The organism is Sneathiella sp., from assembly GCF_041689005.1.
Classification (GTDB): domain Bacteria; phylum Pseudomonadota; class Alphaproteobacteria; order Sneathiellales; family Sneathiellaceae; genus Sneathiella.
On the sequence record NZ_JBDNHC010000070.1, the window covers coordinates 1 to 115,343 of the forward strand.

A 115,343-nucleotide genomic window follows, 5' to 3' on the forward strand; every position below is an offset into this window, starting at 1 on the left:
ACCGGTTTTGAAGGCATCCTCACAAATAATGGATCAGACATGACAGCACAGAAGCGACGCCGCATTCTCGCGATTTCCTCCGCGGGAGGACATTGGGTACAATTACAGCGGATGCGATCGGCCTGGGATGGCTGCGAGGCGGTCTATGTCACAACGAAAGACGGATACCAGGATGACCTGATCCGGGATGCCCGCGACCGCGGTCAGCCGGAGCCGCGATTTTATCAGGTGATTGACGCCAACCGCCGGGAGAAGGTTCGTCTGGTCCGGCAGCTTCTGGGCATTCTGTTCGTCTTGATCCGGGAACGTCCCGATGTGATTATATCGACAGGCGCCGCGGCGGGTTATTTCGCCCTGAAATTAGGTAAGATTTTTGGGGCACGGACGATCTGGGTCGATAGTATTGCCAATGCCGAGTAAATGTCACTTTCCGGCTTAAAAATTGGCTCCTCCGCTGATTTATGGCTGACGCAATGGAAGCACCTGACCGAGACGACGGAAGTCAAATCACGTCATCCCGAGTATAAGGGTTCAGTCATATGATTTTTTTGACGGTGGGGACGCAGCTGACTTTTGACCGAATGGTGAAGGCCGTTGATACCTGGTGCAAGAAAGTACCGGATGTGGGTATATTCGGCCAAATCTCCGATCCGGGTCCAAAGGGATATCGGCCGGCCCATTTCGAATGGCAGGATTTTATCGGGCCGGAGGAATTCAACAAGCGTTTCAATGCGGCCAACCTGATCGTCGCTCACGCCGGCATGGGATCTATTATTTCCGCGCTGACGGCGTCAAAGCCGATCATCATCATGCCGCGCAGCGCGGCGCTGGGGGAACATCGGAACGAGCATCAGCGGGCGACCGCCGAGAAATTCGGCAGAAAGGAAGGAGTTTATGTGGCCTGGGACGAGACCGAGCTGGCTGCGCTCCTTACGCGATTGAGCAAAAACCCGCCGGTAACCGCGGGTGCGGCGGCAAGTGCGTTTGCCGAGCCGAAGCTGATTGAGACCCTCCGTGACTTTATTCATATGGAAACGAAAACTTGATGAGCAACGTGCACAACATGAACCTGGTGGCCGGGCAGGAAGTCTCCACAGAGCAACCCTTCGATGGGGTGATCTGTTTCGGCGGGGTTGACTGGTGGTACCATAACCGCGGGCATTATGATCTGCAGATGATGCGGGAGTTCAGTGCCCGTGTCCCGGTGCTCTATATCAATTCCATCGGTATGCGGCCGCCAAAAATGGGCGAGGGCGCGATGTTTCTCAAACGCGTGGCACGTAAACTTAAAAGCCTGCGTCAAGGTCTTGTCCGGGTGCGCCCCAATTTTGCGGTTTACAGCCCGGCTACCCTCCCGGGGGGTGGCAGCGGCGTGCTTGGGTCGTGGATTGCAAAGACGGCACTCTCAATCCAGATCCGAATTGCCGCCAGGCGCTGCGGTATTCGTAATCCGCTGGTCTGGGTGGCTTGTCCGCCGGGGGCGACGGTGCTGGATCAACTGAATGCGGCGCGCATCATTTATCAGAGGACCGATCGGTTTGAAGACTTCAAGGGGGTTGATCCTGAGAAAATAAAGAGTTTCGACCGGATATTAAAGCAACGGTCGGACATCGTGCTGTTTTGCTCCCGCGAACTCTATAACGCGGAGAAGGCCGATAACCGGCAGTCTCTGTTTGTCGATCATGGCGTTGATTTTGACGTCTTTGAGCGTGCCGGGAAAGACGCGGATGATCATGGCCGCGAGCCAGAGGACATCAGCAAGATTGGGCGCCCGCGTGTCGGTTTCATCGGCGGTATCGACATACATACTTTTGATCCGGATTTATTCGTGAAAACGGCGCGTGCCCTCCCGGAGGTTCAGTTCATCATGATCGGGGCCTGTTCGCTGAAGGAGGGATGGTGTCCGCTCGACAATGTTCATTTGCTGGGTCAGCGACTTTATGAACAGATTGCCTCCTACATGGCGGCCTGTGATGTCCTTATCATGCCGTGGAACCAAAGCGACTGGATAAAGGCGTGTAACCCGGTCAAGATGAAGGAATATCTGGCAATCGGGCGGCCGGTGGTCAGCACCTATTTCCCGGAGGTCGACTATTTCAGGGACCATATTTCGGTCGCGACCGGGGCCGAAGAATTTACCGCGGCAATCCGAAAATCCTTGGCAAACCCGGCTAACGTTCAGCGTCAGCGGGAGCGGGTTCGAGATCATACATGGGCCGCCAAGGCGGATGAAGTCTGGAATAGACTGGCGGCGACGGGCGAGTTGGAAATTTCTGAAGAAAATCCACAAAAATTATCTGCAAATTAAAGATATCTTGATAAATTCAGCCTATGGGTTGAGGGATACCGACATTGACGGCATCGGAGAAATTTTGTGGTGATGCAAATCAGTGTTATTAGAAAGTATCTGCCTTGGTTCGATTTGTTATATATATAACATCGACCTTGAGCGGACTTAAAGATGTTCTGAAAAACCGGAACAAAAAGACGGGATTTATAATAATGAAGATCAGAAGCGTGAACATTAAATCAGTTTTCATATGGCTTTTAGCAGGGCTGATGATGTTGACTGTTGCCGCCTGCGACAGCCCCGAAGAAAAGGCGACGCAGCACTACAATGACGGGATGGCCTTCATCAAAGAGGGAAATTTTGTCAAGGCCGGTATTGAATTTCGCAACGCGCTTCAGCTTAAGGAAAATTACGCCGATGGCTGGTATGGCCTCGCGCTGGTGGAAGAGAATGCGAAGAACTGGCGCAAATATGCTGGCGATGTTCTGAAAGCCATTGAACTTAATCCCGAGCATGTCCCGGCCCAGGTTCGCTATGGAAAAATAATGCTGTTGTCGGGTCGTCTGGAAGATGCATTGAAAACCAGTGATCTGGTATCGAAACTGGCCCCGGAAGATTCTGAAGTCCTCGCCCTCAAGGCGGCAGTCCTCTATAAACTGGGGGATAAGGAAAACGCGGTCAAGGCAGCCATAAGCTCGCTGGCGGTTGATCCGTCAAATATAGATGCCATCGCCGTTCTCGCCGCCGAAAGACTTGAAAACAAGGACCCGGACGGTGCCGTTGCCATTCTGGACGAGGGCCTGTCCCACAGCAAGGACAGCATCCCTCTGCAAATCACGAAAATTAGGGCGCTGTCGTCGATCAATAAGACGGACGAAATTATAAAGGTCTTTCAGGAGCTTATTGCCGCCTATCCGGAAAATACAGAATTTAAAAAGAGCCTGATGAGGTTTTACCTGAAAAATGATCAGAAGGTCGAGGCGGAAGAGGTTGTCCGCAATATTGCCAAGGAAAACCCTGACGACGTGGACGCAAAACTTGATGTTGTCCGCTTCGTGAAGACGGTCAAGGGCGATGAGGAAGCTGTGGCGGAACTCGAACATCTGATAAATGAATATCCCGACGTTTACAGATACCGTTTCGCGCTCGCCAGTCTGGCGCAGATTATGAACGACGGTGAAAAGGCGCAAACAATCCTGCAGTCGATTGTAACCGATGCGAAAGCACCGGAAGATGCGCTTGAGGCCAGAAATAAGCTGGCGCAAATTGAGATGAGCAAGGGAAATACAGCGGAGGCCGAAACTCTGGTAAAGGAAGTGCTGGCGATTGACCAGCAGAATACCAACGCGCTTGTCCTGTACGGGGCGTTGCTCGTCGATGAAGGCAAGATAGAGGAGGCGATTTCAAATCTTCGCTCCTCCTTAAAACAGCGGCCGGAATCCGTTCGCTCCTCATTACTACTGGCGAAGGCCCATGAAATAAACGGCAGCCTGGAACTGGCCGAGGACCGTTTCGCCGCCGCCTATCGCTATAGCAAGGAAACCCCCGACATCGGCCTTCTCTATGCCCAGTTTTTCCTGCGCCATTCTGAAGCGAAGCGCGCCGAGGACCTTCTAGAGAAAATAGTTCAAACCCATCCCCGGGACAAGCAGGCTCTCAAGACGTTGGCTCAGGTCAAATTGATGCAGCAGGATTGGGCCGCTGCCGAGGAACTCGCTGAAAAAATTCGGAATATTGATGACTCGGATGTCACCGCCTTTCAGATTACCGGTGCGGCCCTTGCCGGAATGCAGAATCCGGATGACAGTGAAAATGCATTTGAGAAAGCCTATGAGGAAACACCAAAAGCCGGGCAGTCAATGGTCACGCTGGTGCAGGCCTACATGCGCAACGGCAAGGTTGACAAAGCTGAATCCTTTCTTAAATCAGTCTTGGCCAGCAGTGAAGACAATTATCAGGCAAAACTTCTTCTCGCCCAGATCGAGTTTGGAAAGAGACAGAACAAGGAAGCAGTTCAATTAATACAGGAAGCCATCGCGCAGGATTCCAGTCAGGAGGCTGGATATGTAATGCTGGTGAAATATTACATGGCGACAAACCAGGCGAAGGAAGCGGAGAAAATTCTTATCGCGGGCCTGGAGGAACAGCCGGACAGCTTTGTGTTAAATCTGACTCAGGCTGGAATTTATGAGCTTAACGGAAACCTGACCGAGGCTATTGCAACCTACGAAAAGATGCTGAAAACCCGTCCGAATTCCGAAATCGTTGTCAATAATCTGGCCAGCCTAATCGCTGATGAGGCCGTAGACAAGGAAGGTCTGCGCCGTGCCTATACATTGGCAAAGCGGTTCCGGAGCACAAAAGTGCCTTATTTCAAGGATACTTTAGGCTGGATACATTATCGCCTGGGTGAATATGAACTGGCAATTCCGCTATTGAAGGAAGCGGCCGAGCAACTGCCGGCCTTGCCTATTCTCCAATATCATCTCGGAATGGCGTATAAGGCGGATAACAACAAAGCTGAAGCCATGACGGCATTGGAAGCGGCGTTAAAACTTGCGAATAATAAAAATTTCCCACAGGCGGAGGAAGCGAAAAAGGCTCTGGATGAACTTCGCGCCAGCCCGAATTAATTTTATGTAGTTCTTCGTGAAGATCGATTGTTGTCAATTCATCCGGGATCACCGGTGAAAGTACAAATGAATGTATAGAGAGTTTTACGGGCTGTCCCATAAGCCTTTTTCCATATTGCCGGATCCCCATTATCTGTATTGGGGGCATAGCCATTCACTCGCCTATTCGATGCTTGAATATGGAGTAATGAATCGCGCTGGTTTTACGGTGGTGACTGGTGAAATCGGCTGTGGAAAGACAACATTGATCCGCCATTTGCTCGATCGCCTAGATGAGGAATATACCGTCGGCCTGGTGTCCAATATCCAGGACGGGGATCTACTACAGTGGGTGCTTATGGCATTTGGCCAGCCATATGAAGGCAAGTCCCATGTCGGGCTGCATGATGAGTTGCAGCAATTCCTGATCCGGGAGTATTCCGCCGGACGGCGGACCATCCTGATTGTCGACGAGGCGCAGAATTTAGGTCCCAAGCTACTGGAGCAACTGCGGCTCCTCTCCAATATCAATGCCGATAATGATCAGCTCCTGCAGCTTATTCTTGTTGGCCAGCCACAGCTGAAGGGCCTGCTGCAGGCCCCTGAGCTTGTACAGTTTGCCCAGCGCGTCGCGTCAGATTTTCACCTGTCACCGCTTACCGCGGATGATATTGCCGAATATATACGCCATCGCCTTTCCATTGCCGGGCGCGAGTTGCCGCTGTTCACCCAGGATGCCTGCGAACAGTTGTACAAGGCGAGCCGGGGCATCCCGCGTATTATCAATATCTTGTGCGACACCTGTCTTGTCTACGGCTTCGCCCGCATGGCCCCTGAAATTGATGGCGAGATCGTCGCGGAGGTTATCGCCGACAAGCGTAAGCATGGAATCTTCGATGTCGGCTCCGATAGCCTGACAACGCCAGCGGATCAACCCAAACGCCGCGCGGCTGATAAACAGGTCGTGGACGCGGAGGAGGAGAAAAAACCCGCCCTGGTCATTCACGACAAGGAACTGGCCAAGCTGATCTTCAGGAAACTCCACCCGCTGGACCGGAACTAATTGCCATCCCCCCGCGCGGCTCCCCTATGGAAAAATTCTAGCGGTAGCCGGTACCTTCGACAAATTGCGACTAGAAGGTCTTTCGAAGCGAAACCGATACAGTGTTTTCCCGGAGGTCATCGGTGTCCGTTTCGCTATTCCGCTCAAAATAGCTGTAGGAAAGGGACCCGCTTACGGTGGCGGTGAATTGGTAGTTCAGGCCGGTCTGGCCATAATATGTGCTGTCTTTCTGGCCTGCGACTTGCGAATCAAGCACTTCCGAATAGCCACCACCGAGGGTGAATTCGAGCTGCCGTGAAAGTTGCCGGGCATATCGGGCATCGATAGCAGCCACCGTATCATTCGTTCCGTCGTCCAGAAATTCCCGCTCAACATAGCTGCCCGAGCCGGAATAGGTGTTGCGTCCCTTGACGCCGGATACACCCATTGTAAAGGTTTTCGCCTTGGTAATAGAATCGACATAGCCGCCAGAAACGACATTCGGATTGACGAGTTCCCCGTTCCGGTCGAGAACGTCCGTATTGGCGAGGGACTGGCCGGCACCCTGGATATCCACATTATAGCGGGCGAAAAAGAGAGCCTCGGTTGAAATCAGGTAGGTCAGATCCGCATCGACAACTCCGCCGCCATAACGGTGACCAACCTGGATGCTGAAATCGGTTCTGGGCCCCGGGGTCAACCGGACACCACCACCGTAAAAGGCGCCGCTGATTTCTTCGTTATCGATGTTCTCGCCGTCAAATTCATCCCAACCCACCGTTCCGAGGGCTGCAACCTTGTTATTGATCGGCATCTGGCCGGTTCCCTTGATCGAGGCGCGCCGTAAATCGTTACCGCTATCGACCTGGTTGTCGAGTAGAAGTCCCTCGACCGCCCATTTCGTCCGGCTGAAATCGCTGCCGCTTTGCATGGTGAGATCAATCTGATTGGTTTCGCTATTGTTCGGGTTTGTCGTCGTCGAGCCGACGCCCGCATCAAAGAAGTCAACCCGGGAATAAGTATAGCGGGCAATCCCCGTGGCGGCGCCCCCAAAATTCTGCATGTAATAGGGACTGATTCTGGTGTTAAGAATCCGGGTTCTGTCTCCCGAAACGGTTCTGTCGACGATGGTGGTGTTGCCCGAACGCGTTAAGGTTTGCTCGGTGAACGCAATCTGGCTGTCGACGAATAAATGCTCGGGAACAAGTTCCGCATTGGCCCCGGCAAGCAGGTTATGGCGAAACCCGTTCAGGTCGGAATACTTGCTGTATATGTCGTAGGAACCGTCATATTCAGACCGCAGCTGTAAATGGTTTCCGTCCTTGTTTAACGCGAATCCGGCATTCAGGCTGGTGATGAAATCGCCCTTCCTGTCGGACGCGGTGGAGAAGGCATTATCGGTATATTGTTCAGAAATACCGACATAGGGGGCGAAGACCCAATCTTCTGCCATCGCGCTGGAGGACCATATCACCGCATTTCCGGCAAGAACGCAGCCAAAAACGATGATTTTCTGGCATTTTCTTCCAAATTCAGGATCGTTGGCATTTGTCACAATGCGACCACCTTTTGTTTGATTCTGTCCAAGTTACAAGCATACTTGTTACGAATACTAGAACCAGCTTTCTGGGATGATAAGGATGTCACCCGGCAGGAGAGGAACATTGGCAGATACATCGCCATCCATCAGCAGATCATTCAGGCGAACAACATAGGACTTATTTTCCCCGCCTTCATTGCGGACAATAACCGTCCGGTTTCCAGCAGCAAACTCCGTCATGCCGCCAACCGCGATCATGGCATCAAGAACGGTCATTTCGCTCCGGTAGGGAATGGCTTTCGGCTCCGCTGCCTGGCCTACAATGCGTATCTGCTGATTATAGGGGCCGTTGAATGTCTTGACCGTCACGGTTACAAGCGGATCCTTCACATATTTGGCGAGAACTTTCTCAAGATCCCGCGCCAGTTCCTGTGATGTTTTCGACGCTGCAACCATGTCATCGACCAGGGGTGTGGAGATCCGGCCATCGGGGCGAACCGGGACCGTGACGGATAAATTGGGATTTTGCCAGACAAAGACGTCAAGCTCATCCTGTGGGCCGATGATATATTGCGGGGCTTCAGACAAGGATGCTGGTGCCACAGTCGATGCCTGATTCTGGGCGGTACATGCGGAAACCAGAAGTGCCAGAGAAATCAACAGCCCCCGGATGGCCACGGATGCCACTGTTTGAAGATTAAACACTTGATAATGCCTCCCTCATCAAAAATTTCTGATCGAGTGCCAGAAACAGATTGTTTTCAAAATAGATGCAAAGCTGTCATTTTTTAACACAGATTCCGGATATTTCGAAAATATTGTCATAATTTTTGTCAGTATTCCTCCAACAATGGCCATAATGCAACAATATACGGCATTGAAATATGAGGTGATGACCACGACATGTTTCTTCTGGGCCTAACTCCATGTGATTCGTTAACCCTTTTTCAGCGCTTTGCGTGTAGAGTTAAAACCATACTGAGATTGGCAAACGCCAGATCAGTAATTATACTCTTACGTGACTTTGGATACAGAAAATCGAGGAAAGATTGAGTATAAAGAAAAACCCGCTTCTTAAGGAAACGTTGGATAAATGTACGCGGGTGTTCGTCATCATTGCCGTTTTTGGTCTTGCCATAAATATGCTGATGCTAACGTCCCCGATCTTCATGATGCAGGTCTTTGATCGCGTTATTACCAGCCGCAACACCGATACCCTGGTGTTGTTAATGATGATCGCTGGATTAGCTTTGTTGACGATGGCTCTGCTGGAAGGCGTCCGCACGTTCATTCTGGTCCGGGTAAGCAGCTGGTTGGATAGACAGATCGGCGGCGCGGCCTTGACCGCAAGCATTTTGTCGACCCTCTCAACCGGTCGCGAGGCAAGCGTTCAGTCGCTGCGGGATCTGTCGACGTTCCGCTCGTTCCTGACCGGACCTAGTGTCTTTCCGATTCTCGATGCGCCGTTCGCCCCCCTTTTTCTGGGCGTGATGTTTCTGCTGCATCCCCTGCTGGGCTGGATTGCGCTGATTGGCGCCCTGGTGCTGATCAGCTTGGCCATTGTCAATGAAAAGGCGACCCGCAAGCTGCTCAACCAGGCAGGCGGGCGGTCGATGGTCGCCATGAAAGAGGCGGAAACGGCGTCGCGCAATGCAGATGTTATTGAAGCCATGGGCATGATGCCGCAATTGATCAACCGCTGGAACAAGCATCACACCGAGGCGCTGACGTTGCAGGCAGGCGCCAGTGACCGCGGCGGTATCATCGTTTCGGCGTCCAAATTCGTGCGTGTCATGTTGCAGATCGGGATTACCGGCGCCGGCGCCTGGCTTGTTATCAAGGCGGAAATGTCGCCCGGATCGATGATCGCCGGTTCCATCATCATGGGCCGCGCGTTGGCCCCGGTGGAGCAGGCCATCGGATCATGGAAGGGGTTTCTGTCGGCCCGTGCCGCCTATGGACGGTTGAAGACGCAACTGGATGACAGCGCGCCCAGCACCGAACTTATGCCGCTGCCGCGTCCCAAGGGGATCGTGTCCGTGGAAGGGCTGAGCTATACCCACGTCAATACCAAGGAACCAATACTGAGAAATATAAACTTCCGGCTTAATTGCGGGGAGATTCTGGGTGTCATCGGTCCGACGGCCGCCGGCAAAACAACGCTCGTTCGCGTTCTTGTCGGGAACCTGAAGCCGCGCTTCGGCCATGCCCGGCTGGACGAGATGGATGTGGCCGAATGGAGTGCAGAAGACCGTGGCCAGTATATCGGCTATCTGCCACAGGATATCGAGCTGTTTTCCGGAACCATCCGTGAAAATATTGCCCGGATGGGCGACGGCGATCCGGCGGTCGTCATTTCCGCGGCAAAAAAAGCGGGTATTCATGAAATGATCCTGCGGATGGAAAAGGGCTACGAAACCGACATCGGTGAAGGTGGGGCCGCCCTGTCCGGCGGCCAGCGTCAGCGTATTGCGCTGGCGCGGGCGCTCTATGGAGATCCCAGTCTTCTCGTTCTGGACGAGCCAAACGCCAACCTCGACAGTCAGGGCGAATCCGCCCTGATGAGCGCGATGGAAAATTTGCGGGCGGAAGGCATGACAATCATTGTTATTGCCCATCGTCCCAATGTCCTCAAGCATGTTGATAAGATTCTTGTCCTCAAGGACGGTATGCTGCAGGATTTTGGACCGCGCGACGACGTCCTGATGAAGTTACAGGGCCGCCAACGGGCGCTCCCCCCTCCGGGGCAGCAAACGTTCCAGGTTCGCAAAAGCTCCCCCCCAACGGACGGGCAAGAAGACATTGACGCAAAAACCATTGTAACACCTGTGGTCAAGCCGACAAACACGCGCCCGACCGCGCAGCCCATCAATGGGCAGGCGCAGAGCATAAAATTTTCACACCCGCGTACCGCCGCCGACCGCAAGCCTCTTGCGAACCGGCTGGTAAAAAAGACCAATGGCGTGCATGTGAATGGCGAGGCAACCGTGCGCAAAAAGGCGGCGGTGCTGACCATGGGCCCAAGCGTCAAGATAAAGGCAAAAATACAGTCATTGACCAGCCATCCGCTGAATGATGAAGAAATTTCCCGAATATACTCGCTGTTCGTCAAGGGAGATCAACAGGGTGCGTTAAAATATATTGAGGAAATCAAGAGATGATGAATGTGCGTGGCCCTGTGATCACAGGGATGGTGGTCATATTCCTGTTCTTTGGCGCCTTTATCGGCTGGGCGGCGTTCGCCCCGCTCGGCAGTGCGGCCATTGCGCAAGGGACGGTGAGCGTTGAAGGCAATCGCAAATCCATTCAGCATCTTGAAGGCGGAATCGTCTCTGAAATCAAGGTAAGGGACGGTGATTTCGTCAAGCAGGGGCAGATCCTGATTATCCTTGATGAAATCCAGTCGAAGGCCTCAATGGAAATTATCAAGGGCCGCAAGACTGTGGCTCTTGCACAACAGGCGAGGCTGGTTGCTGAACGGGACGGTCTTGATAAAATAGAGTTTTCCGACTGGCTGCTAAAGCGAAAAGACGAGCCGAATGTCCGCGACGCCATGAAGGGCCAACAGAATATATTTGAGGCGCGCAAGACATCCAAGCAGGGCCAGATCACTATTCTTGAACAGAAGGCGGCTCAACTGGAGGAAGAAATCAAGGGTCTTCAAGGCCAGATTACCGCATCGGACCGTCAGATCAACCTGATTGGCGATGAGATTGATGATGTCGAGGGTCTGGTCAAGAAAAACCTCGCCAAACGGCCGCGGCTCAGGGCCCTTCAGCGCAGTCTTGCAGAATTGAAGGGCAATCGCAGCCAGAGCTTATCGAAGATTGCCCAGACGCGTCAGGCGATTGGCGAGGTTCTCCTGCAGATCAACGAGAAATCAACGAGCCAGGTTGATCAGGTCGTAGCTGATCTCAGGGACGTTCAGGCGAAATTATTTGATCTGGACGAGCAGAACAGGGCCTCCGAGGATGTTCTGGACCGGACGGAAATCCGCGCACCGACCACGGGCTACGTCGTTAATTTACAGGTGCATACATCGGGCGGTGTTATTGCTCCCGGTGCGACGGTCCTCGAAATCGTTCCAGACGATGTCCAGCTAATCGTCGAGGCCAAGGTGAACACCAAGGATATTGACTCGGTTCATGTTGGCCTTCCGGCGCGAATTCGCTTTCCGGCCTTCAGCCAGCGCTTCTCTCTGCCTGCCGAAGGCACTGTTGTCAGTGTCTCAGCCGACACGCTGGAAGACAAGCGCAGCGGCAGCTTCTATTATCTGGCGCGGATTAAAATTGATGACCTTGAAGATCCGAAGATGAAAATCACCCAGCTGCGTCCGGGAATGCAGGCCGACGTCATGATCTCAACTGGGGAACGCACGGCTCTCGATTATTTCGTCAATCCGATCATTCTCAGTTTCAATCGTGCGTTGCGGGAAGATTAGGTCGAGCTAGATTCGGGATTTAAGCTTTTTCCGGATACGTTTGAGGATTGAGACCAGCCTGTCCGGCAAAATCGCCGGGATTTCCGATCTCATATATTTGAGTTTGGAGAGCCCAACGGCCCTGTTAAAGGGAAAGTTGAGAAGTTCGGGCCAGAGATAACCGATGAAGTCGCGGGAAAACTGCTGTGAGGCTCTGTATTCTTCCGGTAATGAGAGCATCAGCCGGTATATTTCATGGCAGTTAAACGGACTGAGCGAGGGAAAGGATACGTTATGCCCGAACACGCTCGGCCCCGCCCAGCAGCCGAGCCTTTGTTCGATATAGGCTAAATCCCAGAACAGGCTGCCGCCTTGCACGGGAAGGCCCTGGGTCCATTGATTAGCAGCCGCTATGGTTTCCTCGGTTTCCGGAATTCCAAGACGCAAGAGAAGGGTTTCAACGGATATCACCGGGCTTGTCTCGATACCATCGCCCCAGTAGTACGCGCGGCCAACCTCGCCGCAGGTGCCAGTAAGGGCGTGATATTGACGGTCGTACCGCTCGGCGGTTGCTGCTAAACCGGTCACATGGTCATAAACGCAGTAGCCGGTCCGGGTCAGCCAGGCATCGATTTCCGCGGGGGGCGTTTCAATGAACTCAATAAACTCATGTCGCAATCCCAGCTTGGCGGAAATCATCGCCGCCATGTCGCTATCAAGAGACTTGTCATTGTTCGGCGCTTGTACGGTCTCAAACGTACAGTCGGCCAGGTAGGGTTTGGTCGCCGCGACCACCATTCTTGAATCAAATCCGGCGGTAAGATGGGCAATTCCCCGTCCCGCCGCTATGATTGCTGCGACGTTCTTCTGGGTTTTTTTGGCAATCTCAATGGCAATTTTCTCAGCATCGGCGGCGGCTGGTGCCATGGCGTCAATATCTTGCGGGCGCGGCCAGAACCGTTCAGTCTGCCAACTCTCCAGGCAGAGGCTGTGATTTGGCAGCAATCGGGTGACACCAACGAAGGGCGTCAAACCGAACGGATACCATCCATGACGCGGCGGGATGTTGAAGGCCTTTGACACTGGTGAATTGATTTCGAGGTTTTGCCAGGGGAGCAAGGCCGTTGGGGTCGATGCCGCGGTATTTGACTGCGGGCAATAGACAAGGGGAAGCAGGCCGCCGGCATCGGTTCGGGCATAAGTCGCGCCATCATTCCGGTACAGCAGGATATACCGACCGCAGAGACGGTCATAAAAGGCCGCCTGCTTGTCGGGCTCCAGATAAAGGTCGGTACCATCTGCGAGAAGCGCCCCGTCGTTAATAGCCCAGCCGATTAGATAGCCGCTTGGGACGCCGTCCACGGCGCACAGGGCAACTATTGGTACTTCGGCGGACGCTGCCACCGTCCAGTCATTCAGACGCCGTGTTTTCCAGTCGCTGTAGGCCTCTGGGATTTGCCGGGAAATGACGAACTGTTTTGGCAGTCGCGAGGAGTCTTCGAATTTGGGTGCCATCTTCAGAAGTCCTTGTCGTCGTTGATTTTTTACGAAAGTAATCCTCAGGAGGAGAGGCGGCAAGTATTATTACATTTGGATCAGGGGTAAAGAAAAGCCAGTGTCTATAAAAAGAAAATGCGCCTAAGATTCACATCTTAGGCGCACAAACTCAAACATAAAAAACCACTTTTCTATATTACGAGAAGTCGAGAGCATCCTGGCCATGAGCGGCGATACCGATTACATCCAGGGATGAACCGTTATGTTGATCCATGGCATCAATGGCGACGGTTCTTTCGTAGACAGTTTGACTTGCATCAATGTCCATCGCGTGATCAATAATGCTGAAGTCAGCGATTTCACCCTTGAAGTCATCTGCCGAAGAAAATAACGTGCCGCCGACAGTCATATCCCAACACTGAGCATCCTTAATGCCGCCTGTGACGCCATCAAGTTGTTCCAGGACATTTCCATCAAAATAGACGGAAAACGTATCCGAACTGTCATCGAGCACAAGCTGCACATCGTGCCAGTCTGTATCCTTTATGACATCGCGGAATTGAAATACGTTCATTTTCTCACCTTCTTCGGCGAAATAAATAACGAGGTCGTCATTAACTACTTGTACTCCGTAGTTACTGTGATTCCATAGAAGCCTCTGTCGGCCGTCATCTAGTCCATCTAGGGCGAAGGTTATACTTGCGGTAAAGTCATCAGAGCCGAAATATTCATCTCCACGCCCAAGATTGATAAGGTCATCCCCGACGTTATTCGCAGATTGGTGTAACGCTTCATTCTCTTCGGCTTCGGTTAATTGCCCCAAGGGTTCATCAACAACGGGAGTGTCGACAACCGGTGTTTCATCTACCGGTTCATCAACAACAGGAGCATCAACAACCGGTGTTTCATCTACCGGCTCATCAACAACAGGAGTATCAACAACAGGAGTATCAATAACCGGTGTTTCATCTACCGGTTCATCAACAACGGGAACGTCAACTACAGGGGTTCCACCACCTGAATTGCTGGAATCGTGATTACCCGAAATGTCATAGGTAAGAGTAGATCCTACACCAAGTTGTTCGAGAACGCCGTCCGGAACTGCAAGAAGATCTGAAAGTGTTGGATTGTCTTGCAGGGCGTTGACGAACAGGTCCCCAATATAGTTGTCCCCATTCGGATCCGTATACTGCACAAGTATGTTGCCATGTTCGACTATATTGGAGTTATGCTCGCTGCCAGCTGCCTCCGCAATTGGCATGGACAGAATATTGTCTGCAATGGCAGCGTCTTTCACACCATATGCCAAAACAACAGTTGGCCCATCTTTTGAATCACCGCTGATCTGGATCAAAGAGTTGTTTGTAATTTCCAGCCCTTGCGCACCTTCAATTCGGATACCTTGATGATTTCCGGTGGAAAACACATTATTATCGATAACGACATCTTCAAACTGGAGGCCATTCATGTCGCCATTGTTATCAAGATAGATACCGAGCATGCTTTGGCCAGTGCCTTCGGCAAAGTGATTATCTGAAATGTGAATATTATCGCTGGCTTCGGTCTGTGTGGCTGTTATCCAAAAATGGATATAGTCCCCATGATCTCCGGCTCCGCCGTAAGCCCATGGCTGTGAGCTATGAAAATAGTTTCCTTCAATATTCACGTCTCTAACGTCACCGCCCGTCACAGGTGAGGTTCTCAGATCATAAATTTCGTTATCGATTATGTTAAGGCCATCGATATTGGCTGGGATAATGCCTTTATGAAATACTGAAATATCATTGTTTTCAATTGTGATATCATCGGAGTTTATCGCAGTAATTGCGCGCCCGACAGGATAACCTTCAATTATACCGCTTGGGCCACCGTCTCCAGATGTTGCAATACGTCCCTCAAGCGTTGAATTTTGTAATGTAACATTAGAAGAGTTACCAACGTAAAAGGCACTTGAAGAAGAGACCGTGCCGCTATCCGGTACGAAATCAAGGTTTACGCTGTCGACTGTAAGATTAGAAACGTTACTGAGACGGATAGTTCTGAAATCCGCCATGTCGTCCAGATCAGCAGATTTGATTGTTACTTCGGAGTTGAAATGACCGCCTGAAAAAGAAAAGTCATTGTAGTTTCCACTTTCGAGGAGAATGGTTTCCCCCCCGCTTGCGCCTTTGAGAGCTGCAGTTAATTCTGCACTATTTGATACTAAAATTGTATTGATTGCCATAATTTGTGCTTTCTCTAACCAGATCGGAACCGGCTTCGTAGATATTATTCTCTATTCGCTAACGCTTATTATGAACCGCTAACATGTTTGTTATTGTAAAAAGTACATGCACTTAACAGCATATTCCTTAACATAAAATTAAAAACCAACGGTTTTACTCTTCCGAACGCGATAAATTGACTATTTATATTTGCCCGCCAAACAACTTTAAAATTGCGGAAAATTTTATGTAATCAAAATACCCGTTATATTCGGATGGTTGGCTATTATTATCCTGAATAAGGCCAGAATATGTCATTATGTAATAATTTTTGTTTGTAATTCAAAGTATAATTCATAAAAAAATTAATTTATATTACTAAAAACATTTTAATTACTATAATTACGCAATAAAAATCATATTTTTTTCTGAATTAAGAAAGAGCTGGTCACAGGAGAGTAGAATGAGAAGAAAATTTTATTAAGCATGGAACTTATTTTTACTAGCCGCGTTTGCGTATAGTCGGTTCGCGTCAATCCAATTCAGATTTTAGCGGACAGAAGATGTTTTACGGACCAAGTAACAAGGCTCCGAATTCTTGATTGGGATGGGTCGTGTTTTCCGCGAAATTTGGATTAAAATTCAGGATATTTCTTTTTTTCTTGTCCGCAGTCGATAATTCTGGTCGCGCAGGTCAGAAAAATGCCGGAAAATTTTGTATTAAACATATCGGCGGAACCATTTCTCTTGTCAGCTGTTAACGCTGTGCGGATGAGAAATCGGATTCCCGCCTGAATTAAATTATCATACCTATCCCCCATATGAGGGATGCATGAAATATTGAGACTGCATAATATCGTCATCATTGAGAACTATATACATGTCGAGTTGAGCGGTTCGTTGAATTTGAAGGGTGAAGCGGAAATAGTGATGATTACAAAGACGATCGCCACATTACTTATATTAGGCATGATGACCGCTGGTATTGTCCTGGCGGCCCCGCTTTCTATTGAGGGCGGCAAAGATGCAGTTCACAAACAAAACATGTCGACAACGGTGGCGTTATTTAGCGATAAGCCCGCAAAAAAAATTGCGGGAGCTGTTGGAGAAGAAAGTTTTGGCAGCGGCGTCCCGTTATCGCCGGCATTGATTTTGTTCGGTGCGGCGCTCGGGGCAATCGGCTGGCTTGGGCATAGCCGTAAGAAGGGCCAGCCAACAGAGGATCAATAGACGTGAACACAGAGTATTTTTAAGCAGTGAGCATATTATTGGAGTCAGACGGACTTACCGGGTGACTTTCAAATCAGATATTTTAGCACTATACAAAGTGGCGGTCATTGACCGCCATTTTTTTGACTTTTTTCTGATCCAATCGTTCAAGGGCTATGATAACAAATCAATTTGGATAATCTTTGCCGTAATACGACAGCCGGACTATAGTGCCACATCAATATGAAGGTTTGAATTGAATGCCATTTATGCGGCTTAACAGGCTTATTTCAAAACGCTCCCCAATTGACGAGGTTGAACCGGTATCGCTCGACACCGCCGCGATGCCGCCTGACCATCGTGCCTATGTTATTGGTGATATCCACGGGCGGAATGACCTGCTGCGTTTGCTGCTGGATCGGATTTCGGCAGATATGGCAAAAAAGAAGAAAGTCAAAACAGACCTCGTTTTCCTCGGGGATTATGTTGATCGGGGTCAGGATAGCCGGGGCGTGATCGAAACGATATTGAAGCTTGATTTGCCGGGCGTGAATATCGTGACCCTGAAGGGCAATCACGAAGAGTCGATGCTGTGTTTTCTGAGCGAGCCGGTAAAAGGCAAGCGCTGGCTTCATTATGGCGGCGATTCGACCCTGAGAAGTTATGACGTCGAGATAACGCCAGGGACCGCAACGGAGGTGAATATCAAGACCGCGGCAAAAAAATTCAAAAAATTGATCCCGGATACGCATCGCCAGTTTCTCAAAGATCTGGATGACAGATATATTGCGGGCGATTATTTTTTTGTTCACGCCGGAATTGACCCGGGCGAATCCCTCGACAATCAAGCGGCTCACGATCTTTTATGGATCCGCGATGAGTTTCTCTTGCATGACGGGTTATATGAAAAAGTGATCGTTCATGGCCATAGCATCATCCCCGAGCCGGAATTCAAGCAAAACCGGATAGCGATTGATACCGGGGCCTTCTATTCCAATACCCTGACCTGTCTGGTACTGGAGGGAAAGGACAAGGAAATTTTATGAGCGAACGCAGCAGGGTTTTGCGCCTCCCGTGCCTGCTTTTCGTTCTTTTCGCTCTCTATGGCCCTATGAATTCGTTTGCGGCCCCTCAAGAGTCCTCTCCCGGCCCTCTGCTGACCCGCCCGGATTATTTTCCAATCGCGGTCTGGCTGCAGGACCCCGAAAACGCCTCAGACTACCGGAAAATTGGTATCAACCTCTATGTCGGCCTCTGGAAGGGCCCGACCTCGGAGCAGCTTGCCCGCTTGAAGGCGGCAGGGATGCCGGCCTTTAGCAACATGAACGATGTGGGCCTGACCGATGCCAATAAGGATGTCATTGTCGGCTGGATGATGAAGGACGAACCTGACAACGCCCAGAGACAGGTGGGGCAATCCGGCCTCGCGCCGCCAATCCCGCCGATGGAGATGGTTCGCCGCTATCGCAATATCAGGCAGCGGGACCCGTCCCGCCCTATTCTGTTGAATCTCGGTCAGGGTGTAGCCTGGGACGAGTGGTACGGGCGCGGCCCGCGCACCAATCACCCTGAAGATTATGAAGAATATGTGACGGCGGCGGATATCGTCAGCTTCGACATATACCCGGTCACGCATCGGGACCCGGCGATTCGCGGTCGGCTCGACCTGGTCGCTAAGGGCACGGACCGGCTGGTAACATGGACTAAGGGCGCAAAACCCATCTGGACGGTCATCGGAGCCAGCCGGGGCAGCAATCCCGACGCCCTGCCCACGGGCGAAGAGGTCCGGAACATGGTCTGGCTCAGTATCATTCATGGTGCACGGGGCATCTTATATTTTGTTCATCAGTTCGAGCCGACATTTGTCGAGGCGGCGCTCCTGCAGCATCCGGACCTTCGGCAGGCTGTTGCCAGGACAAATGCCCGCATAACCTCCCTTGCGCGGGTGTTGAACAGTGCGACCCTGAAAGACGTAGTAACGGTCACGCCGGCGCCTTTCGACGGAGGCAACCGTTTGGGGAGCGCGATTTCGATGATGGTCAAAAGCGATAGCTGTGCAGTTTATATATTTGCGGGATCAAAAAGCCGGTTGCCGGGTGCCGCTCATTTCAAGCTGGCACAATCAATGGAAAACCAGATGATTGACGTGCTCGATGAAGACCGAACCATTCAACTCGACGCAGGCGGGTTCAAAGACAGCTTCGGACCGTATGATACCCATATCTACAGGATCGCCCGGAATAAGGGCGCCTGTAATTAGTCCCTAGCCAGAAGACTATATATGCGGTTACTTCGGTTTCGTGGGCCTTGTTTTTAGGCGACGAATGTATTGATGTCCTGAGGGAGGCCCGTGCCCATGAAACTAAAAGAATGATATTTCACCCTCCTCATTTTTCACGGCTGCCGCCGCGGCCACTGACAAGACCGCATAACCAAACGTTTGTTATTTTCAGCAGTATTTCAGAAAAATAATTCTCGCAAATTGAGAAGGCCGCGGCGGCCTGCTCCTTGGGGCACCCGCGTCGCTCTCCGGGTCGACTGTTTCTCGTTCCGTCAAATTTTATTAATAAACTAGCAATTTTCTCCCTGTATAAGAAAACGGAAAGCTGCAAATAACACTTTGAAAAAAATAAGATTTTTATTGGAGATAAATATTTGCAATTTTTACTCTAAAGGATAATTTGAAAACTGAGTTAAAATACTTCGCTAAAAGGCGACGCTTCTGAAGGAACGGGGATCCAGTCGATGCCACTAAAAGCACAAGACTTGAAAACTGAGAGAATCAATAAAGTTCTCTCTATAGTTGAAGATAGATTGGGCAAAAAGACGGCTGAGGACGCCATAATATTTGTCCGACAATTTTACGAAAGACTGGCGCCGGAAGACGTTTTGAACATCTCGCCGGAATATCTCTATGGATCGGCGCTGTCGGTTTACAAGTTTGCTGCAACGCGGACACCGGGGTCGGCAAAACTACGCGCCTTTACCCCGGATCTGGAGGAGCACGGGTGGAAAACGACCCATTCCGTCATTGAAATCGTCAATGATGATATGCCGTTTCTGGTCGACAGTATTACCGCCACCATAAACCGCAAGGGGCTGGCCGTACATCAGATCATTCACCCGGTGATAAATGTCGAACGCGATGCCGGGGGCGCACGCCTGCACACCTTCGCGAAACAACCCACAGATAAGCAGAAATCCACGCGCGAAAGCGTCATGCATTTCGAGATTGACGAGATTTCCGATCCAAAAGTGCTGGCGGAGCTTGAAACTGCCATTAGCGAGACGCTGGAGGATGTCCGGCTTGCCGTTCAGGACTGGCGCCCGATCCTTGATCGCGTTGATGCGATCAGCCAAACTCTGAAAGACAATCCTCCTCCCCTCGATAAGGCCGAGATTGATGAGGCGCAGGCGTTGTTGCACTGGATGTCAGAAAATCATTTTACCTTCCTCGGATACCGGGAATTTGAGTATGTCGCTGGCGGCAAGGGTAAGGCCGACAGCTGGAGCCTTGTGCCCGGGTCAGGCCTCGGCATTTTGCGCAACCCGAAACGCCGGATCATGTCGGGTAGCAACGAAATCTCGGCGGAGGTTAAGGACTTTCTGCGGCGGCGCGAGCTGATCATTGTCACCAAAGCCAATGTCCGCTCCACGGTGCATCGCCCGGTCCATCTCGACTATGTCGGGGTCAAGAAATTCAATGACAAGGGGGAGGTGGTCGGTGAATACCGTTTCACGGGCCTGTTTACCTCCGCCGCTTATAACCGGATTCCCCGCGATATCCCGTATTTGCGCCGCAAGGTCGCCCAAACGCTGGAAATGGCGGGACTGGCAAAAAACAGTCACGATGAAAAAGCACTCGCCCATATTCTGGAGACCTACCCACGCGATGAGCTGTTCCAGATTTCTGTCCCCGAGCTTTATGAGACCTCGGCCAAGATACTCACCCTTCAGGAACGGCCACGGATAAGTGTATTACTCCGTCGTGACCGATTTGAACGGTTCGTGTCCGCGCTGGTTTACGTGCAGCGTGAGAAATTTAACACGGACATTCGCGAGAAATTCGGGGATATTCTTGCCGAAATGCATAATGGAACAGTGTCCTCTCATTATGCCCTTGTCGGGGATGAGGCGCTCGCGCGCATTCACTTCATAATTGCCCTTAAAAGCAAACAAAAGCCCATCGTCGACGAAACGGATGCAGAGCGGCGCCTGATTGCCGCGTCCCGCGAATGGTCGGATGAACTTTATGATGCCCTGCTTGAAAAATGGGGCGAGGAAAAGGGCCTGCATTTCAAGGCAAAATATGGCAACGCCTTCCCGGCCGGATATAAGGAACGCTTCAACGCGGAGCTGGCACTTTATGACATCGAAAAGATTGAAAGCGTTCAGAAAACCCCGCATTTGGGCCTCAATCTCTATCGCTGGGTCGAGGATCCGGAGAACAAGGTGCGGTTCAAGGTCTATAGTCCGCGCGATCCGCTGACCTTATCGGACTGTCTGCCGATGATGGAGAACATGGGCCTGAAGGTGCTCTCCGAAAACCCGTATCTGATCTCCTCCTCCCATCTGCAGGAGCCGGTCTGGATACATGATTTTGAGCTTATTGAACCTTCCGGCCTCGCCCTTGACCTGCATTCCCTAAAAGCGAAATTCGAGGAAACCTTTCGCCGGGTCTGGAACGGCAGCATGGAAAATGACGGGTTTAACCGGTTGGTACTCCGGGCCGGGCTTAGCTGGTCCAGCGTTGTTGTTCTGCGCGCCTATTCAAAATATCTGCGTCAGGCGGGGGTCACCTTCAGCCAGTCCTATATGATCAATACGCTATCCGGTAACCCGGAAATATCGCGCCGTCTGGTCGATTTGTTCAAGGCCCGCTGTGATCCCGGTTTCAGCGGCGGACGCGATGAAAATATTGCCAGCATCCTTGATGGCATATGGCAGGCGCTTGATCAGGTGGCAAGCCTCGACGAGGATCGTATCCTGCGCCGGTTCGTCAACCTGATTGTCAATACATTACGCACGAACGTCTTCCAGAAACCAACTCTCTCCTCAGAGACACCGTATTTTTCCTTCAAGCTCGACAGCCTGAAAATCGATGACCTGCCGTTGCCGCGCCCCCATGTCGAAATTTTCGTCTATAGCCCGAGGGTTGAGGGCGTGCATCTTCGCGGTGGCAAGGTCGCACGCGGTGGCTTGCGCTGGTCAGATCGCCGGGAAGATTTCCGCACCGAGGTTCTGGGCTTGATGAAAGCCCAGATGGTGAAAAACACCGTCATTGTCCCGGTTGGCTCAAAAGGCGGCTTTTTCCCGAAAAGACTTCCGGCCGGTGGCACCCGCGAGGAGATTCAGGCGGAAGGGATTGCCTGCTATAAAATCTTCATCTCTGGCCTGCTGGATATTACGGATAATTACGTCGGCGCGACTGTTGTGCCGCCGGAAGATGTCGTCCGCCATGATGACGATGATCCCTATCTGGTGGTCGCGGCGGACAAGGGAACGGCAACCTTCTCGGATATTGCCAATGATGTGGCAATTTCCTATGGATTCTGGCTGGGCGATGCCTTCGCCTCCGGCGGCGCGGCGGGATATGACCATAAAAAGATGGCAATTACCGCGCGCGGGGCATGGGAATCCGTCAAACGGCATTTCCGGGAAATGGGGCATGATACCCAGGTGACGGAATTTACCGTGGCGGGCATCGGCGATATGTCTGGCGACGTTTTCGGAAACGGCATGCTGCTGTCTCGCCAGATCCGGTTGGTAGCGGCCTTCGATCATCGTAATATTTTTGTCGATCCCGCCCCCGACGCGGCGAAAAGCTTTAAAGAACGCGAGCGGATGTTCAATCTTCCGCGGTCGTCCTGGGAAGATTATAACCCAAAACTGATTTCCACGGGCGGCGGCGTATTTGACCGCAAGGCGAAATCCATCCCCTTGAGCCCGCAAATCAAGAAACTGCTGGACCTCAAGGCGGACCAGGTGACACCGAATGAACTGATCGTCGCCATTTTGAAATCGAAGGTTGATCTTCTCTGGTTCGGTGGCATCGGCACCTATGTCAAGTCGACCGCCGAGAGCAACGGAGAGGCGGGCGACCGGGCGAATGACGCGATCCGCATCAACGGAAACGAGATACGGGCAAAAGTCGTCGGCGAAGGCGGAAATCTGGGTGTTACGCAGTTAGGGCGGATTGAATATGCCCTTGCTGGTGGCCGTCTTAATACGGACGCCATTGATAACTCTGCGGGTGTCGACTGTTCCGACCATGAAGTTAACATCAAGGTATTGCTGCGGGCAGTACTGGATGACGGCGAGATGACGGGCAAACAACGGGACCGCCTGCTCGTTGAAATGACAGAGAATGTTGCTGATCATGTTCTGGTTGATAACTATCTACAAACTCAGGCCCTGTCGACGGCAGAGCGCCAGAGCGTGGACAGTTTTCGGGAAAATGTTCTCTTTATCCGGTCGCTTGAAAAGAGTGGACGACTTAACCGGGTGGTCGAATCGCTGCCCAGTGACGATGATTTAGCCCGGCGCCTTGCCGCCGGGGTGGGCCTTACGCGCCCGGAATTATCGGTGCTGATGGCCTATGCCAAAATGACTCTCTATACGGATATCCTGGAAACCGATTTGCCGGACGATCCCTATTACAATCACTGGCTTTCCCACTATTTCCCGCCACAACTGCGGGAGAAATTCGCCGCCTATATTGCCAGCCATCGTCTCCGCCGGGAAATTATCACGACGATTATCGTCAATCAGCTGGTGAATCGCGTCGGCCCGACATTCGCCCTGCAAATGCAGGAAGAGCAGGGCTGTCCGGTCGAGGACGTGGCACGGGCCTTCGCCCTCGTCTGCGACGTGTTCGAACTTGAAAGCCTGTGGACCTCGATTGAAAAACTCGACAACAAGGTGAGCACTGACGTTCAGGGCCGTATGATCGATGTCTCACAGAAACTGGCAAGACGGGCGACCCTCTGGTGTTTGCGGCATATTTCTCCCGATACGGATATTGCTGCGGAAGTCAAACTGCTCTCGACGGATATGCGCAAACTCGAAACCGGGCTGGAAGGCCTGTTGAGCGTCGAAGCCCGTAAAACCTTCATTCGCCGGATGAGCCAGCTTGTAACCGATGGCGTGCCCGAGGTCCTTGCCCGCCGGGTTGCGGCACTCGGCCCGCTGCGTTCCTCCCTCGATGTGGTCCAGGCAGGCACAGGCAATTCCCGCCCGATCACCGAGGTTGGCGAGGTTTATTTTGCTGTCGGGGCTGAGTTGCAACTGGATTGGCTTCGGGCTGCTGCGGAGAGTATCCAGCCGGAAAGCAACTGGGACCGGCTTGCGATCACCGCGCTGGTGGACGACCTGTATAGCCAGCAACGCGCCATTACGAGTTCCGTCTTTGCCAATGCGAACGGGCATGCTGGCCGCGATGCCTATGATCACTGGGCCACCAACAACCGCAAGACGATCAAGCGGACGTCGGGACTCATCCGCGAGTTCAAGTCAACGGGCCCGCTGGATATCTCGAAACTCGCTTTTGCCACCCGGCAGTTCGGTTCCATGATCAACTGAGTGACGAGGGCATATCGACAGAGTGAGCTGCTTATAAGGGGGGAAAAAACGGGTGAGCGGGACGGATATAGCGAGTGGCCGGGAACCGGTGGTTGAGGCGAGCAGACTTGGGAAATTTTCCTGGGCACTGTTCGACTGGGCTAACCAGCCGTATTTCACCGTTGTCACCACCTTTATTTTCGCGCCCTATTTCACGTCTTTCGTTGCCGCAACCCCGGCAGAAGGGCAGGCGTATTGGGGCTATACACAGGCGATTGCCGGTGTCCTGATCGCCATCCTGAGCCCGGTTTTTGGCTCTATCGCTGATGCGGGCGGTGCCCGCAAGCCCTGGATCCTGTTTTTCGCCATTCTCTGTTCGGTCGGAGCGTTCGCGCTGTGGTGGGCAGTTCCCGGGCAGCAAAGCGGTATTTTCTGGATTTTGGCCGCAATTATTCTCGGGACCATCGGGGTTGAATTCAGCCTCGTCTTTAATAACGCTATGTTGCCGACACTGACACCGCATTCAAAAATGGGCCGGCTTAGCGGGTTTGGCTGGGGCCTTGGCTATATCGGCGGCCTGATCGCCCTGTTTATTGTGCTGTTTGGGTTTTCGATGCCCGCAGACCCGTTGTTCGGGTTGAGCAAGATGATGCATGAGCCCGACCGGATAACCGGGCCGATGTCAGCGATCTGGTTTCTGGTGTTTATCATTCCGATGCTGCTGTTTACCCCTGATACAAAATCGACGGGCGTCTCGAAGCGGGTCGCGGTGCGCCGCGGATTGCGGGAACTGCTGGTAACGTTACGGTCCTTGAAAAACTACCGCAATATCGTCTTTTTCCTGTTTGCGCGGATGTTCTACAACGACGGCATTCTGGCGCTGATCGGTTTCTCCGGGATTTATGCGGCCGGTTTGTTTGGCTGGGAGACGACGGAACTTGGCATTTTCGGCATCCTCATCAATGTCTTTGCCATCGCCGGATGTTTCATCGGTGGATCGCTTGATGACCGGCTCGGCTCCAAGCCGACGATCGTCATTTCGGTGCTGGGCCTCGCCTTTGCCTCCGTTGGCATTCTCTCGATCACTGACGGGGAGGTTCTGTTCGGCATTCCCGTGGCCATGCCGGTCGAGGGCGGGGGCCTGTTCGCCAGCCCGGCAGAGATTGTGTTTATGGTTTTTGCCTTTGTCATGGGGCTGTTCTTCGGGCCTGCGCAGGCGGCCAGCCGGACCCTGATCGCCCGCATGGCGCCCGCGGAAAAAGTCGGTGAGTTCTTTGGCTTGTTTGCGCTTTCCGGCAAAGCGACGGCCTTCATGGCACCGTTGCTGATCGGGATTGTCACGTCGGCGACCGGGCAGCAGCGCCCGGCAATGATTGTCATCTTTATCCTGTTGCTGATCGGCGCGGCGCTGATGAGCTTCGTGCGGGAACCCCGCCACACCTGACGTCAGGCCACCACTGGCCTCAAGAATGTGTAACGGCGGTTCCTGAGACGGTGACCATCAGCATACTGTCGCCAATCACTTCCACATCAATGCCGACGCCGATAATGGCATGTGCGCTCAAATCCTCGGCCTCTTCGCGCATATCCTCTAGTGCAAGAGCGCGGGCATTGCGTATTTCCTTCTGGTAGGCATCGGAGCGGCCACCCAGCTTGTCGGTGACGCGGGCAAAGAAATCGCGGATAAAGTTTGTTCCCATTACCGCCTGCCCGCCGACAACGCCGAGATATCCTGTTATGGTTTTGCCATCAATTGATCCGGTGGTTGTGATGATCATCGCCGCCCCTCCTGTTCCCTGTAAATTCGCACTCGTGGTTAATGGCGGAAATGTCGCATGCCGGTTAGGACCATGGCAAGTCCGGCGTCGTCGGCCGCGGCAATAACCTCGTCATCGCGCATGGAGCCGCCGGGCTGGATGACGGCTGTTGCCCCGGCTTCGGCCGCAGCAAGCAGTCCGTCGGCAAAGGGAAAAAACGCATCCGAGGCAACGACTGAACCCTTGGCCCAAGGCGTTGTCTCCCCCGCGGTGGTTGCTGCGTCGAGCGATTTGCTGGCCGCTATCTTGGCGGAATCAATGCGACTCATCTGTCCCGCGCCGACACCGACCGTGGCCCCATTCCGGACATAGACAATGGCATTGGATTTCACATGTTTGGCGATGGTGAAGGCGAACTTCAGGTCTTTCAGTTCCTGCGCATTGGGCGCGCGTTTGGTCACCACCCTGAGATCCGGGGTTGCGGTAAGCTGGTTATCCCGGTCCTGTATGAGATAACCGCCCGCGAGGGACTTGACCAGCCGCCCGCCAATTGCCGGATCGGGAAGGCCGCCGGTCAGGAGCAGCCGCAGGTTCTTCTTGGCCGCGATAATGGCGCGCGCGTCCTCATCGGCATCCGGGGCAATGATAACTTCCGTAAAAATCCGGACGATTTCTTCAGCTGTTGCCGCGTCCAGTGTCTGGTTCAGGGCAACGATCCCGCCGAAGGCCGACGTAGTATCGCAGGCAAAGGCGGCCTTGTAGGCCTCCACTAGCGAACTGCCGAGCGCGACGCCGCAGGGGTTGGCATGCTTGATGATGGCGCAGGCCGGACCGATGGTCGCAGGCGCGAATTCCGCGACGAGTTCGAGCGCCGCATCGGTATCGTTGAAATTATTGTAGGATAGCTCCTTGCCCTGAATCTGGGTGGCTGAGGCAACGCCGATCCGCGTCTCGTCATTGGCATAGAAGGCCGCCGACTGGTGCGGGTTCTCGCCGTAACGCAAGGTTTGCTGACGGGTTCCGGCCAGAACCAGCCGGTCCGGGAAAGTCTCCCCAAGTTGCGCTGCATACCAGTTGGAGATGGCAGCATCATAGGCGCCGGTGCGAGCGTAAGCCCGGGCGGCCAGCTTCTTGCGCAGCTCCAGACTGGTCTTGCCGCCGGTCTCTTTGAGTTCGTCAATAACCGCAGAATAATCCTTCGCGTCGACGACGACCGTCACAAAACCGTAGTTCTTGGCCGCGAACCGGATAATGGCGGGCCCGCCGATATCGATATTTTCGATACAGGTGTGAAAATCGGCACCCTTGGCGACGGTTTCCTCAAACGGGTAAAGATTGACGATGACGAGATCAATCGCGCCGATATCATGATCCGTCATGGCCTTGACATGATCCTCATTGTCGCGAAGGGCAAGGATGCCGCCATGGATTTTTGGATGCAGGGTTTTGACCCGCCCGTCCATCATTTCCGGAAATTTGGTATGATCGGCAACCTCGGTGACGGCAATTCCGGCCTCAGTCAGCATTTTCGCACTGCCGCCCGTCGACAGGATCTCGATGTTCAGATCGGCGAGGGCCTTGCCAAGGTCGACCAGACCGGTTTTATCGGAAACGGAAACGAGGGCACGGGTAACAGCTTGCAAATCGGAACGGGACATCGACGATGGTCATCCTTTGAAGAAGATTTCGGGAGGTAGGCGCGCTATAGCACGGGGAACGGTATCAAGGAATAGTTTACCGAAAAAAAACTTGGACAAACCCCTATCCCGGCGTTACCAACAACCTACCACTACAGATGGGGCGAACATCCTATGGCGAGAACAATACCGGCGGCGCTTGACGGTTCTGACAAGATGAGCAGCAGGACGAAAATTTCCGTTGTCGGTCTTGGCTATGTCGGGTTGCCCCTCGCCGTCGCTCTGGCGCGCAGTTTCGACGTCATTGGATTTGACGTGAACGAAGCGCGGGTGAGTGAGTTGCGGCATGGCCTCGACAGGACGTTTGAGGTCGACGCGCCGAGCCTACGCGCCAGCAGCATGCGCTTTACCATGGATGTCGCCGATACACGCGACGCAGATATTCACATCATAACGGTGCCGACCCCGGTGGATCAGGAGAACAAGCCAGACCTTGAACCCCTCAAGGCCGCCTGTGTCGCCGTCGGCGGCGTATTGAAGAAGGGCGCGATCGTCGTTGTTGAAAGCACAGTCTATCCCGGCGTCACCGAAGATGTCTGCGGGCCGATACTGGCGGAAACTTCGGGCTTGATATCGGGGGAGGAGTTCTATCTCGGCTATTCGCCCGAGCGCATCAACCCCGGCGATAAGGTCCATACGGTTGACCGGATCATCAAGGTTGTCTCTGGCCAGACCGAGGAGGTAACAGATATCCTTGTTGATATGTATGGCGCAGCGACGAGCGGCGGCACCTTCAGGGCCCGCAATATCAAAACCGCCGAGGCAGCGAAAGTCATCGAAAATGCCCAGCGCGATATCAATATCGCCTTCGTTAATGAAGCGACGATGATCTTTCAGAAGCTTGGGATTTCGGCTTATGACGTTCTGGAAACTGCGGGCACGAAATGGAATTTCCTCAATTTTACGCCTGGGCTGGTCGGGGGGCATTGCATTGGTATCGACCCCTTTTATCTCGCCCATCGGGCGAACGAGGTCGGGCATTTCGCCGACCTGATCTTGACCGGCCGGCGGATCAATGAATCCATGGGAAAGTTCATTGCTGACCGGATTCACGCCAACCTGATTGGTACCAGCAAGATCCTCATTCTTGGCCTGACGTTCAAGGAAAATGTCCCGGATTTGCGCAATACTAAAGTCAAGGACATCATTACTGTCCTCCGCGACCTCGGCCATCAGGTGGACGTTCATGATCCGCTTGCCGACAAGGGCGATGCGCAACAGTTTCTGGATATCGACCTGATCGAAAGCCTGTCGGATCTTCGCGGCTATGATGCTATTATTGGCGCCGTCGCCCATTCCGTATACCGGGACCTTTCACCGGCAGCAATTGAGGCGATGATGGTGGAGGAAGGGTTGGTGGCGGATATCAAGGGCATCTGGCGCGATACCGTCTTTTCACCGCAGATCCGGCGTTGGCAGCTGTAGCGGCAATATCGTCCCAGTTTAATCCGAGAGCCGGGTCAGCGCCCATTTGATCAGCAGCGGTTCCTGCCCCGAGACCTCACCGGAAATGACGATCTGCTGGTTATGACGCCGCTCGCCGGGATCACCGCAATAGACGCTTTCCTCCAGCGACAGTCCGGGCGCGCCGGTCAGGAATTTCCAGCCCATCCCGCTTGGTGAGCGAATCAGGATATTCTTCCCACTCCCGCTTTTCGAGACACTGAGATCCGGATGCAGATGGAAACGCAGATAAAACTGTGGATGGTTTACGGTCGGCATACGCTCCGGAATGATCTGGTCCTCGCCGCGAAGGGCAAGACCGCTGGCGTCAAGATACAGGCGGCGGCGATGGCGTATGCCGATGGTGTTTAAATAACCCTCGCTTTCAAGGTCCAGCCAGATATTTCCGTCTTCCTCATTGCGGACGACTGTTTGTGCGTCGTCGGCGGCGCCGGTCTTATTTGCGAAGTTGGCATTAAGGCTGCCAAAACTCAGGGTCGAATGCGCCGCCGTCGCGCCAAGGGCGCGGCCCCAGCTTGACTGGAAGTCCCGCGCGCCGCCGCAATTGACGATGAGCCGGTCCCGCCCGTAACTAAACTCGAAACTGAGCAGGCCGGAATGACGCAAATCGGTCTTGTCTCGTCCGCCTTCGCCGCTTTCCAAAATGAGAAGAGCCCGGCCCGCTTTGAGCCGCTCAAACCCACCCTGCGGGAAGCGGTGCGGCGGCCGCCCCGTGGCGTCGGACAGCGACAGCAGGCCATCGCAATAGCCTTCCTCAAGCTGGGCTCCCCCGTTGAAAATCGCGAGACGGCCATCGCCATGCTGGAAAAACCGGACGGCGGGCGCCAGGCGGTCGATTGCATTGTTGAGGGGCACCGGCACCATTTCGTTCGCGGTCATCAGGGTGTTTCTCAAGCCGAGAAGCTCACCCAGCAATGTCAGGTGCCGTTCCGGGTTGCGCGAAATATGGCATCCGTCCGCCAGAACGACGCGGTTAAGTTCACGGTCAATTTCAGCGAGAAACTTGCCATTGTTTTTCTGCATATCCGGGAAGGCAAGGGCGCCGTACAACAGAGCCTGCCATGTGGGGAACTTATCCTGCCCGCGGCCCAGTTTTCTTTTGCTGATCCGGTTCAGGTGAACATATTGGCGGCGCAGGGAACGCAGGAATTTGTAATTAAACCCGGCCTCCTCCTTCTCGAAAAGAAAACCGCTGTTGCAGAACCAGGCGATAAGGCGGCGGGCGAGCACCTCCTCATCCCAGACATAGGGCAAATAGCTGTCAAATCCGGCTATCCAGGACAGAACCAGGGCCCGGGCATGGCGGCGGGCGGCGTCGCTGCCGTTAGCAGAAAAATCCCGCAGCCAGCCAAATTCGTGCAGCTCGCGGTGCCAGGCGAGGGGCATTTCTCGTTCAGGGTGCCATGGCTCCTGATTTCCCTGCACAAGCATATGACCGGCGAACGCGAACTGCCCCTGGAAGATGTTATCCGCCCGCTCGCCGTTGCCCGGAAAGATATCGACGGGCACAAGTGAAAGCCGTTTCGGAACCCGGCTTTTCAGGCTTGCCTGATAGGCGCGGCTCGAAAAAATAACATCGGAAATCGATCGCCGCGTTGGCAAGCCCTGAAAGGCAGCCTCTATCGCTGCGTTCTTCATATCCGGCCTGACAGGGCTTTTATGTTGGCCGCGTAATGCGACGGGCCACCCTTGAAGACAGCGCTGCCCGCGACCAGCAGGTCGGCGCCGGCCTCAATAACCAGTGGCGCGGTTTCGGCATTGATCCCGCCATCCACCTCAAGGTCGATATCCCGGTTGGAGGCCTCGATCATGGCGCGTAGCGTCCGGATTTTATCAAGCTGGGAGGAAATGAACTTCTGGCCACCGAATCCGGGATTGACACTCATCACCAAAATCAGGTCGACCTCGTCCATGACATGTTCAAGGGTAGAGGCAGGTGTCGCCGGGTTTAACGATACGCCGGCCCTGATACCATGTGACTTGATGAGTTGCAGGCTGCGATGAAGATGCGGTCCAGCCTCCTGATGCAGCGTGATGATATCGGCACCGGCATCGACGAATTCGGCAATAAACGGATCAACGGGAGAAATCATCAAATGGCAGTCGAAGGGCTTGTCGGTGCAGCCGCGAACGGATTTAGTGATCGCCGGTCCGAAACTGATGTTGGGAACGAAATGGCCATCCATGATATCGATGTGAATATAATCGGCACCGGCCGCGGCCACCGCTGTGACTTCTGCCCCCAGCTTTGCGAAATCAGCCGCGAGGATGGACGGGGCAATTCTGACCGGTTTGCGCATCTTTTTCCCTTAATCTCGTGTGGGCTCTCAGTGAACCCTGAGGCCAGCTCGGGCCTTATATTCATTTAGCATGTTCCTATGGGAAGGCTCAAGCTCAGCCACTAGTTATTTTTACTAACCGCGCGGCGTAGAAACCGTCCATTCCGCCGAGATGAAAGGGAAGGCAGCGAAGGTCGCCGTCTGAGGTGATGAGTTCGGTGGCCCCGCCGATCTCATTCGGCTCTATCCCGCGCCTTTCGAGACTCTGATCCCGGGCCAGAAGTGCGGCGATCTGCTGCTCCCCTTCCGCGCCCTGAAGCGAACAGACGCTGTAGACCAGAATGCCGCCGGGCTTAAGCTGGCGCGAGGCCGCATCCAGAAGCCGGGCTTGCAGGGCCCCTAGTTTTTCAACGTCGGCGGCAGATTTAAGATAGGCGACATCTGGATGGCGGCGGAGGGTTCCGGTACTGGAGCAGGGGGCATCGAGCAATATGCCGTCCGGTGTTTCCGGAGGCGTATAGATTTCGGCGTCGGCAACAACCAAAGTTGCCGATAACTTGAGCCGCTGCAAATTCTCTTCCAGTCGCTTGATCCGGGATTTCGACCGGTCAAGTGCAGTAACATGCGCACCCGCTGTGACGAGCTGAGCGGTTTTTCCGCCGGGTGCCGCACAGAGATCGAGGATGAGCTTCCCTTCGATATCCCCGAAAAGCATTGCGGGCAAGGCGGCCGAGCTGTCTTGCACCCACCATTCTCCCGCCTCGAACCCGGGGAGGTCGGCAGGGGAGCCGCCGGATTTGCGGCGAAGAGAGCCGGTCGGCAGGATTTCCGCCTCAAGCCGCTCCGCCCAGTTTTCCGGCGAGCCTTTGACAGAAATATCAAGCGCGGCTTCGTCAAGATGGGCGAGGGCGATCTTGCGCGCGGTCTCGGCGCCATACTGGTCTTCCCATGCTGTCCACAGCCAGTCGGGCGTATTGCGGCGGGGGATATCAATAGTTTGCAACATATCTTCCCCTTCCCGATCAATCCGCCGGAGCAGGGCATTCACCAGTCCCTTATGTTTGCTGCCGTCCGGCACCAGCTTGACCGTGTCATGAACGGCGGCGTGGGACGGGATTTTGAGATACAAAATTTGCGTGATTCCTATCCGGACGATGTGCCGAACATCGACAGCCTTTTCCGGTAGCGGCCGGTCGAGCATCATCTCGATCAAGGTATCGATAATGCCAAGATGGCGGATCGTCGTCGAGACGATAGCGCGGGCCAGCGCCCGGTCACGCGGTGTTAGTCCCTTAAGGGTCGGGTCAAGGACCTCTTCGAGAAGCTGGTGCTTCTGCAGGACCCGTTTCAGCAATTGAACCGCAGCAGCGCGCGGATTGGCAGATTGAGCGTTCATGTTCGGCTTCTTACGGGAAATTCAGCTTGCGGTCTATAGGGGGTTCGGAAATACTGGCCGTAAATCGCTGCAGCAGTTCATAGAAGGAGAATGGATGATGGAAATAAAGAAAACCGACGACAGCAAGACACCTGTACCGGCAAAAAAGGCGGCCGCAACGCAAAAACAGGCAGACGGGGAAATTGGCGGTCCATCGGGACTGGAACCAACCCGTTATGGCGATTGGGAACGTAAAGGCATCGTCAGCGATTTCTGACGGTTTTCAGGCAGGCTTTCCGCGCTCGGACAACCAGATGCCGAACAGGACGAGGCCAAGGGCGACGCCATGATAGAATTTGAATGGCTCATCGAGGAACGTAACGGCCATGATCGCGGCGAATATCGGCACCAGGTTGACGAAAACTCCGGCGCGGCCCGGGCCAAGGATCCCGACCCCCTTGATAAAGGCAATCTGGGCAATGAAGGAAGGGAATAATACAACGATGGCAATGACGATCCAGCCGGTTGTCGTCGGCGCCTGAAACTGACCGAGGCTGATTTCAATAAGAACAAAGGGTACGGAGGTCAGAAAGGCCGCTATTGCCATCAGCGCAAAGAAGGCGAGCGCCGACACTTTGGGCCGGTCGCGCAGCGTCACCGTATATCCCGCATACAAGGCGCAGGCCCCCAGCATCATCACGTCACCGCGGTTAAACTCGAAGTTTGCAAGCTGTTCCAGGGACCCCCCTGCGCCGACAATGATCACGCCGCTGACGGTAAAGGCCACCCCAACCATCTGAAGCGGTGTAACCCGGGTCTTGAGAGCTAAAAACGCGCCGAGCAGGACAAAAACGGGGATCGAGCCCTGCAAAATGCCGATATTGACCGCCGTCGTCGAGTGGGCCGCCAGATAGAAGAGCATGTTAAATCCGGTAAAGCCGAGCGCCCCCATGCAAAAAAAATAGAGCAAATGCTTTCGTAGTATCATCCAGTCTTCCCGGACATATTTGAAGGCAAAAAGCGATAACAGCAGAACAACGCCAAACCAGCGCAAGCTAACCAGTGCAATCGGCGAAACCTCACCGACCGCAAACCTGCCGAGAACGGCATTCATTGCCCAGCATATGGTGGTCAGCACGAGGAGCAGGTAAGCCTTCAGATTTTCGGTTTTCGGACCAATGGTTTCAGAATTATCCATAGCGGCTTTCGCGGTCGGCATACAAAGACAGCGACCTTAAGGGATCGAACCAAATTCACCAACAGATTTTAACAAGGATTTTTCGGGGCAGGTATGACATTTCCGACAACCAGCTTCCCGGTGCTCCGGATGAGCGGATCTAGAGAATCTTTGAGCCTGACAGGTCCTGTTTTTCCTCCTCCTTCTTCGCGGCAAAACGGATTGACGGCTTAACCGATGTTCCCCCGAACTTCACAGTTGGCTGGGACATACCGGCAGTTGAGCCCTGCAATCCGGAAAAGCTGAATCCACCGCCGGCACTAGCCTCCGGCTCTTCCCCGGGTATCTTTCTGAGCAGGTCAGAATGTTTTGGAAAACCGTAACCTGTCGCTAAAGGTATTGGTTACCTCACGCACCGCCCATTTTACAGATCAGCTTCCACGAGGCGGTATCGACGGGAACGACGGAAAGGCGGCTCTGGCGGACAAGGGCGAGGGTGTCAAGCCGCGGCTCGGCCTTTATCGCGGCGAGCGATACTGGCTCCGGCATCGGTTTAACGGCTCTCACATCAACCATTCCGAAGCGACCCTTGGCATCACTGGGGTCGGGATAATATTCCTTGATGACCTCGACGATGCCGACGATACTTTTCTCGGAGACCGAATGATAGAAAAAGCATTGATCACCGATTTTCATCTCTTTCATATTGTTTGAGGCTTGATAATTGCGGACGCCGTCCCAGAAGGTTCCAGTCTCTCCGGCGTCTATCTGATCCTGCCATGACCAACTCCCCGGTTCCGTCTTGATAAGCCAGTAATTCATCAGTCCTCCCCGACCTGCTGTCAGGCCTTGTTACGCTTTCCCGGATAAATGCCCATCTGCTTGGCAATGATTTCCAGCATGATCTCGTTGGCCCCACCCCCGATGCCCGTCAGGCGCAGATCCCGATAGGCGCGGGATATCCAGTTTTCGGACATATAGCCCTGACCGCCCCAATATTGCAGGCAGGCACTCGGGATCTTGTTGGCAAGCGTGCCCATCATGAACTTGGTCATTGAGGCAAGCTTGGTGACATCCTCGCCGGCGACATATTTCTCGGTCGTCGAATAAAGCAGGGCCCGCGCCGCCTCCAGTTCACTCTGCATCTCGGCAAGGCGGTGATAGACGACCTGGTTGTCGAGGATTGTGCCGCCGAAAACCTTGCGCTGCCCGGTATATTCGATGGTGTCCTCAATCGCCATTTCCATGCCGCGAAGGGCACGCGCGGCCACAAACAGCCGTTCCTCCTGAAACTGGCGCATCTGATAGGTGAAGCCCTTGTTTTCCTCGCCGATCCGGTTGCGCACCGGCACGCGGACATCATCGAAGAAAAGCTGCGCCGTATCCGAACAGCGCAGGCCCAGCTTGTCGAGCTTGCGGGCAACGGAAACACCCTTGGTTTTAAGCGGAACGATGATCAGGGATTTATTGCGGTGCGGCCCGCCCTCTTCGGACGTGTTGGCCAGCAGGCAAATCCAGTCACCCTGGACGCCGTTGGTGATCCACATTTTCGATCCATTGATCACATAATCGTCGCCATCGCGGCGGGCATATGTCCGGGTGTTGGCAACATCGGACCCCGCCGCCTCTTCGCTGACGCCGATACAGCCAACCATTACCCCGGCGATGGTTGGGACCAGAAATTCCTGTTTCAACTCCTCGCTGCCGTAATTGGTCAGGGCAGGGGTGCACATGGTGGTCTGCACCCCGATGGAGGTTGAAACGCCATTGGCCCGGATGCCCCCTAAAGATTCGGCGAACACCATTTCATAGGAGAAATCGAGATCAAGCCCGCCATATTGCACCGGCTTGCCGATCCCCAGAAGCCCGGCGTCGGCAAGCAGTTTCATGACATCATGGGCGGGAAAAATATCCGCCTCTTCCCAGGCATCGACATGGGGATTGATATGCTGGTCAATTATCTGGCCAATGGTTTGCTTGAGCGCCCTGTGTTCCTCGGTAAATAGCATCATGTCACCTTGTTGTTATTATTATTTTTATAACAATCAATAAACCATAGTTACCGGTACAAGGCAATCAGTCGGCGGTGGTGAAAATGTTCGCATCAGCGACTCAGAGGCCATCCCCGATTGCATGTCTCCAGGGTTTGACAACAACACTTTCAAACAGGCCCGCCTGTCCGTAAGGATCGTTTGCAATCCAGGCTTCTGCCGCCTCAAGGTCCTCATCCTCGAAGATCAACAGGCTGCCGTTCGGCGTTTTCCCGTCTGAATCCGTCGTCGGCCCTGCTATTTTGATCGCATTCCCCTTGGCTTTCAGGAAAGCAAGGTGATCGGGACGATTATTCAGACGCACCTGCAAATGATCCAGCTTGTCCGTGCAAAAGGCGATAAACAACATAAGTATTCTCCGTTCTCTCTTTAAAAGCCCGCGAGTTTTTCATCCCGAAACGGGCGGGCGAGTAATTCCTCGATAGCATTAGAGACGGCGACGCCGCCATTCAATATTTCATTTACGGCGTGGCAGATCGGCATCTCGATATTGAGTTTCTCTGCCATCATGCAAATGGCAGAGGCCGTATAGACCCCCTCTGTCACAGTATGGCGTTGTTGTAGGATCTCGCCAAGGATATCCCCCTGACCGAGGGCGGCCCCAAGGGAATAATTGCGCGATGCGGGCGAACTGCAGGTCAGGACGAGATCACCAAGCCCGGACAGGCCCATCAGGGTCTCGGCGCGGGCGCCGCGCTTTTCGCCAAAGCGTAAAATCTCAGCCATGCCCCGGGTAATCAGGGCGGCGCGGGCATTGTCACCAAGACGCCCCCCGGCGACGACGCCGCAGGCAATCGCAAGCACGTTTTTGACGGCGCCACCAATTTGCGCGCCGATTACATCGTCGGTGAGATAGGGACGAAAGGCAGGCAGTCCGATGGCATCTACCAGTTTCCGGCCGGTCTCGATATCGCTGCAGGCGAGCGTTGCCGCGGCAGGTAGCCCCATGGCAATCTCGCGGGCAAAATTTGGCCCGGACAAAATAGCGAGCGGGTTTTCTGGAATGACATCGGCCATGACCTCGCTCATCATCAGGCCGCTTTCCTGCTCCAGTCCCTTGGCGCAGATAACCAGCACGGTCTCCGGCGCAAGGTCGGGTTTGAGCCGCGCCAGGATATCGCGAATATGCTGTGCGGGAACGACCATTAACAGGATTTCTGCCTGGGCGGCCTTGGCGAGGTCCACGGTCGCCTTTATCCCGGGCGTCAGCGCAATACCGGGGAGGTATTTACTGTTTGATTTTTCGGAATTAAGCGCCGCCGCATGGATCGCGTGACGGGTCCAGAGACAAACGTCATTGCCGGCTTTTCTGGCGGTGATCGCCAGTGCCGTGCCCCATGCCCCCGCACCGATTACATTCAGCGTTGTCATTCCGCCAACAATTCCCGTTATTCCTGCCCTAAGGGTTTTAATCTGATTACCATGACCTGTCTCTGACCGGAAGTATAGAATTTGCAACGGGATTTTGCATCAACAAGATTATATGATAAAATCCGCAAACGGCTTTTCCGGTCTGAAAACAATAAGAATAATCGAGGACAGTCAAAGAAATGGCACGAACAGATTTTGATGCAATTGTCGTCGGCGCCGGATTTGCGGGTCTCTATATGCTGTATCAGCTGCGTGACCGCGGATTTCGGGTGAAGGTGTATGAAGCCGGCAGCGATATCGGCGGAACCTGGTTCTGGAATCGCTATCCCGGCGCCCGCTGCGACGTGGAAAGCCTAGAATATTCCTACCAGTTTTCGGAAGAGCTGCAACAGGACTGGGACTGGTCGGAACGTTATGCGACACAGCCGGAGATACTGAAATATGTGAACCATGTCGCAGATCGGTTTGACCTGCGCCGCGACATCCAGTTTAACACCCATATAGCGGCCGTTGTTTTTGACGAAGCGAGTCGGTCTTGGGCAGTGCGGACGGCAGCGGGTGAGAATGTCACCGCCCGCTATTGCATAATGGCAACGGGCTGCCTGTCCTCCACCAATCTGCCGGATATCAAGGGCCGAGATCGCTTCAAGGGCGGCACATATCACACGGGTAACTGGCCGAAGATCGAACCTGATTTTACAGGCAAGAGGGTAGGGGTTATCGGCACCGGGTCGTCAGCTATTCAGGCGATTCCCGTGATTGCTGAGCAGGCCGCCCATTTATATGTCTTTCAGCGCACGCCGAGCTATGCGGTTCCGGCATATAACGGGCCATATGATCTGGATTATGTGAAGAAGAGAAAAGAAAATTATGCGGATTTCCGCAACGCCGCGAAGCAGACCCGCTCCGGCATCCTGCGTCCGGTCAACGAGCGCAACGCCGCTGAATCTAGTAAAGCTGAGCGCGAGGAAACCTTCGAGTCCCGCTGGCAAGAGGGGGGCCTGACATTTCTGGGGGCCTTTAATGATCTTCTGGTGGATAAGGGGGCCAATGACACAGCCGCCGAGTTTGTCCGCCGCAAAATCCGCGAGACGGTCAAGAATCCGGACGTGGCCGAGTTGCTGTCGCCTAAAACGGTGGTTGGCTGCAAGCGCATGTGTGTCGATACGAATTACTACCGCACCTATAACCGGCCCAATGTAACCCTGTTCGATGTGAGTTCCTTGCCGATTGACGAGATTACCAAAAAGGGTATCCGGCGCGGGGGGACGCAGATCGAGCTAGATGAAATAATTTTCGCGACTGGGTTCGATGCGATGACGGGGGCCCTGATGAAGATTGACATTCGCGGTCGGGCGGGGCGGCGGCTCCGTGATAAATGGGCGGAAGGTCCGAAAACCTATCTTGGGCTGGCGATTTCCGGCTTTCCCAACTTTTTTATCATCAACGGGCCAGGCAGCCCGTCGGTTCTCGCCAATATGATGCCTGCAATCGAGCATCACGTGGAGTGGATTGCAAACTGCATAGACGATGTGCGGCAAAAAGAGGGGGAGTGCATCGAGGCGGAGAGCGCCGCCGAAGAAGACTGGGTTGCCCATACCAACGCGGTGGCCGCACGGACTTTGTTTCCAAGCTGCAACTCTTGGTATCTTGGTGCCAATATCCCCGGCAAGCCAAGGGTGTTCATGCCGTATCTCGGCTTTTCAAACTATCTTGAGAAATGCCAGCAGGTTGTGGACGCGGGATATGAGGGCTTTTCCGTTTCCGGACCATAGGAATAGCCACCCGAACGACTAAACCTCGATTATCTCAACGCCGTTGTCGGTACCGATAATAATGAGATCGGCGAAACCGATGAACAGGCCATGCTCGACGACACCGGGCAGTGTGCTTAAGCTCAGTGCCAGTCTTTCTGGATCCTCAATTTTCCCGAAATCGCAGTCGAAGATGTAATTGCCCTCATCGCTGACAAAGGGGGTGCCGTCCGGTTTTTGCCGGAGGACGGGGGTCGAGCCGAGGGCGGCCAGCCTTGATTTCAATGCCGGGGCGGCAAATCGGATGACCTCAACGGGGAGCTTGAAGGCGCCCAGCACCGGAACCTTCTTTTTTGCTTCGGCGACGACGATCATTCTGTCCGACAGCGACGCCACAATCTTTTCGCGAAGATGGGCACCCCCGCCGCCCTTGATCAGGCGACCTTGCGGGTCGACTTCATCCGTCCCGTCGATTGTCAGGTCAATTTTATCCACTGCCTCCAGTCCGACGATAGGAATGCCGAGGTCGCGGGCCTGTGCGGCGGTTGCCTCCGAGGTCGGGATGCCGGTGATGCTAAGACCGGCCTTGACCTTTGCGCCCACAAGATCAACCATTTTGGCGGCACAGGAACCTGTCCCAAGCCCAACAACCATTCCCTCCCGGATATAGGTGACGGCCTTCTCAGCGGCGGCCTGTTTCTGTTCGTCTTCGGTCATGGTGCTACTTTCATTCTGTGATCAGGCTTTATAACCCGCAAACGGGGCCGGCGCCGCGGTGGGATCGAGGGGCCAGCGGGCCCGCGCCGCAAGATCAAGCGGATCGGTGAGGCCAAGCCTCAACCGCTCAATCCCGGCCCAGGCGATCATGGCGCCATTGTCGGTGCAGAGGTGTCGCGGCGGCACGATGAGCCGGACCCCACGCAGGGCGACGAGATTTTCAAGCTGTCCCTTTAGATACTGGTTGGCGGCGACCCCTCCGGCGACCACCAGACTGGTTCCGGCAGGATATTCGTCAACGAATAGGTCAAGGGCGTGGCTGACCCGGTCCATCAGACTCTCAACGGCAGCTTTCTGGAAGCTTGCCGCAAGATCGGCAATATCCTCGGCGGTTGCTGAGGCCCCTAACTTCTCCCGCGTCCGGCGAACGGCCGTTTTAAGACCGGAGAAAGAAAAATTGCATCCCTCCCGCCCTTTAAGCGGTCGCGGTAGATCGAAACGGTCCGGGTTGCCCTTTTCGGCGGCTTTTTCAACGGCCGGACCACCCGGAAACCCGAGATCCAGCATTTTCGCGGTTTTATCGAATGCTTCGCCGACCGCATCGTCAATGGTGGTGCCAAGACGCCGGTAGGCGCCCACCCCCTCAACGACGAGAAGCTGTGAATGGCCCCCCGACACTAGCAGCAGAAGATAGGGAAATGCTACCTTGTCAGTCAGCCGGGCAGTCAAGGCATGCCCTTCCAGATGGTTGACGCCGATCAGAGGGATCTCCGTCACAGCGGCGATGGCTTTCGCAGTCATCAGACCGACCAGCACACCGCCGATAAGGCCGGGACCCGCCGTCGCCGCCACTGCCGAAAGATCGTCATAGCGGACATCCGCCCGTTTCATTGCCTGATCGACCAGCCGGTCCATGTGCGTCACATGCGCCCGCGCGGCAATTTCCGGCACCACCCCCCCGAAGGGCGCATGCGCCTCTGTCTGCGACAGGACAACGTTCGAGAGGATTTCTCCCGCGCCTGTTACCACCGCCGCGGCGGTCTCGTCGCAACTGCTTTCCAGCCCAAGGACCATTATTTGTTTTATTGGCATTTGTTTTCTATTACGGTGCAAACTGCATAAGCCTCTAACACTTGACGGAATATCCCGCAACATGACGTTTGTTAAAATCTACAAGATCGGTAGTCGGGGAAGTCCTCTGGCACTGGCCCAGGCCGAAGAAACACGCCAACGGTTACTCGATGCACATAAGGGGACGCTTACGCCTGCCCATCTGGAAATCGTGGCGATTAAAACCACCGGCGACAGTATTCAGGATCGCGCCTTGAGTGAAATTGGCGGTAAGGGCCTTTTCGTCAAGGAACTCGAGGAGGCGTTAATCTCGGGAAAAATTGATTTCGCCGTTCATTCGATGAAGGACATGGAAACCGAACTGCCACCCGGGCTGGTCATCGACTGTCTCCTCCCGCGGGAGGATGCGCGGGACGTCTTTATCTCCGCAAGCGGCGCTCGCCTTTCGGAGCTTCCCGCCGGGTCCCTCGTTGGAACGGCGAGCCTGCGGCGTCAGGCCCAGATTCTCAATCGGCGTCCGGACCTCAAAGTTGATATTTTCCGGGGCAGTGTCGAGACGCGGCTCAGAAAACTGTCTGAGGGCAAGGCCGCCGCCACCCTACTTGCTCTTGCCGGCCTGCGGCGGCTTGGCAATGAAGCCGTTGCCACCGAAATCCTGTCCGTCGAAGACATGCTGCCGGCGGTTGCGCAAGGCGCTATCGGGATTGAGCGGCGCGAAGATGATGACCAGGTGGCGCACCTGCTCGCCCCGATCAATGATTCGCCCACGTTTGCGAGGATCACTTGCGAACGGGCGATGCTGGCGGTACTTGACGGCTCCTGCCGGACACCAATTGCCGGATATGCGGAAATTTCAGGAGAGAACGAGCTGTATTTCCGTGCAAGCGTGTTGAAGACGGACGGGACAATCCGCCTCGACGCCGAGGGACGCGGCACAATTGAGGACGCTGAAAAACTTGGTATTGAAATCGGCCGCCAGTTAAAAGACCGGGCGCATGACAACAACCTCACATTTGATATATAGTCGGGACCTATGAAGATACTGATTACCAGACCCGAACCCGATGCCGCGCGACTCGCGGTGATTTTACAGAAAATGGGGCATGAGGGCGTCTCGGCGCCAATGATGACCATTAAAAATCGACCGGGGACGAAGATCGATGTTGACGGAGTGCAGGCGTTACTTGTGACAAGTGCGAATGGCGCACGGGCACTGGGCCGGGCAACTGCTTTTCGCAATGTAAAGGTCTTTGCCGTCGGGGCGGCAACGGCGGAAGCGGTTCGCGCCGAAGGCTTCTCTGACATTTCAAGCGCGGCGGGCGATACCGCCTCGCTCACCGAAGAGGTGATCGGCGACTGCAAGCCTGAAAATGGAAAGCTCGTTCATGTCGCCGGGACGGAGGTTGCAGGAGACCTGGCGGGGGATCTTAAGGCCGCGGGGTTCGACTGTGACCGTGTTGTTCTTTATGATGCGACGCCTGCCCGCGCCATTAGGGGCGACGTTGAGACTCAGATCAAAAACGGCTCAATTGCGGCGGCGCTATTTTATTCTCCCCGGACAGCGGCTATATTCAATGATATTGTGACGAAATCGGGTTTGGCGCCGAAACTGACATTGATCACGGCTCTGTGCCTGAGCAAGGCGGTCGCGGAGAAGTTAGAGACGCTGCCTTGGGCAGGATTGCAAATTGCGCCCGAACCCAATCAGGAAAATCTGCTTGCCCTGGTGACAGGCGTCAAGCAAGCTAATGCGAGCATCGATAACCGCGACAAGCTAAGGGAGCAGGAAGTGGCCGACAAGAACTCTGGTAAGACTGACAATCAGGGAAAGGGAGCGGTGCCGACGACCGATCCGGAGGGCAAAAAGAACCTGAACCACGATAGCACACAAACGGTGAGGAAAGGTTTCAGCGCCACAGAGGGCAACGCCCCCGCGAAAAAGTCCCACGCGGGCTTGATCCTTGTCTTGTTTGTTCTGGTGTTCTGCCTCGGTCTTGGGCTCTGGCCCCTACTATATCCGGCGGTTGCTCAATATTTGCCGCAAGAAACACGCGATATCATTTCTGGCCGGTTTGGTGTCGTCGAGAGTACCACGACTGCGGCAACGACCGACATCCAGGCCGTTCGCGACGACCTCCAGTCTGAATATGCAAAACTTGACGAGCGTGTCAGCAAGCTGGAGACAGCGCGCCCTGTGGCGACAGGATCAGAAACGGCAACCACTGCACCTGCTGAGAGTTCCGGTGATATGGACGCTCGCGTATCGGCGCTTGCCACCCAGATTGAGGACCAGCAGAAAAAGCTGGCGGACGCGCTCGCGGCGCTTGATCAGCAGCAAGCGGCAAGTTCGGGGCCGAGCCCGGAAGTCCAGTCCGACCTTCTCGATCTCAAGAACTCGCTTCTCGATATGAAGACGGATATTGCCCGCCTTCAAGGCTCGCTCACCCGTGAGCAGGAGACGGTGAAAGAACAGGCGACACAACTTTCCTCGCTGCAAGGCACCCTCAAATCTGCGGCTGATAACAAGGCGGCGGACCGCGCCGAAAACAAACGCTCGATGATGTTGCTGGCGATCGGGCAGTTGCAGCGGGAAACCCGCGGGAATGAGCCGTTTGAAAATAGCCTCAAACAGGTGCAGTCTGTGGCGCCCGAAGGCATCGCGGCCGACCTTGAGCCCCTGCAGGAGATTGCCGCCAAGGGCGCGCCGACGATGACATCGCTGCGGCAGGACTTTGCCGCCATTGCCTCCGATATCAGCCAGTCAGCCAAGCTGCCCTCCGAGGAAACCTGGTATGGCAAGACGCTGCACCGGATCGCCTCGATTGTGAAATTCCGTCGGGTCGATGTCACTGACGGCAGCGATGTTGATGCCATCATTGCCAGGGCCGAACAGGACCTCGCGGTGAACGATCTCGAAAAAGCGGTGACGGAGGTGCAAAAGCTTACCGGTCCCGCCGCTGACACAGCGGCGCCGTGGCTGAGCAAGGCGCAGACCCGTCTCACCGTTGAGCAGGCTATTTCCGGGCTGCTTGAAAAGGCGACCACAAGCGCTCTCGCAACACCAACGCAAAACTAGAAGGACGGATATGATGCGGGCTGTTTTCGTCTTTATTTTCATTGCGCTGTTGGCATTTGGCGCGGTCTGGCTTTCGGACTACCCCGGCGACGTGCGTTTGACCTGGGGCGGATATCAGGTGGAAACCTCGATTATTGTCGTGGCGGCGCTGGCGCTGGTTTTCGCTGTGATCGTCGCCTTGATCTATCGCTTCTGGGTCTGGCTGAAGCATGGCCCTGGCCGCATCGGTGAAGTTTTCTCCGCCCGACGCCGGGAAAAAGGACTGGAAGCGCTGTCCAGCGGCATGGTTGCCATCGCGGCCGGTGACGCGGGCGAAGCCCGGCGGCAGGCGGTTGAAGCGGAAAAAAACCTGTCTGGTGAGCCGATGACGCTGCTTCTGGCGGCGCAGGCGGCGGAGCTGAATGAGGATGACCGGGCGGCGCGCGTCTATTATGACCGGATGCTCGCGCGCGCGGATACCGAATTTCTGGGTCTTCGCGGCCTGATAAGCCGGGCCCATAAAGAGGGGGACCTTATCAAGGCCCGCAAATATGCGGAGCGGGCGGAGGAACTCCGCCCGGGGACCGCCTGGGTGCTGAAAGAGCTATACGAACTGGCACTGAAACTGCGTGACTGGGAGGCAGCGGACCGGATCCTCGCGCGAATGTCGAAAGGCAAAGCCGCCAAGGGAGAGGCCGTCAAGCGGGCAAAGGCCGTCATTTCGTACGAACGTGCCCTGGAATGCCGGGAGGCGGGCAAGCGGGAGGAAGCTCTTGCTTTCGCAACAACGGCACATGAACTGGACCCGACCTTTGTACCGGCAGCGGCATTGGACGTGGCATTGACCGCGAGCCTCAGTTCGGCGCGCAAACTGCAGAAACTTATTGACGAAAGCTGGAAGCGGGCCCCGCACCGGGATCTTGCCGAAGCGATCCGCAAGACGGTGCCCGGGGAACAGCCGCCGGACTGGTTCCGCCGCGCGTCCCAAACCGTCGCCCCGAATAACCCCGATCATGTCGAAACCCATATGATGCTGGCGAAGGCCGCCTTTGAATCCCGCGACTGGGGACCGGCGCGCGAACATCTGATGAAGGCGGGGGGCGACAATCCGTCCACGAGCATTCTCCGCATGCTGGCGGCACTTGAGGAAAAGGCCAACGCCGATGCCATCGCGGCGCGGGAATGGATCATTAAAAGTGCGACGGCGCCCCAGGATCCTTTGTGGATTTGCAATGCCTGCGGGCGACAGGAAGAAACCTGGAATGTCCATTGTCCGGCCTGCGACAGTTTCGATTCCTTCACCTGGCGTACCGCTGATCGCGGCGCCCATTCCACCGATGAGGTCGAGGCGGAAATCGTCCAGGAAATTGCGGCGGGGTCATAACAGCGGCAGCAAATCGGCCCTGCACGAAATGCTTGCTCTTGCCCTCGCTTCAGATTATATGTTGCCCCAATTCCACATGCGCCGCTGTAGCTCAGTTGGTAGAGCACCGCATTCGTAATGCGTAGGTCGGGTGTTCGAGTCACCCCAGCGGCACCATTCCTCATTTCAAATATCATTCATTTAGAGTCCGCAACCGGGGCGGAAGCGGGCGCTCGCCGCCTCTGCCGGAGCCTAGATACCGCGCTTGATAAAGCGAATCAGGTTTTCATGCGCTCATAGGTCGGGGCGGTTTCGTCGATATGGTGGAAGGGTTGTTTATCGATCAGGAAGATGGACATATCCGGCTTGTCGAAAACGGACGGATCGTCGAGTGTGCCGACTTTCAAAACAACGGCGCCGGGCCGTGACTTGCTGAGGATATGAGTGCCGCAGTTGGCGCAAAATTCCCGCGTTCTCGGATTTTCAAGGTCGCTCCGCCGGAATATTGCGGGCGCGCCCTCAACATATTTGAAGCCAGCCTCCGGCATGACGAGAAAGGCCAGCGGGTGGCCGCCCGTCATATACTGGCATTCCCGGCAGTGGCAGTTTCCCTTGGCAAGAACCTCGCCCTCCGCTTCGTATTTAAGCTCTCCGCAATAACAATGTCCGGTCAGTTTCATCGTTGTCTCCTTTTTGTTGGCTGTTGTCCGCCGGTGTACCGTCAGGATTTTATCCTTCAATTCTCGATGAAGCCAGCGGCCGTTATCATGATTTTCTTGATTCATCTTTCTCTTTCCGTGCATGTAAATAGCGTCTTGACAAGATCCGAATTTAGGTCATATTTTTGGCTAAGTATCCAGCAGGTTACTTATATGTTCAGGGAGATAAAAAAATGAAACTCGTATTGTCGATGCTTGCCGCCCTGGCGCTATTTGCGATGCCAGCCAAGGCAGAAGAGTATTCTTGGAAACCGGATAAACCGATCACAATCATTGTTCCTTGGTCCGCCGGCGGGTCAACGGACAGTGTTACCCGCGTTTTGGCAGGGGAGCTTGAAGAGGCGCTTGGCCAGACCGTTGTTATTGTTAATCAGTCCGGCGCGGCAGGGTCCGTGGGCACGACCAATGCCTGGCAGGCAAAGCATGACGGCCTGACCTGGGCTGCTGGCGCTGCGATCGACCTTGGTGCCTATCAGGTGCTTGGCATGCTTGATGTGCCGGCGACTGACTGGCGCCTGTATTTGCATATTGCCAATGTGGCGGTTGTCGGCGCCAACCCGGATGCAGGTTATAACGATTTTGGCGACCTGCTTGCTGCGATGAAGGAAAGCCCGGATCAGGTTACCGTGGCAACGGCCGGCGTGACATCGGGCGGCCATAATGCGATGGAATCGATTTCCCAGGCCACCGGCGCCAAATATCGGCATGTCAGCTATGATGGCGGCAAACCAGCAGTTCTCGCCGCCGTTTCCGGTGAAACGAAGATCACGACGCAGCTTGCCTCCGAGCAGGCGGAAATGATTCGGGCCGGTCGCTTGAAACCGCTTGCGGTGTTGGCGGATACACCGCTCGTCATCGAAGGTTACGGGGAAATCCCGTCCATCAAGAAATGGATTCCGGATATCAAAACAGCGAATAACTATTTCGGTATCTGGGCGCCGTCGGATGTCCCCCCGAAAGTGATCGAGACGATGGATGCCGTTTGGAAAAATGTTATCGCCAATTCCAAGGCCCTGAGTGATTACGCTGCCGAGCGCGGTGCGATCCTTGACGCCTCCTATGGCGATGAAGCCCAGGCGGCGATCCTGCCAGCCTTAACGCAGAATGTCTGGCTGCTCTATGATGGTGGCAAGACCAAGACCGATCCGGCGAAATACGGCTTTAAGCGCCCGTAATTGTATCGCCTTCGTAAACCCGCGGAACCCTTGACGCCATTGGCGTCAAGGGTGACTTTATCCGTCACCTGCCTGCGAAATTGAACAGCCAGGTTAGGGACCAGGAAAGCTAACTCATGGACGGCTTAATTTCGTTTCTCGGCGCGGTGGGTTCGATGGTCACAAGCTGGGCCTTAATCGATGTTGTCTGGGCAACGTTGCTCGGGATAATTGTCGGTATGTTGCCGGGGCTGACTGCCACGCTCGGGGTTGCCTTGCTGACAACCCTGACGTTTAAGATGGGCGCTGATCGGGCCATCCTGATTCTCATTTGCACGTATGTTGGCGCAATTTATGGCGGCAGCCGAAGTGCTATCCTGTTAAATATTCCGGGAACCCCGGCGAACGCGGCAACGGCGCTGGACGGGTTTCCGCTGGCCCGTGCTGGCAAGGCCGGTTCCGCCATGGCGGTTGCCACGACGGGGTCGGTGTTTGGCGGGATGGTTGGCATGATCGCGCTCGCCGTTATTGCGCCGCTGCTTGCTGAATTTGCGCTTCGTTTTGGCGCGTATGAGTTTTTCTGGCTGGCAGTTTTTGGAGTTTTGGTTTCCGGCCAACTTACCTCCCTCGATGATCCGGTAAAAGGCTGGATCGCCGGGTTTTTAGGGCTATTCATTGCCACAATTGGTCAGGAGGGGATATATGCGGTGCCGCGCTTCTCTTATGGGTCAACCGACCTTTCCGGCGGAATTGGATTGTTGCCTGCCATGGTTGGCGCCTTCGGTTTTGCGGAAATCCTGACCGTCATGAGACAGGAAGCCTATGAGGCGGTGCGTTCGAAAGCCGACAGCGTCTGGTCGGGCATTCGCGAATCCTATAAATATAAAGTTACCGCCCTCCGTTCCGGGCTGATCGGGACGTTAATGGGACTGATCCCCGGCGTTGGAGAGGATATGGGGGCCTGGGCCTCCTACGCGGCGGCGCGTCAGGCGTCCAAGAACAAGGAAGAATTCGGGAAAGGCTCGATTGAAGGCCTGCTCGCGGCGGAAACGGGGAATAATGCCGCCGTTCCCGGCGCCCTCATTCCGGTCCTGACGCTGGCGGTTCCGGGATCGGCTCCGGCGGCCGTCCTGCTGGCGGCGATGATCATCCACGGGATTCGCCCCGGACCGCTGATCATGATTGAATCGCCCGATTTCGTCTTTTCCGTAGTTGCAATGGTCTTTCTTGCCACCATCGCCATGGGCGTCCTCGGGCTGCTGCTGACGCGGCCGTTGGTCATGGTCCTGAAGGTGACACGCGAACGTTTGATGCCGATCATCTTTGTCCTCTGTACTGTCGGGGCTTTCGCCATTGCCAGCCGGACATTTGATGTCTGGGTCATGCTGTTTTTTGGCTTCTTTGGCTTCATCCTGCGCGAGTTGAAATACCCAATGGCGCCGTTGATCCTCGGCATTGTCCTAGGCGATATTCTGGATAAAAGCCTGAGACGCGGCCTTGTACTGTCGGACGGCGATTTAAGCGCTTTCCTTGTCCGCCCGATTAGTATGGTTCTCTGGGTGACGGCGCTTCTGTTCATCGTGATGACGATGCCCTCCATCCGGACGCAGCTTGGCAAATTGGTCGGCCGTAAATCGAAAGGGGACAGCTTATGAGTCAGCCCTCCATGGACAAGGCCGATTTCGTTTCCTCCATCGTTCTCACGCTCTTTGGGGCCGGCGTTGTTGTCGAGAGCTGGCGGCTGCCGCGGCTCGAAGACCTCAATGTCAATCCCTATACAGTGCCGGGGATTGTTCCCGGCTTTATCGGTATTTTCCTCACCTTGTCTGGTCTTTTCATTTTTATTCGCTCCCTTAAGCGGGGTGGATGGAAATTGCGGGTGACAGCCGATGGCTCGCGCCGATGGATCACCTCGGCCATGGTGAAGCGAACAGTCGTGACGATCCTGATTACCATGGTCTATGCGGTCGTCCTGTTCCCGAACGTGCCATTTGTTATCGCGACACCGATTTTCATTTTCGCTTTTGTTGTCGCCACAGAAACCATGAAATACGGCAAGCTGCCGGGGATGGTAAAATTGCTGACGGCCTTGGTTCTCGCCGTGGTCGCCGGAATTGTCATCAACTATGTGTTCCAGGAACTATTCTATGTTCGTCTGCCGGGAGGCTGAATACCAATGTTATTAAGTCTATGCAATGAAGTCCTTCGGGAATTTCCGTTTCCGGATCAATGCAGGATAGCGGCCGCCCTCGGGTATCAGGGACTGGAGGTTGCGCCCTTCACTTTGGGCGACGATCCTCTTGCCCTCAGCGATACGGTGATACGGGATTGCCGCCGCACGGCCGAGGATCATGGCCTCGCCATTACCGGCCTTCACTGGCTGCTGATCGCCCCCGCCGGATTATCCATCACAACTGATGATCAGGCGCTGCGACGCAAAACCCTGTCCCTGCTGGAGCGGCTGATCGAGATTTGTGCGGCGCTCGGGGGGTCGGTCCTCGTTCATGGATCGCCCGCCCAGCGGATGCTGGACCATGCGGCATCGCCGGAAGCCGCCCGGGAGAATGCTGCCGGGGTTTTTGAGAAAGCGGCGGGTTGGGCGGCGGCGGCGAATGTCACCTATTGCGTGGAACCGCTTAGCCGGAACCAGACCGACTATATCAACACGGTTGAAGAGGCCGCGGGCATTGTTGATGCGATCAATTCCCCTGCCTTCAGGACCATGATCGATACAGCCTCGGCGGGTCTCGCGGAGGAGGAAACTGTGGCGGCCCTCATCCGCAAATGGGTGCCCACGGGGCGGATCGCCCATATTCAGGTCAATGATACCAACCAGCGGGCACCGGGACAGGGCGAGAACGAGTTCACCCCCGTCTTTCAGGCGCTGAAGGACGTTGGTTATGACGGCATTGTCGCCGCCGAACCCTTCGTCTATGAGCCGGACGGACCCACGACCGCAGCGGTTGCGGCCGGATATATTCGCGGCATAATGGAGAATTTGAGATGAGCGGTCCGAAACTTCGTGTCGTCGACAGCCGCGCTGTTGTCCGCAATGCCTTCACCCGGCTTCCGTTCCGCTTTGGCGTCGTCACCATGGAGGCGGCACCGGTCGGTATCCTGCAGATCGAGGTCGAGTTTGAGAAGGGTGACCGAGCGCAAGGCGTCGCCAGTGATTTTCTCGCCTATAAATGGTTTGACAAATCGCCGGAGAAAACACCCGCCGACAATGTTGCTGACTTGCTGCAGGCAGTTCGCGATGCCCGCGCCGTTTATGCCGAAACCGGGATGGGGACGCCCTATGGGCTCTGGTTTTCGACCCGTCAGGAGATCGAGGCAAAATCCCTTGCCCGTGGTTTCAACAGGCTCGGCGCGTCTTTCGCGAGTTCCATGATGGAACGCGCGATAATTGACGCCGTCGGGCGCCATTCAGGCCAGACATTCGATCAAATGGTGCGCAGCAACAGCCTCGCCATCGATCCCGCCGCCCTGTTGAAAGAGGTTACCTACACAGATGTTCTGGGCGCATTACCGGACCGCCCGCTTGACCAAATTGCGCTGCGTCATACGGTCGGGCTTGTCGATCCGATATCGGCGGCAGATAAGGAAGCGGACGCGCCGAAGGACGGTTTCCCAGTCACGCTGGAGGAATATCTCGCCGTTGACAAACTTCGCTACCTGAAGGTCAAGGTCGGCGGTCAAATCGAGGAGGATATCGACCGCTTAAGCCGGATCGCCAAGGTTGTCGGCGCGGCTGACCAGCCCGTCACGATGACCTTTGATGGCAACGAGCAATACAAAAGCCTTGATGACTTCGCCGCGCTGGTAACGCGCATCAAGTCGACCCCGGGGCTGGATCGTCTCTGGCAGTCGGTCCAGTTTATCGAACAGCCGTTGCATCGCGATGTCGCCATGGCGTCACCGCTGGCGCCGGAGACCATGAAGATCATCGGCAAGCCACTTCTGATTGACGAGGCGGATGGCTGGGCGGAGGCCTTTTTTGACGCCATCGAACTTGGCTATGAGGGGGTCAGTCATAAGAACTGCAAGGGCGTGTATCGCTCCCTGATCAACACGGGGCTGGCGGCGGTCCGCAACCGTTTGGGCGGTGAAAAGCATTATTTCCTGTCGGCAGAAGACCTGACCAATCTCGCAGTCGTGCCGCTGCAGGCGGACCTCGCCGTAGTCGCCACCCTTGGCATTCCGCATGTCGAGCGGAACGGGCATCATTATTTCTGCGGCCTCGATCACCTGCCGGAGGCCGAGCGTGAGGCTGCCCTCGCGCGCCACCCCGGATTATATGAGCGTCATGGAAAGACTGCGGCCCTTCGGATTGAAAACGGATCGCTCGATGTCCGATCGCTTCAGGTGCCCGGCCTCGGCGTTGCTGACCATCCGGATCTTGATATCGGCGTACCGGAAGAAGACTGGACATTCAGTATGCTGGAGACAAAGCCATGATTGCGGGTTTCGCAAAATTTGGCAGACCGGCGCATTTTGATGTGAACGGAAATTGCTGATCAGCCATGGATATTGCACAGCCCCGCACCCGCAACCCCGAACGCACCCGCAAGCAAATCCTTGATGCGGCAATCGCCGAATTCACCAACAAAGGAATTGAGGGCGCGCGTACGGAGGAGATCGCCCGCGCGGCAGGGGTCAGCAAGCGGATGCTGTATCACTATTTCAACAGCAAGGACGGCTTGTTTCAGGCGGTTCTGGAAAAAATCTATCTCGATATCCGAAGTGCCGAAGAAAATCTGGAACTGGTCAACCGCGATCCGATGAAGGCCATGGCCGAGCTTTGCACCTTTAGTTTCGACTGGTTCGCGGAGCATCCGGAATTCATTGCTATCCTGAATGAGGAAAACCTGCATGGGGCGACCCATGCGAAGGCGTCAACGTCGGTCCTGACGCTGAATATGCCGCTGGTCAATATTATTTCGAAAGTATTGAAGCGGGGCGAGGAGGCGGGCTATTTCCGGCCCGATGTCGATCCGATGGAGCTTTATATCTCGATCGCGGGCGTCTCTTATCTCTATTTTTCGAACCTCCATACCCTGTCGGAAATTTTTGGCCGCGACCTCTCGTCCTCCGAAGAGCTGGATAAACGGCGCAACCATGTTGTCGATGTTATTCTCGGATATCTGAACCACCCTGTTACGCAACCGGCTATATCGCTCGATATGCCGGGGGCCCAGAGACAAAATGATTGAAAAAATACGTTTTGCAGGAGCGAAATCAACTTGGCTAGATTGAAAGGAAGAATTTGATGGAACGTAAAGTTGGGATCATCATGCATGGGGTGACGGGCAGAATGGGGATGAACCAGCATCTGATCCGGTCCATTCTCGCCATTCGTGCTGAAAATGGCATGCTTCTGCCCGATGGCAGTCGGGTCATGCTGGATCCGATACTTGTCGGACGCAACGCCGCGAAGGTGGAATATCTGGCAAAGGAACATGGTGTTGAACGCTGGACAACCGACCTTGACGCCGCGCTGGCCAATCCCGATGACATTATATTCTTTGACGCGGGCTCAACCCAGATGCGGGCGGAACTGCTGAAAAAGGCGATTGCCGCGGGCAAGCATGTTTACTGTGAAAAGCCGATCGCTGAAAATCTCGAAATTGCTCTTGATCTTGCCCGGACCGCCGAGGCCGCGGGCGTAAAAAACGGGGCGGTTCAGGACAAGCTCTGGCTGCCGGGCCTGCAAAAGCTGAAACAGGCTATCGATAACGGTTTGCTCGGCCGTATTCTCGATGTGCGTATCGATTTTGGCTATTGGGTGTTTGAAGGTGACTGGACTCCGGCGCAGCGCCCCTCCTGGAACTACCGCAAAGAAGATGGCGGCGGGGTTATCCTCGATATGATGTGTCACTGGCGTTATGTCATCGACAACCTGTTTGGGGATGTCAGCTCGGTCGTTTGCCGGGGCGCCATCCATATCCCTGAACGCTGGGATGAAAACGGGGACCGCTACGACGCCACCGCCGATGACGCGGCCTATGCAATCGTCGAGTTGAAAAATGGCGCCATTGTCCAGATTGCTAGCAGCTGGTGCACGCGGGTTCGCCGCGACGATCTGGTGACCTTCCATGTCAACGGAACCCATGGCTCCGCTGTTGCCGGCCTGACTGATTGCCGTATCCAGCCGCGCGAAGCTACACCGAAGCCGGTCTGGAACCCCGATGAGAAGCAGAAAATGAATTTCTTTGATGACTGGCAGTTGATTCCGGAACGCGAGCCTTTTGATAATGCCTTCAAGGCGCAATGGGAGCTGTTCCTCAAGCATGTCATTCTTGATACGCCCTTCCGCTGGACGTTGCGGGAGGCGTGCAAGGGCGTTCAGTTTGCCGAGCTTGCCCTTAAAAGCTGGGAGGAAAAGCGGTTTATGGACATTCCGGAAATGGAGAAATAATCCGATGGTGAGCCTGACCCTGCCAACGCCCGACGGCACAACGGAGCACTATACCCTCAAAGGGACGCCGGTGTTGGCACCCTCAGCGGGCGGCGAGCGTAACCGTATCGCCTATGCCGCCGCGCATGTGGTGGCCGATCCTTTTGCCGATAACGATCCCTGGCTGAAACCGGCCATTGACTGGGACAGAACCATTGCCTATCGCCGTCATCTCTGGGATCTCGGCTTCGGGGTGGCGGAGGCCATGGATACCGCGCAGCGGGGCGGCGGGTTGCATTGGGCGGAAAGCTTGGAGCTGATCCGGCATGCGCTTGAGGCGGCGGGACCTGAGGACAAAATCGCTTGCGGCTGCGGCACCGACCATCTCGATCCGGCCGGCGCCAAGACTCTTGACGATGTTATTGCCGCTTATGAACACCAGATCGCGGCGATTGAGAAGCTCGGGGGCAAGCTCGTCCTGATGGCGAGTCGGGCACTGACCAAAGTCGCCAAGGGACCGGAGGATTACGCGAAAGTCTATGATCGGCTGCTCTTCCAGGTGCGCGAACCGGTGCTTATTCACTGGCTTGGCGATATGTTCGATCCGGCGCTTAAAGGCTATTGGGGATCGGAGGATCTCGATGCGGCGATGCAGACCTGTCTCAGCATCCTCGGGGATCATGCCGACAAGGTGGAGGGGATAAAAATTTCGCTCCTCGATGACAGCAAGGAAATCAAGATGCGCCGTGTCCTGCCGAAAGGCGTGACAATGTATACCGGCGATGATTTCAACTATCCGGCCCTGATCAAGGGGGATGAGAAGGGCTTCAGTCACGCTCTTCTCGGCATCTTCGATGTGATTGCTCCTGTTGCGGCGGCGGCGCTCGATCATCTCGCGGCCGGTGATACGGCGGAATATGACCGCCTGTTCGCCCCGACCGTTCCACTCTCGCGTCATATCTTCAAGGCGCCGACCAATTTCTACAAGACCGGGGTTGTCTTCATGGCCTTTCTCAACGGCCATCAGGATCATTTCACCATGATTGGCGGGCAGGAAAGTGCCCGCTCGACACAGCATCTGGCGGAACTGTTCCGCCTTGCGGATCAGGCCGGCCTCTTTGCCGATCCGGCGGCGGCGGCGGCGCGGTGCGCGGCGGTGATGGCAGTCCGGGGGATTGCGCAGTGACCAGTCCGCACCCGATTGCCGATCATTCCCGCCTGTCGATTAATACTGCGACCACCCGCGCCCAATGGACGCTTAAAGAGGCAATTGATGGGTACGCGAAGGCCGGAGTCAAGGGTATCTCCCCCTGGCGCGACCAGATTGCCGCGATGGGGCTTGCCAACGCGGCCAAGGCCATTCGCGCGGCGGACCTCACGGTCACCGGTGTCTGCCGGGGCGGCATGTTTCCATGGGCCGATGCGGCGGGCCGCGCGGCCATGCTCGATGATAACCGCCGCGCAATTGAGGAGGCGGCGACATTGAATGCGCAGTGCCTTGTTCTCGTGGTGGGGGGATTGCCGGCGGGCTCAAAAGATCTTGCCGGTGCCCATGCGATGGTCGAGGAGGCGATTGCGACCTTGCTACCGGAGGCGCGTGCTGCTGGCGTCTCCATGGCGATAGAGCCACTGCATCCCATGTATGCTGCCGACCGGGCCTGCGTGAATACCCTCGGCCATGCCCTCGATATCTGCGAGCGGATGGGCGAGGGTATAGGTGTGGCCGTCGATGTTTATCATGTCTGGTGGGACACGGAGCTTAAACAGCAGATTGACCGGGCGGGCAAGGACAAGCTGCTCGCCTTCCATGTCTGTGACTGGCTGGTACCAACGCGCGATATGCTGATGGATCGCGGCATGATGGGGGATGGCGTCATCGATATACCGCTCATTCGCGGTTGGGTCGAGGCGGCGGGATATGACGGCTTTCACGAGGTTGAGATTTTCTCCGAGCTTGACTGGTGGAAACGCGAGGCCGGGGAAGTTATCGAAACTTGTAAGGAACGGTGCCTGACAGTTGTCTGATTGACTTAAACTGTCATTGCGATCAAAAATGTCAAATCCTGCGCCATACAGGCGCTCTTGCGCGGAAGGAAATTGACAATGTGGAAGGGTGTACTGCCAGCCGTAAGCACCAAATTCAAGGACGACCTGAGCCTGGATCACGCGGAAATGGAACGCTGCTACGCGTTGCAAATGGAGGCGGGGTGTCATGGCCTTGTTGCGTGCGGCACCCTTGGCGAGGGGAATATGCTCTCCCATGACGAGCGGCTGGAGGTTCTCACGCTGTGCAAGAACGCGACCGGGAACAAACCGGCGCTGCTAACCATTTCTGAACCCGGAGAGCGTGAGGCCTGCGCCCTCGCCAAACGCGCGCGGGCGGCGGGGGCCGACGGCCTGATGATTGTCCCGTCACCGATCTATCACACCAATCCGGCTGAAACAGCTGCGACCTTGCGGGCAATCGCGTCGGCGGGGGATTTGCCGGTTATGATTTATTCCAACCGCGTCGGCTACCGCGTGGACGTGACGCCGGAGATCATGGAAGAACTTGCCGACGATGCGCATTTTGTCGCCATTAAGGAAAGCTCCGACGATATCCGCCGGACCACGGAAATCTTCAATCGACTTGGGGACAGATACGATGTGCTGACAGGTGTCGATAATCTCGCGTTCGAGGCCCTGACGGCCGGGGCGGTCGGCTGGGTTGCCGGGCTGGTGCTGGCTTTCCCGAGGGAGACTGTGGCGATTTATGAGCTGATCCAGCAGAAGCGCTATGACGAGGCGCTGACAATCTATCGCTGGTTCCGCCCGTTGCTGGATCTTGATGTGTCCACATTCCTTGTGCAGCAAATCAAGCTTGCCGAGGTGCTGGCGATTAAGTCCAACGACCGGGTTCGAAGGCCGCGTCTGCCGCTCACCGGGGCACACCGCGCTAATGTTGAAGCGCTGGTGACAGCGGCAATCGCCGTCCGTCCTACCTTGCCGTCATTCTAGGCCTCATGACCCTATGACTATCCCGGCCGGAAACTCAGATCAGATTGCTGATGTAATCGTCATTGGCGCTGGAATAATCGGGATTACGGCGGCGATTGAGCTACAGGCGCGCGGCGCCCGGGTGACCGTTCTCGACCGCAAGGGAGTGGCCGCCGAGGCATCGCAGGGGAATGCAGGCGCGTTTGCCTTCTCGGATGCAACGCCGCTCGCCTCCCCCGGTATCCTGAAAAAAGCACCTAAATGGTTGCTCGATCCGCTGGGGCCGCTGTCGATCCCGCTCCCTTACGCGCTTCAGATTGCCCCCTGGATGTTTCGTTTCTGGCGCGCAAGCCGTCCTGATCGGGTGCAGGCGGGCATCAAGGCACTGGTCGCGTTGATGCATCTCTCAAAAGAGCGGTTAATCCCCTTTACCGAGCGAACCGGTACCCGCGATATGCTGCACCAGCACGGCAATCTGCAGCTATTCGAAAACCGCCGGAACTTCGAGGCGACCTTTGCCTCCTGGCGGGCGCGGGCGGATTACGGAGTTACCTTCACCCATCTTCATAGCGGAGAGGAAATAGCCGACTATCAGGCAGGGCTTGATAAACGCTTCATCGCCGCGACCTTTACCGCCGACTGGTACGGCATCGCTGATCCAAGGGAGTTTACAGAACGGTTGGCCGCCTATTTCGAGACCAACGGCGGCACATTGCGCATTGCCGAGGCGCGCGCCATCGAGACGACTTCAGACGGCGCCTCTGTCGTGCTGGAAGATGGAGCGCGAATTAACGCCGCGCGGGTTGTTGTGGCGGCCGGAGCATGGTCACATTTTCTGGCGCGGACTTTGGGGGATCATATCCCACTGGAGACGGAGCGGGGATATAACACGACCCTGCCGGTGGGCGCCTTCGACCTCAAGCGCCAGCTTTCCTTCGAAGAGCATGGTTTTGTCGTGTCACCCCTGTCGAGCGGGATTCGCGTTGGCGGGTCGGTCGAGCTTGGCGGCCTCAAGGCAGCGCCCAATTATCGCCGTGCCGAGATTTTGCTCACCAAGGCGAAGGTATTCTTGCCGGAATTGAAAACTGGCGGTGGCAGGCAATGGATGGGATTCCGTCCTTCGCTACCGGATTCCCTGCCCGTGATCGACCGTTCGTCCCGCTCTGACCGGGATCTATGCCTTTGGCCATGGCCATCTTGGCCTGACCCAGTCGATTGGCACGGCGGCGCTTGTTTCCAGTCTCGTTTACGGCGAAGATACCTCCGTTGATCTCAGCCCGTATAGCCCCGGAAGGTTTTAGGAGCGGTCCATGACCCAGCATACATTCCTTTGCATCGACGGCCATACCTGCGGCAATCCGGTACGCGTTGTCGCTGGCGGTGGGCCACAGCTGGACGGGAAAACGATGCTGGAACGGCGCGCGCACTTCCTGGCCGAATTCGACTGGATCCGTACTGGTCTGATGTTTGAACCGCGCGGTCATGACCAGATGTCGGGGGCGATCCTCTATCCGCCGACGCGAGACGATTGCGATATCGGCCTGCTGTTCATCGAAACCTCGGGCTGCTTGCCGATGTGCGGCCATGGCACCATAGGGACGGTCACGATTGCCATTGAACATGGGCTGGTAACACCCAAAACCCCCGGCATCCTCAATCTTGACACCCCGGCCGGGCGGGTGCGCGTTCAATACCGGCAGGAGGGGCGCTTCGTGGAGGAGGTGCGCCTAACGAATGTTCCTGCCTATCTGCACGCGAGTGGCTTGACTGCTGATTGCCCCGGCCTTGGGGAGGTGACGGTGGATGTTGCCTATGGCGGCAATTTTTATGCGATAGTCGATCCGCAAGCGGCCTTTCGGGACATGGCCGATCATGCCGCCCTTGACCTGGTGAAATGGAGCCCGCAATTGCGCCGTGCGCTGAATGATAAATATGACTTCGTTCATCCCGAAAAACCGGACATTCAGGGACTCTCTCACATTCTCTGGACCGGTGCGCCGACCCAAGAAGGAGTGACGGCGCGAAATGCGGTTTTCTATGGCGACAAGGCGATTGACCGGTCCCCGTGTGGCACGGGCACATCGGCGCGAATGGCGCAATGGGCGGCGCGGGGCGATCTCAAGGTCGGCGATGAGTTCATCCATGAAAGCATCATTGGATCGTTGTTCCGGGGGCGGGTTGAGGCCGCGGCCAGGGTCGGGGATCATGAGGCAATTATCCCGTCCATCGGCGGCTGGGCCCGGGTCACTGGCCTCAACACCATATTCATTGACGATCGCGACCCCTTCGCCCACGGTTTCGTCGTATCTTAAGGAGCGTCCCATGAAAATCACCGCGATAAAGGCCTGGCAAATTGACCTGCCGCTGAAAGAGGGGCGCTATAGCTGGTCTGGCGGCAATTATGTCGAGGTTTTTGACAGTACTGTTGTTGCGATTGAAACCGACGAGGGGCTGACCGGCTACGCGGAATGTTGTCCTCTCGGGTCCGCTTATCTGCCATCCTACGCCAAGGGCGTGCGGGCGGGTCTTGCGGAAATTGGCCCGCATTTGATTGGCTGTGATCCTCTTGCGCTCAACGAGGTCAATCGGCGCATGGACGCGGCCCTGCGCGGCCATCCTTACGTCAAGGCGCCTGTGGATATCGCCTGTTGGGATATTCTTGGTAAGGCGACGGGGCTGCCGGTATATATGTTGCTGGGCGGTGCCATGCAGGAAAATGTGGCGCTTTACCGGGCAATCTCGCAGGAAAGCCCGGACCAGATGGCGGAGAAAATCGCCGGCTACAAGGCGGAAGGTTATACCAAGTTCCAGCTCAAGGTCGGCGGAGATGCTAATGAGGATATTGACCGCATCCGCGCGACGCGGGCGGTGTTGGCGGTGGACGACATCCTGATTGCCGACGCCAATACCGGCTGGACCCGGCATGAGGCGGCACGGGTTGTGGGGGCAGTCTCGGACCTTGACGTCTATATTGAGCAGCCTTGTGCGAGTTATGCAGAATCAGTCTCCATCCGCCGCCGCACCGCCCTTCCCTTTATCCTTGATGAAGTGATAGACGGCACCGACACACTGGTTCGCGGGATCGCCGAGGATGCCATGGATGTCATCAACCTCAAGATTTCCAAAGTCGGAGGTCTGACCCGGGCGCGGCTGATGCGGGATTTATGTGTCGCCTCCGGCATTCCCATGACGATTGAGGATACCTGGGGCGGGGATATTACAACGGCGGCGATCGCCCATCTCGCCCGCTCGACGCCCGAGAAATTCTGCTTTTCAGCGACGGACTTCAATTCCTACGGCACCGTTACCTTTGCCGAGGGGGCGCCAGAACGGGTAAACGGTCGCATGACGGCGGCAGATCGTCCGGGCCTTGGCATCACACCTGATTTTGACCTGTTGGGAGAGCCTGTGCTGGTTATAAAATAGCCGGGCTCTAGACGTCCGCCCAGTTAATCCAGTTGTCATGAACATTACATATGGAGACGATGTAAAGCCGTCCCTTATAGCCGTTCAGCTCAAAACGGGAGCGCGGCAGGTCGAAACTTTTATCGAAATACTGTTCGTGCACGACATTAAGGTCCGCGTCCATCAGCAGATGCTTCAGAATGAAGTGATCGGCCTCCATCGGATGCCGCGTAGCGGCCCGCACGAGCACATCCTTACCGGCCTTGTCGACCTTGATCAAAGGCGAATGGCCGGGCTCTTTCCCGGCCCAGCGTCCCGGCTCGTCGGTTGAGTAAAAAATCTTGCCCGCGAGCATTCGCAGCGCCGCCTGCATATCACAGCTCTCCGCGGCGAGCGTCGGCGTTGCCGAGGCGAGCAAGGCTGTCGCCCCGCCGCCCGCCATGGCCAATGCCTGTCGACGGTTAAGTCCGGGTATCTTATGTTCCATTGCCCTGTCCCCTGCATATCATCTGCAAACTCTAATGTGCCTTATTTCGTCAAAAACGACAAGGCGCATCAATCAAAACCTGAGAAAAGAAAGAAGAGCCAATACCCTACTTTGCCCTTCTTCCCGTCATGGCTGATTCTGGAAGCGGGAGCAATTCAGCCCCTCGCTCCGGTCATTTAATCTTCTTGATTTCACCGCTTGCCAGTTTTTCATGATAATCGGCCAGCATCGCCTTCACTTTCGGCATCAGCATGTAAAGGCCGATAATATTGGCAATGGCCATCGCAAAAATCATGGCATCGGAGAAATCAATCACCGGTCCAAGGCTCATCGATGCACCGATCACTACGAAAATGCAGAAAATCAGCTTGAACACCAGTTCCTTCGCCTGCCCCTCGCCAAACATGTAAGTCCAGGCCTTCAAGCCATAATAAGACCAGGAAATCATGGTTGAAAAGGCGAACAATACGGCCGCGATCGCCAGCACGTAGCCGAAGCCGGAGAAATTGGCTTCGAACGCCTTGGAGGTGAGGGCAATCCCGGTGACCCCGCTGTCCGGAACCCAGGAGCCGGTCACAACGATCACCAGGGACGTCATTGTGCAGATGACAACCGTATCGATGAACGGTTCTAAAAGGGCGACATAGCCTTCCGTCACCGGATGCTTTGTCTGCACCGCGGAATGGGCAATGGAGGCGGATCCAATGCCCGCCTCATTCGAAAATGCAGCCCGCTTGAACCCTTGGATAAGCGCGCCGATGACACCGCCGGCAACGGCCGTCGGGGCGAAGGCGCCCGTAAAGATGGCGACGATGGCTTCGGGGATGGCGGCGTAATTAATGCCGATGATGATGAGGGCCGACCCGACATAAAGAACAGCCATTCCCGGCACAATTTTTTCCGTTACCCGGGCAATTGATTTAATGCCGCCGATAATTACGACCGCGACAAGGATCGCCATTATGATGCCGAACAGCCAGCCCTTACCTTCAAAAAACGGAATGATGCTGGATATCTGGGCGAATGACTGGTTAGCCTGAAACATGTTGCCGCCGCCCAGCGCGCCGCCAATACAGCAGATTGAGAAGAACACCGCCAGAAATTTTCCAAGGGCAGCCTTGCCGTCTTCCGACAGTCCTTTGGACAGATAATACATCGGGCCGCCAGAGACCGAGCCGTCAGCATATTCGTTGCGGTATTTTACCCCGAGAATACATTCTGTAAATTTAGAGGCCATGCCAAGCAGCCCGGCCAAAATCATCCAGAAGGTTGCCCCCGGGCCGCCGAGATAAACGGCGACACCGACACCGGCGATATTTCCAAGGCCGACAGTTCCCGATAGCGCCGTTGCCAACGCCTGAAAGGGCGTCACTTCACCGGCATCATTCGGGTCCAGATAATCCCCCCGGACCAGCTCGATCGAATGCTTGAAGCCCCGAAACTGGATAAAGCCGAAATAAAACGTGAAAATTATCGCCGCCAGAACCAGCCATCCTACGATTAGCGGAACATCTGTGCCTAAAATTGGAACAGAATAGAAAATAGTACTGACGATTGGATTGACGATTGGCGCGACCGCATCGCTGATCGCCTGATCGATACTTTGTGCCTGCGCCGTCGATGCCATAAACGATAGACCCGCAGCAGCCCCTAAAATGCGTTTCAACATAGTCTTTTCCTCCCTCACTTACTTACTCTGTGTTTGAATTGCCACTCTGCGGCTAGGGTACGATGGTTGTCGGAACCGGCGCGGCTTGCGCCAGTGTTATGGCAACACCGCCCAACAGGCGTTGGGCCAATGCGGAATCACCGGTACGCCCGATGATGATCTGCTCCGCATTTTTCTCGGTGGCGATTTTACATAATAGATCCCCGACATGTCCGTGCCGGGCTTCACAGGTTGCGGTGATGCCTTCCTTGATCAATTTATCTGCGAGAGGCTGGACCATACCCAGAGCCCGGGCGAGTTCCTGTTCCCGCCGACCGTGACGTTCAGCCAGTTCCTGAGGTGTATGGAAGCTGTAGGGTGACCATTCAATAACTTGAACCAGGTGTATTTGCGCCCCTGATTTCTTGGCGAGCGCGGCCGCAAAATCGACCGCCCGGCTTGATTGTTGTGCGCCATCGACGCCCACGATATAAATATTAGACATGACATTTCCCCCAAATATTGCCGTTATAAGGGCCATTTCGGCAGAAGGAAATCCACACAATTATGAGACTGCGCGGGCCGAAATATTGGTCCTTGCAACGCCGACAAAGGCTACAAAGCATCCTTCCTTAACATTACTTTATAGTGTTTTAGAAAATTGTAATGCATTTATTTAAGCTTTGAATATTTGATCTTAACGACGATATTGACTGAAAGATGTAATCAGGTCATCCGCGACAATTTTTTTACTGGAAAATGAAACTTAAGAAAGACAGCATTATGGCAAAAATCCAATCGGAACAGGCGGAGAAGGATGCACCGTTGCGTGATGATATTCGTTTACTTGGCCGTTTGCTAGGCGACACCATCCTTGAGCAGGAGGGTGAAGAGGTATTTGAGCTTGTTGAGGCAATCCGGCAGTCGTCCATCCAGTTTCAGCGGGAAAATTCGGTCGTTGCAAGAGATGAGCTCGAAAATATTCTGGGTAAACTGACGACCGCGCAGGCTGTTTTGGTCCTGCGGGCCTACAGTTATTTCCTGCAACTGGCGAATATAGCCGAAGACCAGCATCATATCCGGCGGACCCGGGTTCATGACTTGGCGGGATCGGTTCCCCGTGCCGGTACCATCGTTCATGCGCTGAAAAAAATCAGCGAGGCAGGCATAACAGCGGCGCAACTGGGCCAGTTTTTTGAGACGGCACTGGTGAGCCCGGTCTTGACCGCCCATCCGTCGGAAGTCCGCCGCAAAAGCACGATGCGCCGGGAAATGGGAATTGCGGACCTGCTGGAAAAACGCGAGCGTGTCGACTGGACAAAAAAGGAAACCGAGACGATAGATACCGAGCTTTGCCGGGAGGTCCAGACGATCTGGCAAACCGATATCCTTCGCCGAACGAAGTTGCAGATTTCTGACGAAATACAAAACGGACTGTCCTACTATGACCAGACCTTTTTTACCGAACTGCCAGGATTTTATGAGTCATTGGACGCCGAACTGACGCGACTGAACCTAAAAGCCGCAGCAGACTCCTTGCCGTCCTTTTTCCGGATGGGAAGCTGGGTCGGTGGGGATCGGGACGGAAATCCTTTTGTGACAGCGGAAATCCTCAGAACGACATTAAAGAGGCAGAATGCGCATGCTCTCAATTTTTACCTGGAGCAGACGCACCAGCTCGGGAGTGAATTATCGCTGTCGACGAATATTGTCGAGATGTCGCCTGATCTCCTGCAGCTTGCCGAGGTGTCTCCGGATCATTCACCGCATCGCCAGGGTGAGCCGTACCGGCGCGCCATATCCGGCATTTACGCGCGGCTGGTGGCGACATTGACATCGTTCGGTTCTGCTATTCCAGCGCGTGCGGCCCTTGGGCCCGCACAGCCCTATTCACATTCTGAGGAATTCCTCGCCGACCTTGATGTGATTAACAAGTCGCTCCAGGAAAACGGGTCGCAATTAATCGCCAATGGCCGCCTCCGGCATCTCCGGCGGGCGGTTGACTGTTTCGGCTTTTACCTTGCAACTCTGGATCTCCGCCAAAACTCCGAGGTGCATGCCCGATCGATCGCGGAACTTGCGCGGGCTGTTGATCCGGAAATCCGCTACGACGAGATGAAGGAAACAGAACGCGTGGCCTTTCTCACGGACGAATTACGGTCCGGCCGTCCGTTGCTCCGGCCGTTCTGGACATACTCCGAGGAAACCTCTTCGGAGCTGGAAATCCTGCGCGAGGCGGCGAAGGCCCATAAACGTTACGGAGAGAACGCCATCACCACGGCAATTATCTCGAATACTCAAAGTGCGTCCGACCTGTTGGAGCTGGCAACGTTGCTCAAGCAGGTGGGATTAATCTCGCCCGAGGGGCAGAGCCGGATCAATATTGTTCCATTGTTCGAAACGATCCCGGATTTGCGTATTTGCGTCGAGATTATGGATCAACTGCTGTCCCTGCCCGAATATCGCCGGCTGGTGGATGACCGCGGCGGCGTTCAGGAAGTGATGCTCGGCTATTCCGACAGTAACAAGGATGGCGGCTATGTGACGTCCGGCTGGGAACTATACAAGGCGGAAGTCGGCCTCATCGACCTGTTCGCGCGTCACAATGTGGGCTTGCGGTTGTTTCACGGACGCGGCGGATCGGTGGGGCGCGGCGGCGGGCCCAGCTATGACGCGGTGCTGGCGCAACCGAAGGGCGCGGTGCAGGGGCAAATCCGGGTGACGGAGCAGGGGGAGACGATCTCCTTTAAATATTCACGGCCGGAACTGGGCCGCCGCAATCTGGAGAGCCTGGCTGCGGCAACATTAGAGGCGACATTCCTTGGCGGAGACAAACCGACCGTTCCGCCGCAGTACAACGAGGTGATGGAGGCGTTATCGGACGATGCTTTCAAAGCCTATCGGAATCTCGTGTATGAAACAGACGGTTTTGCCGATTATTTTTGGGGGTCAACCGTCATTAATGAAATTGCCACCCTGAATATTGGCTCGCGGCCAACGTCGCGCAAGCAAACACATCGGGTAGAGGACCTTCGGGCGATTCCCTGGGTTTTCAGCTGGGCGCAATGCCGCCTGATGCTGCCGGGCTGGTACGGGTTCGGAACCGCCATCAAGGCGTGGCTGGAGCGAAACCCGAAGACGGGGTTGCCGCTTTTACAGGAGATGTATGCGAACTGGCCATTTTTTAACACGCAGCTGTCGAACATGGATATGGTGCTGGCCAAAAGTAATATTGCGATTGCCTCAAGATATGCGGATCTGGTTGCCGATGCCCAATTGCGAAAGGAAATCTTTGGCCGGATAAAGACTGAGTGGCAGAGCACAATAGACGCTCTGCTCATGATAACCAGCCATGACCGGCTTCTGCAGGAAAACCCCTTGCTCGACCGCTCGATCCACAACCGCTATGCCTATCTAGACCCCCTGAACCATATCCAAGTCGAGCTCTTGAAAAAAGCTCGCAAGAATGCCGACAACCCCAGACTACTCCGCGGTATCCATATCGCCATCAACGGGATTGCGGCGGGGTTGCGAAACAGCGGGTGAGGTAGCTTTCAGTCCCATTACGAAAGGACACTAGGCGAAAATGAAAGTAAGAAAGCATTTCGCACAGTCTACTGCTGCTCCTAAAACTCAATGGCCACCGAATGTTCGACCCATCACTATGGAAGATCTTGATAATCTAGGTGTAAATGATCAAGGCATACTTTATTGAAATGGCAGAAGAATAGAAATTGCGAGGACGGTTGATTTCATTTCGATTGCAAATATCTTTGGTATATGTCGAATTTATAAGGGTCCCCATTGACCTTTACGGAAATAAAATTGCTTTTAGCAGATACGAGTATGTTGAAAGTCGCAACGGGGACACTAGCAATATTTTCAAATCCGTTGAGCGCCTCCCTCCATTCAAAGTAAGAGGATTGGGGGCCGCCATGACCTGGAAGGCATTCGCCTAACCTTGTTTCCATATATTTCTCTTCTTCGTTAGTAATAGGTCTTTCCAGCCAACATTGTGTAGTACCGACAGATACCGAAGGGGTGGCAAATTTGCAGCCTAAATAGATCATATTAGATTTTTCTGAAAAAAGGTATCCAGTAGATCCATGTTTTGGTAAAAGTGGCCTTTCTGAATTCAAATAATCTGGATAGTCATGATTGGCATAACCTTTCCATTCTTTATAGGGCTTACCAAGATGCTGAGAAATTTGATTTTTTGCCGCGATACCCACTATAGCAAGGTTTTTATAATATTTGCATATATAATCGACTATGTTATCAACACTCTGTGCGTGACTTACCGAACTGCTAAAGAGAAAACTTATAGTTAAAAATATCACGGTTTTCATGTCGTATCCACGTTGAATACTTAAACTAACATTTCCCAAATACGTTTGTATCGGAGCCAATCGTAGAAGATTCCCGCTACCGATGGAAGAAGTTTTGCTCGGTGGCCATCTGACAGCCTCGATAAGAAGATTTGGCCTTTGTTGAAATCAAATCACAGCATCATTCCCGTGTCCGATTAGCTTAATTTGCGCATAAAAAAATGAAAGAACAAATTTGCATTCAAATGGTGCCCCTGGCCTGACTCGAACAGGCACGCCCTAAGGACAACAGATTTTGAATCTGTCGCGTCTACCAATTCCGCCACAGGGGCCTGCGTGGAAACAGCCGCACTATAGCGATGATTTTGGGGCGGTCAATAGACCATCGTGAATGATCCGTCGGAGCATGTATTTCGTGATAAGGATTGTTGGCGAGCGGAAAAGACGCTAGATAGGCAGGGCAGTGTTTATATGAAACCGGGCCTTGAGCGATATGTTGCGACGATTGTATGATTATACCATGGGCCTGGCGGCCAGACCGCGTGCCAAGTGGTTTCTGGCGGGAATTTCATTCGCGGAAAGCTCTGTTTTCCCGATCCCGCCGGATGTCCTGTTAATCCCGATGGTGCTGGCAAATAGAAGGCAGGCATGGCGGTTTGCCTTTCTTTGCAGTTTGTTTTCCGTTCTCGGCGGCCTGTTCGGCTATTTTATCGGGGCCTATCTATTCGACTGGGTCGGGGCGCCGATCATCGATTTTTACGGATATACGGACAAATTCGAGAGTTTTACCAAGGCCTATAATGAATGGGGCGGCTGGATCGTGGCCTTTTTCGGCCTGACGCCGTTTCCGTTTAAGGTGATTACCATCGCCAGTGGTGTCTCGCATTTAAATCTGGCAATATTCATGTTTGCCGCAACCCTGTCCAGATCCGCGCGGTTTTTCCTTGTGGCGGGCCTGTTATGGTGGTTTGGTGAACCGATCCGGGATTTCATTGAACGGTATCTGGGAATTCTGACTGTTGTCTTTTTCGTATTACTGATTGGTAGTTTTGTCGCGCTCAAATATCTGCTGTAGGCAGAAAAAGGGTGACTTTGGAATAGGTGCATTTTGGAGATTTTCTATAGAAATGCGTTATTTGTTGCGCTGTTGGCAAGTCTGGTAGCGCTCGGGACAGCCTTTACATCGCAATATATATTTGACTTGTGGCCCTGTGTGTTGTGCCTGTACCAACGCTGGCCCTATTCGGGCGTCATCGTGATTTCACTGCTCGGAATGGTTATGAGGCATCAGATAGATAGCCGCGTTTTCCTTGTACTCTGTGCACTCGGTTTTGCGGCGACAGCTGCCATAGGGGCCTTTCACGTTGGGGTCGAGCAAGGCTGGTGGCAGGGAACCGCCGAATGTGTGGGCGATACGTCGAAGGCCTTGAGCGTTCAGGATTTAAAGGCGCAGATCATGTCGGCGCCGATTGTGCGCTGCGACGATATCGCCTGGTCCCTTTTCGGAATTTCCATGGCCGGTTATAATGTGATCGCCGCGGCAATCTTGAGCATTTTTTGCTTTTTAACCGCTGCAAAAGCCACTCGATAGGTCTAAGGTGAGACTATGAGAAAAAAGGATTTGACGAAAAGTAAGCCAGCGTTTGGACGCCAGCCGGGAGATTTACCCCCGCGCGAGTTGTTGGAGCGTGTCATACGGGTGGATCACGCCGGTGAACTCGGCGCCGTCCGGATTTATGAGGGCCAGCTGTCCGTGTTAGAAAAAAACGGGGATGCCGCAACGGTCCGACATATGAAGGAACAGGAAGAAATTCACCGCGCCCAATTCGCGAAACTCGTGACAGAGAGACGGGTCCGGCCAACGCTCCTGTCACCGCTCTGGCACTTTGCCGGATATGCTCTCGGTGCCGGGACGGCGATGATGGGGAAAGACGCCGCCATGGCCTGCACCGAGGCGGTTGAAGAGGTCATTGATGAGCATTACCTCGCGCAACTGGAGCAATTGGGCGATGATGAGCCTGAGCTCAAGGAAACCATCGCCAAATTTCGCGACGAGGAAATCGAGCATCGCGACATCGCCCGGGCTGAAGGTGCCGCGGCGGCGCCCGGTTATGAATTGCTGACGTCGGCGGTCAAGTCGGGATCGAGGCTTGCGATCTGGCTATCGTCAAGGATCTGACTATCCTATTCACGGAAAATCGCAGCGCGTGGCGGAAATCGTGGCAAAGCTCTGCTTGCCCGAAAGAATGCTGAACCGATACTCATTCCCGCCAAACACAACGCTCTTGTGAAGGGGCAGCACGCCGGTTAGCTTTTCTGTCTGTCCGCCCAGCTGGGTGAAGATGATCTCTACCGGTTCATCGGGATTGTACCAGGCCTCGACCTTGTTCTCGCTGTTCACGACGGATTTCCCTGTTCCGGTGACCGTGATGCTGCCATTTCCGAGACTGACTGAATTTCCAGGACTGTTGAAAATTGGTGTATTGACGATAAACCGCTTGGTTTCGGGGGCGGCGTCGCAATTCTGGCTGTTTTGGGCGAGAGTTACCAGCGATTTAAGCCGGTCCGGCTCCAACCCATCGCCAAGGCGCTGCTGTACAAGCTCAAGTATTTCCCGGGTCGGCCCACTTGGAATTTCATTTTCAAATTTATCCCGCCAGGCCCTTGCTTCGGCCAAAGCGGCACTTTGTTTGTCGAGGGCCGCGCGTGCCTGATCATTCAACCGGTCATTCTCGTTGGTCAGGACAATAACCTGCCCCTCAATGTCGGCAATACGGCGCTCCGCATTTGCCTGTCCTTCGTAATATCCATAGACCCCGGCTGCCGCCAACAGCAAGATATAAAGGAAAAATTTAAAGAAACGGTTGCGCCGCTGTCGGGCCTGCTTTTTTTCAGAAAGACCTAATCCATAGCTCATTATACGTCACATCTTCAGTGGGGAAAAAGAAAGGTGATGGTTTTATCTTCTATATAGACGGTTGAGCGCCCGCAACGCAAGTATGCTGAGGTGTCCGGTAATTAGGGGCAGGAAGTTACTCTTCCAGTTCCGTATCCCAGTAGAGATAATCCCGCCAGCTGTCATGAAGATAATTTGGCGGAAAGGCACGGCCTTGCTGGTTGAGCATATGCGGCGTGGGTATGTAGGGGCGGATTTCCGGGAACATGTTCAGATCCCGGGGTAGCCTGCCGCCTTTCTTCATATTGCAGGGGGCACATGCCGTTGTGATGTTTTCCCAGTGCGTCTGGCCGCCGAGGCGACGGGGCAAGACGTGATCGAAGGTGAGCTCGTCACCGGACCCGCAATACTGGCACCGAAATCCGTCACGCAGGAAGACATTGAACCGGGTAAATGCCGGTTGTTTGCTCTGCTTGATATACCGCTTGAGGCTAATGACGCTGGGAAGGCGCATTTCAAAACTGGGAGAGCGGACAAGCCGGTCATATTCGGAAACGATATGGACACGTTCAAGGAAGACTGACTTGAGGGCATCCTGCCAGGACCAAAGAGACAGCGGAAAGTAGCTGAGCGGCCGGTAATCGGCGTTCAGGACAAGAGCAGGGAATTTTTCCACTGACGACTGCATTCGCGGTTGCTCCCGACGGTTCTGATTTCCGAAGTTTGATCCGTTAATTTGAAAATTGCAAATCCTAATACAGTATTTTGTATTAAATAAATATGACCCTACTGTATCTCGGTTTAGTCTCAAACATTAGCAAATATAGACATTAGAAAATGCCGGCCGATGTCAAGTCCGCCCTCATCAATGCCGTGTCCAAGGCCCGGACGGCTATGGGAAGTTACGGCTATGCCTGCGTCTTTCAGTGCCGTTTCGCAGGCTCCCATGGCGGTGAACGGAACGACGTCATCCTGTTCGCCATGAACGAGGCAGACTGGCGGCCGGGACGTAATTTCCTGCGAAAGCCTGCTCGCGCTAATCATCGCGCCGGAATATCCCAGAATTCCGGCGGGCGCCACGTTTTCGCGCAGACCGGTAAAAAGTGACACCATTGTTCCCTGGCTAAAGCCGACAAAACCTACGTCCTTCATTGATAGATTACAGCGTTCCAGTTCGGTTTGAAGAAACTGATCCACATTACGCCGGGCTTGTTCCACACCCTCGCGCATCAGTTCAAAAACCTGTGCCCCGGCCTTGGGGTCCCGGCGTTGAAGATCCGGGTCATATTTATCCAGCGAAAACCATTGTCGCCCGAACGGCGAAAGTTCACAGCGCTCCGGCGCATGCGGGGCCAGAAACAGGGTTTCCGGAAAATCTTTCTGCCAGTAATCGGCGAGCCCGATCAGGTCGTTCCCATCTGCGCCGTATCCGTGCAACAGGAGGACGATGGATTTTGTCGGGTCGCCGCCGGAGGGCGCGCGGCGGGGGCCGTCGAGAGGGGTAAGGTCAGTCATGCCCGATCATAGATCGAATTCAGGCCCGTATCAATACGCCGGATTTTTCCGGACTGCGGGTCGAACGACATCGGCATAATAGCGCCAGAGAACACGCGCGGCAACCGTGCGATAAGGGCGCAGCGGTTCGGCCATTTCGTCCATTTGCTGAACCGTCGGGCGCGCTTTCATCCTTTTTAAGTGGCCAAAAGCGGATTGCAGGGCAACGTCCCCGGCTGGCCATATATCAGTTCGCCCCAGGCAGGCCATCATGTAAATTTCGGCGGTCCATCGGCCGATACCCTTGACCCGGGTAAGCTGTTCCAGCACCTCAATATCTTCAAGGTCGTGGAGGCTGTCGAGCAACAGTCTCTCAGTGAGGATCTCGTCGGCAAGGGCTCGGCAATATCGCGCCTTCTGGCGGCTGAGCCCCAAGGCGCGGAGGTCTTCTTCTTCGAGATTTATCAGTACTTCCGGGGAAAACGGCGTGATAGCGGCAGTCATTCGCTGCCAAATGGCATTGGCGCTGGCGAGGGAGACCTGCTGTTCAATGATAATCTTGGTCAAATGCTCAAAGCCCGCTGGCCGCGTGCGTTCCGGCAGCGGCTGGATCAAGGTGAGAGCAGTGCCAAAATCCGGGTCTTTTCCAACAAGAAAATCAAGGGCAACCGAGATTTCCTCAAGTTGCGTCATTGCGTCGTTGCCATCGCCGTTGTTAGCGGTACAGAACAATGAAGGCTCTCGGCGGCACGTGAAATCTGGATCTCGTCGCTTTCCTCGGGTGCGGTAACGTCGGGAATATCAGGTGTCAGCCCGATGCCGTGAAAGGTCGGGCCGCCCCCTGTGGTAAACCGCCCGGTCGTCAACCGAAGCCCGCCGCCGTTATGAAGTGGCATCAGTGATTGCATCAATCCCTTGCCGTAGCTCTGCTCCCCGAAAAGTATTGCCCGGTGCTGATATTTGAGCGCCCCGGCGACAATTTCAGACGAAGAGGCTGAGCCCTTGTTCAACATAACAACGATCGGCGCGCCTTTCGTGATATCGCCGCGGTCTGCATCCCGCGCCATCATGTTCTGCCCGCGGTTCTTTACCGCATAGATATTGCCGCCATCCATAACTGAGCTGGCGACAGTTTCAGCCGCGGAAACCAGGCCGCCGGGATTGTTGCGCATGTCGAGGATGACGCCGCAAAGGTTAGATCCGAGCGTATCTTCAAAGCTCCGCAACGCGGTCGATACTTCCAGTCCGGTTTTCGCCGTGAAAGAGAAAATGCGGATATAGCCGACATTTCCCTTGATCTGGTGCTCGACCGCCGCCAGTTCAACGGCGCGCCGGGCAACATTAATTTTCAATGGGACGGGATTACCACCGCGCAGGATGGAGAGAAGCGAGACGGTCCCTTCGGGCCCGCGAAGCATGCTGCGAGCCTGAGTCAAGGTCCCCTTGATAGGCTGATCATCAATATCGGTGATAATGTCACCGGCTTGAATACCGGCGTCTTCCGCGCTTGATCCCTTTAAAAGACTGACGACAGTCAACTGGTCGTCTACCATCTTGATATGGACCCCGAAGCCGACAAAGCGGCCGTCGAGGCTATCCCGGTAAGTTGCAAAACTCGTCGGCTCCATATAGCCGGTGTAGCGGTCCAGCGAGGTAAACATGGCATTAAGCGCACGGGTTGTTGGGTCGGGCTCGTTATTGCCTGTTTCCGGGCTCTCTTTCAATCCGGCGATGGCCTGATCGATGAGATCTTCCGGGTTTACCTGATCAACATAGCGCCTATCGACCATTGTCAGCACTTCTGCCATAATATCAATATTATCCTCTGCGGCCGGATCATTCGGGATAATTTGATGATAGGCGGCCTCGTAGCGATCCATGGCGGCGTAGATTTCATGATTTTTGGAGATTGGAATGGCACAGGCCGTCACCAGCATCAATACATTCAAAGCAATCAATATACGTTTAAACATTTGTCTCGCCCGATGAAATTTTTTATAATTAAAAAAGTATTAACAAAAACTACAATCGGCGTCGGCGGCTGACAAGCAAAACAAAAAATAATTTTATGCACATTTTAGATTTCTTACTCGGTTCAGACCTTAAAATTAACATATGAAAATCATCACTCGTTTCGCTCCAAGCCCAACTGGATATCTTCATCTTGGACATGTCTATTCAGCAACTTTGGCGTGGCAGGCGGCGCGAGAAAGCGGTGGTGAATTCCTGTTGCGCATGGAAGACATCGACACTGGTAGATGCCGCCCTGAATTTGAGCAGGCGGTCTATGAGGATCTGGCGTGGCTGGGACTGGAATGGACGCATCCGGTTCGCCGTCAAAGTGAGCATTTTGAGGACTATGCGGCGGTGTTGTCGAAACTGGATGACCGGGGATTTATTTATCCCTGTTTTTGCACCCGAAAGGAAATTTCGGCGGAGGTGACTGAAAGTGAATCCGCTCCTCATGGGCGGCAGAGCCTTGTGTATCCGGGAACCTGCAGGCAATTGACCGACAGGGAACGGCAACAACGATTTGAGCGGGGAGATCCGTACGCGCTTCGGCTGAATATGGTTAACGCGATTGCATCGGTGGACCTGCAGTCACTCAAATTCCATGAGCAGGACAAGGGAATGATCCGCTGTGATCCGGCCCGGTTTGGGGATATCATTCTGGCCCGAAAAGAGACGCCGACCAGCTATCATCTCGCCGTGACATTCGACGATGCAATCCAGGGCATTAACCATGTTATCCGGGGGCAGGACCTGTTTCCGTCAACTCATATTCATCGTCTTCTGCAGGCGCTTCTCGGGCTCCCCACGCCGGGTTATTTTCATCACGGATTGATCTCTGATACCAAAGGCCGAAAACTCTCGAAACGTGACAAGGATGCAACAGTAAAATCTTTGCGGGATTATGGTTACCAGCCCGAAGAAGTGCTGAAAATGGCCAATTATGGTTAATTTTTTCGAATCTTAAGATCCTGATCAGGCGGGCTCAATCAGGCAACTTTTTCATATTTCATGATGATATCGACCATATCGATGACAATCCCCGCCATGTCAAAATCCTTTGGCGTATAGATCGCCGTAACACCTGCTTTCTTGAGCCGTTCCGCGTCCTCTGGCGGGATGATACCGCCAACGACAACGGGAATCCCCCCGACCCCGGCAGCTTTCAGCTTTTGACAAACCTCCGTGGCCAGGGACACATGGGAGCCGGACAGGATGGACAGGCCAACCAAATGGACTTTTCCGTCCAACGCCGCGGCCACAATCTGGTCCGGGGTGAGCCGGATACCCTCGTAAACAACCTGCATGCCACTATCGCGTGCGGCAACGGCAATCTGCTCGGCCCCGTTTGAATGCCCGTCGAGGCCCGGCTTGCCGACCAGAACCTTCAAGGGCTCGCCCAAGACGCGGGTCGCCTCAGCGACTTTTTCGCGCGCTGGATCAAGAACATCACTGCTGGCATTAGAGACGGCGCTGCTAACACCTGTCGGCGCCCGGTATTCGCCATAGACCTGTCGTAAAACCTCGGACCATTCACCGGTTGTAACACCGGCCTTCGCCGCCGTGATCGATGCGGGCATAATGTTTTTGCCGGATTTGGCCGCCTTGGAGAGATCGTCCAGGGCCCGTTTGACGGCGACATTATCACGGGCGTCGCGCCAGGCATGCAATTGCTTGATCTGTTCGGCCTCTGCAGCCGGATCAACGGTCATAATGCCGCCGTCTACTTCCTGCGTGAGCGGCGAGGGGGCCGTTTCCGTGAATTTATTGACACCGATCACGGGAAGGGCGCCGGTAATAACCGCTTGCACCCGGTTGGTGTTGGATTGAACCAGACTTTCCTTTAAATAGCCGATATCGACGGCAGCAACGGCGCCGCCCATCTCATCGATACGACGAAGTTCTTCGCGAGCAGCCGTTTTAAGTTCCTCGACCTTTCGATCGATCTCGATCGAGCCCTCGAAAATATCACCAAACTCCAGCAGGTCCGTTTCATAGGCGACAATTTGCTGGAGTCGCAGGGACCATTGCTGGTCCCAGGGGCGCGGCAGGCCGAGTGCCTCGTTCCAGGCGGGGAGTTGAACGGCGCGGGCGCGGGCGTTCTTGGACAGTACCACCGCCAGCATTTCAAGCAGAATGCGGTAAACGTTGTTTTCCGGTTGCTGTTCCGTCAACCCCAAGGAATTGACTTGTACACCATAGCGGAATCGGCGGTATTTTTCGTCTTCAACGCCATACCGATCCCGCAGTATTTCGTCCCAGAGATCGACAAACGCTCGCATTTTGCACATTTCGGTTATAAAACGGATGCCGGCGTTGACAAAGAAGCTAATCCGTCCGGTTGCCGCTGGGAAATCTTCAGGGCTGATTTGCCCGCCTTCCTGAACCGCGTCCAGCACCGCAATCGCCGTGGCGAGCGCGAAGGATAGCTCCTGAACTGGCGTTGCCCCGGCTTCCTGCAGATGATAAGAGCAGACATTCGTCGGGTTCCACTTGGGCATCTCCCGGTAGGTATAGCTCACCACATCGGTGATGAGTTTCATGCTCGGCTTCGGCGGGAAAATATAGGTCCCGCGCGACAGATATTCCTTAATGATGTCATTCTGCACCGTTCCCTGCAATTTAGCCGGATCCGCCCCCTGTTCCTCGGCCACGGCGACATACAGGGCCAGTAACCATGCCGACGTTGCATTGATCGTCATGGAGGTGTTCATCTGTTCCAGCGGGATACTGTCAAAAAGGGTGCGCATATCGCCCAGATGACAGATTGGAACTCCGACTTTCCCGACTTCGCCGCGCGCCAGAACATGATCCGAATCATATCCGGTTTGAGTTGGTAAATCGAAGGCGACCGACAATCCGGTCTGGCCGCGCGCCAGATTTGTTTTGTACAGCTCATTCGACGCAAGCGCTGAGGAATGGCCGGAATAGGTCCGGAACAGCCAGGGCCGATCTTTTTGGGAATCGTCTGTAACCGCCGTATCCGCTGCGATTTTTGTCATAATTATCTTTCGTTTCTGAGAACAATATCGACCAGTTATTACGTGTATTCTAAGCCACACGTAATAACATAACATTGTGCTGCAGTGCAAAAAAAACTTGTACTCTGCATAAAGGTCGCTAATCTTCTCACAATTCGGACCAAAGTAAAGGTCTCTGTTCGTTTAATTGACGCAATGCGGTATATCGTAATAAAATTGTGGTGCGGGCGAAATGCTGGCGCTATCGCTGTGCGAAAAACAAGGGATGTTTTTGATGTCAAAGATTCAAGCTGCCATCGAGTCTGAGGCCGATGCCTCGGGGTCGACCGTTGCGGGGAAAGACTTGTACGAAGTTGGGGAAATCCCACCGCTCGGACATGTCCCTGCTAAGATGTACGCGTGGGCAATTCGCCGCGAACGTCAAGGCGAGCCGGAAACGGCAATGCAGATAGAGGTGGTTGATACGCCGGAACTCGATAGTCATGACGTGTTGATCCTAGTGATGGCGGCCGGCGTAAACTATAACGGTGTCTGGGCCGCGCTGGGCGAACCGATCTCCGTATTCGATGTTCATAAACAGCCCTACCATATCGCCGGATCGGATGCCTCTGGCGTCGTCTATGCGGTCGGAAACAAGGTGAAGCGCTTCAAGGTCGGCGACGAAGTGGTTGTCCATTGCAATCAGGACGACGGGGACGATGAGGAATGCAACGGCGGTGACCCGATGTTTTCAACAAGCCAGCGGATCTGGGGCTATGAGACTCCGGACGGCTCGTTTGCGCAGTTTGCCCGGGTTCAGGACCGGCAGTTGATGCCGCGCCCCAGACATCTGACATGGGAAGAAAGCGCCTGCTATATTCTTACCTTGGCGACGGCATACCGGATGCTTTTTGGCCATCGCCCACATATTCTCCGCCCGGGTCATAATGTTCTGATCTGGGGCGCATCAGGCGGGCTGGGGTCGATGGCCGTGCAGATTTGTGCGGCTGCCGGGGCAAATGCCATCGGCGTTATCTCGGATGAAAGCAAACGCGAATTTGTCATGTCCCTTGGGGCCAAGGGCGTGATTAACCGTAACGATTTTAACTGCTGGGGGCAATTACCGAAGGTAAATTCCGAAGGGTTTGGGGATTATATGAAAAAAACCCGCGAATTCGGCAAGGCGATCTGGAATATCACCGGCAAGGGCAATGACGTTGATTTCGTGTTCGAGCATCCCGGTGAGCAAACCTTCCCGGTTTCCTGTAATGTCGTGAAGCGGGGCGGCATGGTTGTTTTCTGCGCGGGGACAACCGGCTTTAACCTGACCATGGATGCCCGCTTTGTCTGGATGCGGCAAAAACGTATTCAGGGCAGCCATTTCGCCAACCTGAAACAGGCGTCGCAGGCCAATAACCTGGTCATTGATCGACGTATCGATCCGTGCATGTCTGAGGTGTTTTCCTGGGACGATATTCCGCGCGCACATACAAAAATGTTGAAAAACCAGCACAAACCGGGAAATATGGCGGTTCTGGTCTCGGCGAAATATCCGGGAATGCGCACGATAGAGGATGCGATCGAAGCGGGAAACAACTAAGCTGGCCGTAAGAAGCCAGAAGGAAAATAAAAATGACAATGATAGATATGACGGATCAGCAAACATCTTGCGTGCTGAACGATTTGGATCGCCTGTGCGGTTGCGCCCTTGACGAGGCGGAAAGCTTCAAGCAACAGGCAATCATGGCGGTCGCGGATATGACACGAAGCCGCGAAGGGCGCATAAGCGCCGAGCTGATCGAGGTCAATCAGTATGCGACCCATGGGCTTGCATGGCTTGCAACCTATGTTGAAGCGTTGCGCGAGACGCTTAACTGGTCGCGAAATCTGGCGGAAGCGGGCAAATTCGGTGAATTGGAGCAGCTTATGCTGCAGGCCGGGTTCAGCGAATATCTAAACCAGATTGCCGGCGGTATTCCGATGACACTCGGGGAAATAATTCGTCCGGCCGATCTCGGATTGACGGACGAGGCAATTCTTAAATTCAAGACGCCGGAAGTATGTCTGCTGCTCAGCAACGGCTATAGCTCCGACGTCAAAATCCGCATTGCAGCATTGATCACCGACGGAATGGAAACCGGCGATTTCGGGGAATTGGGACTGGATGAGACCTATTCCATGATCCGCGACCAGTTCCGCCGCTTTGCGAATGAAGAGGTTATGCCCTATGCCCATGATTGGCATCTGAAAGATGAACTAATCCCGATGTCGGTAGTCGACCAGATGTCGGAACTCGGGGTTTTCGGCCTTACGGTTCCCGAAGAATATGATGGCCTTGGCCTTGGCAAGATGTCGATGTGCGTCGTATCAGAAGAGCTTTCCCGGGGCTATATCGGCGTTGGCTCCCTGGGTACGCGATCTGAAATTGCCGCTGAACTGATTTTATCCGGCGGAACCGACGCCCAGAAAAAGAAATGGCTTTCGGCGCTTGCGACAGGCGCAATCTTGCCGACCGCGGTCTTTACCGAACCGAACACCGGTTCTGACCTTGCATCCCTCAAGACGCGTGCCGTCAAGGACGGGGATGTCTATAAGGTGACCGGAAACAAGACCTGGATTACCCATGCCGCCCGGGCGGATGTCATGACCATGCTTGTCCGGACCAACCCGGCAGAAGCAGGGTATAAAGGGCTCTCGATGTTTCTCGCGGAAAAGCCGCATATGACGGAAAAGGAAGATTTTCCGGCAGCTGGGATGTCCGGCGGCGAGATTGAGGTTCTGGGCTATCGCGGCATGAAGGAATATGAGCTTGCCTTTGATAACTTCGAGATCAAGGCCGAAAACCTTCTGGGCGAAGAAGAGGGAAATGGCTTCAAGCAGCTGATGCAAACTTTTGAGAGTGCCCGCATCCAGACGGCCGCACGGGCGTTGGGTGTCGCCCAAAACGCCATGGAGCTTGGTCTTCGCTATGCGCTGGATCGCGTCCAGTTTGCCAAACCGATTATTGAATTTCCACGGGTTGCCGGCAAGCTTGCCTGGATGGCGGTGGAGATCATGATGGCACGGCAGCTCACCTATGCGTCGGCACGGGCGAAAGACGAGGGCCGCCGCTGTGATCTGGAGGCCGGCATGGCCAAACTGCTGGGCGCCCGCGTTGCCTGGAGTTCTGCGGATAATGCGTTGCAGATCCACGGCGGGAACGGCTTCGCGCTGGAATACCCGATCAGTCGGGTGCTATGCGATGCCCGTATTCTCAATATCTTCGAGGGGGCCGGTGAAATCCAGGCGCAGGTCATCGCCCGCCGGTTGCTTGAAGGTGCTAACTAAAGCGGGCCTCGCGGGATGGAGCAACGGATATCCCTTGTCACCCTTGGTGTGACCGACCTGATGCGGAGCACGGCATTCTTCGAGGCGCTCGGCTGGAAACGCTCGATGAAGGAAGCGGAAGGTGTCTCCTTCTTTCAATGCGGATCCATCGCTTTCGGCCTGTTTCCGCGGGCAGACCTGATCAAGGATATTGGCCTGCAGGAAGATGGCACCGGCTTTGGCGGGATAGCGATTGCCTATAATGCCCGCACGAAGCAGGAAGTTGACGCAGTTCTGGACGAGGTGCGCTCTCTTGGGGCCGAAGTTGTTAAATCGGCGAAAGAGACATTCTGGGGCGGTTATACAGGTTATTTTCAGGATATTGACGGTTATATCTGGGAAGTTGCCTGGAACCCGGGTTTCAAGCTTGATGACGCCGGAGCCGTAGAATTACCGGATTAAATCAGCAAAAAATCTATTCCTTCTTCGTTTCACCGGTATGTTCGAAGCCGAGTACGGCGGTGATCGTGGCGCCGAACAGCACGATTGCCCAGCTAACATAAAGCCATATCAGGAACAAGGGTATGGCCGCCACCGCCCCATAGACGACCTCGTAGGACGGGAACAGTTCCAGATAAAGTTTAAACAGATACTTGCCGAGGAGAAACAGGCCCGTGGCAAATGCCGCGCCAACAACGGCATGCCACCACTTGACCTTGCATGCCGGAACGATGGTGTAGAGAATAAACAGGATAAGCAGCGGCAGCATGATCGGCGTAACGACACCCAGAAATTCAACCGACTTGCTGATTTCAAGACCGGTTGCCTCCTCGCTTATACCGACAATCCAATTGACAAGGGTAAGGCTTGTCCCGACGACAATGGGCCCGATCAGAGTGATGGTGATGTAGATTATCAGGCGCTTAAGCGGATTGCGCGTGGCCTCAACCTGCCAGATCTGGCTGAAAATTTCCTCTATGCTGGACATTAACAACAGCGCGGTAATGGCGATACCGGCCAGGCCGAATACCGTTAACTGGCTGGCGTTCGCTGTAAAACTGCGGAGCGCCGCATCAACCGCCGTAATCTTCTCCGGGATCAGGTTGTTCAACAGAAAATTGGTAACCTTGGCTTCCAAATGATTGAAGGCTGGAATGGCTGTAAACAGGGCGAAAACAACGGCAGCCAGCGGGACGATGGCCAGCAAGGTTTGGTAACTGAGCGCAGTTGCCATACGCAGACAGTTGTGATGGGTGAAATGGTGCCAGATCCGGCCAATGAGGGCCAGACCCTGGAAATTATGCATATCGCCCTCCCAAGCCCGTACCTAGCCGGGGAACTTTGTACTGGCGAGTTCCCCGCCCATCCCCCAGTCCTCTTTTGCGATGTTCCGGATAATCACATGGACGCTCGCCTCACTGCATCCGGTAATACGGACCATTTCTGCCGTCAGGGATTTCACCAGTTCCTGCTTGGTTTTGGTGTCCCTGCCCTCGAACATATCAACTCTGATGACGGGCATTGCAAATTCTCCTGATATTACGGTTAAACGACATTATGTTCCAGAATGGGCGTACCCGTCATTATACGCGCAAAAGAAAAGCGCGATAGATCAAGGCTGCGATATTCGCCGTAAGTTATAAGCTCGGAAATCCCCCTCCCGACGGCGGGGGATTGCTGCAAACCGTGACCTGAAAATCCGTTGGCAAAATAAAAATTCCGAAGGTCGGGGTGGGGCCCGAGGATTGCGTTCTGGTCCAATAGGTTATAGGCGTAATGCCCGGCCCAGGCGCTTTCCAGTTTGATGGCCTCAAACGCGGGAACCCGATGGGCAAGGATCGGCCAGATATGCTCTTCAAACCAGCCGTAGTCTATGTCGAAATCAACACAGTCAGGATCGTTTTGGGGCTCCGGAGAGCAACCGGCGAGGAATTGGCGTCCTTCGGGCCTGAAGTGAACGCCGGACGGGTCAATCACCAACGGACAACCCTCAACGGGTGTGCGGCAGCTGAAGGAAAAGGCATAACGCTTGCGCGAGCTGACCGGCAGCTCAATCCCCGCCCATTTTGCTGTCTTCGCGGCGGCGGGCCCTGCCGCATTGACGAAAACCCCGGCATTGAGGCGGGAGCCGTCGGCAAGCTTGACGGCCGTAATGAGGTTGTCCCGGATCTCGAAATCGGCTGCTTCCGCTATGTGATAAGTAACCCCCAGCGACAATGCCTTTTTACGAAAGGCCTGATGAAGGCTGTAGGCGTCGAGCCAGCCTTCTCCGCTCAAGCCGAGCGACCCCCCCGCGAGGTCCGAGACATTCAGCCACGGGTATCCCCGGACAAGATCCTCCCGGTCGAGCAAAGCGACATCGACATTCTCGCCGCGTTGTAGCGTATGGTTGCCGTAAAGCCTTGAAATCTGGCGGTCCTTTGCTAGAAACAGGTATCCGTGATCGTTGTAGTTGACGTTGACGGCAGTCTCATCAACACTCAAATATCCGTTAATGTCACGGAGGAATTCCTGGGCAAATTGTGACATACGGATGTTTTCCGGGGTCGTAAATTGCTGGCGTATGCCGCCCCAAGACCGCCCTGTGGAGCCAAACTCATAACTTGGATCCTTCTCGATGACGGTCACATTTCCCGTAAAATTATCTGAGGATTTCAGGAAATAGGCAATCGAGGAGCCGATGACGCCGCCGCCGATAATCACAATATCCTGTCGTTGGTGCATGAATTTCCCTGTCCATATGTGCCGCAAAGGTATAGCCTTGGGTGAGTTAATTTTATAATATATTCTGGGCTTTGCTATGCTTAATTATTTTATTATCGCCGCCGTTGTTGCTACGGGACTTGTTTTGCTCTTCGGGGTACTCACCATGGCGCGCGGGGGAGAGTTCAATAGGCGAAATGCCAACAAGATTATGCGACTGCGCATTCTGATGCAGGGAATTGCGATTGCGCTTATTCTGATCGGGCTGGCGTTCTCTGGCGTCGGAAAATAAGGGTACGGCGTGATATGAAAAATGGTTAAGCTGACAAGAATTTATACGCGCGGAGGGGATAAAGGGAAAACCTCCCTTGGCGATGGCGCGCGGGTGAGCAAACACAGTTTGCGAGTGGAAGCCTACGGTGATGTCGATGAGGTGAATGCCGTTATCGGACTTGTCAGACTGGATCTGCAGGAACCATCGGATGTTATGCTGTCGCGGATCCAGAACGACCTGTTCGATCTGGGGGCCGACCTTTGTACGCCGCATCAGGACGCCCCAAAATATCCGCCACTTCGGGTCACACAGGACCAGGTTGACCGGCTAGAGCAGGAAATTGACGCCCTTAATGCGGAGTTGTCGCCCTTGAACTCCTTCATCCTTCCCGGCGGGTCAAGGGCGGCGGCCTATCTTCATCTCGCCCGGACGGTTTGCCGGCGGGCGGAACGCCGGATAACGGCCCTCGCTGATTCGGACGCTGTTAATCCGGTCGCTATCGTTTATATTAACAGGCTGTCGGATTTTCTTTTTGTTTTAGGCCGCTATCTAAACAACAAGGGAGAACAGGACGTTCTTTGGGTTCCGGGGGCGAACAGGTGATAATTCGGGCCTTTGAAGGCAAAATGTTTGCTGTTGAATGAGAAAAAAATGTCCTCTCGCAGTGAATTGACAGATTGTCATTAGCTATTTATTGTGCACTGCCGAAATAACAATTTTAAACCCACCTTTGGCAATCGCGGGAAATGGGTTCCTGCGGCATGCAAAAGGCAATTGGCTTGGGAGATAACCGATCCATGAAAGTTCTCGTCGCTGTTAAACGTGTCGTGGACTACAACGTTAAGATCCGTGTCAAAGCGGACAAGACTGGTGTAGATCTTGCGAATGTTAAAATGTCCATGAATCCCTTTGATGAAATCGCGGTCGAAGAAGGCCTCCGTCTTCGGGAGGCCGGGATTGCCACAGAGGTAATTGCCTTGTCCGTTGGTCCGCAGGCCGCGCAGGAAACCATCCGGACTGCCTTGGCGATGGGCGCAGATCGCGGGATACTCGTCAAAACGGATCAGGAGGTTGAACCGCTTGCCGTGGCGAAACTGATGAAGGCCGTGGCCGAGGAAGAAAAGCCCGATCTCATCATCGTTGGCAAACAGGCGATTGACGATGATTCCAATCAGACCGGACAGATGCTGGCGGCCCTTTTAGGCTGGTCACAAGGCACGTTCGCCTCCAAGGTGAGCCTGGAGAACGGGACCGCGAAAGTGACCCGAGAAATTGACGGCGGATTGCAGACGATCGATTTGAAGATGCCTGCGGTGGTGACGACCGACCTTCGTCTGAACGAGCCGCGCTACGCTTCCTTGCCGAACATTATGAAGGCGAAGAAGAAGCCGATTGACGAAAAATCACCAGAAGATCTCGGTGTCGACATCTCCCGTCGCCTGACGACGGTGAAAGTCGAGGAGCCACCCAAGCGTGAAGCGGGTATTATTGTAAAATCTGTAGAAGAGCTGATCGACAAGCTCAAAAACGACGCGGGGGTAATTTAAATGTCTGTTCTTGTACTTGCTGATCACGATAATAAGGCTCTTGGCTCGTCGACGCTAAACGCGGTTACGGCGGCTGGTGAAATGGGCGGAGATGTCCACGTGCTTGTTGCCGGGTCCGGCTGCACGGCGGTTGCGGATGAAGCGGCGAAGGTTGCCGGAGTGACCAAGGTCCTGCTTGTGGATGACGCCCTCTATGGCGATGCACTGGCTGAAAATGTAGCGGCTCTGCTGGTCTCCCTCAGCGATGGGTATGACGTTATTCTGTCGGCGGCAACATCTGCTGGGAAAAACATCCTGCCCCGGGTAGCTGCTCTTCTTGATGTAGCCCAAATCTCCGAGATTATCGAGGTGGTCTCCGCTGATACGTTTGTGCGTCCCATCTATGCCGGGAACGCCATGGCGACGGTGCAGTCGAGCGACGCCAAAAAGGTGATTACAATCCGCCCAACGAATTTTGCCGCTGCTGACGCAACGGGTGGTTCAGCCTCAGTCGAGGCAGCGACCGCTGCGGCTGATGCCGGATTGTCTAAATTCGTGGGCGCAGAGCTTTCTAAATCGGAACGTCCGGAACTGACGTCAGCGAAGATCGTCATTTCTGGCGGTCGCGGGATGCAATCAGGTGATAATTTTCATCTGCTTGAAGCCATTGCCGATAAACTCGGCGCGGCCGTTGGCGCCAGCCGTGCCGCTGTTGATGCAGGGTTCGTGCCGAATGATTACCAGGTTGGCCAGACCGGCAAGGTTGTGGCGCCGGACCTGTATATCGCTGTCGGCATCTCCGGCGCGATTCAGCATCTGGCGGGAATGAAGGACAGCAAGGTTATTGTGGCAATTAACAAGGATGAGGAAGCCCCTATTTTCCAGGTTGCCGATTATGGACTTGTTGCAGACCTGTTCAAGGCATTGCCTGAGTTTGATGCAGCCCTTTAATGGCTTGTACTGGCGACGTTTTCGGCGATAAGATCGCGCTCATTAATATGCTCGGGAATAAGTAATGATTGACAAGGTTAGTGTTATTGGCGCGGGGCAGATGGGTAACGGGATTGCCCATGTTCTGGCGGTTGCCGGAATTAATGTTTTTCTACAGGATATTTCGGAAGAACAGCTGAACAAGGCCTTGGAGACCATCGAGAAAAACCTGCGGCGCCAAGTGGGCCGCGGGGCCTTGTCCGAAAGCGATATAACCGCCGCCCTCAGCCGTATTACCACTGTCACCAACGACGATCATATCGGGGAAGTTGATCTGGTCATCGAGGCCGCGACGGAAAATGAGGAAATCAAGAAAGCGATCCTGTCTTCTCTTGGCCCGAAGCTGAAAGACAGTGCAATCATTGCGACCAACACGTCCTCGATTTCTGTCACGCGGCTTGCCGCCGTCACGGATCGGCCGGAACGTTTCATCGGCATGCATTTCATGAACCCGGTTCCGGTGATGCAGCTTGTCGAGTTAATTCGCGGCATTGCCACCAACGAGGCGACGTTCGAGACGATTAAGGAACTTACCCTTCGGCTTGATAAAACGCCGACACCAGCGGAGGATTTCCCGGCCTTTATCGTCAATCGTATTTTGCTGCCGATGATCAATGAGGCGGTGTATACGCTGTATGAAGGGGTTGGCTCGGTACGGGCAATCGACACCGCCATGCGGCTTGGCGCAAATCATCCGATGGGTCCGTTGCAACTGGCTGACTTTATTGGTCTTGACGTCTGCCTTGCCATCATGCAGGTGCTGTATGAGGGGCTTGCGGATACGAAATACCGTCCTTGTCCGCTCCTGGTGAAATATGTCGAGGCGGGTTGGCTCGGCCGAAAATCAGGCCGTGGTTTTTACGATTATACCGGGGGTGAACCCATTCCGACGCGTTGATCCGGCAATATTCGTTCAAATACTATTCACAAAAAACCCGGACTACTTTCGTAGAACCGGGTTTTTTATGATGCTTACAATCGTCTCTAGTTGACTTCGAACAGACCTGCCGCGCCCATTCCGCCGCCGATGCACATAGTAACGACGACATATTTGACGCCCCGGCGCTTGCCCTCGATAAGGGCGTGTCCTGTAAGCCGGGCACCGGACATGCCGAACGGATGACCAATCGAAATGGCACCACCGTCAACATTCAGCAAATCATTCGGGATCCCAAGCTTGTCACGGCAATAGAGAACCTGTACCGCGAAGGCTTCGTTAAGTTCCCAAAGACCGATGTCATCCATTTTAAGACCGTGCCGCTTCAGCAGTTTCGGCACGGCAAACACCGGGCCGATCCCCATTTCGTCGGGCTCGCACCCGGCGACAACCAGCCCGCGATACGTTCCGAGCGGTTCAATGTTGCGCTGCTGTGCAAGTTTGCTGTCCATCACCACGCAGGCCGAAGAGCCGTCGGAGAGCTGGCTGGCATTGCCGGCAGTGATAAAGCAATCTTCGCCAAGGACCGGCTTCAGGCTGGCGAGGCCGTCAAGGGTCGTGCTGGCGCGGTTCCCTTCATCCTGCTGCAGAGTTACTTCTTCTTCCAGGGTTTCGCCGGTTTCCTTATTGACCAGCAGTTTGGTCGAGGTCATCGGAACAATTTCCTTGTCGAACCGTCCGGCTTCCTGTCCGGCGGCGGTCCGCATCTGGCTTTGATAGCTATACTCGTCCATTTGCTCACGCGTAATGCCATACCGGTTTGCCACGGTTTCCGCGGTTTTCAGCATGGGGTCGTAAATGGACGGCTTGTTTTCAAGAAGCCATTCATTTTGGGACCTGAACTTATTCATATGTTCGTTTACGACAAGACTGATACTGTCCATTCCGCCTGCGACCATGACCGGGACCTTGTCGACGATAACCCGTTGCGCGGCCATCGAGATCGTCTGCAGACCCGAGGAGCAGAAGCGATTGACGGTTGTGCCGGACGTGGTGACTGGCAGGCCTGCGCGTAACAGCGCCTGGCGGGCTATATTCCCGCCGGTTGCTCCTTCCGGGTTTGCCACACCGAAAATAACATCCTCGACCTCGGCCGGGTCAATGCCCGCCCGCTCGACGGCGTGTTGAATGACATGGCCGCCGAGATCAGCCCCATGAGTGTTATTAAAGGCGCCGCGATATGCTTTGCCGATGGGGGTTCTGGCAGTGGATACAATAACGGCTTCAGCCATGTGATATCTCCTCATTTGTTATTATTGTCTAGCCTGTCGGGACAGGACGTTTATTCCGGCTAAGTCTATATAGTGCGGGACGCAATGAAAAGGCTGAAGTTATACATAATGAACGACCGGCTGATGCTTCACCACTCAGAGAATTTCCAAGACCGCTTCAGGGGGACGACCGATACGGGCCTTGCCGTTTGCGAGAACTATCGGACGTTCAATCAGGCGGGGAAAATCCAACATGGCCTGTAAGAGGGCATCATCGCCAAGCGCAGGGTCAGAAAGATTGTTGTCCTTGTATTCCGCTTCTCCTTTTCGCATTAGATCGCGCGGACGAAGATCCAGCAGTGCCAGAATTTCCTTCAACTGCTGCTTGCTAGGTGGATTTTCGAGATAATTGATGACTGTGGGTTCAATCCCGCGCTCCTGAAGCAGGGACAGGGTTTGGCGGGATTTGCTGCAGCGTGGGTTATGTAAAATTTCGACAGTCATTTTGAGGGAACTCCCGTATTGACGTTATGGACATTGCTGGTTTCTTTTACCGCAGCCAAGGGCATTAAACCAGTGGGGGGAGGCACAAACCTGCTCTTTTATGGGGTCAGGGAGAACAGTTTGCTTGCGCGACAGAGTTTGTTTGAATATCTATGCACCATGGTTATACAAACAGAAACCGGGAAACGCCCAGTCTTGCCCCTTTCCATCCGTCCCCACCTCAACCAGATTGGCCTCGTTAACTGGCTCGGGTTTTATACCTTGCTCTCGAAAGAGGTTCGCCGGTTCCTGAAGGTGCCGTTGCAAACAGTGTTTGCGCCAATGATGACGACGCTGTTGTTTCTGGCCATATTTACCCTCGCCTTTGGCAAGGGGGGGCGCTATGTCGGCGATATGCCCTACGCGACATTTCTGGCGCCGGGCCTGATCATGATGTCAGTAATCCAGAATTCGTTCGCCAATACATCTTCCTCCATTCTGATTTCGAAGGTTCAGGGAAATATTGTTGATATTCTGATGCCGCCTCTATCGGCAGCAGAGCTCACTCTCGCCTTTGCCCTGTCAGGCCTCGCGCGCGGGCTGACAGTTGCCAGTGTTGTCGGGATAACAATGTGGTTTTTCATCGACTTGAAGGTTTTTTCATGGGTAGCAGTTCTGTACTTTGTCATCGGGGCGGGCTTGATGCTGTCGTTGCTCGGGATGATCGGTGGCATTCTGTCAGAAAAATTCGATCATATGGCAGCCATGACCAACTTCATCATTATGCCACTGTCGTTTTTGTCCGGGACCTTTTATTCAATCGACAAGTTGACCGGCATCTGGCACCAGATCAGTCATTTTAACCCGTTCTTCTATATGATTGATGGTTTCCGGTACGGGTTTATCGGCAGATCTGACAGTTCGATCTGGGTCGGGGCGATTGTCATTGCCGGGTTGGACATTGCTCTGTACATTGCTGTTTGGTGGCTGATAAAAAGCGGATATCGTCTCAAAGCCTAAAAAATCCTCCTATTGTCAAGAGTTTGATTGACAGCGCTCCGTCTCCTGTCAATACTTTCGCGCTTTCTGGGGTCGGTGTAAGCCGCAGTCGCCCTAACTCTGGCCCCGCTATTCCTGTGTCCATGTCTCAAATGGTGGAGAAAGCATATGATTCCCGCATTGTTATCCAATTATGCTCCCGCAGACCTTTCCTTTGAAAAGGGGGAAGGGCCGTATCTCTATGGGAATGATGGGCGACGATATCTGGATTTTGCCGCCGGAATTGCGGTGAGTGCCCTTGGTCATGCCCATCCCCAGTTGGTTGCCGCCCTCACGGAGCAAGCCTCGAAAGTCTGGCATGTCTCTAACCTTTTTCGGATTCCGGGGCAGGAAAAACTGGCGCAACGACTGGTTGATGCGACCTTTGCCGATGCGGTTTATTTTTGCAATTCAGGGGCGGAAGCCAATGAATGCGGCATCAAGATGGTGCGGAAATATTTCAGCGAAAAAGGCGAGCCTGAAAAATATCGCATTATTGGCTTCGAAGATTCTTTTCACGGGCGGACATTGGCAACAATCGCCGCTGCCGGACAAAGCAAGTTATTAGCCGGGTTCGGCCCGGTTGTCGAGGGCTTCGACCATGTGCCGGTTGGCGATATTGAACTCGTCAAGGCGGCGATCACCGAGGCCACGGCGGCGATCCTCATCGAGCCCGTCATGGGCGAGGGGGGCATCCGCGTTGTCGAGCCGGAATTTCTGCGCGCGTTGCGGAAGCTCTGTGATGACCGCGGATTGCTGTTGATGCTGGATGAAATCCAGACCGGGATGGGCCGGACCGGAAAGCTGTTTGCCTATGAGCATTCGGGAATTGTCCCTGATATTCTCACCTCGGCAAAAGCGCTCGGTGGCGGGTTCCCGGTTGGCGCCTGCCTCGCAGTTGAAAAAGTGGCGAAAGCAATGACTGTCGGAAGTCATGGCTCGACCTATGGCGGTAATCCTCTCGCGATGGCCGTTGCCGGCGCGGTCGTGGATGTCATGATGGAAGAGGGATTTCTGGACCATGTGGTTGAGATGGGCAACCACCTCAAGCAGGGCCTGATGGGCGTTATCGATCGTCATCCGGACATATTTGAGGAATTACGGGGTATCGGTCTGCATCTCGGGCTGAAATGCAAGATAGAGAATACCATCGTCTTCAATAAATTGATTGAACATGGCGCCCTGACGGCAAAAGGCGGGGACAATGTGGTCCGCTTGTTGCCGCCATTGATCATCGAAGATGCCCAGATATCGGAATTTATTTCTATACTGGACGCAGCATGCACGGAGCTTGAGAATGGCTGATCCAAAACATTTTCTGGATTTGAACCTGCTCGGTAAAACTGACCTCCGCAGGATCATTGACGACGGGATTGCCGTCAAGCAGGCCCGCGCCGGACTCCCCAAAGGTACCGCGGATAGCGATGCGCCTCTCGCGGGACTGACGCTTGCGGCAATCTTCGAGTTTCCCTCCACTCGCACACGCGTGTCTTTTGATATGGCCATGCGACAGCTAGGCGGCGATACAGTGGTCCTCAACAGTAATGACATGCAGCTTGGTCGCGGGGAAACGATCGCGGATACGGCACGTGTGTTGTCACGATATGTGGACGCCATCATGATACGGACGGACGACCATGGCAAATTACTGGAACTGGCAGAGCATGCAACGGTGCCGGTCATTAACGGCCTGACGAACGATAGCCATCCCTGCCAGTTGATGGCCGACGTTATGACCTTTGAAGAACATCGGGGCCCGATTAAAGACAAGACTGTCACCTGGTGCGGTGATGGAAATAACATGGTCACTTCCTGGATACATGCGGCGGGGCAGTTTGATTTTGAGTTCCGTATCGCCTGCCCGGAGGAGCTGTCACCGGACCCAAGGGCGCTTGCCTGGGCGAAGGAAGCCGGGGCAGATGTCCGGGTCATCCGGGAGGCGAATGCGGCGGTGAAGGATGCAGACTGCGTCGTCGCAGATACCTGGGTCTCAATGGGCGATGATGCCGCTAACCGGCATAATATTTTGGCCCCGTATCAGGTTGATGAGAAATTGATGTCCCGTGCCGCGCGCAACGCCATATTCATGCATTGTCTGCCAGCACATCGCGGGGAAGAGGCAACAGCCGCCGTTTTGGACGGGCCGCAATCGGTGATCTTTGATGAAGCCGAAAATCGTCTACATGCGCAGAAAGCAGTCTTACGCTGGTGTTTGGGCGTATAAAGAAATGTGGATTTAAAAGACGGATGCTTGATAACCAGAAACAGAAAATACTTGTTGATAACGTAATCCAGCCGTTCCAGATGGCCAAGTCGGGGGTGAGGGGGCGACTTGTCCGCATCGGCAGCGTGATTGACGCGATCCTCGGGCGGCATGACTACCCTGACAGGGTAGCCCAGTTTCTCGGTGAAGGTCTGGTGCTCGTTGCCATGCTGGGGGGCGCGCTAAAATTTGAAGGGATGTTTACCGTTCAAACCAAGGGCGACGGCGCCATCAGCATGATTGCCGCTGATATGACAACGCCGGGCGATATGCGCGGCTACGCGTCTTTCGATGATGAAAAACTGGCTGCCGCCGAACAGACGCCGGGTGACGATGCCGTAAAGAGATTTCTGGGAAAAGGCTATATTGCCTTCACCATTGAAGCCGGGCCGGAACGAAATCGCTATCAAGGCATCGTCGCGTTGGAAGGCGCCAGTCTCGCCGACTGTATGGAAGCCTATTTCGATAAATCTGAGCAGGTTGACACATTGCTGAGAGTAGCCGTCGACAAGATCGACGGCAAATGGCGTGCCGGCGGATTAATGGTGCAACGGTTGCCCGACGAAAATGCGACTGAAATGAACCAGGATGAGGAAGAAGAGAACTGGCGCAACGCCCAGGCGCTGGCGTCAACCATTACGCCCGAAGAACTTACTAACCCGATTTCGAAATCGGCGGAACTTTTGTATAAGCTATACCATGAAGAGGGGGTCTGGCTTTACGAACCCCAGGAATTGCAGGATAAATGCAGTTGCAGCCTTGAGCGGGTTCTGACGACATTGCGTACCTTCGGTCCAACCGATTTGGTTGATATGGCAGACGATGGCATCATCTCCGCCGATTGTCAGTTTTGCAGCAGCAAATATGAAATCCGCCTTGAAGATATAACCGCAGACGATACGTGATTTTCAATTGTAAACAGATGCTTGTATTCTGGTGAAGGACCGTAATACACTGACTGTGAACAATCCCATTGTAAAGGTGAGAAAATGACAGGCACACGCCATATCGCGGCAGTTTTGGCTCTCCTGATGACGGCTGTTCTTGCGGGCTGCGTAAGTGCCCCGCCAACGCCGGTATATCCCGAAATCACTTTCCAGCATCTTGCGCCGCTCCATCTTAATGTGGGTGAGATTAAAATTGTCGATGACTTTACGCCGCCCCTGAAATCTCCCCATGTGGAGCATGAACTGCCGGTATCCATTGATCAGTCTGTCCGAAATTGGGTGCGGGACCGGTTACGCACCACCGGCAACAGCGGTGCTGTTGCAACGGTTACTATCAAGGATGCCAGCGCTGTTGAGAAAGAACTAAAGACGGAAAGCGGTCTCAAAGCGCTGGTGACAAAGGACCAAACAGAACTCTATGAATTCCACGTTCTGGTCGAACTCAAAATCACGGAAATTTCCGGAGCGTCCGGCTTTGTCACCGCGGAAGCGACGCGATCGAAATCGGTTGTCGAAGGGATAACGCTTAACCAGAGGGAAAAGGTATATTTTGTTCAGGTTGAAGCGCTGATGCAGGCGTTTGACAAGGAAATGGAAAAGAACATCCGGACATTTCTTGGGAGCTACCTACGGTAGCCCGGCGGCCCAAGATCCAGATGCATGACCTTAGTTTATTGTTTTCATTAGAATAAATTACGAAAAATCAAACGATCGACCAAAAAAATGCCAGATGACCAAGAAATTTCCGTTCCAGATCGAATGATCAACATCGCAGGAAAATTATTTGCGGCCCGGTCGTTTGACGCCGTATCGACGCGTGAAATTGCGACTGCGGCAAGCGTTAACCTGTCAGCTATATCCTATCATTTTGGCAATAAGGAAGGCCTCTATCGGGCTGTTTTTAAAAAAATTGTCCGCGACCTGAAGCCCGCGCGTGTGAATCTCGGCTTATTTCTGCAAAACGGCATGTCGGAAGCAGGCGACGACAGGCGGGAACTCGCTGAAATGATGGTCCGTATTATCTCGGATCTTCTGGACAATGCGCTCGCCCCGGAAAATCTGTCCTGGCGGATGCGTTTGATTGCACGGGAAATGGCCGCCCCGACCGAGTGCTTTCAAATTCTGCTCAACGGCCATTTGAAGATAATGCATGATTTGTCAGGGATGCTGATTGCCAAGATTATGGGAGAGCCTGCGTCCAGCGAGACTGTCCGGCTAACCGCGCAAGCACTCCTTCACCTTTGTTCGCAATATGCCATCAATGAACAGCTGGTGAAGTCGCGGCTGGAGTGGGAAAATTTTGGTCCGGAAGAAATAGGTAAAATTAAGAAGGCTCTTATTCCGCTCATTTTGCGCGCGCTTAATCTTGGTGAACATGTCGACATAGTTCTGGTGCCCAAGTGGCGTTGAGGCCAAGATTGCCTAGCGCTGCCAGAAACGTCGGGAAAACAGAACAAGTACGGTGTATAGTTCGAGCCGACCAAGCAACATACCGAGGGACATCAGCCATTTCGCCGAATCCGGAAGCGATTTGAACGTGCCTGCCGGTCCGATTATATCTCCCAAGCCGGGACCAACATTTGTAATGGTCGTTGCCGCTGCCGAAATTGAGGTAATGAAATCAAGGCCGGTAAGACTGAGGGCGATGGCGAGGGCTACATAAATAATAAGAAACAGAAACACAAACCCGACGACAGCGCTGATTGTTTCTTCCGTAAGTGGCCGGTTGTTATAGCGCGGCCTGAAGATACCACTGGGTCTGATAAGTTGCCCCACCTGGCAGCGGAGAGTTTCGGCGATAATTTGAAACCGATAGACTTTTATGCCGCCGGATGCCGATCCTGCGCATCCACCCACAAACATTAAAAAGAAAAGGACGGCCCCGGCAAACCCGCCCCAGGCATTGTAATCCGTCGTTGCAAATCCGGTTCCGGTTATAATCGAGGTGATCGTAAAAGTCGAATACCGCAACGCCAGCCAAATATTGAGGTCATCCTTGGTTATTTGCCAGGTCACCATGAGGATGATGCTGACCAGGATGATGGTAAGAAGCCATCGCACCTGGCTGTCCATTAAAAAGCTGCCTGGCCGCCCCTGAATGATATGCAGATACATCAGGAACGGCAGGGCACCCATAATCATGAAGACCACCAGAATACTCTCGATCAGCGGGCTGTTGAAATGGCCCGCAGATCCGTCGGAAGTCGAAAATCCACCGGTGGACAGTGTCGCCATCGCATGAGTGATCGCCTCAAAAAATGTCATCCCGGCCATCCACAGTGAGAGAGTGCAGATCAGGCTCAACATCAGGTAAATATAGCAAATGGCCTTGACGATTTGAGTAAGCCGCGGGAGGGCCTTTTCAGAAGAGGCGTCTGAAGATTCCATCCGGAACAACTGCATACCGCCCACCCTGAGCAAAGGCAGAATGGCGATGGCCATGACGACGATCCCGATCCCGCCGAGCCATTGCAGCAAGGCACGCCAAAGCAAAATTCCCGGCGGGGCGTTATCGAGGCCCGTCAGAATTGTCGATCCGGTGGTTGTGATGCCGGACATGCACTCAAAAAAGGCGTCGGTATAGGATATATCCAATTTGCTGAAGGCCAGGGGAAGAGCCGCGAAGGCGGGAATAATGATCCAGGCGGCTGTTGTCAGAATGAAGGCCTGACGACGTCCCAGTTCAAGGCTGGCGCCACGATTGGACAGGAACAATCCGCCGCCCACAAACAGTGCGACCGCAGCCGCAACTAAAAATACCTGCCAATCAATATCGCTGACGAATAAATCAACCGTCGCCGGGATGAGCATCGCTAATCCGACAATCACGAGAAGAATCCCGATTATCAGGAAAATAAGACGAAAATTAATCACGGCGTTACAGGACTTAGCCTTTTCCGATGAAGGCGAGGAGTTCCCGGCGCGTGATATCAGAGCGCCGGAAAATGCCGAGCATCGTGCTGGTCACCATGGTTACGCCGTCCTTGTGAACGCCGCGCGTTGTCATGCATTGATGGGCACTTTCGATAATCACGGCAACCCCTTTGGGCTGCAAGGTACGTTCAATGGTTTCGGCAATCTGGCGGGTTAGTTTTTCCTGAATCTGAAGCCGCTTCGCATAGGCATCGACAACGCGGGCAAGCTTGGAGATGCCAACCACCCGGTTGCTTGGCATATAGGCGACATGGGCAACCCCGATTATCGGAACCATATGATGCTCGCAATAGCTTTCAACACGAATGTCTTTGAGAACCACCATTTCATCGTAGCCGTTGACCTCCTCAAAGGTTCGGGAAAGGTAGGCGTCGGGGTCTTCGTTATACCCGGCGAAAAATTCGAGGTAAGATCGTGCGACCCGGTCTGGCGTCGACCGAAGACCTTCACGTGACGGGTCGTCCCCCGCCCAGCGAATAAGGGTTCGAACGGCTTCCTCGGCTTCAGCCTTCGTCGGCCTTTCGCCGGCTTCGTTCGTAGAGTTATCGGGATGACTATGTTTGTTCATTTTTCGATTTTGCCTTCGCCCGGATTATAAAGCGGCGTCAGTTTAGTGAAGCGGAGAAACCTCATGCGGGCTATCCAGCGAAAAGGCTGGAATATCAACAGCAAATAGCGCCCCCTCCTCAGATTCCATTTCGTAGGACCCTACCATAATACCCGACGGCGTAGGAAGAGGGGTGCCACTGGTGTAATCATAGGAGTCTCCGGGGGCCAACACCGGCTGCTCCCCGACAACGCCTTCACCATCAACAATTTCGGTACGCCCGTCGGCATCGGTTATTTGCCAATGCCGGTTTCGCAACGTCACCGTTTTCGTTCCCAGGTTTTCGATACGGATTTTATACGCCCAGACATAGAAGCTATCCTCGGGATGGGACCGATCAACGAGATATATCGGTGTTACTGAAACCTGAATATTTTCAGTTGTTTTATTATATGCGCCTGTCCAACCCATGATACCTCTCCAGTTGTTGAACATTCCAATTCCCGTTGAATATCGCGCTGTTAGCTCACTTTGTCCAGTTTTTCGGCAGTTTATGCTCCTGGCCGGCGCGAGATGCACTTAATTTGGGCTGGGTATATAACCTTTCTCAGCCATTCTGGGCACTTAAGGCATATCCAAGGTCCTCGATCAAATCATCCACATCTTCCAGCCCCACGGAAAGTCTCAGCAGACTTTCAGTTATACCGAGCTCCTGTTTCGTCTTTTCATCAACACTGGAATGGGTCGTCGTCGTTGGGTGCGTCACCAGTGACTTCGAATCACCAAGATTATTACTGATGTCGATGAGGGACAGGCGGTTCAAAACCCTGAAGGTCGCCTCCTGATCGCCCGCCACCTCAACGCCTATCAGCGTGCTGCCCCGTGACATTTGCTTGCGCGCAAGCTCTGCCTGCGGGTGGTCGTCGCGCCCGGGATAGATTACCCGCTTGACACCCGGATGATCGGCAAGAAAATCGGCCAGCTTTTCGGCGTTGTCACATTGCCTGGAAACCCGCAGTTCAAGCGTTTCCAAACCTTTTAACATCGTCCAGGCATTAAATGGGCTCAGGGCCGGACCTGTGTGTTTGAGATAGGGGGCCAGCGTCTCTTCCACGAAGTCTTCGGCGCCAAGAATAACACCGCCAAGACAGCGTCCCTGACCATCGATATGCTTTGTCGCGGAATACACAACAATATCCGCGCCCAGCTCCAGAGGCTTTTGCAAGATGGGGGTCGCAAAGACATTATCGACAATTACCTTGGCGCCAACCTTGTGGGCAATTTCTGAAATTGCCGTAATATCCATAATTTCGAGAGCCGGGTTGGACGGGGTTTCAAAAAACACACAAGCCGTTTTTTCATTAATTTCCGCGTGCCACTCGTCAATATTGGTCCCGTTAATCAGCGAAATACTAATTCCGAAACGGGGTAAAATCTGTTCAATAATATAGAGGCAAGATCCGAACAATGCCTTCGGTGCCACGACATGATCGCCTGCCTTCAATTGTGACATCAGGGCCGCATTGACGGCGGCCATACCGCTTGCGGTTGCCCGACCAGCCTCGGCGCCTTCAAGAAGCACCATCCGCTCTTCGAACATCGACAGGGTTGGGTTGGCGTAACGGGAATAGATATATCCCTCATTTTCCCCTCTGAAACGTCCGGCGGCTTGTTCAGCGCTGTCATAAACAAAGCCGGAATTCATAAAAATCGCTTCGGATGTTTCATTGAACTGGGAGCGTTTTGTGCCGCCGCGTACCAGTTTTGTCGCCGGACGGCAGTCTGCGATTGACCGAGTTTTAATATTTTTGCTGTTTGTCATCTTACCCTCGAGGCATAAAAAAACCCCGACCATCGATCAGGGTTCCTGGGAGCCCCGACCTTTTAGCGTTTCATTTAACGTGGCCGCAAGCCGGTCGGCACAAATCACCACGGAAAATCATTATCTTCTGGACTTTCGGTTGTCAAGTATCTGCGCCGATAAAAATCTATTGCGATCCGCCCGTCCTTTGTATAGTTAAAACAGACAGTGCGGGCGTAGCTCAATGGCAGAGCAGAAGCTTCCCAAGCTTACGACGAGGGTTCGATTCCCTTCGCCCGCTCCAATTTTTCCTTATATTTCATTGCCATTGAAGGCGCCCAATACCTCGTCGCAAATCCCGTTTGCCCGATTAAATTGGACTATTGCCCCAAATGGGCGCATAGTTCTTTCAACGCACAGGTCAGATCATGACGTGCGTGCATCCAATAAAATTCGATGTACACAGCCAGGCCCAATTCTGGAGCCAGGGTTGTCGCGCCGAGCGAAAGGATATGCCATGCAATTACCATCAATATTTCAGGGAGAATCACGAACGCGGCTATTGCAAGGCGCGATTTTTGGCGCTGTTGCCACCCTCTTAATAGGGTTCGTATGGGGTGGCTGGGTTATTAAGAGCACCGCTGAAAAACAATCTGTCGAGGCTGCCGAAAGTGCCGTTGTTACCGCACTGGCGCCAATTTGCGTGGATAACTTCCAAAATGCCACTGAAGCATCTACAAATTTGGAAAATCTTAAAAAGGAATCGTCCTACATGCAAACCGGCTTTATCGAAAAAGGCGGCTGGGCAGTCCTGCCTGGTAGCGACAAGGCAAGCTACGGCGTTGCAAGGGCTTGTGCTGAACTCCTCAACGGCTCGTAATTGTTGTTAATCCAACCGGTTTTTTTATCAGAAGTAAGGGAACACCATGGCGAAGGGTCAAGTCCGCAGCAATCGCGAAGTAAAGAAGCCAAAAAAAGAAAAGAAGCCGATGACAACTGAGAATATGGTCGGCAAGAGAACAACTAGCGTAGATATTGCAGCAATACGGTCGAAAAATTCGAAAAGATAGGCCGTGAGCGGACGTCCACGACAAATCTTCTGAAAATAATAGTCCTCTCCGCATGAGGCATGGAGCAATGTCAGTTCCATGCCTGCGGACGAGATGGTCGGCCCCAGCCCTCAATTCCACGTGGACTGTGAAAATGAGACCTTGACCGTCTTGAGATCTGGTAGCGTTCCACCGTTACGACGGAAGTTCGATTCCCTTCGTCCGCTCCAGTTTCACGAAAATCCGTAAACGAAAACCGCCTGCAGGCCGAGATATATGGCGAGGGCAACAAGAAACAGATTGAGCGTGCGGTCCGCGGCCTTGCCCATCTCCTTGAATTTTTTCGCAAATAGTATCCGGGCGACAAACAGGATAATGAAGGCGATCGAGAGGAGTTTAAGAATCATTGAATTTCGCTTTCGGATTCTCGATATTACCACCACAGGAAATATCATTGCCGCCGCGGGATTTTGCTTGATACATCTGATCATCGGCGAGATCGATCAGCGCGGTCCAGCTATTCGCCTCTGACGTTTGCATCTCCGCGATCCCGTAGCTGGCCGTCATGAAATCGCCGCCGGGCCTCGTACCCAGGCCGATATTTCTGAGCCGCCGTATTGACTGCACGGCCCCCTGAATATCCGTATTGGGCAAAAGAATCACAAATTCTTCCCCTCCCCATCTTATGAGAACGTCCGATCCCCGGCCATTCCGCCGCATGTGCGTTGCCGCAACGGCGAGAACCCGGTCGCCGGCATCGTGGCCATACCGGTCATTGATGGCCTTAAAATTATCGAGATCAACAAACACGACGGAAAGGGGAGATTTTTCCCGTTTTGCAATTTTGAACTGAACATCGATAATTTCCTCACCGCTGTTACGGCTATAGCATTGAGTGAGACTGTCGATCGAGGCCTGATCAACGAGCAGGGAAAGATAAAGCAGTTGGCTGATGGCAGACAGGCTGCTTAAAATTCCGACAACGACCAGTACCAGAAAGATGCCGAGGCGCTGATGCGGATTTGCCTGCTCAGGGAGCAGGATCAGGATCATTACCTGAACGGTAAAAAACAGGACGAGCGCGAGGACAACCTCCTTGACCGTGAGAGGGAAAAGCCCGAAGCAGACGGCGATCAGGAACGGGAACAGGACGTATCCAGCGGCCGCCACACCCGATATCGAAGAAATATCGGTGACATCCAGCAAAGGTTGAAAAAGCGCCTGGAAGGTAAGCAATATTGCGAAGAAAATGCCGAGGGCACGATAGGCGTCACGCATGGTTTCGCCGTTGGAAATCCCAAAGAACAAGGCAAGAAACAGAAGCGCGATCAGTCCCCGGCAGATACCGAGCATCTCGTACGTTTCCCGGGGAAAGGCATATAAATCGGCAAGAAACCCTATCAGCAAGGCAAGAAAAAAAACAATTGAGAGGAAGCGGATGCGGGCCAGAATAATACGTGAGCGTCGACGCGTGAGCAATGTCGAATGCGCCGCATTGGATATGAGCCGGTCAATCCCTTCCACGGACAGGGATTGACGGCCCGCCCCTGAAATAGCGTCATAAAGGTAACGTAACACGTCCTGCCTTTCTCTATACGACGCGGTGGAATTTTATCCGCAAACTACAACTGAATAACAAAAATTTCACCAGAGGGGTATCTATTTCAGTCTGTAAACCGTCCGCAGGCCCCGGCTTACCGTTGCCGATTCAGGAATGTATCCATCATTGATCTAGGCTCTGGCCCTTCATAAGCGCTGGCGAAAGCCTCAATCCCGAGATTGATCCCTTCACTTAAAGAATTATTCTCCCAGTCATTGCAAAGCTGCTTTTGAATTCTCATGGCGTCCCGTCCGCCAGCCAAAATCTCATTGATGACATTAGTAATTTCCGTGTCCAGTTTTTCGGTTTCCGTCAGGCGCTGGACGAGGCCGGCATCACGCGCCTCAGTCGCGGTTAATATACGGCCTGTCAGGACCAGGTCACGAGCGAGACCAACGCCAAGAATGCGGGGAAGCAAGGCGGCATCGATGACGGAGGGGATACCGACACGGACTTCGGGCATCCCGAAATTCGCTGATTTTGAGGCGACAATCATGTCGCAAGAGGCGGCAAGTTCCATTCCGGCGCCCAGCGCATAACCATTGACCCGGGCGATTACGGGCACCTGTAAATATCTCGCTTTATGACAGAGATGATGCATATTGGTGATGAAATGGCGCGCCGATGTCGGATCCAAAGTCGCCATTTCGGAAATATCCGCGCCCCCGATGAAGGCCTTGTCACCTGCTCCAGTCAGGATAACGACGCCAATTTCCTTGTTTTTGTCAAGATCCGAGAAGGCGTCCGTCAATTCACGGATTACACGGGAATTCAGGGTGTTGAGTTTGCTCTCGTTATGTATGGTGATACGGGCGATTTTCCCGTTTGTCGTATCTTCAAGGGCTGTCTCGACAAATTCCGCCATTGTATTCTCCATTTTTTTTATTAACTAAATAGTGTATGGACTATGAGGTATAGCCCATACCATAGCTTTATTTGTTCACGGTATGTGAAAATTGAGAATTACCCATGTTTATCCAGACCAAAACAGGCGAAAATGCCGCCGAACTTGAATTTTTCCCGGGCGAGGCTGTTTATAGTGACGGCCCGCTTGACGTCTCGAAAGAAGAGGCCGCAACAAAATCTCCGCTTGCGAGCCGACTTTATGAGACAGAGGGCGTTGCGGGCGTCACGTTGAAACCGGAAAGCATTGAAGTATCAAAAACGGCCGAGGCGGACTGGGCGTCCCTTCGGACAGAGATATTCGGGGCTATAATGAAGCATTTTCAAAGCGAGGATCCAGTAGTGAATGACGTCGTCGATGACAGTGAAGCCGGTGAATTTGATACAGAGATCATCGATCAGGTGAAAGACTTGTTAGCAACACGTATTGTTCCCGCCGTGACGCAGTCCGGCGGCGATGTATCCTTTCACAGTTACAAGGCAGGCAAGCTGTACCTGAAATTTCAAGGGCAGGCTTTTTCGATGCTGACGGGTATCCAGAATATGCTGCGGCATTATATCCCGGAAATCACGGCGGTTCTCGATTACCGGGAAGGGTTGCCGCGTCCCGGCCTTGATACACAGGACGGGATTGCAATCCGGAACATGCTCAACGAAAAAATCAATCCGTCGATTGCCGCCCATGGCGGCCGTATATCTCTTGTCGACTTAAAGGGCGAGCGGGCCTATGTCCGGTTCGATGGCGGTTGTCAGGGATGTGGTATGGCAGATGTCACCCTCAAACAGGGGGTTGCGGTCGAGATTCAAAAACTGGTACCGAGCATTACGGAAGTCATGGATATTACCGAGCATGCAGACGGGACCAATCCGTATTATCAGCCCCGCTAGAAAATATAACTGAATTCAAGGTTGGCGTAGGCGAAAACGCTCACGTCAGCCGATAGATTTTGACTTCATCTTCGCGGCCCTTGACTTTGTAGTCGCCTATTTTTTCTGCTTTTATCTGTGGACCCGCCGCGTCGCAGGTTGCGTCCGTTATCAGGGTCAGGACGGCATCTGTCTGGTCTGGAGCCAGGATTTTCCCGTATTGCTCCATACGCTGGGCAATATTGACCGTATCGCCAACAACTGTGTAGTTCGACCGTCCGGCGGATCCGATATTTCCAACTACGAGGGGGCCGGTATGAATGCCAATGCGCATCTTCACCGGGCTGAGGCTCGTCCTCTTACGTTCTTCATTATCGGTGATAATGATTGCTTTGATGGCGAGGGCAGCGCGGCAGGCCCGGGCGGCGTGGTCGGGCTGTAAATCGGGCGCGCCCCAGAAGGCCATCACGGCATCGCCGATAAATTTATCGACCGTTCCGCCCTCTGCTTCAATGCAGGAGGTTACCAATCTAAAATGACTATTGAGAAAGTTGGCAACCTCTCCCGAACTCATCCCTTCTGCCTGAGGGGTAAAGTTGACAATGTCGGTGAACATGACGGTCACAATACGTTGTTCGGATATCGCCTCGCCGCTTTCGATCAGTTTCCGGACCAAGGTTTTGGGGACATATGTCTCAAACCAGCTTAATCCGCGCAGCATTGTATTGTAGGCGTCGTTTGCCTCATTCACTTCCGTGAACCGGCTGGCGGGCAGCGCCGCAATCGCCTTGAACTCCAATTTGGAGATCTGCCGGGACGCGACAGATAAGGCAAGAATAGGCTTCGAGATACGTCGGCCTATCATCACGGCAATAAAACCGCTTATCACTAAGATGGCCAGTCCGGCCAGTCCGGCTATTCCAAGTCTGCGTATTTCCGCGATGGCGTCTTCATTCTTGATCCAGTAGCCAACGATCAAGTCCTTGTCGGAATATCCGGGGAGATTGATATAGAAAAATAAATAGCCGTTGCCATCCACCGTTAGATGATGACTGGTGAATTCCGTTTGATTGCCAATAATCTCGAGAGCATGCCGATCCGGCGACCAGATATTCTTAAGGATCGGATCCCCAATATTGGCGAGTTCTGCGACTGTCCCGGCGCCGGACATAGCCTTAGCTTTGTCCTCGACATTTTGTTGCAGAAGAACACGGTCGGTACCATATAAAATAAACCGGGTCCCTTTTCTTAATACTAGAGATTCCTTAATATCTTCATTCATGGCGGCGACACTGATCGTCGTGATTACCGCGCCAATGAACTTGTCGTCCCTGAATATGGGCTGACGAAAATTGAAGACCGTGTCTTTCAGTTGCGGTACATAGAATAACGGACCCCAACTTGCGGATTCCTGACCGGAGATTTCATTCATTGTTTCGGCAGCAAGCGGGTCTGCGGTCGCATCTGAAACAACGACTTTACCGGTAAGCCGTTTGGCGGAGGTGGCCTTTAAATCCGCGGAAATAAAGGTGATCGCGTTTACCTGTGGTGTTCCCGCAAGCGCCGCTAGAAGAAAATCCGCCAGTTGATCGCTGTTCGTTTCATCCAGTTCGCGGGAATATATAAGCTCAGCAATATATCGAACCTGCTCTTCGGCGGGGTCCAACAGGTCTGTGAGGTCTTCCCGCGCGGCATCCATTGCGGAGGTGGCCTTGTCGATCAACAGATCGCGGGTACTGGTAAGCCCGGAAACAAGGCTGATACCTAGGACAGTCACCACGGCAACCACAATAAGGGCTCCGAAACTAATCGCGAGAGCTGTTGCAATTGGGACGGATTTCTTGGGTTTACTAATCGTCGAGGAAATTTTTGACTCTCCCGAATTTATGCTCTTCAGATAGCATGTGTGATCGTAATTTACAAAGAATTACGCATATATGGCCAAGTAGACAAAGGCATATAACGCAGTATACTGATGAAATGAACTCATTGGTTGCCTTTGAGGCTATATTAGCCGTCTGCTGCCTGATTACGATAAATCTGGCAAGGCAGGCTTTTTTCCCCGCCAGTCTGTTTTGGGCGTTTGGCGCCGTATCTGTTGGGATTATGGCAGTTCTTGGCGGGCTAACTTATGCAGGCTTCACCGAAGTTGACGCCTTTCACTTAACGGCTAAGCGCGTCGCCGGTTCGATGGGGCTTGCCAGCTTCACGCTCGGGGCGATTGCCGGTCTTTTTGCCGGCTTTTTCAACCGATTCTGCTGGGGGATACTGCTGACGTCGGTCGTGGCCCTCTGTATCCTGTTGCTGCTGGGTCTCTGGCGGGTCTCAACGGATGTCCAGATGGGAATGGTCGGCATCATTTTTCTCATTGGTCTTGTGCGCCTGATATCTTCCGGAATGCTTGCGTTATATCTTATCCTTGGGGTTGTTTTTCTTGTCTTGTCGGATGTCGCCGTAAAATGGTTGGCGTCGAATACGGGCCTTGATGGGATGAATATATATCATATCCTGTTGTCCTTGGCCGTTGTGTCCTTTGGCCTGTCGGCATCCCGGGATGAGTGGGACTAGTTATCCCACTTATTTAATGCCCGCAAATATTGTAAAGCTACCAATTTCCTGTATAACCGGCCCATCAGTTTTTTCTGTAAATGCAGGCATAACATGGCCTGAAACACCGAGGTAGGATGACGAAGGAAACGACACCTAAGAAAGACCTCTTTGTCGTGTTTGGCGGCAAGGTTCTTGATACGCGCGAGAAGGATTTCGCCGATGCAGCAAGTCTTGACCTGCGCGGATTTTTTGAGAGTTATCAGGATGCGCTCGCGGCCTGGCGGGCGGCAAGCCAGATGAATGTCGACGACGCATTCACGAAATATGTGATCGTTAAGCTCTGGTAGGCATATTTATTCCGCCCACCGGAATATTTCCAGTCCCTGCAACTGCCATTTTGCACATCCTCGAAACATCCTCTATTGTTTGGTTTCCAACCAATAGAGGATAAACCACTGTGCGCAATTTTTACGAGCCCGGCCGTTCGGTCACATATGGCCTTAATGGGGCCGTTGCAACATCCAGTACTCATGCTTCGCAAGTTGCATTAACAATTTTGAAGTCCGGCGGCAACGCCATGGACGCGGCGATTGCCGCCTGCGCGGTGCAATGCGTTGTCGATCCGATGCAGACTGGCATCGGCGGTGATTGTTTTGCCCTCGTCGCTCCCGGTGGAAGTGGACAGGTGGAAGGCTTGAACGGCTCTGGTAAATCACCGATGGCGCTCAACGCGGACGATATGATATCGGCTGGTCATACCAGAATGGATGCAACAAATGCCCACTCCATCACGGTCCCCGGCGCCATTGATGCCTGGACCCGATTGCATGAGAAATTCGGCTCGATGGCGTTTTCGGACTTGCTCAAACCGGCGATCGATTTCGCGGAAGATGGCTTTGTCGTCACGCAGCGGACAGCGATCGATTGGAGGTTGGGTGTTGAAAAGCTTCTGAAGAATAAGGGGGCTAGTGATATTTATCTCAAAGACGGCAAGCCGCCGGCCGCTGGCACCGTTTGGCGATTGCCCAAGCTCGCGGCAACGTTAAGAGAGATTGCAAAGTCCGGGCGCGCCGCCTTTTATGAAGGCAGGATCGCGGAGCAGATGGTGGCCAGCCTGAAAGCGGCGGGCGGGGTGCATGACGAAGCGGACTTTATCAATACATCCGCTGATTTTGTCGGCTCTATTTCATCTGACTATCAGGGCAACCACATTCACCAGATTCCGCCAAGCGGGCAGGGCATTACCGCCCTGATCATGTTTAATATCCTGAAGAAGTTTGATCTGTCGGGACTGGATCCAAACGGCGCAAAGCGGCTGCATCTGGAAGCGGAGGCGGCGCGTCTTGCCTATCTCGCGCGGGACAAATATGTGGCGGACCCCACACAGGCGGATGTCCCTCTTGATATGCTTCTGTCGGATGACTTTGCCGATCAGCTCTGTTCGCATATTGATGTTGGCAAGGCGGGCGATCCAACCGGTGCCTTTGCAATGGAGCGGCATCGCGATACGGTCTATCTTTCCGTAGTTGATAAGGAGGGCAACGCCGTTTCCTTTATTAACTCGGTATATCAGGGCTTCGGGTCCGGGATTGCCTGCCCGGATACGGGCGTTCTGTTTCAAAACCGCGGATATGGCTTCGTCCTTGACAAGAACCATCCGAATTGCATCGCGCCGGGCAAACGCCCTCTGCATACGATCATTCCGGGGATGGTGACGAAGGGCGATCAGGCAACCATCTCCTTCGGGGTGATGGGCGGCGGGTACCAGCCGGTCGGGCATACCCATGTCCTCACCAATATCTGGGATTTCGGCATGGACGTGCAGGAGGCCCTCGATAGTCCCCGCGCGTTCTACAACGCTGGCGTTCTGGAAGTGGAGGAAGGCATACCACCCTCCGTGCGGAAGGAACTTACCGCAATGGGATATGAGTTACAGGATACGGCCATCCCCCTCGGGGGTGGGCAGATCATTGCGATCGATCCCGAAACAGGGGTCCTCTCAGCCGGATCGGAATCCCGTAAGGACGGCTGCGCTCTCGCCTATTAGCCGTCCTCGCGGTGGAGGTTTTACGCCTCTGCTGCGATGGAATTACCTGTTGCGCCGAGTTCACTGCACGCCTGCTGTACCCGCTCAGACATCGAGGTTTCGCAGGCCCGTAGCCAAACGCGTGGGTCATAATGCTTCTTGAACGGGGTCCCGTTATCGGGATCAATCTGGAATTTAAAGGCTTTCGGATGTGCCTCTACATAGGGTCCGACAGCTTTTGAAAACGCGAACTGGGTGTCCGTATCCACGTTCATTTTAAACACACCGTAGCTTACTGCCTCGCGGATTTCTTCGGCGCTAGACCCAGACCCGCCGTGAAAGACAAAGTCGAGTGGCTGCCCGTTAGTGTCGAAAATCTCGCTGATATGTTTTTGCGATTGCATCAGGATTTACGGACGCAACTGCACATTCCCCGGTTTATAGACGCCGTGAACATTGCCGAAGGCGGCCGCAACCGAAAAATGACCGATCGAAGACAACCGCTCGTACGCCTGCAGAACTTCAGATGGTTGCGTATACAGCTTGTTATTGTCAACAAGATCGACGTCACTGCCGACACCGTCTTCCTCGCCGCCGGTAACGCCAAGCTCGATTTCAAGGCTCATATCGATCTTCGTCAGGCGTTTGAGGATCCGTTCGCATTCTGCGAGGTTCTCCTCAATCGGCTCCTCCGAAAGATCAAGCATGTGGGAGGAAAAAAGCGGCGCACCTGTTTTCTCAAATTCTGCTTCACTTGCCTCGATCAGGCTTTCGACCCAGGGAATGAGCCCCTTGTTTGCATGATCCGTATGTAAAACCACGCAGATGCCGTATGCTTTGGCAACCGTATGCACGTGACGGGCCGCGGAGATGGCACCAATGACACGGGCATGGTTGACATCCTTGAGTCCTTTGCCGGCAAAAAATTGCGCGCCACCGTTTGATAGCTGAATAATAATATCCGACTTGCTCAGCATCGCCCCTTCCAGGGCTGCATTCACCGTGTTTGTACTAGTCACATTTATGGCTGGAAGTGCATATCCATTGGCTTTGCAATTGCGGACAAGGGTCAGGTAATCACGTCCCGTGACAACACCTGGCTTCAGTTTCTTTATTTCATCCTGCACGTTTTTTTCCTTTGGGCTTTGGTATTCTTGAATTCAGGGCAAAACTATAACCGAGTCATCCTTAAATTTCCTTACATTCGTTCTGGAACGTCGATACCAAGGATATTAAGGACGAGTTCAATTTGGCGTAACGTAATGCGGCACAGCCGCAGGCGGGACGCTCGAATGGTGTCGTCCTGTTCGCCCAAAACAGGACAGTCATGATAGAAGGCATTAAATTCCTGCGTCAAATTATACACATGATCGCAGAGGATATTAGGCGCATTTTTCTCGGTAGTCGTGCGGATAGCTTCTGGTAGAGCGGCCAGCGCCAGCATCAGGTTTCGTTCTGGCTCCGCCGTCGTTTGCAGACGCCCCTCATTGAGCTTTTGCTCTGCGGCCTTTCGCAACATGGATTTTATGCGAACGGCCGCATACATCTGGTAAGGCCCTGTCCTGCCTTCGAATTTCGTGAATCTTTCAAGATCGAAGATGTAGTTTGACATCCTCGGGTTTGATAGATCCGCATATTTAATGGCCGCGATTCCGACCTTCTTGGCGATATCCTCAAGCTCGTTTGGCGCAAACCGGTCTGACAGTCCGGCCTCCATGACAACTTTACGGGCCTCAGTGATGGCATCGTCGATCAAAGCGCGAAGCCGAACGACACCGCCGTCGCGGGTTTTCAGCGGCTTGCCATCGCCTCCGTTCACGGTTCCGAAACCGATATGTTCAAGGTGACAGCTGGTCTTGATGCTCTGGCATTTCCGGGCGGCCCGAAAGACTTGCTCGAAATGCAGGCTCTGGCGGGCATCGACAACATACAGAATGCTGTCCGGGTCATGTTCCATACGCCGCATTTCGATAGTGGCGAGATCTGTCGTCCCATACATGACGGCGCCATCAGATTTTTGTAAAATCAGCGGCGGCATTTCCTTTTTGTCGCCCTCTTCGGCAACGGCGACAACGATGGCGCCTTCTGAATGTTCCGAATATCCCTCCTGTTCCAGACGCTGCAACATGACGGGAATATGATCGTTGGTATCCGCCTCACCCTTCCACTCCGTAAAATGGGCACCGAGCAGGTCGAAATCAGTTCTCGTCTCTGCCAGTGAAATATTGCGCATATGCTGCCATAAAGCGAGATACCCGGCTCGGCCTTTCTGAAGATCAAAGGTGGCGGCGCGGGCGCTTTCAAGGAACTCCTTGTCTTCCTTGCTGCGGGCAGAGGCAGCGGGATAGAGTAGTTGAAGTTCGTCGCTGGTAATAGGGGAAGTATCCGGATAGGGGCCGGAAAAACTCTCGTCAAAATAGACAAGGTCCGGATCGGTACGCTCGATTTCCTTAATCAACAGACCCATGGGTAGGCCCCAATCGCCAAAGTGAACGTCACTGATGGTCTTATCACCAAGAAATTCATGAAGGCGGCGGAGGCTTTCCCCGATAATGGTGGCGCGCAAGTGGCCGACATGCATGGCTTTCGCAACATTGGGTCCGCCGAAGTCGATGATGACCGTTTGCGCAACATGATCCGCCCGGCAGCCGAAATATGCGTCGTCTGTAAATTCGTTGAGATGCCCGATGAGAAAGTCATCTTCAAGTCGGATATTGATAAAGCCTGGCCCGGCAAGGGTTAGTTCCCGGAACAAACCCGTCTTTTCAAGCTCGGAGACAACCTGTTGCGCAATTTCTCGAGGGTTTTTCTGAACCAGCTTGGCGGCGGCGAGGGCGCCATTGCATTGAAACTGACCAAGCTCGCGCCGCTGCGAGATAACGACCTTGCCGTGGGTTTTGGCGATACCGACGGCAGCGAAGGCCTGACCGACAAGATTGCTGAGTTGGGTAAGTAGGGATGTCGTCACAGATATAGCTGGCCTTATTCCAATTATTGCTTGCATGTACCGGGCCAGAAGCCCAAGTGCAGAGTATTGAGCCTTGTCTACTGGAAAAACAGGGCAAGGCCAAGAAATTTGGATGAATTGGATGAAACGGTCCTTATTGCTCTAAACATCGTTCTATAAGTATGTATATTTCCCGAACTCCCTTGACTCTTCTCAAGCCATTGCTTAAATCCATATCGAATTGGTTAGCACTCTTCACCGATGAGTGCTAACAATCGCTGAAACCCCGTTTATTTTCTATAATTTAGGGAGAGACTTGATGAAATTTCGTCCATTGCACGATCGGGTACTGATCAAGCGCATTGAGGCTGAAGAAAAAACAGCTGGCGGTATTATTCTTGTGGATAGTGCGCAGGAAAAGCCTTCACAGGGTAAAATCCTTGCTGTCGGAAAAGGTGCAATTGCAGAAGATGGCACTGTACGTCCGCTTGATGTAAAAGTTGGCGATACAGTTGTTTTCGGCAAGTGGTCTGGCACTGAGATCAAGATCGACGGAGACGACGTCCTGATCATGAAAGAATCAGACATCATGGGCATTATGGCCTAATCAACACTTATTGTGATTGAGGAATTATAGATAAGGCAAAAGAAGTCAAGTTTAGCACAGACGCTCGCAGACGTATGTTGCGCGGCGTAAACATCCTGGCAGACGCTGTGAAAGTGACACTGGGCCCGAAAGGCCGCAACGTTGTAATTGACAAGTCATTCGGCGCACCGCGCATTACGAAAGACGGTGTTACTGTTGCCAAGGAAATCGAACTTGAAGATAAGTTTGAAAACATGGGCGCGCAGATGGTCAAGGAAGTTGCTTCCAAGACCAATGATGTCGCCGGTGATGGCACGACGACAGCCACAGTCCTGGCACAGTCGATCATTCAGGAAGGCCTGAAGGCAGTCGCCGCTGCAATGAACCCGATGGATTTGAAACGCGGTATTGATCTCGCTGTTGCCAAGGCAGTGGAAAGCATCAAGGCAGCGGCCAAGCCGGTTTCCGGTCAGGAAGAAATTGCACAGGTCGGCACGATCTCTGCAAACGGTGAAGTTGAAATCGGCCGTATTATCTCCGAAGCCATGCAGCGCGTCGGCAACGAAGGCGTCATCACTGTTGAAGAAGCCAAGGGCCTCGCAACAGAGCTGGACGTCGTCGAAGGCATGCAGTTTGACCGTGGGTATCTGTCCCCGTATTTCGTAACCAACGCTGAAAAAATGGTTGCGGAACTCGATAATCCCTACATTCTCCTTCATGAAAAGAAGCTAACCAATCTGCAGCCGATGCTTCCGTTGCTTGAAGCCGTCGTGCAGGCTGGCAAGCCTCTGCTGATTATCGCTGAGGACATTGAAGGCGAAGCGCTAGCAACCCTGGTTGTCAACAAACTTCGCGGTGGACTGAAAATTGCCGCCGTCAAGGCGCCGGGCTTTGGTGATCGCCGTAAAGCGATGCTTGAAGATATCGCCATCCTGACCGGTGGGCAGGTTATCTCCGAAGATATCGGTATCAAGCTTGAGAATGTTGGCCTGGACATGTTGGGAACAGCGAAAACTGTCTCCATCACTAAGGAAGAAACCACCATCATTGATGGCGCGGGTGAAAAAGCCGATATCGAAGCACGTTGCAACCAGATCCGGGCGCAGGCTGAAGAAACTTCTTCTGACTATGACCGTGAAAAACTGCAGGAACGCCTTGCCAAGCTTGCGGGCGGTGTTGCTGTTATTAAAGTTGGCGGCGCAACCGAAACCGAAGTCAAGGAACGTAAAGATCGCGTTGATGATGCCCTGCATGCAACGCGTGCGGCGGTTGAAGAAGGTATTGTTGCCGGTGGCGGTGTTGCTCTTCTGTACGCGTCCATTGCACTTGACGGGCTTGTTGGTGAAAATGAAGACCAGAATGTTGGTATCAAAATCGTTCGTCGTGCACTTCAGGCGCCTTGCCGCCAGATCGCTGAAAATGCGGGTTCTGACGGTGCCGTAGTCGTTGGAAAGCTTCTGGAACAGAAAAGTATTACTTTTGGTTTCAATGCTCAAACCGGCAAATATGGCGAGTTGCCAGCTGACGGCGTTGTCGATCCGGCAAAGGTCGTTCGCGCAACACTCGAAGCTGCGGGCTCCATCGCTGGTCTGTTAATTACGACCGAAGCTATGGTTGCTGATTTACCAGCCAAGGACTCTGGTGGTCCAGCAATGCCAGACATGGGCGGCATGGGCGGTATGGGCGGTATGGGCTTCTAAGCTCGTCCCAGCCAGCTAGCTATAAAATTGGGCCGCTCGATTGAGCGGCCCTTTTTTTATGTGGTTCCGCCGGAATATCAGCGTTTTTCAAATATCTGGAGAAAATTATTCGCGGGCATCGGCAGGGCGTTGAGATGCGTGAGCCCGTTTTTTTTCGCTTCAGAGATAACCTGTTCCTGGTCCCGTATGGCGAACTCTTGATCTAGGGATTTTAGCCAGACTTCGAACTCGACGTTACTGGAGGATGTCTGGGCACCATTGACCCTGTAGGGACCGTAAAGAAACATCCGCCCGCCCTGCGGCAGGATCCGCCCCGCGCCTGCGAACAAGCCCTCAGTCACGTTCCAGCTGGAAATATGGATCATATTTGCATTAAAGAGAGCGGTAACGGGCTTTCCCGGATATTCATCAGTCTCAACCGGCCAGGTTTCGGCCGTTGCATCCAGCAATATCGGTGACAACAGATTATCGGCCGGGCAATGCGTAATCCAGGACTGAACGCTGTCGAGCTGCGCGCGGTCCAGATTGCTTACCTGCCATTTGAGCGGCGCAATCTGCGGTGCAAAGTAAACGGCATGTTCCCCCGATCCGCTGGCAACTTCAAGAACTGTCCCGGCTGCCGGCAAATAGCCGCGCATGGCTTCCAGTATCGGTCCCCTGTTGCGTTCTGCAGACGGTGAATACTGCCGCTTATCGATCATTCCTGACGATCTTTATCGGCTTTGCGATGTTTTTTTAGCGAACGATAGCCTTCCTTAAAAAAAGCTTCCCGGTGGTCAGGGGGAAGTGTTTTGGCAATCTCCAGCAATGTCACGTGCAACAGTTTCTCAATCTGCATCTGCGTGTCGATCATGCTGGAAAAGGTGGCTTCAATTTCTGCGAGATTCAGGGTATCCGCGCTGAAAAGCTCCGCAAGTTTTTGTCGGTTCTGGCCGTAATCCCGAAAGTAAGGCCGCAAAAGATCCCGTCGAGTATCCCAAATTTCCTGAAACTCACCCTTTTCCTTGTCGCCCAATGTTGCAACCGCGGCGCGGCGGTCAAAATGATACCCGCCGTGGTGCTTTTTCCCCATTCCGTAGTCAATCCACTGGGTCGCGATGAAGCCGCCAATGATGACATTGACCGCGAGGGAGACAATCAGGGCAAGTGACAGGATCCTGGATTTAGACATCGTCATTGCTGATCTCCAGATCGTACATTACTATGCCGTTAAAACTCGGCTCATCGAGGGCGACGTCGTCACCATTGTCGAGGATATTCGGGCTCGCCAACCCTAATACAATCCCCACACAGGCCGCCATGACCAACCCTGACGCAGGCTGCCAAAAAGATCCGAAAGGCCATATGATCCGGAAGATCGATCCCCGATTTGCATCTTCAGCATTTTTCAGTACCCGTCCCAACAGGGCAGAAGGTGCTGTCAGCTGCGCTTCATTTTTTAGAATGGCATCAAATTTCTCTTCCTGACGGAGAAGGCTGCGGGCGACATCTGACGAGGCTTGCAGCTTGTTCATCATTGGAATATCCTCGGCCGGCCACCGATTTTCATCGGCCCCATAGGCATCAAGTACTGCCTTGAAGCGGTTGAGTTCTGCCGATTGATCTTCCTTCATCCCATCTCTCCGTCCATAAGCCTGCGAACCGGTAATAGCAGCTCCTTCAGTTTTCGGCGTCCTCTGGCGAGCAAAGATTCCAACGCGTCAACAGAAATATCCATAATATCGGCGGCCTCTATATTTCCACATTCTTCAAAATGTACCAATGAAATAGCGACGCGTTGTCGTGCAGGCAGTTTTTGCATGGCTTCGGCAACTTTATCGCTGAGCTGCCGCTGTTCTCTCAACTGGTGCACATCCGGTCCCGGGTCTTCGACATCGGGAAGTTCGCCGTCACTATATCGGCTTTGCTTGCGCAAATAATCGATACATAAATTGTGAGTGACACGATGCAGCCAAGTTTTAATCTGGGCCTTGGCCTGCCAGTCCGGAGCTTGCTTCCAGAGCCGTAGAAAAGCCTCCTGCGCCATATCTTCTGCAAGACTTGCCTCGCCCAGAATACGCATAGCCAATCGATACGAGCCGTCAAGATACTGATCGGCCACTATACGGCTGGCGGATGCACTCCCTCTGGCGACTTCTTGCATAAGAGCAGCATCCGCTTCAATCTCGCTCAGATTTTGCATCATCACCTAGGGTCTGTCGGACACTGCTTTCTGTCCTTCACAACTACTTATACGGCCAATCTACAGAAATCCGTCGCGGTTAAAGAGATCTTATAGGGGATGGAATAGGGCAGACCTACATATTCGCTTTTGCGGTGTCGGCTTGTGCTTCCTTTTTTCCGGCATCTTTTTCCATTTCGGAAAGGAGACTAGGCTGATCCTTGTTGCTAATCCGGTTCAATGTGCCACCAATTTCTCCACCTGGCTCAATCTCGATTTCACCATAGCTGATGGTGCCAGTCACCCGTCCTGACTTGCGAATGACCAGACGTTTGCGGGCCTGCATTGTTCCTTCAAATTTACCGGAAATGTCAGCCGTGTCGATGTCCACAGTGCCGCTAAATACGCCACTTTCGCTGATCTCGATTTCCTTACTATTCATTGAGGCTTCTACTTTACCCTCAACGATCAGTCGGTCACAGGAGGTTATTTCGCCCTTGAGATGGATATCGGCGCCAACATGCAGCCGACTTCCTTCCTTCTTTTCTTCTGGGGCAGTATTGTATCCGCCTGGTTTAGGACGGAGTGCATTATCAGCGCCGTAATTTTTTACGCCGGCAGTACTGGTCATAGGCTTTACCCTGCTTTCGATTTTCTGGTCTGTTGAGGGGGTGGGGACTTTGGTGACTTCGGTTTCGTCACTTAACTTGGACTTTTTTTGAAACATGCATTTTCCTATTCTGGAATTATGTAAATATCAATTGGCCATAGAATAATGGCCGCCATGCGATAGCAATTTGTCGAAAATGTGGCAATATGGCCATGATTCGCCTTTCTGCATGCTAACATATCCAGATAGGGTTTCAAAGCAGGGGCATTATAAATTAGACGGGTTCATATGAAAATTCGAAAATTTACAGGATTGGTAGTCTTGCTGGTCCTTTGTCCGTCTACTGCCTGCTCTGCATGTATATTGCCGTCAATTGGCTGCCCGACAGTAAACTGGCGGAATTGGTGTATTATCCGGTCGTTGGGGTTATCTGGATTTTCCCGGCTATGAAAATTGTGAAATGGATGCAGCCACCCCTTGATCGCTAAGGAATAAAAAGCCGGATCGAGAGGGGGGATCGATCCGGCTAAATTGCCTTTCAATGGGAGAGGGGGACTTTCCCAACGATCAGCAAAGGTTCATAGCGTCTGTACTAAGCTATACAATCTATTTGGTGTTTCTCCCGCTGATTTCCAGTGGTCAATTCACTCTTTTTAACGATTTTAAAGCGTGACCCGGAATCAAGTATGGCGCCCGTGTATCCGCTTGGCCGTATTTTCGAATGATTCCCGCTACCAGCGTAAAAATAATGATTAAATATGACTAATTTACGGCAGATTAAGGAGCGATGGCGACCGCGTTAGTTTTGAGCACCCAGACGTTCGATTGCCAAAATAAGGCGGGCAATGTCGTCAGGTTCGGAAAGCCTGTGATCGCCGTTCTTGATCAGCGAGACGATGACGTCCTGGCTGGTCAGGGCTTCCTGGATCTGCAGAGCGGTCTTCCAGGGCACACTCTCATCTTTCATGCCCTGCAGCAGATGCACGGGGCAGATTACGTTGATTGGACCGCCCAGAAGAAAATTACGAGGGCCGTCGTCGATCAGCTTTTTGCTGATGAGATACGGTTCATCAGAATATTCGGACGGCTGTTCCCATATCCCGGTTGTCTCTAGTGTGGTTTTAGCTGCATCCGGCATGTCGTCCCACATACGGGTGGTAAAGTCCGGGGCCACTGCAATACCAACAAACCCGACAATCCGCTCGGGCCGCAACATTGCCATTCTCAGCCCGATCCAGCCTCCCATTGACGAGCCGACGATGATCTGTGGTCCGGCCGTGCAATTATCGAGAATTGCAAGCGCGTCATCCGTCCAGCGGCTTATCGTTCCATCTTGAAATCGTCCCGTCGATTGCCCATGGCCGAGGTAATCAAATCGTGTATAGCTGCGCCTGCGATCCGTCAT

At 54.0% G+C, this 115,343-nt stretch carries 104 protein-coding genes, 3 tRNA genes, 2 pseudogenes and 1 riboswitch (1 of these 110 running past the window's edge); of the genes and pseudogenes, 60 read left to right on the plus strand and 49 right to left on the minus strand.

The window, feature by feature from the left end; translation table 11 throughout:
* The 5 genes from ACESNI_RS07760 to ACESNI_RS07780 all read left to right on the plus strand — a co-directional run.
* Positions 1-420, plus strand: a 420-nt coding sequence (locus ACESNI_RS07760; protein WP_373085973.1) for a hypothetical protein, incomplete at its 5' end; no start/stop codon positions are given.
* A gap of 119 nt (positions 421-539) precedes the next feature.
* On the plus strand, positions 540-1,046 hold the full coding sequence (locus tag ACESNI_RS07765; protein ID WP_373085974.1) for a glycosyltransferase: 507 nt from the start codon (positions 540-542) through the stop codon (positions 1,044-1,046).
* Entirely contained in the window at positions 1,046-2,308 is a 1,263-nt protein-coding gene (locus ACESNI_RS07770; protein WP_373085975.1) for a glycosyltransferase, read from the plus strand. Before ACESNI_RS07765 ends, ACESNI_RS07770 begins: the two co-directional genes overlap by 1 nt.
* Before the next feature lie 251 nt (positions 2,309-2,559).
* A complete protein-coding gene (locus ACESNI_RS07775; protein ID WP_373085976.1) occupies positions 2,560-4,923 on the plus strand; it encodes a tetratricopeptide repeat protein in 2,364 nt (787 codons plus the stop codon).
* A 187-nt stretch (positions 4,924-5,110) separates the two neighbouring features.
* Entirely contained in the window at positions 5,111-5,965 is an 855-nt protein-coding gene (locus ACESNI_RS07780; RefSeq protein WP_373085977.1) for an ExeA family protein, read from the plus strand.
* Positions 5,966-6,035: 70 nt separating this feature from the next.
* Here ACESNI_RS07780 and ACESNI_RS07785 read toward each other — a convergent pair whose 3' ends face one another.
* Together ACESNI_RS07785 and ACESNI_RS07790 are read right to left on the minus strand one after the other, a co-directional pair.
* Positions 6,036-7,499 carry a TIGR03016 family PEP-CTERM system-associated outer membrane protein gene (locus ACESNI_RS07785; RefSeq protein WP_373085978.1) on the minus strand — a complete coding sequence of 488 codons (1,464 nt, stop codon included), beginning with the start codon at positions 7,497-7,499 and terminating at the stop codon, positions 6,036-6,038.
* A 57-nt stretch (positions 7,500-7,556) separates the two neighbouring features.
* Positions 7,557-8,189 carry an XrtA/PEP-CTERM system exopolysaccharide export protein gene (locus ACESNI_RS07790; protein ID WP_373085979.1) on the minus strand — a complete coding sequence of 211 codons (633 nt, stop codon included), beginning with the start codon at positions 8,187-8,189 and terminating at the stop codon, positions 7,557-7,559.
* Between the two features lie 344 nt (positions 8,190-8,533).
* On the opposite strand from ACESNI_RS07790, the gene ACESNI_RS07795 reads away from it, so the two are divergent.
* Both ACESNI_RS07795 and ACESNI_RS07800 read left to right on the plus strand, forming a co-directional pair.
* Positions 8,534-10,645: a type I secretion system permease/ATPase gene (locus ACESNI_RS07795; RefSeq protein WP_373085980.1), complete on the plus strand. Its 2,112-nt coding sequence runs from the start codon at positions 8,534-8,536 to the stop codon at positions 10,643-10,645.
* A complete protein-coding gene (locus ACESNI_RS07800) occupies positions 10,642-11,925 on the plus strand; it encodes an HlyD family type I secretion periplasmic adaptor subunit (protein ID WP_373085981.1) in 1,284 nt (427 codons plus the stop codon). Before ACESNI_RS07795 ends, ACESNI_RS07800 begins: the two co-directional genes overlap by 4 nt.
* Positions 11,926-11,931: 6 nt before the next feature.
* Here the strand turns inward: ACESNI_RS07800 and ACESNI_RS07805 are convergent, their stop codons facing one another.
* On the minus strand, positions 11,932-13,419 hold the full coding sequence (locus ACESNI_RS07805; protein ID WP_373085982.1) for a hypothetical protein: 1,488 nt from the start codon (positions 13,417-13,419) through the stop codon (positions 11,932-11,934).
* Between the two features lie 178 nt (positions 13,420-13,597).
* Positions 13,598-15,625 (minus strand): right-handed parallel beta-helix repeat-containing protein, encoded by a 2,028-nt coding sequence (locus ACESNI_RS07810; protein WP_373085983.1) that lies wholly within the window; start codon positions 15,623-15,625, stop codon positions 13,598-13,600.
* 820 nt (positions 15,626-16,445) lie between these two features.
* Between ACESNI_RS07810 and ACESNI_RS07815 the strand changes: the two genes are divergently transcribed.
* From ACESNI_RS07815 to ACESNI_RS07835, 5 genes are all read left to right on the plus strand, one after another.
* Entirely contained in the window at positions 16,446-16,835 is a 390-nt protein-coding gene (locus tag ACESNI_RS07815) for a hypothetical protein (RefSeq protein ID WP_373085984.1), read from the plus strand.
* 239 nt (positions 16,836-17,074) lie between these two features.
* Positions 17,075-17,860, plus strand: a complete 786-nt coding sequence (locus tag ACESNI_RS07820; RefSeq protein WP_373085985.1) for a metallophosphoesterase family protein — start codon at positions 17,075-17,077, stop codon at positions 17,858-17,860.
* A complete protein-coding gene (locus ACESNI_RS07825; RefSeq protein WP_373085986.1) occupies positions 17,857-19,074 on the plus strand; it encodes a hypothetical protein in 1,218 nt (405 codons plus the stop codon). Before ACESNI_RS07820 ends, ACESNI_RS07825 begins: the two co-directional genes overlap by 4 nt.
* Before the next feature lie 554 nt (positions 19,075-19,628).
* The gene (locus ACESNI_RS07830; RefSeq protein ID WP_373085987.1) at positions 19,629-24,395 is read left to right on the plus strand and encodes an NAD-glutamate dehydrogenase; all 4,767 of its coding nucleotides are present in this window, start codon (positions 19,629-19,631) and stop codon (positions 24,393-24,395) included.
* Positions 24,396-24,447: 52 nt separating this feature from the next.
* On the plus strand, positions 24,448-25,818 hold the full coding sequence (locus ACESNI_RS07835) for an MFS transporter (RefSeq protein ID WP_373085988.1): 1,371 nt from the start codon (positions 24,448-24,450) through the stop codon (positions 25,816-25,818).
* Between the two features lie 19 nt (positions 25,819-25,837).
* Here ACESNI_RS07835 and ACESNI_RS07840 read toward each other — a convergent pair whose 3' ends face one another.
* Positions 25,838-26,152, minus strand: a complete 315-nt coding sequence (locus tag ACESNI_RS07840) for a heavy metal-binding domain-containing protein (RefSeq protein WP_373085989.1) — start codon at positions 26,150-26,152, stop codon at positions 25,838-25,840.
* A 38-nt stretch (positions 26,153-26,190) separates the two neighbouring features.
* Positions 26,191-27,789: a bifunctional phosphoribosylaminoimidazolecarboxamide formyltransferase/IMP cyclohydrolase gene (gene purH / locus ACESNI_RS07845; RefSeq protein ID WP_373085990.1), complete on the minus strand. Its 1,599-nt coding sequence runs from the start codon at positions 27,787-27,789 to the stop codon at positions 26,191-26,193.
* A gap of 153 nt (positions 27,790-27,942) precedes the next feature.
* Here purH and ACESNI_RS07850 point away from each other — a divergent pair, with 153 nt between their 5' ends.
* On the plus strand, positions 27,943-29,253 hold the full coding sequence (locus tag ACESNI_RS07850) for a nucleotide sugar dehydrogenase (RefSeq protein WP_373085991.1): 1,311 nt from the start codon (positions 27,943-27,945) through the stop codon (positions 29,251-29,253).
* 18 nt (positions 29,254-29,271) lie between these two features.
* On the opposite strand, the gene ACESNI_RS07855 is transcribed toward ACESNI_RS07850, so the two are convergent.
* The 3 genes from ACESNI_RS07855 to ACESNI_RS07865 all read right to left on the minus strand — a co-directional run bounded on the left by ACESNI_RS07855 (position 29,272) and on the right by ACESNI_RS07865 (position 32,967).
* Positions 29,272-30,930 carry a heparinase II/III family protein gene (locus ACESNI_RS07855; RefSeq protein ID WP_373085992.1) on the minus strand — a complete coding sequence of 553 codons (1,659 nt, stop codon included), beginning with the start codon at positions 30,928-30,930 and terminating at the stop codon, positions 29,272-29,274.
* Positions 30,927-31,592, minus strand: coding sequence for a ribulose-phosphate 3-epimerase (gene rpe, locus ACESNI_RS07860; protein ID WP_373085993.1), 666 nt, complete (start codon positions 31,590-31,592; stop codon positions 30,927-30,929). The genes ACESNI_RS07855 and rpe overlap by 4 nt, the downstream gene beginning before the upstream one ends.
* A 94-nt stretch (positions 31,593-31,686) precedes the next feature.
* Positions 31,687-32,967 carry an RsmB/NOP family class I SAM-dependent RNA methyltransferase gene (locus tag ACESNI_RS07865; RefSeq protein WP_373085994.1) on the minus strand — a complete coding sequence of 427 codons (1,281 nt, stop codon included), beginning with the start codon at positions 32,965-32,967 and terminating at the stop codon, positions 31,687-31,689.
* A 94-nt stretch (positions 32,968-33,061) separates the two neighbouring features.
* Here ACESNI_RS07865 and ACESNI_RS07870 point away from each other — a divergent pair, with 94 nt between their 5' ends.
* Positions 33,062-33,223: a DUF1674 domain-containing protein gene (locus ACESNI_RS07870; RefSeq protein WP_373085995.1), complete on the plus strand. Its 162-nt coding sequence runs from the start codon at positions 33,062-33,064 to the stop codon at positions 33,221-33,223.
* A gap of 6 nt (positions 33,224-33,229) precedes the next feature.
* Here the strand turns inward: ACESNI_RS07870 and ACESNI_RS07875 are convergent, their stop codons facing one another.
* From ACESNI_RS07875 to ACESNI_RS07895, 5 genes are all read right to left on the minus strand, one after another.
* Positions 33,230-34,144: a DMT family transporter gene (locus ACESNI_RS07875; protein ID WP_373085996.1), complete on the minus strand. Its 915-nt coding sequence runs from the start codon at positions 34,142-34,144 to the stop codon at positions 33,230-33,232.
* Positions 34,145-34,531: 387 nt separating this feature from the next.
* Positions 34,532-34,945, minus strand: a complete 414-nt coding sequence (locus tag ACESNI_RS07880; RefSeq protein ID WP_373085997.1) for an EVE domain-containing protein — start codon at positions 34,943-34,945, stop codon at positions 34,532-34,534.
* Between the two features lie 20 nt (positions 34,946-34,965).
* Positions 34,966-36,132, minus strand: coding sequence for an acyl-CoA dehydrogenase family protein (locus ACESNI_RS07885; protein WP_373086081.1), 1,167 nt, complete (start codon positions 36,130-36,132; stop codon positions 34,966-34,968).
* Between the two features lie 103 nt (positions 36,133-36,235).
* Positions 36,236-36,523 (minus strand): YciI family protein, encoded by a 288-nt coding sequence (locus ACESNI_RS07890; protein ID WP_373085998.1) that lies wholly within the window; start codon positions 36,521-36,523, stop codon positions 36,236-36,238.
* Between the two features lie 20 nt (positions 36,524-36,543).
* Positions 36,544-37,545 carry an NAD(P)H-dependent glycerol-3-phosphate dehydrogenase gene (locus ACESNI_RS07895; protein ID WP_373085999.1) on the minus strand — a complete coding sequence of 334 codons (1,002 nt, stop codon included), beginning with the start codon at positions 37,543-37,545 and terminating at the stop codon, positions 36,544-36,546.
* Between the two features lie 179 nt (positions 37,546-37,724).
* Between ACESNI_RS07895 and ACESNI_RS07900 the strand changes: the two genes are divergently transcribed.
* Positions 37,725-39,320, plus strand: a complete 1,596-nt coding sequence (locus ACESNI_RS07900; protein ID WP_373086000.1) for a flavin-containing monooxygenase — start codon at positions 37,725-37,727, stop codon at positions 39,318-39,320.
* 18 nt (positions 39,321-39,338) lie between these two features.
* Here the strand turns inward: ACESNI_RS07900 and rpiA are convergent, their stop codons facing one another.
* Both rpiA and tsaD read right to left on the minus strand, forming a co-directional pair.
* On the minus strand, positions 39,339-40,016 hold the full coding sequence (gene rpiA / locus ACESNI_RS07905; protein WP_373086001.1) for a ribose-5-phosphate isomerase RpiA: 678 nt from the start codon (positions 40,014-40,016) through the stop codon (positions 39,339-39,341).
* 21 nt (positions 40,017-40,037) lie between these two features.
* Positions 40,038-41,093: a tRNA (adenosine(37)-N6)-threonylcarbamoyltransferase complex transferase subunit TsaD gene (gene tsaD / locus ACESNI_RS07910; RefSeq protein ID WP_373086082.1), complete on the minus strand. Its 1,056-nt coding sequence runs from the start codon at positions 41,091-41,093 to the stop codon at positions 40,038-40,040.
* 76 nt (positions 41,094-41,169) lie between these two features.
* Here tsaD and hemC point away from each other — a divergent pair, with 76 nt between their 5' ends.
* From hemC to ACESNI_RS07930, 4 genes are all read left to right on the plus strand, one after another.
* Entirely contained in the window at positions 41,170-42,111 is a 942-nt protein-coding gene (gene hemC / locus ACESNI_RS07915) for a hydroxymethylbilane synthase (protein WP_373086002.1), read from the plus strand.
* 9 nt (positions 42,112-42,120) lie between these two features.
* Complete coding sequence (locus ACESNI_RS07920; protein ID WP_373086003.1) at positions 42,121-44,163, plus strand: uroporphyrinogen-III synthase; 2,043 nt, start codon at positions 42,121-42,123, stop codon at positions 44,161-44,163.
* Positions 44,164-44,173: 10 nt separating this feature from the next.
* Positions 44,174-45,526: a heme biosynthesis protein HemY gene (locus ACESNI_RS07925; RefSeq protein ID WP_373086004.1), complete on the plus strand. Its 1,353-nt coding sequence runs from the start codon at positions 44,174-44,176 to the stop codon at positions 45,524-45,526.
* A gap of 80 nt (positions 45,527-45,606) precedes the next feature.
* Positions 45,607-45,682, plus strand: a tRNA-Thr gene (locus ACESNI_RS07930).
* A gap of 101 nt (positions 45,683-45,783) precedes the next feature.
* Here the strand turns inward: ACESNI_RS07930 and ACESNI_RS07935 are convergent.
* Positions 45,784-46,290, minus strand: a complete 507-nt coding sequence (locus tag ACESNI_RS07935) for a GFA family protein (protein WP_373086005.1) — start codon at positions 46,288-46,290, stop codon at positions 45,784-45,786.
* Between the two features lie 107 nt (positions 46,291-46,397).
* On the opposite strand from ACESNI_RS07935, the gene ACESNI_RS07940 reads away from it, so the two are divergent.
* The 13 genes and pseudogenes from ACESNI_RS07940 (at position 46,398) to ACESNI_RS08000 (ending at position 60,177) form a co-directional block, all read left to right on the plus strand.
* On the plus strand, positions 46,398-47,399 hold the full coding sequence (locus ACESNI_RS07940; protein ID WP_373086006.1) for a Bug family tripartite tricarboxylate transporter substrate binding protein: 1,002 nt from the start codon (positions 46,398-46,400) through the stop codon (positions 47,397-47,399).
* Between the two features lie 116 nt (positions 47,400-47,515).
* Complete coding sequence (locus ACESNI_RS07945) at positions 47,516-49,033, plus strand: tripartite tricarboxylate transporter permease (protein WP_373086007.1); 1,518 nt, start codon at positions 47,516-47,518, stop codon at positions 49,031-49,033.
* Positions 49,030-49,548 carry a tripartite tricarboxylate transporter TctB family protein gene (locus ACESNI_RS07950; RefSeq protein ID WP_373086008.1) on the plus strand — a complete coding sequence of 173 codons (519 nt, stop codon included), beginning with the start codon at positions 49,030-49,032 and terminating at the stop codon, positions 49,546-49,548. Before ACESNI_RS07945 ends, ACESNI_RS07950 begins: the two co-directional genes overlap by 4 nt.
* Positions 49,549-49,554: 6 nt before the next feature.
* Positions 49,555-50,385, plus strand: a complete 831-nt coding sequence (locus ACESNI_RS07955; protein WP_373086009.1) for a sugar phosphate isomerase/epimerase family protein — start codon at positions 49,555-49,557, stop codon at positions 50,383-50,385.
* Positions 50,382-51,836 carry a mandelate racemase gene (locus ACESNI_RS07960; protein ID WP_373086010.1) on the plus strand — a complete coding sequence of 485 codons (1,455 nt, stop codon included), beginning with the start codon at positions 50,382-50,384 and terminating at the stop codon, positions 51,834-51,836. Before ACESNI_RS07955 ends, ACESNI_RS07960 begins: the two co-directional genes overlap by 4 nt.
* 65 nt (positions 51,837-51,901) lie before the next feature.
* The gene (locus ACESNI_RS07965) at positions 51,902-52,591 is read left to right on the plus strand and encodes a TetR/AcrR family transcriptional regulator (protein WP_373086011.1); all 690 of its coding nucleotides are present in this window, start codon (positions 51,902-51,904) and stop codon (positions 52,589-52,591) included.
* A gap of 53 nt (positions 52,592-52,644) precedes the next feature.
* Complete coding sequence (locus ACESNI_RS07970) at positions 52,645-53,796, plus strand: Gfo/Idh/MocA family protein (protein WP_373086012.1); 1,152 nt, start codon at positions 52,645-52,647, stop codon at positions 53,794-53,796.
* A 4-nt stretch (positions 53,797-53,800) separates the two neighbouring features.
* Positions 53,801-54,961, plus strand: coding sequence for a dihydrodipicolinate synthase family protein (locus tag ACESNI_RS07975; RefSeq protein WP_373086013.1), 1,161 nt, complete (start codon positions 53,801-53,803; stop codon positions 54,959-54,961).
* Entirely contained in the window at positions 54,958-55,800 is an 843-nt protein-coding gene (locus ACESNI_RS07980; RefSeq protein ID WP_373086014.1) for a sugar phosphate isomerase/epimerase family protein, read from the plus strand. Before ACESNI_RS07975 ends, ACESNI_RS07980 begins: the two co-directional genes overlap by 4 nt.
* Before the next feature lie 78 nt (positions 55,801-55,878).
* Positions 55,879-56,772 carry a dihydrodipicolinate synthase family protein gene (locus ACESNI_RS07985; RefSeq protein ID WP_373086015.1) on the plus strand — a complete coding sequence of 298 codons (894 nt, stop codon included), beginning with the start codon at positions 55,879-55,881 and terminating at the stop codon, positions 56,770-56,772.
* Between the two features lie 13 nt (positions 56,773-56,785).
* Positions 56,786-58,052 (plus strand): annotated as a pseudogene (locus tag ACESNI_RS07990) (NAD(P)/FAD-dependent oxidoreductase).
* Positions 58,053-58,061: 9 nt separating this feature from the next.
* Positions 58,062-59,063 carry a 4-hydroxyproline epimerase gene (locus ACESNI_RS07995; RefSeq protein WP_373086016.1) on the plus strand — a complete coding sequence of 334 codons (1,002 nt, stop codon included), beginning with the start codon at positions 58,062-58,064 and terminating at the stop codon, positions 59,061-59,063.
* A gap of 10 nt (positions 59,064-59,073) precedes the next feature.
* A complete protein-coding gene (locus ACESNI_RS08000; protein ID WP_373086017.1) occupies positions 59,074-60,177 on the plus strand; it encodes a cis-3-hydroxy-L-proline dehydratase in 1,104 nt (367 codons plus the stop codon).
* A 7-nt stretch (positions 60,178-60,184) separates the two neighbouring features.
* Here ACESNI_RS08000 and ACESNI_RS08005 read toward each other — a convergent pair whose 3' ends face one another.
* The 3 genes from ACESNI_RS08005 to ACESNI_RS08015 all read right to left on the minus strand — a co-directional run bounded on the left by ACESNI_RS08005 (position 60,185) and on the right by ACESNI_RS08015 (position 62,796).
* Positions 60,185-60,643 carry a desulfoferrodoxin family protein gene (locus ACESNI_RS08005; protein WP_373086018.1) on the minus strand — a complete coding sequence of 153 codons (459 nt, stop codon included), beginning with the start codon at positions 60,641-60,643 and terminating at the stop codon, positions 60,185-60,187.
* A gap of 172 nt (positions 60,644-60,815) precedes the next feature.
* Entirely contained in the window at positions 60,816-62,312 is a 1,497-nt protein-coding gene (locus tag ACESNI_RS08010) for an alanine/glycine:cation symporter family protein (protein ID WP_373086019.1), read from the minus strand.
* Positions 62,313-62,364: 52 nt separating this feature from the next.
* A complete protein-coding gene (locus tag ACESNI_RS08015) occupies positions 62,365-62,796 on the minus strand; it encodes a universal stress protein (RefSeq protein WP_373086020.1) in 432 nt (143 codons plus the stop codon).
* Positions 62,797-63,050: 254 nt separating this feature from the next.
* Here ACESNI_RS08015 and ppc point away from each other — a divergent pair, with 254 nt between their 5' ends.
* Positions 63,051-65,837 (plus strand): phosphoenolpyruvate carboxylase, encoded by a 2,787-nt coding sequence (gene ppc / locus ACESNI_RS08020; protein ID WP_373086021.1) that lies wholly within the window; start codon positions 63,051-63,053, stop codon positions 65,835-65,837.
* Between the two features lie 206 nt (positions 65,838-66,043).
* On the opposite strand, the gene ACESNI_RS08025 is transcribed toward ppc, so the two are convergent.
* Both ACESNI_RS08025 and ACESNI_RS08030 read right to left on the minus strand, forming a co-directional pair.
* On the minus strand, positions 66,044-66,640 hold the full coding sequence (locus ACESNI_RS08025; RefSeq protein ID WP_373086022.1) for a hypothetical protein: 597 nt from the start codon (positions 66,638-66,640) through the stop codon (positions 66,044-66,046).
* A 225-nt stretch (positions 66,641-66,865) separates the two neighbouring features.
* Positions 66,866-66,951, minus strand: a tRNA-Leu gene (locus tag ACESNI_RS08030).
* Positions 66,952-67,112: 161 nt separating this feature from the next.
* Here ACESNI_RS08030 and ACESNI_RS08035 point away from each other — a divergent pair.
* Genes ACESNI_RS08035 through ACESNI_RS08045 form a run of 3 tightly spaced genes read left to right on the plus strand, consistent with a single transcriptional unit; the run spans position 67,113 to position 68,798 of the window.
* The gene (locus ACESNI_RS08035) at positions 67,113-67,694 is read left to right on the plus strand and encodes a YqaA family protein (RefSeq protein WP_373086083.1); all 582 of its coding nucleotides are present in this window, start codon (positions 67,113-67,115) and stop codon (positions 67,692-67,694) included.
* Between the two features lie 33 nt (positions 67,695-67,727).
* Positions 67,728-68,210 (plus strand): disulfide bond formation protein B, encoded by a 483-nt coding sequence (locus ACESNI_RS08040; RefSeq protein WP_373086023.1) that lies wholly within the window; start codon positions 67,728-67,730, stop codon positions 68,208-68,210.
* A gap of 15 nt (positions 68,211-68,225) precedes the next feature.
* Positions 68,226-68,798, plus strand: coding sequence for a demethoxyubiquinone hydroxylase family protein (locus ACESNI_RS08045; RefSeq protein ID WP_373086024.1), 573 nt, complete (start codon positions 68,226-68,228; stop codon positions 68,796-68,798).
* Between the two features lie 9 nt (positions 68,799-68,807).
* On the opposite strand, the gene ACESNI_RS08050 is transcribed toward ACESNI_RS08045, so the two are convergent.
* The 5 genes from ACESNI_RS08050 to ACESNI_RS08070 all read right to left on the minus strand — a co-directional run bounded on the left by ACESNI_RS08050 (position 68,808) and on the right by ACESNI_RS08070 (position 72,982).
* Entirely contained in the window at positions 68,808-69,536 is a 729-nt protein-coding gene (locus ACESNI_RS08050) for a hypothetical protein (RefSeq protein ID WP_373086025.1), read from the minus strand.
* A gap of 115 nt (positions 69,537-69,651) precedes the next feature.
* Positions 69,652-70,203 carry an HNH endonuclease gene (locus ACESNI_RS08055; RefSeq protein ID WP_373086026.1) on the minus strand — a complete coding sequence of 184 codons (552 nt, stop codon included), beginning with the start codon at positions 70,201-70,203 and terminating at the stop codon, positions 69,652-69,654.
* Positions 70,204-70,322: 119 nt separating this feature from the next.
* Positions 70,323-71,030, minus strand: a complete 708-nt coding sequence (locus ACESNI_RS08060) for an alpha/beta hydrolase (protein ID WP_373086027.1) — start codon at positions 71,028-71,030, stop codon at positions 70,323-70,325.
* 30 nt (positions 71,031-71,060) lie between these two features.
* Entirely contained in the window at positions 71,061-71,702 is a 642-nt protein-coding gene (locus ACESNI_RS08065; RefSeq protein WP_373086028.1) for a DNA-3-methyladenine glycosylase, read from the minus strand.
* The gene (locus ACESNI_RS08070; RefSeq protein ID WP_373086029.1) at positions 71,699-72,982 is read right to left on the minus strand and encodes a S41 family peptidase; all 1,284 of its coding nucleotides are present in this window, start codon (positions 72,980-72,982) and stop codon (positions 71,699-71,701) included. Before ACESNI_RS08070 ends, ACESNI_RS08065 begins: the two co-directional genes overlap by 4 nt.
* A 142-nt stretch (positions 72,983-73,124) precedes the next feature.
* Between ACESNI_RS08070 and gluQRS the strand changes: the two genes are divergently transcribed.
* Complete coding sequence (gluQRS, locus tag ACESNI_RS08075) at positions 73,125-73,970, plus strand: tRNA glutamyl-Q(34) synthetase GluQRS (protein ID WP_373086030.1); 846 nt, start codon at positions 73,125-73,127, stop codon at positions 73,968-73,970.
* A gap of 38 nt (positions 73,971-74,008) precedes the next feature.
* Here gluQRS and ACESNI_RS08080 read toward each other — a convergent pair whose 3' ends face one another.
* A complete protein-coding gene (locus tag ACESNI_RS08080; protein WP_373086031.1) occupies positions 74,009-76,021 on the minus strand; it encodes a methylmalonyl-CoA mutase family protein in 2,013 nt (670 codons plus the stop codon).
* 253 nt (positions 76,022-76,274) lie between these two features.
* On the opposite strand from ACESNI_RS08080, the gene ccrA reads away from it, so the two are divergent.
* Genes ccrA through ACESNI_RS08095 form a run of 3 tightly spaced genes read left to right on the plus strand, consistent with a single transcriptional unit; the run spans position 76,275 to position 79,747 of the window.
* Entirely contained in the window at positions 76,275-77,579 is a 1,305-nt protein-coding gene (ccrA, locus tag ACESNI_RS08085; protein WP_373086032.1) for a crotonyl-CoA carboxylase/reductase, read from the plus strand.
* Between the two features lie 32 nt (positions 77,580-77,611).
* Positions 77,612-79,306, plus strand: a complete 1,695-nt coding sequence (locus ACESNI_RS08090; RefSeq protein WP_373086033.1) for an acyl-CoA dehydrogenase family protein — start codon at positions 77,612-77,614, stop codon at positions 79,304-79,306.
* A 15-nt stretch (positions 79,307-79,321) separates the two neighbouring features.
* The gene (locus tag ACESNI_RS08095) at positions 79,322-79,747 is read left to right on the plus strand and encodes a VOC family protein (protein ID WP_373086034.1); all 426 of its coding nucleotides are present in this window, start codon (positions 79,322-79,324) and stop codon (positions 79,745-79,747) included.
* A 13-nt stretch (positions 79,748-79,760) separates the two neighbouring features.
* Here the strand turns inward: ACESNI_RS08095 and ACESNI_RS08100 are convergent, their stop codons facing one another.
* Genes ACESNI_RS08100 through ACESNI_RS08110 form a run of 3 tightly spaced genes read right to left on the minus strand, consistent with a single transcriptional unit; the run spans position 79,761 to position 82,009 of the window.
* Positions 79,761-80,591, minus strand: coding sequence for a YihY family inner membrane protein (locus ACESNI_RS08100; RefSeq protein ID WP_373086035.1), 831 nt, complete (start codon positions 80,589-80,591; stop codon positions 79,761-79,763).
* Positions 80,592-80,612: 21 nt separating this feature from the next.
* Entirely contained in the window at positions 80,613-80,807 is a 195-nt protein-coding gene (locus ACESNI_RS08105) for a 4-oxalocrotonate tautomerase family protein (protein WP_373086036.1), read from the minus strand.
* 23 nt (positions 80,808-80,830) lie between these two features.
* Complete coding sequence (locus ACESNI_RS08110) at positions 80,831-82,009, minus strand: NAD(P)/FAD-dependent oxidoreductase (protein WP_373086037.1); 1,179 nt, start codon at positions 82,007-82,009, stop codon at positions 80,831-80,833.
* Between the two features lie 76 nt (positions 82,010-82,085).
* Here ACESNI_RS08110 and ACESNI_RS08115 point away from each other — a divergent pair, with 76 nt between their 5' ends.
* The 5 genes from ACESNI_RS08115 (at position 82,086) to ACESNI_RS08135 (ending at position 85,676) form a co-directional block, all read left to right on the plus strand.
* The gene (locus ACESNI_RS08115) at positions 82,086-82,280 is read left to right on the plus strand and encodes a twin transmembrane helix small protein (RefSeq protein ID WP_373086038.1); all 195 of its coding nucleotides are present in this window, start codon (positions 82,086-82,088) and stop codon (positions 82,278-82,280) included.
* A 21-nt stretch (positions 82,281-82,301) separates the two neighbouring features.
* Positions 82,302-82,865: a cob(I)yrinic acid a,c-diamide adenosyltransferase gene (locus ACESNI_RS08120; protein ID WP_373086039.1), complete on the plus strand. Its 564-nt coding sequence runs from the start codon at positions 82,302-82,304 to the stop codon at positions 82,863-82,865.
* A gap of 194 nt (positions 82,866-83,059) precedes the next feature.
* Entirely contained in the window at positions 83,060-83,809 is a 750-nt protein-coding gene (locus ACESNI_RS08125) for an electron transfer flavoprotein subunit beta/FixA family protein (RefSeq protein WP_373086084.1), read from the plus strand.
* Positions 83,810-84,739 (plus strand): electron transfer flavoprotein subunit alpha/FixB family protein, encoded by a 930-nt coding sequence (locus ACESNI_RS08130; protein ID WP_373086040.1) that lies wholly within the window; start codon positions 83,810-83,812, stop codon positions 84,737-84,739. It begins immediately after the preceding gene.
* Positions 84,740-84,803: 64 nt separating this feature from the next.
* The gene (locus ACESNI_RS08135; protein WP_373086041.1) at positions 84,804-85,676 is read left to right on the plus strand and encodes a 3-hydroxybutyryl-CoA dehydrogenase; all 873 of its coding nucleotides are present in this window, start codon (positions 84,804-84,806) and stop codon (positions 85,674-85,676) included.
* Positions 85,677-85,762: 86 nt separating this feature from the next.
* On the opposite strand, the gene ACESNI_RS08140 is transcribed toward ACESNI_RS08135, so the two are convergent.
* The gene (locus ACESNI_RS08140) at positions 85,763-86,947 is read right to left on the minus strand and encodes an acetyl-CoA C-acyltransferase (protein WP_373086042.1); all 1,185 of its coding nucleotides are present in this window, start codon (positions 86,945-86,947) and stop codon (positions 85,763-85,765) included.
* Between the two features lie 135 nt (positions 86,948-87,082).
* On the minus strand, positions 87,083-87,430 hold the full coding sequence (gene arsC / locus ACESNI_RS08145; RefSeq protein ID WP_373086043.1) for an arsenate reductase (glutaredoxin): 348 nt from the start codon (positions 87,428-87,430) through the stop codon (positions 87,083-87,085).
* A gap of 159 nt (positions 87,431-87,589) precedes the next feature.
* Between arsC and ACESNI_RS08150 the strand changes: the two genes are divergently transcribed.
* The 6 genes from ACESNI_RS08150 to ACESNI_RS08175 all read left to right on the plus strand — a co-directional run bounded on the left by ACESNI_RS08150 (position 87,590) and on the right by ACESNI_RS08175 (position 93,067).
* Positions 87,590-88,429: an ABC transporter permease gene (locus ACESNI_RS08150; protein WP_373086044.1), complete on the plus strand. Its 840-nt coding sequence runs from the start codon at positions 87,590-87,592 to the stop codon at positions 88,427-88,429.
* Positions 88,430-88,576: 147 nt separating this feature from the next.
* Positions 88,577-89,752, plus strand: coding sequence for an aspartate aminotransferase family protein (locus ACESNI_RS08155; RefSeq protein ID WP_373086045.1), 1,176 nt, complete (start codon positions 88,577-88,579; stop codon positions 89,750-89,752).
* Positions 89,745-90,671 carry an ornithine carbamoyltransferase gene (argF, locus tag ACESNI_RS08160; RefSeq protein ID WP_373086046.1) on the plus strand — a complete coding sequence of 309 codons (927 nt, stop codon included), beginning with the start codon at positions 89,745-89,747 and terminating at the stop codon, positions 90,669-90,671. The genes ACESNI_RS08155 and argF overlap by 8 nt, the downstream gene beginning before the upstream one ends.
* Positions 90,672-90,694: 23 nt before the next feature.
* The gene (locus tag ACESNI_RS08165; RefSeq protein ID WP_373086047.1) at positions 90,695-91,615 is read left to right on the plus strand and encodes an Hsp33 family molecular chaperone HslO; all 921 of its coding nucleotides are present in this window, start codon (positions 90,695-90,697) and stop codon (positions 91,613-91,615) included.
* 84 nt (positions 91,616-91,699) lie between these two features.
* Positions 91,700-92,293: a hypothetical protein gene (locus ACESNI_RS08170; RefSeq protein WP_373086048.1), complete on the plus strand. Its 594-nt coding sequence runs from the start codon at positions 91,700-91,702 to the stop codon at positions 92,291-92,293.
* A gap of 87 nt (positions 92,294-92,380) precedes the next feature.
* Positions 92,381-93,067, plus strand: coding sequence for a CerR family C-terminal domain-containing protein (locus ACESNI_RS08175; RefSeq protein WP_373086049.1), 687 nt, complete (start codon positions 92,381-92,383; stop codon positions 93,065-93,067).
* A 12-nt stretch (positions 93,068-93,079) separates the two neighbouring features.
* Here the strand turns inward: ACESNI_RS08175 and ACESNI_RS08180 are convergent, their stop codons facing one another.
* From ACESNI_RS08180 to metZ, 4 genes are all read right to left on the minus strand, one after another.
* The gene (locus tag ACESNI_RS08180) at positions 93,080-94,486 is read right to left on the minus strand and encodes a TrkH family potassium uptake protein (protein ID WP_373086050.1); all 1,407 of its coding nucleotides are present in this window, start codon (positions 94,484-94,486) and stop codon (positions 93,080-93,082) included.
* Positions 94,487-94,544: 58 nt separating this feature from the next.
* Positions 94,545-95,159: a GTP cyclohydrolase I FolE gene (gene folE / locus ACESNI_RS08185; RefSeq protein WP_373086051.1), complete on the minus strand. Its 615-nt coding sequence runs from the start codon at positions 95,157-95,159 to the stop codon at positions 94,545-94,547.
* 42 nt (positions 95,160-95,201) lie between these two features.
* On the minus strand, positions 95,202-95,609 hold the full coding sequence (gene apaG / locus ACESNI_RS08190) for a Co2+/Mg2+ efflux protein ApaG (protein ID WP_373086052.1): 408 nt from the start codon (positions 95,607-95,609) through the stop codon (positions 95,202-95,204).
* Between the two features lie 136 nt (positions 95,610-95,745).
* Positions 95,746-96,942: an O-succinylhomoserine sulfhydrylase gene (gene metZ, locus ACESNI_RS08195; RefSeq protein ID WP_373086085.1), complete on the minus strand. Its 1,197-nt coding sequence runs from the start codon at positions 96,940-96,942 to the stop codon at positions 95,746-95,748.
* Between the two features lie 60 nt (positions 96,943-97,002).
* Positions 97,003-97,081, minus strand: a riboswitch (SAM riboswitch).
* 88 nt (positions 97,082-97,169) lie between these two features.
* On the opposite strand from metZ, the gene ACESNI_RS08200 reads away from it, so the two are divergent.
* Positions 97,170-97,243, plus strand: a tRNA-Gly gene (locus ACESNI_RS08200).
* Between the two features lie 213 nt (positions 97,244-97,456).
* On the plus strand, positions 97,457-97,819 hold the full coding sequence (locus tag ACESNI_RS08205; protein WP_373086053.1) for a hypothetical protein: 363 nt from the start codon (positions 97,457-97,459) through the stop codon (positions 97,817-97,819).
* Between the two features lie 402 nt (positions 97,820-98,221).
* On the opposite strand, the gene ACESNI_RS08210 is transcribed toward ACESNI_RS08205, so the two are convergent.
* The 3 genes from ACESNI_RS08210 to ACESNI_RS08220 form a co-directional block, all read right to left on the minus strand.
* Positions 98,222-98,395: a hypothetical protein gene (locus ACESNI_RS08210; RefSeq protein ID WP_373086054.1), complete on the minus strand. Its 174-nt coding sequence runs from the start codon at positions 98,393-98,395 to the stop codon at positions 98,222-98,224.
* Complete coding sequence (locus ACESNI_RS08215; protein WP_373086055.1) at positions 98,385-99,566, minus strand: GGDEF domain-containing protein; 1,182 nt, start codon at positions 99,564-99,566, stop codon at positions 98,385-98,387. Before ACESNI_RS08215 ends, ACESNI_RS08210 begins: the two co-directional genes overlap by 11 nt.
* A gap of 116 nt (positions 99,567-99,682) precedes the next feature.
* Positions 99,683-100,453, minus strand: coding sequence for an enoyl-CoA hydratase (locus ACESNI_RS08220; RefSeq protein ID WP_373086056.1), 771 nt, complete (start codon positions 100,451-100,453; stop codon positions 99,683-99,685).
* A 104-nt stretch (positions 100,454-100,557) separates the two neighbouring features.
* On the opposite strand from ACESNI_RS08220, the gene ACESNI_RS08225 reads away from it, so the two are divergent.
* Positions 100,558-101,379 carry a NifU family protein gene (locus ACESNI_RS08225; protein WP_373086057.1) on the plus strand — a complete coding sequence of 274 codons (822 nt, stop codon included), beginning with the start codon at positions 100,558-100,560 and terminating at the stop codon, positions 101,377-101,379.
* A gap of 40 nt (positions 101,380-101,419) precedes the next feature.
* On the opposite strand, the gene ACESNI_RS08230 is transcribed toward ACESNI_RS08225, so the two are convergent.
* Positions 101,420-103,147 carry an adenylate/guanylate cyclase domain-containing protein gene (locus tag ACESNI_RS08230; protein WP_373086058.1) on the minus strand — a complete coding sequence of 576 codons (1,728 nt, stop codon included), beginning with the start codon at positions 103,145-103,147 and terminating at the stop codon, positions 101,420-101,422.
* A gap of 191 nt (positions 103,148-103,338) precedes the next feature.
* Between ACESNI_RS08230 and ACESNI_RS08235 the strand changes: the two genes are divergently transcribed.
* The 3 genes from ACESNI_RS08235 (at position 103,339) to ggt (ending at position 105,955) form a co-directional block, all read left to right on the plus strand.
* Positions 103,339-103,926 (plus strand): hypothetical protein, encoded by a 588-nt coding sequence (locus ACESNI_RS08235; RefSeq protein ID WP_373086059.1) that lies wholly within the window; start codon positions 103,339-103,341, stop codon positions 103,924-103,926.
* Between the two features lie 116 nt (positions 103,927-104,042).
* The gene (locus ACESNI_RS08240) at positions 104,043-104,255 is read left to right on the plus strand and encodes a DUF4170 domain-containing protein (RefSeq protein ID WP_373086060.1); all 213 of its coding nucleotides are present in this window, start codon (positions 104,043-104,045) and stop codon (positions 104,253-104,255) included.
* A 110-nt stretch (positions 104,256-104,365) separates the two neighbouring features.
* Positions 104,366-105,955 carry a gamma-glutamyltransferase gene (gene ggt, locus ACESNI_RS08245; protein ID WP_373086061.1) on the plus strand — a complete coding sequence of 530 codons (1,590 nt, stop codon included), beginning with the start codon at positions 104,366-104,368 and terminating at the stop codon, positions 105,953-105,955.
* A 20-nt stretch (positions 105,956-105,975) separates the two neighbouring features.
* On the opposite strand, the pseudogene fbaA reads toward ggt, so the two are convergent.
* Positions 105,976-107,049 (minus strand): annotated as a pseudogene (gene fbaA / locus ACESNI_RS08250) (class II fructose-bisphosphate aldolase).
* Between the two features lie 83 nt (positions 107,050-107,132).
* Positions 107,133-108,902, minus strand: a complete 1,770-nt coding sequence (gene argS / locus ACESNI_RS08255; RefSeq protein WP_373086062.1) for an arginine--tRNA ligase — start codon at positions 108,900-108,902, stop codon at positions 107,133-107,135.
* A 298-nt stretch (positions 108,903-109,200) separates the two neighbouring features.
* On the opposite strand from argS, the gene groES reads away from it, so the two are divergent.
* Together groES and groL are read left to right on the plus strand one after the other, a co-directional pair.
* Positions 109,201-109,488 (plus strand): co-chaperone GroES, encoded by a 288-nt coding sequence (gene groES / locus ACESNI_RS08260; protein WP_373086063.1) that lies wholly within the window; start codon positions 109,201-109,203, stop codon positions 109,486-109,488.
* Between the two features lie 74 nt (positions 109,489-109,562).
* A complete protein-coding gene (gene groL / locus ACESNI_RS08265; protein ID WP_373086064.1) occupies positions 109,563-111,167 on the plus strand; it encodes a chaperonin GroEL in 1,605 nt (534 codons plus the stop codon).
* 77 nt (positions 111,168-111,244) lie between these two features.
* On the opposite strand, the gene ACESNI_RS08270 is transcribed toward groL, so the two are convergent.
* The 5 genes from ACESNI_RS08270 to ACESNI_RS08290 form a co-directional block, all read right to left on the minus strand.
* Complete coding sequence (locus tag ACESNI_RS08270; protein WP_373086065.1) at positions 111,245-111,868, minus strand: DUF938 domain-containing protein; 624 nt, start codon at positions 111,866-111,868, stop codon at positions 111,245-111,247.
* A complete protein-coding gene (locus ACESNI_RS08275; RefSeq protein WP_373086066.1) occupies positions 111,865-112,344 on the minus strand; it encodes a periplasmic heavy metal sensor in 480 nt (159 codons plus the stop codon). Before ACESNI_RS08275 ends, ACESNI_RS08270 begins: the two co-directional genes overlap by 4 nt.
* Positions 112,331-112,780 (minus strand): hypothetical protein, encoded by a 450-nt coding sequence (locus ACESNI_RS08280; RefSeq protein ID WP_373086067.1) that lies wholly within the window; start codon positions 112,778-112,780, stop codon positions 112,331-112,333. The genes ACESNI_RS08275 and ACESNI_RS08280 overlap by 14 nt, the downstream gene beginning before the upstream one ends.
* Positions 112,777-113,352, minus strand: coding sequence for a sigma-70 family RNA polymerase sigma factor (locus tag ACESNI_RS08285; protein ID WP_373086068.1), 576 nt, complete (start codon positions 113,350-113,352; stop codon positions 112,777-112,779). Before ACESNI_RS08285 ends, ACESNI_RS08280 begins: the two co-directional genes overlap by 4 nt.
* A 112-nt stretch (positions 113,353-113,464) precedes the next feature.
* Positions 113,465-114,055 carry a polymer-forming cytoskeletal protein gene (locus tag ACESNI_RS08290; RefSeq protein WP_373086069.1) on the minus strand — a complete coding sequence of 197 codons (591 nt, stop codon included), beginning with the start codon at positions 114,053-114,055 and terminating at the stop codon, positions 113,465-113,467.
* Positions 114,056-114,270: 215 nt separating this feature from the next.
* On the opposite strand from ACESNI_RS08290, the gene ACESNI_RS08295 reads away from it, so the two are divergent.
* Positions 114,271-114,426, plus strand: a complete 156-nt coding sequence (locus ACESNI_RS08295) for a DUF2842 domain-containing protein (protein WP_373086070.1) — start codon at positions 114,271-114,273, stop codon at positions 114,424-114,426.
* A 311-nt stretch (positions 114,427-114,737) separates the two neighbouring features.
* On the opposite strand, the gene ACESNI_RS08300 is transcribed toward ACESNI_RS08295, so the two are convergent.
* A protein-coding gene (locus ACESNI_RS08300; protein WP_373086071.1) for an alpha/beta fold hydrolase crosses the window boundary here: on the minus strand, positions 114,738-115,343 show its 3' portion. Its footprint extends 153 nt past the window's final position; 606 of the gene's 759 nt are visible here — the last part of the coding sequence; the start codon falls outside the window, past its right edge — the gene reads right to left on this strand; its stop codon occupies positions 114,738-114,740.

Excerpts from the sequence above, each read along its gene's own strand:
- ACESNI_RS08100 (WP_373086035.1), bottom strand. The coding sequence starts at position 80,591 with ATGCATAATTTCCAGGGTCTGGCCCTCATTGGCCGGATCTGGCACCAT.
- ACESNI_RS08275 (WP_373086066.1), bottom strand. The coding sequence starts at position 112,344 with ATGACGATGTCTAAATCCAGGATCCTGTCACTTGCCCTGATTGTCTCC.
- ACESNI_RS07855 (WP_373085992.1), bottom strand. The coding sequence starts at position 30,930 with ATGAAGAACGCAGCGATAGAGGCTGCCTTTCAGGGCTTGCCAACGCGG.
- ACESNI_RS07895 (WP_373085999.1), bottom strand. The coding sequence starts at position 37,545 with ATGACAACGCTGAATGTAATCGGTGCGGGGGCATGGGGCACGGCACTG.
- ACESNI_RS08135 (WP_373086041.1), top strand. The coding sequence starts at position 84,804 with ATGATTGACAAGGTTAGTGTTATTGGCGCGGGGCAGATGGGTAACGGG.
- ACESNI_RS08270 (WP_373086065.1), bottom strand. The coding sequence starts at position 111,868 with ATGATCGATAAGCGGCAGTATTCACCGTCTGCAGAACGCAACAGGGGA.
- ACESNI_RS08240 (WP_373086060.1), top strand. The coding sequence starts at position 104,043 with ATGACGAAGGAAACGACACCTAAGAAAGACCTCTTTGTCGTGTTTGGC.
- ACESNI_RS07880 (WP_373085997.1), bottom strand. The coding sequence starts at position 34,945 with ATGAATTACTGGCTTATCAAGACGGAACCGGGGAGTTGGTCATGGCAG.
- ACESNI_RS08280 (WP_373086067.1), bottom strand. The coding sequence starts at position 112,780 with ATGAAGGAAGATCAATCGGCAGAACTCAACCGCTTCAAGGCAGTACTT.
- ACESNI_RS08070 (WP_373086029.1), bottom strand. The coding sequence starts at position 72,982 with ATGTTTAAACGTATATTGATTGCTTTGAATGTATTGATGCTGGTGACG.
- apaG (WP_373086052.1), bottom strand. The coding sequence starts at position 95,609 with ATGGGTTGGACAGGCGCATATAATAAAACAACTGAAAATATTCAGGTT.
- ACESNI_RS08110 (WP_373086037.1), bottom strand. The coding sequence starts at position 82,009 with ATGCACCAACGACAGGATATTGTGATTATCGGCGGCGGCGTCATCGGC.
- ACESNI_RS07920 (WP_373086003.1), top strand. The coding sequence starts at position 42,121 with ATGAAGATACTGATTACCAGACCCGAACCCGATGCCGCGCGACTCGCG.
- ACESNI_RS08035 (WP_373086083.1), top strand. The coding sequence starts at position 67,113 with ATGTTGCGACGATTGTATGATTATACCATGGGCCTGGCGGCCAGACCG.
- arsC (WP_373086043.1), bottom strand. The coding sequence starts at position 87,430 with ATGACTGTCGAAATTTTACATAACCCACGCTGCAGCAAATCCCGCCAA.
- ACESNI_RS08015 (WP_373086020.1), bottom strand. The coding sequence starts at position 62,796 with ATGTCTAATATTTATATCGTGGGCGTCGATGGCGCACAACAATCAAGC.
- ACESNI_RS08055 (WP_373086026.1), bottom strand. The coding sequence starts at position 70,203 with ATGCAGTCGTCAGTGGAAAAATTCCCTGCTCTTGTCCTGAACGCCGAT.
- ACESNI_RS08225 (WP_373086057.1), top strand. The coding sequence starts at position 100,558 with ATGTTTATCCAGACCAAAACAGGCGAAAATGCCGCCGAACTTGAATTT.
- ACESNI_RS08065 (WP_373086028.1), bottom strand. The coding sequence starts at position 71,702 with ATGACGCAACTTGAGGAAATCTCGGTTGCCCTTGATTTTCTTGTTGGA.
- ACESNI_RS08115 (WP_373086038.1), top strand. The coding sequence starts at position 82,086 with ATGCTTAATTATTTTATTATCGCCGCCGTTGTTGCTACGGGACTTGTT.
- ACESNI_RS07800 (WP_373085981.1), top strand. The coding sequence starts at position 10,642 with ATGATGAATGTGCGTGGCCCTGTGATCACAGGGATGGTGGTCATATTC.
- ACESNI_RS08050 (WP_373086025.1), bottom strand. The coding sequence starts at position 69,536 with ATGAGCTATGGATTAGGTCTTTCTGAAAAAAAGCAGGCCCGACAGCGG.
- ACESNI_RS08005 (WP_373086018.1), bottom strand. The coding sequence starts at position 60,643 with ATGGAACATAAGATACCCGGACTTAACCGTCGACAGGCATTGGCCATG.
- ACESNI_RS07985 (WP_373086015.1), top strand. The coding sequence starts at position 55,879 with ATGTGGAAGGGTGTACTGCCAGCCGTAAGCACCAAATTCAAGGACGAC.
- ACESNI_RS08130 (WP_373086040.1), top strand. The coding sequence starts at position 83,810 with ATGTCTGTTCTTGTACTTGCTGATCACGATAATAAGGCTCTTGGCTCG.
- ACESNI_RS07890 (WP_373085998.1), bottom strand. The coding sequence starts at position 36,523 with ATGTTGTTTATCGCCTTTTGCACGGACAAGCTGGATCATTTGCAGGTG.
- ccrA (WP_373086032.1), top strand. The coding sequence starts at position 76,275 with ATGTCAAAGATTCAAGCTGCCATCGAGTCTGAGGCCGATGCCTCGGGG.
- ACESNI_RS08140 (WP_373086042.1), bottom strand. The coding sequence starts at position 86,947 with ATGGCTGAAGCCGTTATTGTATCCACTGCCAGAACCCCCATCGGCAAA.
- ACESNI_RS07960 (WP_373086010.1), top strand. The coding sequence starts at position 50,382 with ATGAGCGGTCCGAAACTTCGTGTCGTCGACAGCCGCGCTGTTGTCCGC.
- ACESNI_RS07810 (WP_373085983.1), bottom strand. The coding sequence starts at position 15,625 with ATGGCAATCAATACAATTTTAGTATCAAATAGTGCAGAATTAACTGCA.
- argF (WP_373086046.1), top strand. The coding sequence starts at position 89,745 with ATGGCTGATCCAAAACATTTTCTGGATTTGAACCTGCTCGGTAAAACT.
- ACESNI_RS07770 (WP_373085975.1), top strand. The coding sequence starts at position 1,046 with ATGAGCAACGTGCACAACATGAACCTGGTGGCCGGGCAGGAAGTCTCC.
- ACESNI_RS07950 (WP_373086008.1), top strand. The coding sequence starts at position 49,030 with ATGAGTCAGCCCTCCATGGACAAGGCCGATTTCGTTTCCTCCATCGTT.
- ACESNI_RS08155 (WP_373086045.1), top strand. The coding sequence starts at position 88,577 with ATGATTCCCGCATTGTTATCCAATTATGCTCCCGCAGACCTTTCCTTT.
- ACESNI_RS07900 (WP_373086000.1), top strand. The coding sequence starts at position 37,725 with ATGGCACGAACAGATTTTGATGCAATTGTCGTCGGCGCCGGATTTGCG.
- ACESNI_RS08060 (WP_373086027.1), bottom strand. The coding sequence starts at position 71,030 with ATGACTGACCTTACCCCTCTCGACGGCCCCCGCCGCGCGCCCTCCGGC.
- ACESNI_RS07805 (WP_373085982.1), bottom strand. The coding sequence starts at position 13,419 with ATGGCACCCAAATTCGAAGACTCCTCGCGACTGCCAAAACAGTTCGTC.
- ppc (WP_373086021.1), top strand. The coding sequence starts at position 63,051 with ATGAAACTTAAGAAAGACAGCATTATGGCAAAAATCCAATCGGAACAG.
- ACESNI_RS08095 (WP_373086034.1), top strand. The coding sequence starts at position 79,322 with ATGGAGCAACGGATATCCCTTGTCACCCTTGGTGTGACCGACCTGATG.
- ACESNI_RS07975 (WP_373086013.1), top strand. The coding sequence starts at position 53,801 with ATGGTGAGCCTGACCCTGCCAACGCCCGACGGCACAACGGAGCACTAT.
- ACESNI_RS08025 (WP_373086022.1), bottom strand. The coding sequence starts at position 66,640 with ATGAAAACCGTGATATTTTTAACTATAAGTTTTCTCTTTAGCAGTTCG.
- ACESNI_RS08220 (WP_373086056.1), bottom strand. The coding sequence starts at position 100,453 with ATGGCGGAATTTGTCGAGACAGCCCTTGAAGATACGACAAACGGGAAA.
- ACESNI_RS08170 (WP_373086048.1), top strand. The coding sequence starts at position 91,700 with ATGACAGGCACACGCCATATCGCGGCAGTTTTGGCTCTCCTGATGACG.
- ACESNI_RS08045 (WP_373086024.1), top strand. The coding sequence starts at position 68,226 with ATGAGAAAAAAGGATTTGACGAAAAGTAAGCCAGCGTTTGGACGCCAG.
- folE (WP_373086051.1), bottom strand. The coding sequence starts at position 95,159 with ATGAACAAACATAGTCATCCCGATAACTCTACGAACGAAGCCGGCGAA.
- ACESNI_RS08235 (WP_373086059.1), top strand. The coding sequence starts at position 103,339 with ATGAACTCATTGGTTGCCTTTGAGGCTATATTAGCCGTCTGCTGCCTG.
- ACESNI_RS08105 (WP_373086036.1), bottom strand. The coding sequence starts at position 80,807 with ATGCCCGTCATCAGAGTTGATATGTTCGAGGGCAGGGACACCAAAACC.
- ACESNI_RS07940 (WP_373086006.1), top strand. The coding sequence starts at position 46,398 with ATGAAACTCGTATTGTCGATGCTTGCCGCCCTGGCGCTATTTGCGATG.
- hemC (WP_373086002.1), top strand. The coding sequence starts at position 41,170 with ATGACGTTTGTTAAAATCTACAAGATCGGTAGTCGGGGAAGTCCTCTG.
- ACESNI_RS07820 (WP_373085985.1), top strand. The coding sequence starts at position 17,075 with ATGCCATTTATGCGGCTTAACAGGCTTATTTCAAAACGCTCCCCAATT.
- ACESNI_RS07850 (WP_373085991.1), top strand. The coding sequence starts at position 27,943 with ATGGCGAGAACAATACCGGCGGCGCTTGACGGTTCTGACAAGATGAGC.
- groES (WP_373086063.1), top strand. The coding sequence starts at position 109,201 with ATGAAATTTCGTCCATTGCACGATCGGGTACTGATCAAGCGCATTGAG.
- ACESNI_RS07775 (WP_373085976.1), top strand. The coding sequence starts at position 2,560 with ATGATGTTGACTGTTGCCGCCTGCGACAGCCCCGAAGAAAAGGCGACG.
- ACESNI_RS07925 (WP_373086004.1), top strand. The coding sequence starts at position 44,174 with ATGATGCGGGCTGTTTTCGTCTTTATTTTCATTGCGCTGTTGGCATTT.
- ACESNI_RS08290 (WP_373086069.1), bottom strand. The coding sequence starts at position 114,055 with ATGTTTCAAAAAAAGTCCAAGTTAAGTGACGAAACCGAAGTCACCAAA.
- ACESNI_RS08000 (WP_373086017.1), top strand. The coding sequence starts at position 59,074 with ATGAAAATCACCGCGATAAAGGCCTGGCAAATTGACCTGCCGCTGAAA.
- ACESNI_RS07875 (WP_373085996.1), bottom strand. The coding sequence starts at position 34,144 with ATGGATAATTCTGAAACCATTGGTCCGAAAACCGAAAATCTGAAGGCT.
- ACESNI_RS07825 (WP_373085986.1), top strand. The coding sequence starts at position 17,857 with ATGAGCGAACGCAGCAGGGTTTTGCGCCTCCCGTGCCTGCTTTTCGTT.
- ACESNI_RS07865 (WP_373085994.1), bottom strand. The coding sequence starts at position 32,967 with ATGAACGCTCAATCTGCCAATCCGCGCGCTGCTGCGGTTCAATTGCTG.
- ACESNI_RS07840 (WP_373085989.1), bottom strand. The coding sequence starts at position 26,152 with ATGATCATCACAACCACCGGATCAATTGATGGCAAAACCATAACAGGA.
- ACESNI_RS07885 (WP_373086081.1), bottom strand. The coding sequence starts at position 36,132 with ATGCTATTTACCGAGGAACACAGGGCGCTCAAGCAAACCATTGGCCAG.
- gluQRS (WP_373086030.1), top strand. The coding sequence starts at position 73,125 with ATGAAAATCATCACTCGTTTCGCTCCAAGCCCAACTGGATATCTTCAT.
- ACESNI_RS08150 (WP_373086044.1), top strand. The coding sequence starts at position 87,590 with ATGGTTATACAAACAGAAACCGGGAAACGCCCAGTCTTGCCCCTTTCC.
- ACESNI_RS08285 (WP_373086068.1), bottom strand. The coding sequence starts at position 113,352 with ATGATGCAAAATCTGAGCGAGATTGAAGCGGATGCTGCTCTTATGCAA.
- ACESNI_RS08090 (WP_373086033.1), top strand. The coding sequence starts at position 77,612 with ATGACAATGATAGATATGACGGATCAGCAAACATCTTGCGTGCTGAAC.
- groL (WP_373086064.1), top strand. The coding sequence starts at position 109,563 with ATGTTGCGCGGCGTAAACATCCTGGCAGACGCTGTGAAAGTGACACTG.
- ACESNI_RS07935 (WP_373086005.1), bottom strand. The coding sequence starts at position 46,290 with ATGAATCAAGAAAATCATGATAACGGCCGCTGGCTTCATCGAGAATTG.
- ACESNI_RS08175 (WP_373086049.1), top strand. The coding sequence starts at position 92,381 with ATGCCAGATGACCAAGAAATTTCCGTTCCAGATCGAATGATCAACATC.
- ACESNI_RS08210 (WP_373086054.1), bottom strand. The coding sequence starts at position 98,395 with ATGATTCTTAAACTCCTCTCGATCGCCTTCATTATCCTGTTTGTCGCC.
- ACESNI_RS08125 (WP_373086084.1), top strand. The coding sequence starts at position 83,060 with ATGAAAGTTCTCGTCGCTGTTAAACGTGTCGTGGACTACAACGTTAAG.
- rpiA (WP_373086001.1), bottom strand. The coding sequence starts at position 40,016 with ATGACCGAAGACGAACAGAAACAGGCCGCCGCTGAGAAGGCCGTCACC.
- ACESNI_RS07965 (WP_373086011.1), top strand. The coding sequence starts at position 51,902 with ATGGATATTGCACAGCCCCGCACCCGCAACCCCGAACGCACCCGCAAG.
- ACESNI_RS07955 (WP_373086009.1), top strand. The coding sequence starts at position 49,555 with ATGTTATTAAGTCTATGCAATGAAGTCCTTCGGGAATTTCCGTTTCCG.
- ACESNI_RS07870 (WP_373085995.1), top strand. The coding sequence starts at position 33,062 with ATGATGGAAATAAAGAAAACCGACGACAGCAAGACACCTGTACCGGCA.
- ACESNI_RS08080 (WP_373086031.1), bottom strand. The coding sequence starts at position 76,021 with ATGACAAAAATCGCAGCGGATACGGCGGTTACAGACGATTCCCAAAAA.
- purH (WP_373085990.1), bottom strand. The coding sequence starts at position 27,789 with ATGTCCCGTTCCGATTTGCAAGCTGTTACCCGTGCCCTCGTTTCCGTT.
- ACESNI_RS07945 (WP_373086007.1), top strand. The coding sequence starts at position 47,516 with ATGGACGGCTTAATTTCGTTTCTCGGCGCGGTGGGTTCGATGGTCACA.
- rpe (WP_373085993.1), bottom strand. The coding sequence starts at position 31,592 with ATGCGCAAACCGGTCAGAATTGCCCCGTCCATCCTCGCGGCTGATTTC.
- ACESNI_RS08165 (WP_373086047.1), top strand. The coding sequence starts at position 90,695 with ATGCTTGATAACCAGAAACAGAAAATACTTGTTGATAACGTAATCCAG.
- ACESNI_RS07995 (WP_373086016.1), top strand. The coding sequence starts at position 58,062 with ATGACCCAGCATACATTCCTTTGCATCGACGGCCATACCTGCGGCAAT.
- ACESNI_RS08120 (WP_373086039.1), top strand. The coding sequence starts at position 82,302 with ATGGTTAAGCTGACAAGAATTTATACGCGCGGAGGGGATAAAGGGAAA.
- ACESNI_RS07780 (WP_373085977.1), top strand. The coding sequence starts at position 5,111 with ATGAATCGCGCTGGTTTTACGGTGGTGACTGGTGAAATCGGCTGTGGA.
- ACESNI_RS08205 (WP_373086053.1), top strand. The coding sequence starts at position 97,457 with ATGCAATTACCATCAATATTTCAGGGAGAATCACGAACGCGGCTATTG.
- ACESNI_RS08010 (WP_373086019.1), bottom strand. The coding sequence starts at position 62,312 with ATGTTGAAACGCATTTTAGGGGCTGCTGCGGGTCTATCGTTTATGGCA.
- ACESNI_RS07765 (WP_373085974.1), top strand. The coding sequence starts at position 540 with ATGATTTTTTTGACGGTGGGGACGCAGCTGACTTTTGACCGAATGGTG.